Origin of the sequence: Streptomyces sp. NPDC006529 (assembly GCF_040611795.1) — a bacterium.
Classification (GTDB): Bacteria; Actinomycetota; Actinomycetes; order Streptomycetales; family Streptomycetaceae; genus Streptomyces.
Genome location: NZ_JBEXPB010000002.1, coordinates 69,700 through 182,898, shown reverse-complemented (window position 1 = coordinate 182,898; position 113,199 = coordinate 69,700). Strand labels below are relative to the sequence as shown.

Below are 113,199 nucleotides of genomic sequence, written 5' to 3'. Positions count from 1 at the left end.
AGGGGGCGCGGGGGTCCTGGACGGCGGACCCGCCGCGCCCGGGGGCGGGGCGGCCGACCGGCCGAGGGGACCGGTCAGCCGCCCGCGGGCCCGGTCAGCCGGCCGAGGCCGCGGCCTCCGGCGGGAGTTCGTGTGCGAACGAGGCCCGCACACCCACTCCGCCGAGGCTCGCCTCGATGTCCACGCTGCGCCAGACCCCGCCGCGCAGCGGCAGGACCCGCTTCGCGGTCAGCCGCGCGGATGCGGCCTGCGCCTCGTCCCCGCGGACGGGCAGCGGCAGGGCCGTGTCCGCCGCGGTGAGCACGGTCTGCATCATCCAGAGGGTGTTGCTGGAGGCGCGGTCGACCCGGTCCAGTTCGTACATCAGCACCTGGACCAGCTGGAGGTTGACCACGAAGGCGTCCACGAGCGACACCGACGGTTCGGTGGCCGCGTCGACCCCCAGCGCGCCGGGTCCGTCCGCGCGCTCGGCCGGGCCCGGGACGAAGTGCACCCCGGCCGTGGCGGCCAGCTCCTCCATGTCGACCACGACGTCACGGATGACGTGGCGCCGGCGCTTGAAGCCGTCGCCGTAGAAGCGCCGCGCGCCCTCGCCGAGGACCTCGTCCAGGCTGCCGAAGACGCCTTCGTCCTCGGCCCGTACGCCCTCGTCGTGCTCGATCTCGCAGCGCACCCGCAGCTCGCCGACCGCTCCGTCGTGGACGGACAGCCGGCGCCCCGGGACCCCGGGGACGTCGTCGGTGCGCACCAGGCGGGAAGAGGCCGGGATGCGCAGCAGGTCCTCCTGCGGAGCGCCGCCCGCCCGCAGGACCACCTTGCGCAGCCGCATGGTGCCGCGGGCGTCGCCCGTCAGTCCGTAGGCGTGGACCAGGTGCAGCTCGGCGAGCTGCACGCCCAGGACCAGCGCGTCCACCGTGCTGAGGTGGGGGCGCAGGTCCGTGCCGTTCTTCTTGCGGGACCAGTCCGCCGGGTAGCTGACGTCCACGGTGGCCCGGATGCCCGGGCGTTCGGTGGTGACCGGGGTGGCGACGACGTCCCGGACCAGGTACTCGGCCCGCTGGTAGCCGCGCGAGAAGAACCGGCCCTCGCCGGGTCCGAGGTAATCGTCGACCGACTTCAGGAACAGCTTCTGCGGGGTGGTGGTGGCCTCGGTTACGGCGGACACGTCACGCACCCGCCGTCGCACCGGCCGTGGCCGCACGCTCGAGGGCCGCCTCGTACGCGCCGACCAGCTCGCGCAGCGTCCGTATCTCCGTGATGGAGAGGTCCGCGGCGAACGGGTCCACGCCCAGCTCGGTCTCCAGCTGGATCAGCAGCTGGGCGAGCATCAGCGAGTTCACCCCGGACTTGAGCAGCTCGTCGTCCAGCGATACCTCGTCCTCCTCCGAGCTGAGGACCACGGACTGGATCTCGCGCTCGATGATCTGCTGGATGTTCTGCTCGTTCAGCATGTGATTCCTCCGTCGATGACCAATGACTGACCGGTGATGAAACGTGCGTGTGAAGAGGCGAGGTAGAGGACCGCGTCGGCGATCTCCTCCGCGCTGCCGAGCCGGCCCAGCGGAGTCCGGTGCTGGATCTTTTCCCGGTTCCGCTCGGTGACGTCCGAGGTCAGCTCGCTGTCGAAGAACCCGGGGGTCACGGTGTTGACCCTGATGCCCACGGGCCCCAGTTCCCGGGCCAGCGCCCGGCCGAAGCCCTCCAGTCCCGCCTTGGCCGCCGCGTAGACGGCGACTCCGCGGTAGCCGCGGATGGCGTTGATGGAGGAGATGTTCACGATGGATCCGCCGCCGCGCATCATCAGCCGGGCGCACGCCTGGGTGAGGTGCACGGGGGCGGTCAGGTTCGCGGCCAGCAGGTCTTCGATCCGCTGGGGCGCCACCGTCAGGAACAGCTCCTGGTGGAGCACTCCCGCGTTGTTGACCAGCAGGTCGACCCGGCCGAAGCGGCCTTGGACCGCCTTGGTGAACTGCCGGACCTGCGCCGCCTCGTGCAGGTCCACCGACTGCCAGAAGAAGGTGTCCGGCAGGGCCTCGGCCTTCTCCTCGGTGAACTCGTTCGGCTTGCGGCTGAAGGTGGCGACCCGCCACCCGGCGGCGAGCAGCCGCTCGGCCAGCGCCCGGCCGAGGCCGCGGCTGCCCCCGCTGACGACCGCGACCCGCCCGTCCCCGGGCTCGTCGGGGACGGGCGCCCCCGGGGCCTGCGCCTGCTGCGTGCTCACACGGCGCTCCGGATCTTCTTGAACCGGTCGGAGTGCGTGTCCGCCGTGGTCACCTCGACCACCACGGGGACCTTGAAGGCCTCCAGCCGCTGCGCGCAGTACTCGCGGATCCGGCGCGAGGTGGCCCGCTCGTCGTCGACCGGCGCGGTGAGCCGGACGACGGCCTTGACCACCTGGCCGGTGACGTGGCTGGGGCGGCCCGAGACGACGGCGTCGGCGACGTAGTCCAGCTCCAGCAGGACGTTCTCGACCTCGCTGGGGTAGACCTTCTCCCCGGCGACGTTGATGAGTTCGGACTTGCGCCCCAGGATCCGGACGTAGTCCCCGTCCGTCTCCACCGCGTCCTGCGTGTTGAAGAAGCCGTTGTCGTCGAAGGGCGCCGGCGCGTTCAGGTAGCCGAGCATCGCCATGTCGGAGCGGATCCACAGGATCCCGTCCTCGATGCGGTAAGAGAACCCCTCGCCGCCGAGCTTGACCCACAGGCTGCCGTCATCACGGGACTTGGTGGGCATGATGCCCAGTTCGGAGAGCCCGTAGGTCTGCTTGAGGCGGGTCTCCGGCAGGGCCTGGGCCAGCCGGGTCAAGGTGCCCTCCGGCATGGGCTCGGTGCCGTAGCTGACCAGTTGGAGCGAGGAGAGGTCGTGCCGCTCGTACGCCCGCGAGATGAGCAGCATGTTGAGGAAGGTCGGGGTGGTGGGCAGGATCTGGATGGCGTTGGACTCGATGGCCGCGCAGACCTTGTCCGGGGTCCGCTCGTCGATGGTGACGAGCGCGCCGCCCTGGCTCAGGGTGTGCAGCAGGGTGTTGATGCCGCCGATGTGGTCCAGGTTGAGGAACCCGAGGGTGCGCCGGGGCCGGGTCGGCGGGCCGTACTTGGACAGGACCTTGGAGAAGTCGAGGACGCTGGCCTTGCTGCGGCCGGTGGTGCCGGAGCTGAAGAGGACCAGGCCGGGGACGCCGTCCGTGCGGAGCTGGTCGTACAGCTCGTGCTCGGAGGCCCGGCCGGTGATCTCGATGCTGCGGCGCCACTGCTGGGAGTCGATCGTGATGACCGTCTCCACCTCGGCGACCTCGTGGAACTCCGCGCGCTTGGCGGGCGGCAGCGGGGTCATCGGGACGATGATCGCGCCGCGCTCGATCAGGGCGAGCAGGCCCGCACAGGCCTCCACGCTGCTGACGCCTTCGAGGGCGACGACCTGGCCGGCGTGGACGCCGCCCCGGTCGAGGAATCTCTCCCATTCGCCGGTCAGCCTGGCCAGTTGGGCGTAGCTGTAACTCACACCGTTGAAGACGATGGCATCGGCCTCACCGAAGTTCCGCATCCGGTCGAAGAACCATGACGTCATACGCTTTCCACCTCTTTCACCTCGTCGTGAGCGGCCGTGTGCCGGTCGCTGTGCCACAGCGGCAGGTCCAGCGCCGGCGGAACCGGCGCTGCGGGCAGCAGGGACCACCCGTGGATACGTGCGTGGGTGCGCAGCACCTTGTCGCCACCGACGACCACCGCGGACCCGACGGCCCGGAGCATCGGCAGGTCGGAGACGTGGTCTCCGTACGCGATGCACTCGGCCGGGTCCGTGCGGTGGCGGGCGGCGACGGCCCGGACCACCTCGGCCTTCGCGCCGGCGAGCATGGGGGGCCGGGTGAGCCGGCCCGTGTACCGGCCCCAGGCGATGTCGGGCTCGGTGCACCAGACCTCGTCGGCGCCGAGGTGCTCGGCGATCGGGTCGAGGACGGCGGGGAAGGAGCCGGAGACCAGGACGATCCGGGTGCCGTCGTCCTGGTGGCGCCGCAGGGCGGCGACACCGTGTTCGTGGAAGAAGGCGCCGGAGCGCAGTTCGTCGCGGAACCAGTCCTCGGCGTGGAAGGAGACCTCGGAGGCGAAGGCGCCCTCGAGGTGCGCGAAGTAGGCGCGGTTGGTGACCGCGCGGGGGCAGCCGACCTGGTTCATCGCCTTGAGTTCCCGGCGTCGGCTGGTGTACTCGTGCGGCGGGCTGCCCAGCGCGGCGAGGTAGTGGCGCAGGAAGCGGAACATGCTCGGGGCGGTCGTCAGAGTGCCGTCCACGTCGAAGAATGCGGTGCGGTAGCCGTTCACTGCGTCTCTCCCCTTCCGGCCGGATGGTGCGGTGCGTGGGGCTCGGTGCGTGTCTTCCTTTTCTCGGGTGGTGCTGCGGGCGACCCCCTCCCCCACGGGGGAAGTGGGGGGAGGGGGGCGCGCGCGGAGCGTCGGGCGCAGCGGGGGTGGGTGCGCCGGACGCGCTCGGGGGCGGTCAGTAACGCAGCGCGTAGGCGAGCCGGCGGCCGAAGGACTTCTGCCGCCTGGACGCCATGAACGCGAGGTTGCGCTGGAGGTCCGAGGCATCGGCGGCCACGCGGCGCTCCGCCTCCTCGATCGCCTCCTTGATGGGGACGACCAGGGGCAGTTCGAAGATCTCGACGATCTTCTCGATCCGCTGCGGGATCGGCCCGCCCACGATCCGGTAGGGGATCTTCGTCTCCTCCAGCGCGCCCAGGAGCAGCTCGTCGGAGAGCCGGCGGAACTTCTCGGAGACCGGGCGGTGGCCGTCGCGGTCCATGTCGAACTCGACGGGCAGGTGGACGAAGGCGTCGTAGGACCGCTTGGCGCGGTCCTTCTGTATCTCGCCGAGGGTGTTCGTGTACTTCTGGTAGAAGCCCTTCGACACCACGCCCAGGGTCTTCTTGACGCCCTGGAACCACCACGGCATGCCGGGGTTGATGCCGACCCGCATCCGGGCCTCGAAGTAGACCCACTCGTGGAAGACGCCGCCGTCGGATATGAACGCGCCGGTCCCGGCTTCGTTGACGAGGCGCTCCTCGTAACGGCGCAGGCCCAGCTTGACCAGCTCCATGGCGTTGAGCTCCATCACCGTCTTGCCGGGGACGAGGTCGACGAGCAGCTCACGCGAGGTCTTGGCGTGCGTCCGCGGGATGCCCGTCGCGATGGCGAGGGCTTCCGTGGTGGTCGACTTCCCGGTCGAGTAGGTACCGGATATCGCCAGTTTGAGATCGGGCTTGTCGCCCCACTTGGGGACCTCGAGCTGCATTTTCGGTGACCTTTCTCCGGTGGCACTTTGGGTGAGTCGAGCTACTTTCCGAGCGGAGCCGGTTTCGGAACGATCTACCGCCCCTGGACGGACGCGAGCGCCTTTTCGATGTCCACGGCGACCGGCAGTCCGGTGATCTCGACAATCTGCCGGATCCGCTCGGCGGGGCTGCCGGTGATCGTGTGTACGGGAATGCCGGTTTCCGCTATGGCGGGCAGCAGGAGCCCGTCCGACAGCGTGCGGAATATCTCGTTGACGGGGCGGTTGTCCTCGTCCAGCGGGAATTCGACGGGCAGGTGGAAGAACACGTCGTACGCGGTCTTCGCGTGCCGCACCGCGAGCTTGCCGATCTGGTCCGCGACGTCTTCGTACGCCGCGGTGACCTCGCTGCGGAAGCGGCTGCCGAGCGGTTGTTCGGTGCCCGGGTTCGGGCCCGCGATCAGGCGGAGCTTGGCGTACACCCAGTCGTGGAGGATCGATCCGTCACTGATGAAGCCGCCCGGGTGGGCCGCCTCGTCCAGGGTCCGCTCGGCGTGCCGCCGCACGGTCAGCTGGAGCAGCTCGCCCTCGGTCCAGCTCCAGGCGTGCTTTCCCTCCCCGCCAATGGGCTCCCGCATGGCGGTTCCCTCGGCGCGGGGAAGTCCGGTCACTTCGGAGAGGGCCTCGGAGAGGAGGGTCTTTCCAGATCCGTAGGCGCCGGCAATGGCGATTCTCTGGCTCATGCATAAATGATTTCAGCAGCGCGGGCCTTTGCCCAGCCTCTCCTGCTGCTATGAGCACGACACCTGTTGCCACCACCAATAGGCGGGGCAGGCCGAGGAGCCGGCTGGCCCAACAGAAAGCCCCGACTCCCTGAATTCTGGAGCCGGGACGGAGGATCTGCAAGTACCGCAACGCTTTTTAATAAAATTCTTCCAAAGGTTCCCAGCAGGGCGTGCCCGCATTCTCGCCGAGCCGCCCGAAGACGACGTCGGAGAAGTGGTTGGCGAAGGCGCTGGTGCCGGGGCGGGCCAGCTCGGCCAGCAGCGCGCGCCGGGCCGCGACCGCGCCCTCGGGCAGCGCGTCCACCGCCACCCGCCAGTCGGGGCGGGCGAGCTGGGCGGGGGTGTGGAAGACGTCGCCGAAGGCGATCAGCCGGCGCCCGCCCGAGGTGAGGACGTAGGAGGTGTGCCCGGCGGTGTGGCCGGGCGTGGACCGGGCGGTGACCCCGGGGAAGATCTCCTCGCCGTCCGCGACGGTCCGGATCCGGGCCGGACCGCGTTTCGAGGGGGGCAGGGTGGCCCACTCGGCGGCCGAGGCCGCGAAGACGGCGTTGACGAAGGGGGAGACGAGGCCGCGGCCGGGGCACAGGGCCCAGCCGAAGTGGTCGCCGTGCAGGTGGCTGAAGGCGATCAGTTCGATGGCGGCGGGGTCCACTCCGACGGCGTCGAGGGCCGCGGGGAGCTGTCCGCCGACGAGGGCGCCGAGGGCGGGGCGGGTGTCCGCGGCGGGGACGTCGCGGGGGCCGAAGCCCGCGTCGACGAGCATCGCGCGGTCACCGTGGCGGATGAGGAGGGCGCCGATGGAGGCCGCCAGGAAGCCTTCGGGATCGAGGAGTCCGGCGTTCTCGCCGGTCCAGTCCTCCTCGGTGGTGCCGGGGAGCCAGCGCCGCGGGTCGAGCTGGACGTACCCGTCGGGCAGCCAGGTGACGGTGTGCTCACCGAAGCGCAGGGTGCGGGGCGCGGTGGCCGGCGTGTTCCACCGGGTGGCGGTCGTCATGGCGGGTCGGCCCTCTTCTCGGATGCTCAGACGATGACGCCCTGGCCGCCCAGCGGGCGGGTCAGCGCGTCGGACCGCCCGGAAGCGGCCCATTGCTCGGTTAACTCGGCGGTGCCGTACTGCGGGCTGAGCAGGATCAGCTGGAGGCCGGCCCGGCCGTTCACGCACAGGGAGACCTTGGTGAACTCCAGCTCGCCCAGGTCGGGATGGCGCAGCCGCTGGGCGCCGTCGGCCCGGTCGGCGACCCGGTGGCGGGCCCAGAGCGCCGCGAACACCGGGCTGTTCTCGGTGAGTTCGCGCACCAGCGCGCCGAGGCGGGCGTCGGCGAGCAGTTCGCCGCCCTGGGCGCGGAAGGCGGCGACGGCCGCGGCCGCCTCCTGGTCCCAGTCGGGGAAGCGTTCGCGGGCGGCGGGGTCGAGGAAGAGCGTGCGCAGGTAGTTGGAGCGCCCGCCGCCGAGGCCGAGCAGCCGGGTGGCGGTGGCGTTGGCCGCGGTGACGTCCCAGCAGTGGTCCAGGACGTAGGCGGGGCTGGGGAGGAAGCCGTCGACGACCTGGAGCAGCAGCGGCAGGTCGTCGTCGGCGCAGCGCTGGGGGCGTCCGGCGGCCGCGTACCCGGCCAGCCGCATGGCGTAGAGGCGCTGGGCCTCGTCGAAGCGGAGCACCCGGGCGATGGCGCCGAGGATCTCCGGGGAGACGTTCTTGGCGCGGCCCTGTTCGATCCAGGCGTACCAGGAGGCCCCGATGCCGGCGAGCATCGCGACCTCCTCGCGGCGCAGTCCGGGCACCCGGCGGGCCGCTCCACCGGGGAGTCCGACCTGCTGGGGGGTGACCTCGGCCCGGCGCTCGGCGAGGAAGTTGCCCAGTTCGGCGAGTTTCGGGTCCACGAGCCGCGGTGCGTTACGAGTCATCGTGCATCTCCTCCTCACTCCCCAGCAAGCGTAGAGAACGCTCGCTCTTTTTTCTACACCATAGAGAGTACTCGCTTTGTTTTTCTGGGATGCTACTTACGCAGCGCACGGCCGGGGGGCCGGAACGACGCCGACCACCGACCACCGAGGGGCCAGCCATGACGACACACCACGAACGTGCGGGTACGAAGCAGGAGAGGGCGGGCCGGACCCGCAACCTCCTCATCGAGGCGGCAGGGGAGGAATTCGCCCGCAGGGGGTACGCGGGCACCTCGCTCACCCGGATCAGCAGGTCGGCGATGGCCACCATCGGCGCCCTGACCTTCCACTTCCCGGCGAAGAACGACCTGGCCGAGGCGGTGTGCGAACGCGGTCACGACCTGACCGCCGACGCGGTCGACGAGGTCGCGGAGTCCACCGGCCCCGGCGGATCCGCCCTGGAGGCGCTCACCGAGGTGACACAGACGCTCGCCCGGCTGCTGGAGAAGCAGCCGGTCGTCCGGGCCGCCGCCCGGCTCTCGCGCGAGCTGCCGGTGACCGCCGACTGGTACGACGCGTGGACTCCCGCCGTGCGCTCCCTGCTGACGCGGGCCTACCGCGGCGGCGAACTGGAGCAGCGGGCGGGCGCGGACCCCGAGATCGTCGGGGTGCTCGTCGCCTGCCTCGTCTCCAATCTGGAGGTGTCCGTCCAGCGGCAGTACGAGTCCGCCGCGGGCAGTGGCTGGAGCGCGCGGGGTCGCCTGGCCGAAGTGTGGGAGGTCCTGTGGTCCGGCATCTCCCGTACATCCGTTTCCTCCGGATCCGACGGCAGGGCCGCGGACCCTTCGGCACCCGCCAAGGACCCCTCGGTGGCCTGAAAACGCCTATCGATGGACGGGTCCCGCACCGGCTCCGGCCGCCCCGAGCGGCCGGCCCCCCGGACCGGAGGCCCGATCAGAGCGCGGCCGCGCCCTGCCCGCCGGCCCGCGCGGCACCCGTCAGGTCCAGCCCGGCGATCACCCCGGGGGCCGCGATGGACGGGAGCAGGTAGCCCCAGAGCGCGCTGATGCGCCCTATGAGGTTCTCCCTGCCCGTGGTGATGTTCGACATCAACTGCGTTCCGGTGTACGCCCCGACGAGGATCTCGGCGAAGTCCTCGATGTCGACGCCGGGCAGCAGCTCCCCCCGCCCGCGGGCCGCTTCGAGCTGCCCGCGGAAGAGGTCGATCCACAGCCGGTACGGGGCTGCGTCGCGCATGCCGAACTCGCCCTGCTCCACCGCGAGCCGCACACCGGCCCGGAACAGCACGTTGGTGCGCATCTGGTGGGCGACTTCGAGGTTGATGTAGATCAGCCGCTGGAGGCCGTCCTCACCGTCGGTGAAGGACAGGTCGGTCGCCTGCTCGGCCATCACCGCCTTCGCGATCTCCTCCTTGGAGGCGAAGTGGAAGTACATCGCGCCCATGGTGGTGTCCGCCGTGCGCACGATCTTGTTCATGCTCGCGCCGGAGAAACCGTGCTCGTCGAACACTTCGGCGGCGGCCCGGAGGATCTTCTCTCGGGTGCGGATGGCTCGGGCTTGCCTGGCCTGCGACACGGTCACTCCACTTGCGCCTGGGTCGGATGGTGCGAGCACCCCTCGCAAAAAAACGAACGCCCTCTATGTTATGTCAGCGGGCCGGGGGGCTGGGTGAGGCCTCCACTCCCGATGAACGCATCCTCCGGCGGCCAGTTCAAGCCACTCTCGACTTTCCACCCCTACCCGCTCGACAAACAAAACGAGCACTCTCTAGTTTAATTCGAGCTGGCCACCCCGGACCTCATCCGGCGGGGAGACCAGGCCAGCCCTGCTCCGGTACCGCCACGCACCTGCCCCGCCTCCCGCGACGCATCTGCACCACGCCTGCTCCACACCGGTTCTCGCACGGCCATCTCAGGGGGATTCACCATGGAGTTCGAGTACGCCCGCTATCAGTCCGGCGCCATCCCGCAGCTCCCCTTCGGAGGGCCGGCCGATCCCCCGGCCACCGTCACCACCACGGTCCCCCGCGAGTACGTCCACAAGGCCGCCCTGTCCGAGGTGCTGCTCACCGGCTGGCACCGGGACGACCAGGACTCTTTCACCATCACCGCCCAGTGGCCGCGCGCCCACAGCTTCTACCGTTCCCAGAACGGCCTGCACGACCCGCTCCTGTTCGCCGAGACCGTGCGCCAGATCTTCCCGCTGCTCTCGCACGCCGCCTACACCGTCCCCTTCGGGCACCACCTCATCTGGGAGCACTTCCGCTACGCCATAGCCCCCGGCGCCGACGCCCTCCAGGCCAGGCTGCGTCCCGCCGAGGTCACCCTGTACGTGAACTGCCACGACGTCGTCCAGCGGCGCGGCAAGCTCGGCGCGCTCTCCCTGCACGTCGAGGCACGGCGCGACGGCGTCTGGCTCGGCAGCGCGCAGACCCGGTTCAGCAGCCACGCGCCCGCCGTCTACCGCAGACTGCGGGCCGGTTACGCCGATGTGGACACCGCCCTGGCCGCCTGCGTCCCGGTGCCGCTGCCGATCTCGCCCAAGCTGGTGGGCCACGCCGCGCGGGAGAACGTCGTCCTCGCCGCCACCACCTCCCCGCACCGCTGGCAACTGCGCGTGGACACCGACCACCCCGTGCTCTTCGACCACCCCGTCGACCACGTCCCCGGCGCGCTCATGCTGGAGGCCGCCCGCCAGGCCGCGCACGTCGTCGCCGGGCCCGCCCGGGCCATGGCCGCGGCCATGGACACCCGCTTCACCCGCTTCGCGGAGCTCGACTCCCCCTGCTGGGTCGAAGCCGAACCGGAACAGGGCACCGGCCGGGTCCGCGTCTCCCTCCACCAGGAGGGCCAGGAACTCTTCACGGCCCGGGTCAGCACGACCCCGCTGCCCGCGCGGCGCCCCGCCGCCGGGCCCGCGGTGACCCACTCACCCCTCCGCCGGGCCGTCCACCCGACGGACCGGCCGGCCGTCTCCGCGTAGGGCGGCGCCCGCGTCCGCCGGCTCCCGCGGTGCCGTTGTCGGACCCCTCGGGTAGCTTCCCAAGTATCGGGATCTACCAGGGGGTTCGACGATCATGAGTGACCTCGCCACCACGCCGGATCTGGACGCGGCGATGGACCTGCACCGCACCGAGCTGACCGGCTACTGCTACCGGATGCTCGGCTCGGCCTTCGACGCCGAGGACGCGGTGCAGGACACGTACATCCGCGCCTGGCGCAGCTTCGAGAAGTTCGAAGGCCGCTCCTCGCTGCGGTCGTGGCTGTACCGCATCGCCACCAACGTCTGCCTGGACCTGCTGGCCGCGGGGAAGAAGCGGGCCCGCCCGATGGACCTCACGGCCCCGCAGCACCAGGCCTCCGCCGTCCTGAGCGAGCGCCCCGAAGTGACCTGGCTGGAGCCGGTGCCGGACGCCCGGGTGCTCCCGCAGAGCGCCGACCCGGCCGAGCTGGCCCTGGCCAAGGAGTCCGTCCGGCTCGCCTTTGTCGCGGCGCTCCAGCACCTGCCGGCCAAGCAGCGCGCGGTCCTGATCCTGCGCGAGGTACTGGCCTGGAAGGCGGACGAGGTCGCCACCCTGCTGGACACGACGGTGGCCTCGGTGAACAGCGCCCTCCAGCGCGCCCGGGCCACCCTGGCCGGCAGCAGGATCCGCGCGAGCGACGCGGCGGACCCGCTGGACGCCGGCCAGGCCGAGCTGCTGGAGCGCTACCTCGCCGCCTTCGAGGCGTACGACATCGAGCGGCTGACCACCCTGCTGCACGAGGACGCGGTGCTGTCGATGCCGCCGTTCGACCTGTGGCTCCAGGGGCACGAGGACATCGCCGCCTGGCACCTGAACCAGGGCATCGGCTGCCGCGGCTCGCGCCTGGTCCCGACCACGGCGAACGGCATGCCCGCCTTCGGCCAGTACCGCCCGGCGGCCGACGGCCGGGGGCACACCCCGTGGGCCCTCCAGGTCCTGGAGATCTCAGGGGGCCGGATCACCGGCCTCAACGCCTTCCTCGACACCGCCCGCTGGTTCCCGCTCTTCGACCTCCCCGGGCACCTCGACTAGCCCGGCCAGCCCGGTGAGCCGGAGCAGGGCCAGCAGCCCCGCTCCGGCCCCCGTGACCGTCAGGACTCCCCCGCCCCGCCGGGCGGCCAGCGCGAGCCGGGCGAGGGCGTCCACGGCCCCCAGGCCGGGCTCGGTGACGGCGCCGACGTCCCACACCACCGCGGCACCGCCGCGCAGCCGGGCGGCCGCCTCCCCCGTCTGCGCGGCCGACATCCCGGGCCCGGGCACCACGAACCGTTTCGTCTCCACGCATCACAGACCCCCGCCCCCGCCGAAACTCATCGGCGGGGGCGGGGGCACGCGTGCGCGCGGCGCGTTACGCGATGCGGTCCAGCACGATCGGGGACGCCGTGAAGGACGTACCGGCCGGGGCGACGTCGAAGCAGCCGTCCAGGGCAGCGACGGCGTACTCGAACTTCTCCGGGGTGTCGGTGTGCAGCGTCATCAGCGGCTGGCCCGCCACCACGGCGTCACCCGGCTTCGCGTGCAGCTCGATGCCCGCGCCCGCCTGCACCGGGTCCTCCTTGCGCGCACGGCCCGCGCCCAGGCGCCAGGCGCCCACACCGACCGCGTAGGCGTCCATGCGGGTCAGGACGCCCGAGGCGGGGGCGTTGATCACGTGGTGCTCGCGGGCCACCGGAAGGGCCGCGTCCGGGTCGCCGCCCTGCGCCGCGATCATCCGGCGCCACACGTCCATGGCCGAACCGTCGGCGAGGGCCTTCGCCGGGTCCGCGTCCCGGATGCCCGCCGCGGCCAGCATCTCGCGGGCCAGGGCGAGGGTCAGCTCGACCACGTCGGCGGGGCCGCCGCCGGCCAGCACCTCGACCGACTCGCGGATCTCCAGCGCGTTGCCCGCGGTCAGGCCGAGCGGGGTGGACATGTCGGTCAGCAGCGCGACGGTCTTCACCCCGTGGTCGGTGCCGAGACCGACCATGGTCGAGGCCAGCTCGCGCGCGTCCTCGATGTTCTTCATGAAGGCGCCGGAGCCGACCTTCACGTCGAGCACGAGCGAGCCCGTGCCCTCGGCGATCTTCTTCGACATGATCGAGGAGGCGATCAGCGGGATGGCCTCGACCGTGCCGGTGACGTCGCGCAGCGCGTACAGCTTCTTGTCCGCCGGGGCCAGCCCGTCGCCCGCCGCACAGATCACCGCACCGGTGGTGTCCAGGACGTGCAGCATCTCCTCGTTGGAGAGCAGCGCGCGCCAGCCGGGGATGGACTCCAGCTTGTCCAGGGTGCCGCCGGTGTGGCCGAGGCCGCGCCCGGAGAGCTGCGGCACGGCCGCACCGCAGGCGGCGACGAGCGGGGCCAGCGGCAGGGTGATCTTGTCGCCGACGCCGCCGGTGGAGTGCTTGTCGGCGGTGGGGCGGGAGAGCGAGTCGAAGTTCATCCGCTCGCCGCTCGCGATCATCGCGGCGGTCCAGCGGGCGATCTCGGCCCGGTTCATGCCGTTGAGCAGGATGGCCATCGCCAGCGCCGACATCTGCTCGTCGGCGACGACACCGCGCGTGTACGCGTCGATGACCCAGTCGATCTGCTCGGGGCTCAGCTCGCCGCGGTCACGCTTGGTCCGGATGACGGAGATGACGTCCATGGATGACTTCCTTCTACGCGCATAGAGAGTTGGGGGAGACAAAAGACGGGGGGAAGTAGGACGGCCCTCCGCCCCCAGGGGCGAAGGGCCGTCCGCACGGCTATCTCAGGTGGTCGGGCCCGAAGGCCTGCGGCAGCATGGCCGCCAGCGGCAGGACGCCCTCGGGCGTCTCCACCTGGAGTTCGGGGCCGCCGAACTCGTAGAGGAGCTGGCGGCAGCGCCCGCACGGGACCAGGATCTCGCCCTTGCCGTCGACGCAGGTGAAGTGCGTCAGGCGGCCGCCGCCGGTGGCCTGGAGGGCGGAGACGAGCCCGCACTCGGCGCACAGGCCGAGCCCGTAGCTGGCGTTCTCGACGTTGCACCCCGTGATGGTGCGGCCGTCGTCGACCAGCGCGGCGACGCCGACCGGGAAGCCGGAGTAGGGGGCGTACGCCCGGGACATGGCGTCCCGCGCGGCCTCCCGCAGGGCCTCCCAGTCGGGGCCGGTCACGGTCGTCACTTGCCCTGCCCCTTGCGGTAGGGCATGCCGTCCGCCTTGGGCATCCGCAGGCGCTGCGCGGAGAGCGCGAGCACCAGCAGGGTGGTCAGGTACGGGGCCGCGTCCACGAACTGGCTCGGCACCGCGTCGGTGGTCGCGTACCAGACGAACAGGCCCGCGGAGCAGACCGCGGAGACGACCGCGGCGACGTACTTCCGCTTGTACAGCTGCCAGGCGACGGCCAGGACGAGCAGGATCGCGATCAGCAGCAGCATCGCGTGCACGTTCTCGGCGCCGCCGCGCAGCTTGAGGCTGTCGGTGAAGCCGAAGAGGCCCGCACCCAGCGCCATGCCGCCCGGCATCCAGTTGCCGAAGATCATCGCGGCGAGACCGATGTAACCGCGGCCGCCGGTCTGGCCCTCCTGGTAGATCGGGCTGGCGACCTCGGAGAGGAACACGCCGCCGAGGCCCGCGAGGGCGCCGGAGACGATCACGGCGATGTACTTGTACTTGTACACGTTGACGCCGAGCGACTCGGCGGCCACGGGGTTCTCGCCGCAGGAGCGCAGGCGCAGGCCGAAGGTGGTGCGCCACAGCACCCACCAGGTGCCCGGGATCAGCAGCAGCGCGACAACCGTCAGCAGGGACAGGTTCGTGACGAGCCCGCCGAGGACACCGGCGAGGTCCGAGACGAAGAACCAGTGCTTGCCCTGGAGGGTGGTCAGCCAGTCCGAGAGCCCCGGCACGGTGATGTGGTAGATCTCCTCGACGCGCGGCGACTGCTTGGAGGAGCCGCCGGGCGCGTCCGCGAACGTGAAGTTCGACAGGTACTGGGTGAAGCCGAGCGCCAGGATGTTGATGGCCACACCGGAGACGATGTGGTTCACGTTGAAGGTGACCGTGATGATCGCGTGCAGCAGGCCGCCGACGGCGCCGCCCGCGATGCCGACGAGCACGCCGGTCCACGGGCCCCACTGGTAGCCCGCCCAGGCGCCGAACCAGGTGCCGAGGATCATCATGCCTTCGAGGCCGATGTTGACGACGCCCGCGCGCTCGGCCCACAGGCCGCCGAGACCGGCGAGGCCGATCGGCACGGCGAGGGAGAGGGCGCCGGAGACCTGGCCGACAGAGGTCAGGTCCTGGGCCCCGCTGATCACGCGGACCAGCGAGACCAGCGCGAGGCCGCCCGCGATGATCAGCATGATCCAGGGCAGGGTGAGCTTCTTGCGGCCGGCCTGCTTCTTGGGGGCCGCGCTCGTCGCGGAAACGGTGCTGGTGCTCACGCCGCGACCTCCTTCTCGGTCGTGATGGCGTGACCCGCGGCCAGCTCCTCGCCGACCTTCTGCTGCTGGCGGCGGATGCCGTAGCGGCGGACGAGTTCGTAGGAGACGACGACGGCGATCACGATCAGGCCCTTCATGATCGTGCCGATCTCCTTCGCGTACCCGGCCGTGTCGAGACCGGCCGAGGCCTTGTCGATGAAGGCCATCAGGAAGGAGGCGAAGAGGATGCCGACCGGGCTGTTGCGGCCCAGCAGCGCGATGGTGATGCCGGTGAATCCGACGCCGACCGGGAAGGACAGGTTGTACGTGTGGGTCTCGCCCAGCAGCTGCGGCATGCCGGACAGGCCCGCGACCGCGCCGGAGATCAGCATCGAGGTGATGATCATCTTCTTGGCGTCCACACCGGAGGCCTGCGCGGCGGACTCGCTGGCGCCGGTGGCGCGCAGGTCGAAGCCGAAGCGGGTGCGGTTGAGCACGAACCAGTAGACGACGCCGAGGGCGAAGGCCACGAAGGTGAACCCGTAGATCTCCAGCCCGTCGCCGACGGTCACCGACGGGAACCACCCGGACTCGGCGATGTCACCGGTCGTCAGGTCGTTCGAGCCGACGGGCTGGACGCCGAGGTTCTTCGGCAGGATCAGCCACGCGATGAGGCTGGTCGCGATGGCGTTGAGCATGATCGTCGAGACGACCTCGCTCACCCCCCGCTTGGCCTTCAGGACACCCGCGATACCGGCCCAGAAGGCACCGGTCAGCATGGCGATCACCACGATGAACAGGATGTGCAGCGGCCCGGGCAGGCTCACCGCGGTGCCCGCCACGGCGGAGATCATCGCGGCGAGGCGGTACTGCCCGTCGACGCCGATGTTGAACAGGTTCATCCGGAAGCCGATGGCCACCGCCAGCGCCGCCAGGTAGAAGGTGCCCGCCTGGTTCAGGATGAGGATCTGCACGTCCTCGTAACCGGCGTTCTCCACCATGATGCGCAGCGGGTCGATCGGGTCCACGCCCGTCGCCGCCAGCACCACCACGGTCAGCACGAAGGCGGCGACCAGCGCGAGTGCGGGCCCGGCGAAGCCGAGGAGCAGCCGGTCCTTGTCGAGTTTCTTCATCGGGCCTCGTCCTCCGGGGAGGCGGTACCAGCGTCGGTACCGGCGTCGGAGTGGTTGTCGGGTGCTTCCAGGTGCCCGGTGGCGGCGCCCGTCATGGCGGTGCCGAGTTCCTCCGGGGTGACGGTCGCCGGGTCCGCGTCCGCGACCAGACGGCCGCGGTAGATCACGCGCAGGGTGTCGGACAGGCCGATCAGCTCGTCCAGGTCGGCCGAGATCAGCAGCACGGCGAGGCCCTCGCGGCGGGCCTCGCGGATCGTGTCCCAGATCTGGGCCTGCGCGCCGACGTCCACGCCGCGCGTGGGGTGGGCGGCGATCAGGAACTTCGGGTTGTGGCTCATCTCGCGGCCGACGATCAGCTTCTGCTGGTTGCCGCCGGAGAGCGAGGACGCGGTGACGTCGATGCCGGGCGTGCGGACGTCGTACTCGCGCACGATCCGCTCGGTGTCCTTGCGGACGGCCTTCGGGTCGAGGACGCCGCGCTTGGAGTTGGGCGCTTCGGTGACGTGGCCCAGGATGCGGTTCTCCCACAGCGGGGATTCCAGCAGCAGGCCGTGCCGGTGGCGGTCCTCGGGGATGTAGCCGATCCCGCCTTCGCGGCGCTTGCGCGTCGGGGCGGTGGAGATGTCGTGGCCGTCCAGCGTGACGGTGCCGCCGTCGGGGATGCTCATGCCCATCAGGGCTTCGATGAGTTCCGTCTGGCCGTTGCCCTCGACGCCCGCGATGCCGAGCACCTCACCCTTGTGGATGGTGAAGTTGATGCCCGCGAGCACCTCGCGCACGACGCCGTCCGGGTCGGTGGCCGACAGCTGGAGGTCCGACACCTGGAGCATCGGCGTCGTCGTCACCGTCGACTCGCGGGTCTCCGGCGAGGGCAGCTCGGAGCCGACCATCAGCTCGGCGAGCAGCTTGGTCGTCGTCTTCGGGTCGTGCGGGTCGGCGGTGCCGACCGTCGTGCCGCGCCGGATGACGGTGATGTCGTCGGCGACCTTCAGCACCTCGCCCAGCTTGTGCGAGATGAAGATGACGGTCAGGCCCTCGGCCTTGAGCTCGCGCAGGTTGTCGAAGAGCGCGTCCACTTCCTGCGGGACGAGCACGGCGGTCGGCTCGTCGAGGATGAGGATCTTGGCGCCCCGGTAGAGGACCTTGAGGATCTCCACGCGCTGCCGGTCGGCGACCCCGAGGTCCTCGACGAGGGCGTCCGGGCGCACGCCCAGGCCGTACGCGTCGGAGATCTCCTTGATCTTCTTGCGGGCCTTGCCGCCGATGCCGTAGAGCTTCTCGCCGCCGAGAACCACGTTCTCCAGCACGGTGAGGTTGTCGGCGAGCATGAAGTGCTGGTGCACCATGCCGATGCCGCGGGCGATGGCGTCGCCGGGGCTGGAGAAGTGGACCTGCTCGCCGTCGATGGCGATGGTGCCCTCGTCCGGCTTCTGCATGCCGTAGAGGATCTTCATCAGCGTCGACTTGCCGGCGCCGTTCTCACCGATCAGGGCGTGGACCGTGCCCTTGCGGACGGTGATCGCGATGTCCTTGTTGGCGACGACTCCGGGGAAGCGCTTGGTAATGCCGTTCAGTTCTACGGCGAGCGGGGGGCTGGACGCGTTGATGACGCACTCTCCTTGGCGCGGAAGGAGCTGGAAAGCCGAGACGGCGGGGGAAAAGGGGCGGAGATCGGCCGGGCGGGTGGGAGGGAGAAGGACGGTATCGCGTCCACGATGCCTCTACGCGCGTAGCTCTGTCGGAAGTGAAAACTTGCGGCCAAGTGGCCAGAAAAAGCGATCAGGAACCGAAGGAGACGGCTCGGGGCCCGGGAGGCGGTAGAGACCGCTGCCCGGACCCCGGAGACCGTGCCGACCCGTCGGCCGGGCCCTTGCGGGCCCGGACGTTACGGGGTGGTCTTGACCGTGATCTTCTTGGCGATGATGTCGGCCTTCGCCTTGTCGACCGCGGCGATGACGTCGGTCATCTTCTTGTACTCGGGGTTGGAGTCGGCCAGGCCGACGCCGTCCTTGTCCAGGCCGTAGCGGACCTCGCCCGTCTGCGGCTTGCCGTCCTCGACCGACTTGATCAGGTTGAAGACGGAGAGCTGGACCTGCTTGGTGACCGAGGTCAGGATGTGGTCCTTGTACTTGACCAGACCCGCCTGGTTGTACTGGTCGGAGTCGACACCGATGGCCCACTTGCCCTTGGCGGCGGTGGCCTCGATGGCACCCGAGCCGGCCAGACCGGCGGCCGCGTAGACCACGTCGGCGCCGGCGTCGAGCTGACCCTGCGCCGTGGCCTTGCCGAGGTCGGGCTTGGAGAAGCCGTCGAAGTTCGGGGGCTGGGTCAGGTAGTGCGAGAGCACCTTGGCGTTCGGGTTGGTGTCCTTGACGCCCTGGGTGAAGCCCGCCTCGAACTTCTTGATCAGCGGAACCTCGACACCGCCGATGAAGCCGACCGTGCCGGTCTTGGAGACCTTGGCGGCGGCGACGCCGGCCAGGTAGGAGCCCTGCTCCTCGTTGAACACCAGGTTGGCGATGTTCGGGCCGGTCACCGAGGTGTCGTCGATGATGCCGAAGGTGGTCTTCGGGAACTTCGGCGCGACCTTCTTGATGGCCGGGGCGTAGGAGAAGCCGACGCCGATGACCGGGTTGTTGCCCTTGCGGGCCAGCTCGGTCAGGCGCTGGACCTTGTCGGCCTCGCCCTCGCCGTCGGTGGGCTCCGCCTCGGCGCCCTTGACCTTGAGGTCCTTCTCGGCCTGCTGGAGGCCCGCGTAGGCGGCGTCGTTGAACGACTGGTCGCCGCGGCCGCCGATGTCGTACGCGATGGCGACGGAAGCTTCCTTCTTGTCGGAGGAAGATCCGGTGTCCGAGGACTTCTTACCGCCACAGGCGGTGGCCGAGAGGGCGAGCGCCGCGGAGGCGATGCCCACGGTGGCGATCCTGGTGATCCGGCGCAAGGGGAGGCTCCTTCAAAACCTGACCGAAGCGCCGGGACCGGCGCTGGTTTCGCCGCGATCGTAACGCGCGTAGATGTCAGTTAAAGACCCGTACATGAGTCGTTATCGGATCGTCGCGAACCGGACAGTGACCGATTGGTAACCGGTCACGCGCCCAGCCCTTGTGTATCAAGGGCCGGACGCGTCCACCCGGAGGTCCCGGGGCGTTGTACGGAGCTTTACCTGATCGGCCTGGCGCGCCGCCCGTCGAGGAGCGCGGCGGCGGTGAAGAACTCCACCCCGACGGCGATCGCGGACTCGTCCACGTCGAAGTCGCCGCGGTGCAGATCGCGCTTGACGGCGTCCCCCGGCACGCGGACCCCGAGCCGGGCCATCGCGCCCGGAACGTGCTCCAGGTACCAGGAGAAGTCCTCGCCGCCCAGGCTCTGCTCGGTGTCCTCGACGGCGTCCACACCGCGCCGCGCGGCCATCGCCTCGCGCAGCAGCTCAGTGACGGCCGGGTCGTTGACCACCGGCGGGACCCCGCGGACGTAGTTGATCGACGACTTGGCCCGGTGCATGGCCGCGATCTCGTCGATCGCCGCGTGCACCATCTCCGGCGCCTCGTGCCAGGCGGCCAGGTCCAGGCAGCGCACGGTCCCGGACAGCTCGGCGTGCATCGGGATGACGTTGCAGGCGTGCCCGGCCTCGATCCGGCCCCAGGTGACGGACATGCCGCTGCGGGCGTCCATCCGCCGGGACAGCAGCGCGGGCACGTCGAGCGCGATCCGGGCCGCCGCCGTCACGAGGTCGGTGGTCAGGTGCGGTCGCGCGGTGTGTCCGCCGGCCCCGTCCAGGGTGACCTCCAGCCGGTCGCAGGCCGAGGTGATCGGTCCGGCCCGCAGCCCGATGCGGCCCGCGTCCACGCGCGGGTCGCAGTGCACCGCGATGATCTTGCCGACGCCGTCCAGCGCGCCGGAGTCGATGGCCTCGGTGGCACCGCCCGGCAGCACCTCCTCGGCGGGCTGGAAGAGCAGCCGTACGGGCTGGGGCAGCAGCCCCTGCCGGTCCAGTTCGGCCAGGACCAGCCCGGTGCCGAGGACGACGGCGGTGTGCACGTCGTGCCCGCAGGCGTGGGCGCGGTCCGGGACGGTGGAGCGGTAGGACACGTGGGTCTTGGCGTCCGGAATGGGCAGGGCGTCGATGTCCGCGCGGATGGCGAGAATCGGCGCCGCCGCGTCCCTGGTGCCGACGTCACAGACCAGGCCGGTGCCGGAGGACAGCACCCGTGGTCGCAGGCCCGCTTCCTCCAGCCGCGCCTTGATCGCGGCGGTGGTACGGAACTCCTGGTGGCCGAGTTCGGGATGCATGTGCAAGTCCCGGCGGAACGCGATCAGTTCGGCACGCAGGTGGTCCGGGAGCGTGCCGGGCAGCTCGGGCTGGGCGGGCTCGCCGGGCAGGGCGGTCAGTGACTCGCGGGACATCAACTGGTTCACCTGTTGAAGGGTAGGCCCACAGGGGGGTCAACTGGCTGGAGATCAGCAAAACTTCAACCCCTTAGGGGAAGAAAACCGGGCCGCAGGTGGCATGAGCACCGGCCCCGGAGGGTAAACTCCGCCGCTCACTGGCCGGCCGGGGCGGTCCGCACGTACAGTCCGCGCACCTCACACCCAGTCTCGGCCACCGCGGCAAGGAACCGCCGGCCCATGGGTGAGCCGCTCCCGTCGCGCGGGCTCGTACCGCCTCCCGGCCCCGCGACGACGCCCCGGACGGCCGAAAGACGCACGGCGGGTCAGGCCGGCGCGTCGAGGGATAGCTCACACCCGCGGGACGCCCGCGCAGCGACCCCTGGCGTGTTCCCGCCGCGGTCCGGCCTCCCCGGCGAGGCGAGAGCCCGCCTCACTCCCCCCGCCGTGATCGACCGACCGCCCTGACGCCCTGGGCCGCCGTTTCCTCCGATGCCTCCGCCCGGCCCGCCCACTCACGCACCGCGAGGAGGTGGCTCGGCTGGAGACCGGTACGGGGATCCGGCTGCAAGAGCAGCGTCGCGCAGCCACGTGCGGTGCGTCCGGCGGCCCAGGCGTGGTCGGCGGCGGTGAAGTCGTCGTCGATCCAGATGGCGGGGGCTCTGCCGAGCCAGGGGTCGACGTGGTCGCGCTTCCAGAGGTACCCGTCGGGATGGCTGGTGGTGATCCGCGGGCGGGGGAGGTCGAGGTAGGGGAAGTCCGGCAGCCCCAGGAGCGGCCCGATGATCGTGGTGGCGTCCTTGCGCCAGCTCGTGCACCACACGGGGGTGACGAGGCCGTCTGTCAGGAGGCGGGTGAGTACGGGGCCATGTCTGGGGTCGAGCCAGATCGGGACGGTGTCGTCCGGGTGCCGACCGGCGGGTAGGACCGTGTGGCGGATGTGGGTGGGCGGGGTGCTGCCGTCTGCCGCCGGGAACGGGATGAGGACGCCGTCGACGTCCAGGAGCAGGTAGGGCAGGGTCATCGGTACCTCCGCGGTCAGCGTTTGCGGGCGGTGATCAGAAGGGTGGTCGGCCACGGATCGCGGCGCGGATGGCGCAGCTCCAGCGCCGCAGTGAGGCGCAAGCCGGTACGAGCGAGGTGGGCGCTCCAGCGGCGGGCGTCGAACTCCCATCGGGCGATGGGCAGCCGGGTTCGGTCGGGCATGGTGACGTAGTCCTCGCGCGGACGGTCGTCCGTGCACGGATGTCTTCCGGCCCGTGCCGGGTACGGGACGGAGAACGCCAAGACGCCGCCGGGCGCCAGCCGCCGGGAGATGGCGGCGAGCAGCAGTTCGGGGGCGACGAGGCCGACGGCGCCGAACACGGAGTAGATCGCGTCGAAGCTCTGGCCATTGCCCTGGAGGTGGCGCAGCGCGTGGCCGGCGGCGAACGTAGCGCCTTCGATGTGGCCGTAGTGGGAGCGGGCGCGGCGAATCTGGAGGCCGACGAGGTCCACGCCGGTGACGCGGGCCTCGTGGTGCTTGGCGAGGTGGGCCACGTGGTGGCCGGGGCCGCAGCCCAGCTCCAGAACACACCGACGGCGCAGGTCCGGGCCGAGGATCTCGGCACCGGGACCGAGGCCCGGGTGGATGCCCCATTGCATCCGGCGGGGCGGGGAGAGGGCGTGAGCCGGGGTGGCGGCCAGGCGCTGGGCTGCGTGGGTGTACCAGGGGGAGACCTGGGCGTGCACCTAGACCTCCAGCAGGTGGACCACGTCACCCACGTGGCGACGGACGGCGGAGATGTACGCGGGGTCCTTGGCCGGGTCGTTGATCCAGCGGATGGCCTGTTCCATGAACAACTCCACGGCCCACATGCGGTGCCAGCCCAGGGCCCACGCCTCGGCGGTCAGGCCGCCCCGGGCGGCGAGGGCGTCCTCGTGGCCGCCTGCGGCGACGTACTGCTCCAGGAGCACCTTCAGCCGGACGGGACTCGGGGCGTCGGTGGTGCCGTGGTACGACGCGCGGTCGATCAGCCCGGGCCCGGTGAAGGCGCGGGCGAAGTCGAGGAGGTGCCGGCGGTGCTCCCCGATGTGGATGCTCGTGGGGTGGAACTCGGAGTGGACCCAGCCGAACGGGTCCAGGGTCGCCCCCTTGACGCGAGCATCGGCCGCCGCGGAGATCTTCCCCAGGGCTGTCTCGATGTCGTCGCAGGCAGCCCACCGGTCGGCCTTCCGCAGTCGCTGGAGGTGATCGAGGGCTCGGCCGGGCAGGGCTGTGAGACCCGCACCGTCGAGGAGGGGCAGGCCGCCCGCCGGTCGGGCGGCGTGGAGCATGACGGCGGCGGCGACGCCGTCGAGGTCGTCGGCGTCCCGTACGGGCGTGCCGAGGTCGTCCATGAGCATCCCGAGCCACTTGTCCCGCATGGCGGTGGCGTGGAGCTCGGGGACCGGAAGTCCACGCCGGTGGGCGATTCGCAGGGCCTGGGCCTCGCGGTCGAAGGGCTCCGCGGCGTACTTGAAGACGGCGCTCTCGCCGTCGGGGAAGGTGACGCGTTCGACGCCGGACATGCTCCAGACGCGGATCTCGGAGCGTTCGGGGAGGGGCTTGCCGACGAGAGTGCACAGGTCATCCAGCAGGGCGGCGGTGAGGCTCTGGTCCATGGGGTCTCCAGGGGCTGGGTGCCCCGGGGCGGGCGTGCGGGTCAGCCCGTCCCGGAGCCGTGCGGGGGGGGTGTACCGGTTACTCAGCTGCGGTCTCGCGGTGGGCGTAGACCTGCTCGATCCAGCTGGCCTTGAACTCGGCCAGGTCGTCGCGGAAGTTCGCCATCGAGGCGCCGTAGGGCGCGACGACCCCGCCGGACTGGTCCGGCACGGACTGGCAGCCGTGCACGAGCCGTCCGCCGAGCGCGGCGTGGGCCTTGATGGACTCAATCCGGCGGTGCTCGTTGAACCAGCCGCCGTGGTAGACCTCGTCCAGCATCCCGCCGGTCTCGTCGTCCAAGTCGAAGACGACGGAGGTGGCGGCGGGGAAGAACCAGCACGGGCCGACGTTGGAGATGTGCCCATCCAGCTCGACCTTGTTGAGCGCCATCAGCGTGGCCGCCCCGCGCAGCATCCGCAGATGATCGGCGGTGATCTGCGGCAGCCCGAGGCCCTCCCGGTGTTCCTCGCGGAAGAGGTACGAGTAGACCTCGTACGCCGTCGCCAGGACGCGGGCGGCATCCGACGTGGACTCGCCGTGACCCTTGATGAAGTCGAGCGCGAGCTGCTCCACGGCTCTCTCGGTCGTCTCGGCCACGTCGAGGAGCTGGGCCTTGACGAGCTCCCAGTCGGCAACGAACCAGGTATTGGACTCGAAGCGGAAGAAGTACGCGGCCGGATCGATGGTGATGCGCCGACCGTCCACGTGGATGCCGGGCAGGCGGCTCCAGCGCGGGTCGAAGGCGTCGGGCAGTTCGACCGTGATGGTCGCGGTGTCGATGGTGGTCACCGTGTCTCCGTCTCTGATCGTCCGGGTCGGGGCATACGAATGCCCGAGCCCTTGGGGCGTAAGGAACTTGGCGTCGCCCGGCCCGAGAGGGGGGCGGCTGTCGATAAGTGAACCGTCGGCTACGCAGAGTGGCTACGGTGTCACCGAGGTCAAGCGGTATACGCGGTTTACAGCTCCGAAGCGGAGGAGATCGTGCCAGGGCCGAACCACCCCAACTCCCGCCTGCGCGACACGATCAACGCCGCAGGGTGTACGTACGAGGCGCTCGCCAAGGACGTCCGCCGCATCGCCGCCGAGAACGGCGAACTGCTCCAGACCAATAAGTCGGCGATCTCCCACTGGACGAACGGCACCCGCGCGCCGTCGGGCCAAGCAGGCCAGTACCTCGCCGAAGCCCTCTCCCGCAGGGTGGGCCGCGTCGTCACCCAAACCGAGCTCGGTCTCTGCTCACCCGATACGGAGTCGCCACCGGACGCCGACCCCGTCACCACGGTCACGGACCTCGGCCGCGCCGACGTCGAACGCCGCCGCTTCCTCGCCATCGCCGCCTTCACCACAGCCGGCGTCGCCATGCCGCTCCTGCACGACCACGAAGCCACGTCCCGCATGCTCCGCGCCCGCACCGCCCGCTCCCTTGTCGGCAGCGACGACATCGACGTCGTACGGCAGATCACCGCAGCCTTCAGTGCTGCCGACGAACGCCTCGGAGGCGGCCACGGTCTGACGACCGTCACCGCCTACCTCGCCGACACCGCAGCCCCCATGCTCCGTGGACGCTTCCCCTCTGAGCCCTTACGCCAGGCCGCCTTCGGTGCCGTCGCCGAACTCGCCTACCTCGCAGGCTGGAAACACCACGACCTCGGCCACGAGGGCGCCGCCCAGCGCTACTACCAGGTCGGCTATCAGCTCGCCTGTGAAGCCGACCCTCACGGCCACGCTGCCTGGATGATGCGCGCCCTCGCCCATCAGGCCCTCAGCCTCAGACAACCCCACCACTGCGTCGACCTCGTTGAAGGCGCCCTCACCCGCGGCCTCGGCCACGTAGACGGCCAGACCGAAGCACTCCTGCACATCACGCACGCCCGGGCCTACGCCGCCACGGGCGAGGATCCCTCGGCCGCCCGTGCCCTCCTCGCCGCCGAAGACGCTCTCCAACGCGAGGACGGGCCCCAGCCCGGCTTCTCCCGCGTCAGCGGTCCGACGGCAGGCACCGTGGCCAGCCACACTGCCCGCACACTGACCGACCTCGCCGACCACATCGGTACCGAACGACAGCACCGAGACGCCCTCACCCGCTGGGACCCGCAGAAGTACAAGCGTGTTCACGCCCTTACCCACGCCGACCTCGGCGACAGCCTCGCCGCCCAGGCTCGCGCCGACGAAGCGGTCGCCGCCTGGACGCAAGCACTCGTCCTCATGGAGGGGATGACCTCGGACCGCACCCGCAAAGCGATCATTTCCATCCGCTCCACCCTCGCGGTCTACCAACACCGCCGCGTCCCCGGAGCCATTGATCTCGCCCGCCGCGCCCGCCAGGCACTCACTTAACATGCCGAACAACCCGCCCGCCGAAGGGAACACCGTGCCCCAGCAGACCGACGACCGCTCCCAAGCCCTCAAGCCCGCGCTCGACTCGATGACCCTGCTGGTCGCGGCCGTCATCGTCCACGACAAGGCCACCAACCGGGTCGTGCTCATCCAGCGCGGCGAGAACGCCAAGTTCGCGCAGGGGATGTGGGACCTCCCGGTGGGCAAGAACGAACCGGGCGAGCCCATCACCGAAACCGCGGTCCGCGAGCTGCACGAGGAAACGGGCCTCATGGTGAAACCGGAGTCCCTCAAGGTCGCCCACATCATCCACGGCGCCTGGGGCGTCGAAGCCCCCAACGGCTTCCTCACCGTCGTCTTCGCCACCCACGAATGGACCGGCGAACCCGAAAACCGCGAACCCCGCAAGCACTCGCAGGTCCGCTGGATCGACGCCACGGCCATCCCCGAAGCCTTCGTCGACACCACGGCCTCTGCCCTCCACCACTACCTGAACCACAGCGCGTCGGTCTCCCTCAACGGCTGGTCGGCAGGCTGACTTGAGCTGAAGCACGGGGCGGGGTCCAGTGATCACGCCGGCGGGGCTGGGGTGTGGCTGCGCCTGCCCGTCGGCAGGCGCAGCACTCCCACCGCACAAGAACCCGAGGCCGCACACCGGACCCCCGCCACACCCAGCCCCGCCGGCGTTCGAGGCGCCGCCGGAGGCAAGGGTCCGGCCCCCGGGTCAGCTCGTCGCGAGTTTGGCCGCGAAGCCGAGGAAGAGGGCGCCCGCCAGGGAGGTGGCGCCGGCCGAGAGGCGGCGACGGCGGGTGAAGGCCGCCGCCAGGCGCGTGCCGCCGAAGATCAGCACGGTCAGGTACAGGAAGCTGCCCAGTTGCAGCAGCGAGCCCAGCAGCAGGAACGACAGCCCGCGGTAGGGGTACGCCGGGTCGACGAACTGCACGAAGAAGGACATCAGGAAGAGGATCGCCTTCGGGTTGAGCAGGCTGATCAGCAGCGCCCGCCGGTACGGCCGCTCCGGGCCGGCGGCCACCTCCGCCGCCCCCGCCGACGGGGCCGGAGAAACCGCCGCCCCCCGCGTCCGCCACATCGCCCAGGCCCCCCGCAGCATCCCCACCGCCAGCCACGACAGGTACCCGGCCCCCAGCAGCTTCACCACCCCGAAGACCACCGCACTGGCCTGGAGCAGCGAGGCCGCGCCCACCGCCGCCAGCGTCATCAGCACGGTGTCCCCGGTCCACACCCCGGCGGCGGCCCGGTAGCCGGTGCGCACCCCGCGCCGGGCGGCCACGGACAGCACGTACAGGGAGTTCGGGCCCGGCAGCAGGATGATCAGGGCCAGGCCGGCCAGGTAGGTGGGGAGGTCTATGACGCCGTACATGCCGGGAGTGTCTCAGAAGCCGGTGGCCGGAACATAGCGGCCCCAGACCTCGCGCAGCGCATCGCACACCTCCCCCACCGTGGCCCGCGCCCGCAGCGCCTCCTTCATCGGGTACAGGACGTTCGCCGGGCCCGCCGCCGCCTCCCCAAGGGCCGCCAGCGCCGCGTCCACCGCCGCCCCGTCCCGCTCCGCCCGCAGCCGGGCCAGCCGCGCGCACTGCGCCGCTTCGAGCGCCGGGTCCACCCGCAGCGGCTCGTACGGTTCCTCCTCGTCCAGCGCGTAGCGGTTGAGGCCGACCACCACCCGCTCGCCGCTGTCGGTCTCGCACGCGATCCGGTAGGCGTTGCGTTCGATCTCGCCCTTCTGGAACCCCCGCTCGATGGCGGCGACCGCCCCGCCCATCTCCTCGATCCGCCCGAGGAGGGCCACGGCCGCCTCTTCCAGCTCGTCCGTCATGCGCTCGACGGCGTACGACCCGGCGAACGGGTCAACGGTGTGCGCGACGTCCGTCTCGTGGGCGAGGACCTGCTGGGTGCGCAGCGCGAGCCGGGCCGAGGCCTCGGTCGGCAGGGCGATGGCCTCGTCGTAGGCGTTGGTGTGCAGCGACTGCGTGCCGCCGAGGACCGCCGCCAGGCCCTGGACGGCGACCCGGACGAGGTTCACCTCGGGCTGCTGAGCGGTCAGCTGCACCCCGGCCGTCTGGGTGTGGAAGCGCAGCATGAGCGATTTCGGGTCCCGGGCGCCGAAGTCCTCGCGCATGATCCGCGCCCACATCCGCCGGGCGGCCCGGAACTTGGCCACCTCCTCCAGCAGGGTGGTGCGGGCGACGAAGAAGAACGACAGCCGGGGCGCGAAGTCGTCGACGGCCATCCCGGCGCCGATGGCCGTACGGACGTACGCGACGCCGTCGGCGAGGGTGAAGGCGATCTCCTGCGCGGGCGAGGCCCCGGCTTCGGCCATGTGGTAGCCGGAGATGGAGATGGTGTTCCAGCGCGGGACCTCCCGCGCGCAGTAGCGGAAGGTGTCGGCGGTCAGCCGCAGCGAGGGACCGGGTGGGAAGATGTAGGTCCCCCGCGCGATGTACTCCTTGAGCACGTCGTTCTGCACGGTCCCGGTCAGCCGGTCCGCCGCGATCCCCCGTTCCTCGGCGACCAGCTGGTACATCAGCAGCAGGAGCGCGGCGGGCGCGTTGATGGTCATCGAGGTGGAGACCCGGTCGAGCGGGATCCCGTCGAAGAGCACCCGCAGGTCCTCGACGGAGTCGACGGCGACCCCGACCTTGCCGACCTCGCCGCGGGCGAGCGGCGCGTCCGAGTCGTAGCCCATCTGGGTGGGCAGGTCGAAGGCGACGGACAGGCCCGTGCCGCCGTCGGCGATCAGCCGGCGGTAGCGGGCGTTGGACTCGGCGGCGGTGCCGAAACCCGCGTACTGGCGCATCGTCCACGGCCGTCCGGTGTACATCGAGGGATACACACCCCGGGTGAACGGGTAGGCGCCGGGTGCGCCGAGCCGCTCCGCCGGATCCCAGCCCTCCAGGGACTCGGGCCCGTAGACGGGTTCGATGGGCAGGCCGCTCTCGGTGCGGCGGCGTTCGGTGTGCGCCATGGCCCGGACTCCTTCGTGGAAGGGACGGAGGCGGCCTGGTAGAACGTCACGTCGAGATCACGGCAACGTCACGGCAGCGGCCTCCGGTCACAATGGCGCAACATCCCGGCAGCGCCCGCAACTATCCACGCCCGCGCGGCATCGTCTAGTTACACGTCGTAGATACCGGGGGACCCCAATGCACCGCTCGCACCGTCAGAGAGTCTTCGTCCGCACGCTCGGGGTGGCCACCGCGGTCGCGCTCGCCGCCACCGCGACCGCCTGCGGGTCGCAGAAGTCGGAGTCGAAGGGTCCGGGGTCCACCACCCCGTCGGCTTCGGCCCCCGCCTCTCCGTCGGCCTCGGACGACAAGCCGGGCGACGCCTCCCCCTCGGCTTCGGCGTCGGCCTCGGCGTCCGCTTCCCCCTCGGCGTCGGCGTCCACCTCCTCGGCCCCCAAGGTGAAGTACCTGATGGCGGAGGGCACGGAGGACGACCAGGTCCGGGAGCTGCAGGCGCGGCTGAAGCAGCTGGGCGTCTTCACCGCCTCGCCCACCGGTTTCTACGGCTCCAAGACGATCGCCGCGGTCAAGTCCTTCCAGACCAGGCACCAGCTGACGGCGTCCGGCTCTGTGGACGACGCCACCTGGAAGAAGGTCCAGTCCCTCAGCAAGAAGCCGACCTCCGAGGAGATGTCGCCGACGACCAACCAGGTCGACGCACCGGACCCGCGCTGCATGACGGGCCGGGTGATGTGCATCAGCAAGGAGAGCCGCACCCTGGCCTGGATGATCGACGGCAAGGTCGTCTCCACGATGGACGTGCGCTTCGGCTCGGAGAACACCCCGACCCGCGAGGGCGAGTTCCAGGTGGGCTGGAAGTCCAAGGACTGGGTCTCGACGATCTACCACACGCCGATGCCGTACTCGATGTTCTTCAGCGAGGGCCAGGCCGTGCACTACTCGTCGGACTTCGCGGCCCGGGGTTACGCGGGTGCCTCGCACGGCTGCGTGAACGTGCGCGACAAGGCGAAGCTGTCGGCGCTCTACGACCAGGTGAAGGTCGGCGACAAGGTCGTCGTCTACTGGTGAGGCCGCGCCCGCCGGTGTGCCCGCGGCACGCCGGCGGCGGGCTCGCCCGGGGGCGGGAGTGGAAGGACGTTAAGAGGCGCGGGCAGGGCCGGGGGAACGAACCCCGCCCGCGCCAGGTTGCGCAGAGCCCAGGGGTACGGGGGGAACCCCGGCTCATGCGCGGCCGATGACCAGTCGGCTCACTTGTTACTGCGCCACCCGCTCGAAAAGTGTTACAGCCAGGTCAGAGCGGGTGTGCGGGCAGCCGTCGAGGGGTTCAGCGGCGCAGCCGCAGGCCCAGGGAGCCGGTCGCGCCGGAGGGGTTCGAGGAGCCGGGAAGCGGGACGGGGACGGGCTTGGTGTCCGGCGGAACGGTCCCCTTGGGGCCCGGTGCGGCGTCCAGCAGGTCCTCGCAGTAGCGCTTGACCTGCTGGCGGCCCTTGGCCAACAGGTTCAGCCGGTTCTCCCGGTCCTTGCTCAGCTTTCCGGAGCGGTAGTCGCGGCACAGGTCCGCCGCCCCGCGCAGGGTGTCGTGTGCCTCGCCGCCGCCGGTGAGGCCGAAGTGCTCCCGGCCGTCCTTGTCGGGGCCGGTGCCCGTGGTGGCGCCCGTACCGCCGGCTCCGCCGCCCGCTCCGCCGTCCGCCGCCGCGCCGGTGGCGCCCGGCGTCGTACGTCCTTCGGGGGTGCTCGGGGTGCGTGCGCCGCCGGAGGCGCCGAAGCCGTCGACGGTGCCCGGAGGCTGGGGCCGCCGGGTCGCGCCGGTGCTCGGTCCGGACGTACCGCCGACCGGGTCCGGGACGACCTCGAAGGTGCTCTCGGCCGAGGGCAGGGGGCCCGCGTTCAGGTGCAGGGCGCGGTCGAAGAGACCGGTGCCCGCGGCGGCCGCTACCCCGCCGATGGCCACGCCGGCCACGGCCGCCGCGAGACCGAGGCGCCACGCGCCCACCCGGCGCGGGGCGGGCCCGCGGGCGGGTCCGGAGGCAGCCGGTACGCGGACGATGGCGACCAGCGGCTCCCCGGCGGAGGCGGGACCGGCGTGGGCGGGGGCGGCCTGCGCCGCGGCCCGGTCCGGGCGCGCCGCGCGGAAGGCGGCCAGGGCGGCGGCCTCCCCGGGCAGCTCCGCGGCGCCCGCGAGGGGGCCGGGAGCGAGGGAGTCGAGGGCGTCGCGCAGCCGGGCGGCGTCCGCCTGCGCGCGGGCGTCGCCCAGCCGGTCCACCGGTTCGCCGCGCAGCAGTCTGTCCGCCGCGGCTTTGTCCAGCCACCTGGTGCGATCGTCGGCCATCACATGTCCTTCTGCGTCCGCCAACGTGAATGCGTCACACCGGTTCGCTCCGCGAGTCCTCCGAACCGGCCGCGCTGGGCGGGTACGGCGTCCAGATCCCGACCGCCACCGGTGTCCCCGGCGCCTCCGGTGCCACTGCCGTCGCCGGTGTGGCCAGGGCGATTATCTACGAGGCCGCCCCCGCGCCGGGCGCCCGCCCCCGCTTCCGCTTCACCGCCCGCCGAGCGACCCGCCGAGGGATCGGCCAAGGGATCCGCCGACGGGCCGGCCGGGGCGTCGGCCCCGGCGTCCGTTTCGTTCACGAGCAGTTCGGCGAGCCGCTTGAGCCCCCGGTGCGCCGCCGTCCGTACCGCCCCGGGCCGCTTGCCCAGGGTCTCGGCGGCGGTCTTGGCGTCGAGCCCGACGACCACCCGCAGCACCACGGCCTCGGCCTGGTCCTGCGGCAGCTGGGCGATCAGCGCCATGGTGCGGCCGGTGGAAAGGGCTTCCATGGCCAGGACGGCGGTGTCGCTGTCGGCGGCGTGTCCGGTCAGCTCGCTCTCGTCCCCGCCGATGGCGGGGCGGCGGCCGCGCATGCGCATGTGGTCGAGGGCGCGGTTGCGCGCTATGCGCGCGGCCCAGCCGCGGAAGCGGTCGGCGTCGCCGGTGAAGGAGTCGAGGTCGCGCGAGATCTGCAGCCACGCCTCGGAGGTCACGTCCTCGGCGTCGCCGTCTCCCACCAGCGTGCGGACATAGCCCAGCAGGCGCGGGTGCACGGCGCGGTACACAGTCCGGAACGCGCTCTCGTCGCCGTCCTGCGCCGCGAGCACCGCGGCGGTCAGCTCCGCGTCGTCCCCCAGCAAAGTCCCCAACCCGTTCACTGTCCCGTACGTCTGGCGCAAATCAGCACGTTACGGCGTGTCGCGCCTTCCGTCCACGCGTTGTACAACCTGCAACCAACCGTGCGCGAAGCGAGGTGTGACACAAAACGCACTCCCGGCGCTGACAGGGGTACGGGCTTGTCGCACGAGCCCGTAACGGATGGCGGCCGGGGCCTCTCCTGTGGGGGGTGGCGGTCTCGGTCGCCTTCCCCATCAAAACCCCTCCCCACTCCTCCTTTCGGCTCTCTTCCGGGTGAAATCCGCGGTTGGGTACGTCCTTGCGGCCGCCGCGTCGATAGCGTGACGTAACACCCCACCCCACCCCGAGGAGCCCCACGCTGTCCAGCCACCTTCCGGCGCAGATCCGCGGCAGCGCGCTGGCCCGGTTCAACGCGGCGTCGGCCGAGTCCGCCCGGGAGGCCCTGCTGCGCTGCTGCGGCAGCCACCGCTGGGCGCAGCGGGTGGCCGAGCACCGCCCGTACCCGGATCTGGACGCGCTGCTGGCCGCCGCCGACGAGGCGGCGTACGACCTGCGGCAGGCGGACCTGGCCGAGGCGCTGGCCCTGGAGTCCTCGGCGGAGCTCGACCGCGACGCGCCGTACGCCGCGCACCTCGCGCTCGGTGCGGCGCACGCGGAGTACGAGCGCAAGTTCGGCCACGCCTTCGTGATCTGCCTCGACGGGCACCCGCCCGACGAGCACGCGCACCAGGTGCTGGCCGCGATCCGGCGCCGGATGGCGCACGAGGTCGACGAGGAGCGGGCCACCTCGGCCGACGAGCTGCGCCGCGTGGCGTGCTCGCGACTCGCCCGGCTGGTGGGATTCCCGCCGACGCCGGATCCGAGGGGTGGCGGAACCACCGGGGATGCGCCTGAATTGGGGCGTTTCGCTCCTGTGGGATAGTCCGTCCGTGCCTGTTTGATCACACCGATGGCCCCCGCGCAAGGGAACCGACAAAGCGTCGCTACGATGTCCGGGGCCGGAGGACCGTACCCGGCCGGGCCCGACCGACAAAGAAGCCGGCTGGCCCCCGCCCCGCTTCCGGAGGGTTTTCCGTGCCGGCTGGAACGTTGTACCGCGGCCGGGAAGGAATGTGGTCCTGGGTGGCTCATCGAGTCACCGGCGTCCTCATTTTCTTCTTCCTGTTCGTACACGTCCTCGACACCGCTCTCGTCCGCGTCTCCCCCGAGGCGTACGACGACGTGGTGGCTACCTACAAGACGCCGATCGTCGCGCTGCTGGAGTACGGCCTCGTGGCCGCCATCCTGTTCCACGCGCTCAACGGTCTGCGTGTCATCGCCGTGGACTTCTGGTCCAAGGGCCCCCGCTACCAGAAGCAGATGCTCTGGACCGTGGTGGGCGTTTGGGTCGTGCTGATGGCCGGGGCGGTTTACCCCGTCCTGCACCACGCCTACCTCGAACTGTTCGGGAAGTGACACGCATGTCTTCTGACACTTCTTCCGCCCAGGCGGTCACCGACGTGGAGAGCGTGAGCCTCTACGACGTCGACAACCCGGCGCCGTACATCGAGGCGCCGCGCAAGCGCACCGGCAAGACGCCCCGCTCGACCCGCGGCAACTTCGAGATGGCCGCATGGCTCTTCATGCGCCTCTCGGGCATCGTGCTGGTCGTCCTGGTGATCGGCCACCTGCTCATCCAGCTCGTGCTGGACGGCGGCGTCTCCAAGATCGGCTTCGCCTTCGTGGCGGGCCGCTGGGCCTCGCCGTTCTGGCAGGTCTGGGACCTGCTGATGCTGTGGCTGGCGATGCTGCACGGCTCCAACGGTCTGCGTACCGTCATCAACGACTACGCGGAGCGCGCCAACACGCGGCTGTGGCTGAAGGGCCTGCTCTACACCGCCACGGTGTTCACCATCCTTCTGGGCACGCTGGTGATCTTCACCTTCGACCCGAACATCCGCGGCATGGGCTGAGGCGAATCCTGATGAAGATCCACAAGTACGACACCGTCATCGTCGGCGCCGGCGGCGCGGGCATGCGCGCCGCCATCGAGGCGACGAAGCGCAGCCGCACCGCGGTGCTCACGAAGCTGTACCCGACCCGCTCCCACACGGGCGCCGCGCAGGGCGGCATGGCCGCCGCGCTCGCCAACGTGGAAGAGGACAACTGGGAGTGGCACACCTTCGACACGGTCAAGGGCGGTGACTACCTGGTCGACCAGGACGCCGCCGAGATCCTGGCGAAGGAGGCCATCGACGCCGTCCTCGACCTGGAGAAGATGGGCCTGCCGTTCAACCGCACCCCGGACGGCACCATCGACCAGCGCCGTTTCGGCGGCCACTCGCGCAACCACGGCGAGGCGCCGGTCCGCCGGTCCTGCTACGCCGCGGACCGCACCGGTCACATGATCCTCCAGACGCTGTACCAGAACTGCGTCAAGGAGGGCGTCGAGTTCTTCAACGAGTTCTACGTCCTGGACCAGCTCCTCGTCGAGGAGGACGGCGTCCAGAAGTCGGCCGGCGTCGTCGCGTACGAGCTGGCGACCGGCGAGATCCACGTCTTCCAGGCGAAGTCCGTCATCTACGCCTCCGGCGGCACGGGCAAGTTCTTCAAGGTGACCTCCAACGCGCACACCCTCACCGGTGACGGCCAGGCGGCCTGCTACCGGCGCGGTCTGCCGCTGGAGGACATGGAGTTCTTCCAGTTCCACCCGACGGGCATCTGGCGCATGGGCATCCTGCTGACGGAGGGCGCCCGCGGTGAGGGCGGCATCCTCCGCAACAAGGACGGCGAGCGCTTCATGGAGAAGTACGCGCCGGTCATGAAGGACCTCGCGTCCCGTGACGTCGTCTCGCGCTCCATCTACACCGAGATCCGTGAGGGCCGCGGCTGCGGTCCCGCCGGTGACCACGTGTACCTGGACCTGACGCACCTCCCGCCGGAGCAGCTGGACGCCAAGCTGCCCGACATCACGGAGTTCGCGCGTACGTACCTCGGCATCGAGCCCTACACGGACCCGATCCCGATCCAGCCCACCGCGCACTACGCCATGGGCGGCATCCCGACCAACGTCGAGGGCGAGGTCCTGCGGGACAACACCACCGTCGTCCCGGGCCTGTACGCGGCCGGCGAGGTCGCCTGCGTCTCCGTGCACGGCGCCAACCGCCTGGGCACCAACTCGCTGCTGGACATCAACGTCTTCGGCAAGCGCTCGGGCATCGCGGCCGCCAGGTACGCGGCGGAGAACGACTACGCCGAGCTGCCGGAGAACCCGGCGCAGATGGTGATCGACCAGGTCGAGCGGCTGCGCAACTCCACGGGCAAGGAGCGGGTCGCCGACCTGCGCCTGGAGCTCCAGGAGACGATGGACGCCTGCGTGATGGTGTTCCGCACCGAGCAGACGATCAAGACCGCGGTCGAGAAGATCGCGGAGCTGCGCGAGCGGTACCTGAACGTCTCCGTCCAGGACAAGGGCAAGCGGTTCAACACGGACCTGCTGGAGGCCATCGAGCTGGGCAACCTGCTCGACCTGGCCGAGGTCATGGCCGTCTCGGCCCTGGCGCGCAAGGAGTCCCGCGGCGGTCACTACCGCGAGGACTACCCGAACCGCGACGACGTCAACTTCATGCGCCACACCATGGCGTACCGCGAGGTCGGCGACGACGGCAAGGAATCCGTCCGGCTGGACTACAAGCCCGTCGTCGTCACCCGCTACCAGCCGATGGAGCGTAAGTACTGATGGCCACCCCGACCCTCAGCAAGAACGACCAGATGGAAGCGGCGGCCGCGGCCTCCCCGTTCATCACGGTCACGTTCCGGATCCGGCGCTTCAACCCCGAGATCTCGGACGAGTCGACCTGGCAGGACTACCAGATCGAGATCGACCCGAAGGAGCGCGTGCTCGACGGTCTCCACAAGATCAAGTGGGACCTCGACGGCACGCTGACCTTCCGGCGGTCCTGCGCGCACGGCATCTGCGGCTCCGACGCGATGCGGATCAACGGCAAGAACAGGCTCGCCTGCAAGACGCTGATCAAGGACATCAACCCGGAGAAGCCCATCACCGTCGAGGCCATCAAGGGCCTCACGGTGATGAAGGACCTCATCGTCGACATGGAGCCCTTCTTCCAGGCGTACCGGGACGTCATGCCGTTCCTGGTCACCACGGGCAACGAGCCGACGCGCGAGCGCCTGCAGTCCGCCGAGGACCGCGAGCGCTTCGACGACACCACCAAGTGCATCCTGTGCGCCGCGTGCACGTCCTCGTGCCCGGTGTTCTGGAACGACGGCCAGTACTTCGGCCCGGCGGCGATCGTCAACGCGCACCGCTTCATCTTCGACTCGCGCGACGAGGCCGGGGAGCAGCGCCTGGAGATCCTGAACGACAAGGACGGCGTGTGGCGCTGCCGCACGACCTTCAACTGCACCGACGCGTGCCCCCGCGGCATCGAGGTCACGAAGGCCATCCAGGAAGTCAAGCGGGCACTGATCACCCGCCGCTTCTGACCCCAGGGTCACCGCTCGTACGAGGGCCCCGCCCCCGGTGTTCGCACCGGGGGCGGGGCCCTCGCCGTACCGGTCCCCCGTACGGCGCGAAGACCCGGGTCCGCTACGGCACCCCCGTCACGATCCCCGACGGCCCCGCCAAGGGTCTGACGATCACCGCAGACCTCACCGCGCGGTAGGCAGCGGGCACCCGGACCCGTGGGCCGTGTGCGGGGACTGTGGAAAGATCGGCCATATGAGTGAGCAGCAGCCGAACCCGTACGCAGGCGAGCCCGGCCAGGGTGGACAGGGCGCGCCCAAGTGGGGCCCCGGCAACCCCGGTTACGGGTACCCCCAGCCCTATCCCGACGCCCCGCCCTACCAGCCCACCGTCGGCGGTGCGGGCGTGCCGTACGCGCTGCCCGCCGCGGGCGCTCCGGGAATGGCGTCCCTGAGCCTCGGGGACATCACCATCGCCGGGGACCAGATCATCACCCCGAGCGGTCCCATGCCCCTCAAGGGCGCGATGTGGAACGCCACGGACTTCTCCCGCACCGAGGAGAAGATCCCCACCTCGTCCATCGTGCTCGCGGTCGTCTTCGCCGTCTTCTGCCTGCTCGGCCTGCTCTTCCTCCTGATGAAGGAGAAGATCACCACCGGCTACATCCAGGTGACGGTCACCAGCGGTGGCCGCCACCACTCCACGATGATCCCGGCGACCGACGTGAACACCTTCCCCTGGGTGATGAACCAGCTCAACTACGCCCGCTCGCTGAGCATGTGACGAGCGCAGGGCCCGGGCGCCCGGGGCTCAGCGCTTCGTCAGCAGCAGGGCCCCGCTGACCAGCACGGCCACGACGTGGACCAGCCACGACGTGGCCGTCAGCAGCTCGGAGAAGAAGGTGATCGGGCCGCTGATGCGGCGGCGCCGGTTCGCGCCGCCGAACCAGACGCAGCCGCCGCCCACCAGGCCGAGGACGAGGATCGCCCGCAGCGGCGGGTTGCCCCCGCCGAACGCCAGCAAGCCGATCAGCCAGCCGTTCAGCAGCGAGAGCACCAGCAGCAGGAACTTGACCACTTTGCGCGACAGCCGGGGCAGGGGGCGCAAGAGGCGCCTGACGCCCGCGGGAAGGCCCCCGGGGCGCCCGGCGGGGCGGGGCGGCGTCACGGGTACGGGCGGCAGCGCGCGGGCCGGAGCGGGCTGCGTGGGCGCCATGGCGAGCGCGGAGGTCCGTACGACCTCCGTCGGCGGGTGCGAGCGGGCCCCGACGAGGACCGCCGAGCGCATGGTCGCGGCGTCCGGGAAGCGGTCCTCCGGCCGCTTCGCCAGCGCCGTGGTCAGCAGCCCCTGTACGGGCGCCGGTACGCCGATGCCGAGGGCGGCCAGGGTCGGCGGCTCGGCGTGGACGTGCAGGTAGCCGACGGCGAAGCCGGAGTCGGCCTCGAACGGGACCCGGCCGGCCAGCATCTCGAAGAGCACGACCCCCAGCGCGTAGAGGTCGGAGCGCCCGTCGACGCCCGCACGGCCCTCGATCTGCTCCGGTGACATGTAGGGCGGGGTGCCGATGGCCGTGCCGGCCCGGGTGAGGGCGGTCGCGCCGGACTCGGCGGTCGCGGCGATGCCGAAGTCGGCGACCTTGGCGGTGCCGTCGCCGGTCAGCAGGACGTTGCCCGGCTTGATGTCCCGGTGGACCAGCCCGTGCGCGTGCGCGGCGGCCAGGGCGGCGAGCATCTGCGCGGCCAGGTCGAGCGCCTCGGCGACGGGCAGGGGGCCGCGCTCGGCCAGGTGCTCGGCGAGCGTGCGGCCGGCGATCAGCTCCATGACGATGAAGGGGACGGGTCCGGCGCCGTCCGCTCCCGGCTCCTCGCCCGTGTCGTGGACGGCCACGACATTGGGATGGCTCAACGCCGCCATCGCCCGGGCCTCGCGGCGGAAGCGGGCCGCCCAGCCGGGATCGTGCGGGAGGTCGCCGCGCATCGCCTTCAGCGCCACGGTGCGCCCCAGCCGTTCGTCGTGGGCGCGGTAGACCTGCGCCATGCCGCCGCCGCCGAGCAACCCCTCTATGCGGTAGCGGCCCTGGGCCACGGTCGTCCCGTTCTCGAACACATCCCCCATGCCCGGATGGTAGGTCAGGCCGCGCCGCCGCAGGGGGGCATCAGATGGCTTGAACGTGTTCAAAATTAGGTCTAGAGTCATCGACGTCAGCATTTGAACGCGTTCAAGGAAGCGGGCTCATGGATCTCACCGTGCTCACCTACGTCATCTACCTGCTCGTCAGCGTGGCGCTCACCGTCTGGGTGGCCCGCACCCTCACCCGCAACGGCCGCATCTTCATCGCCGACGTCCTCCAGGGCAACGAGAAGCTGGCCGACGCCGTCAACCACCTGCTGGTCGTCGGGTTCTACCTCGTCAACCTCGGATTCGTGGCCCTCTACCTGCAAGCCGACGAAGCCGTCACCGAGGCCCGCGGGATCTTCGAGGCCCTCTCGCTCAAGCTCGGCGTCGTCCTGCTCGTCCTCGGCGTGATGCACCTCGGCAACGTGTGGGTCCTCAACAAGATCCGCCGCCGGAGCATCATGGAGCGCCAGCAGACCCCGCCGGTCGCGCCCCAGGCGTGGACCGCTCCGGCCGGAGCCTGACCGGTGACCGCCGACCGCCCCGCGGGTGCGCCCGTACGCAAGCTCGTCGTCCTCTACGACGCCCGGTGCGCGCTCTGCGTGCACATCAGGAACTGGCTGACGACCCAGCGCTGCCTGGTCCCCGTGGCGCTCGTCCCGGCCGGCTCGCTGGAGGCCCGGCACCGCTTCCCGCGGCTCGACCACGCCGCCACGCTCCGCGAGATCACCGTGGTCGGCGACCGGGGGCAGGTGTGGACCGGAGCGGACGCCTTCATCGTCGCCCTGTGGGCCCTGGCCGACCACCGGCCGAAGGCCAACTGGCTGGCCACGGCGGCCGGCCGGCCCTTCGCCCGCGGCACGGTGCTCGCGGCGGCCGCATGGCGCGGAGCCGTCCGCACGACGCCGGGCGCCGGCGCCGAGGCGGTCTGTGACGACCAGTGCGCCGTACCCCGATAGGGTCGGACACCGTGACTGATCAGAAGGCTCCCAAGAGCGAACACACCCGCACGCTGATCCTCGAAACCGCGCTCAAGCTCTTCCAGGAGCGCGGTTACGACAAGACGACCATGCGGGCCATCGCCAAGGAGGCCGGGGTCTCGGTGGGCAACGCCTACTACTACTTCGAGTCCAAGGAACACCTGGTCCAGGGCTTCTACGACCGGATCGGCAGCTCCCACCAGGCCGCCGTCCGGCCGATCCTGGAGCAGGAGAGCGACCTGCAGAAGCGGCTCGCGGGGGTCTTCACGAGCTGGCTGGACATCGCGGAGCCCTTCCACGAGTTCGCCGCGCAGTTCTTCAAGAACGCGGCGGACCCGGAAAGCCCGCTCAGCCCGTTCTCGGCCGAGTCGGAACCCGCCCGGCGCCAGGCCATCGACATGCACCGGGAAGTGCTGGCCGGGGCCAAGACCAAGGTCCCCGAGGAACTGGCCGACGTACTGCCGGAGCTGATGTGGCTCTCGCAGATGGGCCTGGTCCTCTACTGGGTCTTCGACCGCTCCGAGAACAGCGAGAAGACGCGGCGGCTGGCCGAGCGCGGCGCGCAGCTGACCACGCGCGGGATCGTGCTGGCCCGGTTCCGCGTGCTGCGGCCGCTGGTGCGCGAACTGCACGAGCTGTTCGCGGACTTCCTGCCCGGCATGGCCCAGGCGGCGGCCGCCACGAAGAAGGCCTCCCGGTTCTCCAAGTCGGCCAAGGCGGGCGCGCCGGACGCGCCGGAGGGACAGGACACGGAAAAGGCGTCGGACGGCTGAGCCGTCCGACGCCTCCGGGGGCCCTGCGGCTCCCCTACAGCCAGTTCAGCTCCCACAGGCGCCACACGCCCGTGCCGTCGGAGAGGTACTGCGCACCGGTGACGGCCTCGCGGGACAGGACGTAGTCCTTCTTCTGCCAGATGGGCACCATCGGGATCTGCTGCGCGACCTGCCGCTGGAGTTCGCGGAAGTCGTTCGAGGCCTCGCCGCGGTTGGAGAAGGACTGGGTACGGGTGATCAGGTCGCCCACCTGCTTGTCGGCGAAGCCGGTGTTCATGCTGGAGTCGGCGCCGATGAGCGGGGAGGTGAAGTTGTCCGCGTCGGGGAAGTCGGGGATCCAGCCGACGGTGTAGGCGTCGAACCTGCCCTCCGCGTAGCCCTTCTGGAAGTCCTCCCAGACGGGCACGGCCTCGGTCTGCACCTGGAAGAGGCCCGAGGACTCCAGCTGCCGCTTGATCTCGGCGGCCTCGGGGACGTTCGCACCGCGCACGTTGAACCCGAGCTTGAAGCTGACGGGCGTGGTGATGTCGGCGTCCTTGAGGATCTTCTTCGCGGTGGCCGCGTTCGGCGCCGGGTAGAAGTCGAAGAACGGCGTGCTGTGGCCCGCGATGCCCGCCGGGACGATGGAGTACAGCGGGGTGACCGTGCCCTTGTACGTGTCCCCCGCGATCTTGGACCGGTCCAGCAGGGCGGCGACCGCCTGGCGGACCGCCTGCTTGCCCATCGGCGAGCTCTGGCGGACGTTGAAGAACATGCTGCGGATCTCGGTGCCGCCGGACTCCTGGTAGCGGGTGTCCTTCAGGCTCGGGGTGAGGCCCGCCAGGACCTCCGGGGGCATGTCGCGGTGGGCGACCTGGATCCCGTGGTCCTTCCAGGCCGCGTTCAGCGTGTCGGAGTCCTTGAAGTACTTCACCGTGACGGGGGCCTTGGCCTCCTTGACCGCACCCTTGTACGCGGGGTTCGGCTTCAGCTCGGCGCTCGCGCCCTCCTTGTAGGCGCCCAGGACGTACGGCCCGGAGCCGTCCACCTTGTCGTCGTCGCGCAGCGCCTTCGCCGGGTACTTGTCCTTGTCGACGATGGCGGCGGCGCCGGTCGCGATCTTGAAGGGGAAGGTGGCGTCGCGGGCGGAGAGGTTGAAGGTGACCGTGCGGCCCTCGGCCTTGACCGACTCCAGGGTGTTGAACAGCGGCGCGGGGCCCTGCTTGGAGTTGATCGCCTTGATCCGGTCGACGGAGAACTTCACGTCTTCGGCCGTGATCGCGCGGCCGTTGGAGAACTTCACGTCGGTGCGCAGTTCGCACTGGTACGTGGTGAGCTTGGCCCCGATGAACTTGCAGGCCGTGGCCGCGTCCGGGACGGGCACGTCCGAGCCCGGCTTGATGGTCAGCAGCGACTGGTAGACGTTGCTGTACAGCGCCCAGGAGCCGGCGTCGTACGCCCCGGCCGGGTCCAGCGAGGACACGGCGTCGGTCGTACCCACCGTGATCGCGCCATGTCCGGCGGCGTCGTCGGGCAGCAGCACCCAGGCGCCCGCCCCCGCGACGCCCAGGACCAGCCCGGCCGCGATGATCTTCGAGCGGACAGACCGCAGCATCCCTGAACTCCTCATTGCCCACCCCGCGCCCCGCCGCGTGTCCGCTGCTGGCGCATGTTTATCCGATTACCGGTCACCCAATCACGGAAAATTGGGAGGTGGAAGGGCGTTTCGGTCTCGGTTCCGACGAATTATGTCTGGTATGAGGCAAGTTGGACGATGGTGATGTCGGAGGGTGCACCGACCCTCACGGGCGGTCCCCACGCACCGGCTCCCCGCGACACATAAAGCTGAGTGTCCCCGTAACGCTCCAGCCCCGCAACGGTCGGGTTGGCGAGTTCCGCAAGGTAGTTTCCCGGCCACAATTGGCCGCCGTGCGTGTGGCCCGACAGCTGGAGGTCCACGCCGTGGCGGACGGCGTCGTGGATCACGATCGGCTGGTGTGCGAGGAGCACCGCCGTGCGGTGGGCGCGGTCGCGGCCGCCGAGGGCCCGCTCGAAGTCGGGGCCCTGCCCCTCGCTCTCGCCGGCGACGTCGTTGACGCCCGCGAGGTCGAAGTACGGCAGCTCCCGGCGGGCGTTCTCCAGCGGGTGCAGGCCCAGCTCGCGGACGTGGTCCACCCACTGCCGGGCGCCCGAGAAGTACTCGTGGTTGCCGGTGACGAAGAAGCTCCCGTGCCGGGCCTGCAGCCGGGCCAGCGGCTCGGCTGCGGACCCGAGGTCGTGGACCGAACCGTCCACGAGGTCGCCGACGACGGCGATCAGGTCCGGCTGGGTCGCGTTGACGGCGTCGACGATGCGGGTGGTGTGGGCGCGGCCGAGGATGGGGCCGAGGTGAATGTCGCTGACGACGGCGATGCGGTAGCCGTGGGCCGCGCGGGGGAGTTTGGCCAGGGGGACGGTGACCCGCTTGACCCGGGGGCCGCGGAGCACGCCGTACGTGCCGTACGCGACCGTGCCGCCCGCCGCGGTCACTGCCGCCGCCGCCAGCGCCCGCGCGACGAACACGCGGCGCGTGCGCGTGCCGGTGGCTTCCGCGGCTCCCGTTGGCGGCGGGTCCGCGGAGCGCCCCTCCCGTGCCTCCGGCGGCGCCTCAAACGCCGGCGAGGCTGGATCGGTCGCAGCGTCAGGGTCACCCAACTCAGCCCCGCCGACGTTTGAGGCGCCGCCGGAGGCGGGACCCGCCGCACCGGCGTGCACCGGGTCGGCAACATCAGCCTCGCCGGCGATTGAGGCGGGGGTGCGGCGACGGCGGAGGAGGAGCAGACGTACCGGTTCCGCCACCAGCACGGCCAGCACCAGGTACAACAGCACCGCCAGCCACATGAACCCCGGCCACGCCACCACCCGCTGCACCCAGAACGGCGCCCCCGCCCGCCCCACGAGCAGGGCCGCCAGCGACAGCACCGGCAGCGCGAACGCGCACCCGGTCAGCACGCGGCGCGCCCACCCGCCCGGGGCGGTCGTGTCGCGGACCAGGCGGACCCACAGCCACCGGTGCACCAGCACCAGCAGCGCGAGCACCGCCAGCACCGCCAGCACCACCAGGACGACCACCAGGACGGTCACGCGACGTCCACCGGGCCCGACCCGGAGCCCGACCCCGCATCCGCATCCCGTGATCCGCGCCGCAGCGCCCGTACCCCGAGCAACCCGATGACCCCTACACCCGTCCCCAGGAGAAAGGACGTGACGGCGAGCAGCAGGTGCACCCAGAAGTACGCGGTGGGCTCACCGGCGGCGTCGAAGGCCAGTCCACTGCCGTCCTTCCACAGGTTCCGGACGAAAGACACCCAGATGAACCAGCTCCACACCCCGAAGGCGAGCAGGAACCAGGATGCGGCGCGGCTGAGTCTCATGGGCCCAGTATCGGTTCCGTCCCCGGGACGGACGCGCGGGGGTGGGCTGTCCCGGCGGTGGTTGCGGCGGGTTGGCCGCAGCGGAGCGGCTGACGCGGCGTTGCGATGTACGTTCGCGTCCGTGTCTGCCAAAAAGACCGCGCTGACGGTCCTCTCCGCCGCGTTGCTGCTGCCCGCCCTGGCCGTGGCCCCCGCGTACGCCGTCACTCCCCCTCCCACCCCCGCGCCCACCCCGTCCGGGGACGCCAAGGGCGGCAAGCCCCCCGTGAAGGCCCCCGCGCCGCCCGCGGGGATGTCCCAGGTCGGCGGGATCCTGCTGGGCCAGCCGGGACCGCAGGTCAATCTGCTGCCGGGGGCGCCCGCGCTGCCCGCGAACCTGTCGGGCCGCTCCTGGATCGTGGCCGACGCGGAGAGCGGCGAGGTGCTGGCCGCCCAGAACGCGCACTGGCGGCTGCCCCCGGCCTCCACCCTGAAGATGCTGTTCGCGGACACCGTGCTGCCCTCGCTCCCCAAGGAGCAGGTGCACAAGGTCAGCCAGGAGGAGCTGGCCGGGGTGGGCGCGGGCAGCAGCCTGGTCGGGGTGAAGGAGGACCTGGAGTACACCGTGCACGACCTGTGGCTCGGGGTGTTCCTGCGCTCGGGCAACGACGCCGTGCACGTGCTGGCGGCCATGAACGGCGGCGTCGAGAAGACCGTCAAGGACATGCAGGCGCACGCCGAGGAGCTCCAGGCCCTCGACACGCACGTGATCTCCCCGGACGGCTACGACGCCCCCGACCAGGTGTCCAGCGCGTACGACCTGACCCTGATCGCCCGCTCCGGGCTGCAGAAGAAGGACTTCCGGGAGTACGCCGCCACCGCGAGCGCGAAGTTCCCGGGCGAGCAGAAGCCCGGCCAGCCGCGCGACGCGTTCGAGATCCAGAACACGAACCGGCTGATGACGGGCGTGGGCGGGGTCAGCCCGTACAAGGGCATCGCGGGGGTGAAGAACGGCAACACCACCATGGCCGGCTCGACCTTCACCGGCGTCGCCCAGCGCGGCGACAAGAAGCTGGTGGTGACCGTGATGAACCCGAGCGCGGGCGGCCTCAACTCGGTCTACGAGGAGACCGCGACCCTCTTCGACTGGGGTTTCGCGGCGGCCGGGAAGGTCAAGCCGGTCGGTCAGCTGGTGCCGCCGAAGAGCGCGGACACCTCCTCGGTCGGCTCCCCCGCCGAGGTGCACGACACCAGCCCCGCCTCGGCGGACGAGGAGAGCGGCGGCGGGCTCGGCACCGCGCTGGGCATCACGGGCGGTGTGGTGGCGGCGATGGCCGCCGGGGCGTTCCTGATCAACCGGCGCTGGCCGCGCGGGCGTCAGGGGCGGGACCGGGATCCGAGCTGACCTCCTCGTCACCGGTGGCCGTCCAGGCGGAGCAGAAGAGGAGCAGCTTCGCGGTGAAGTTGATCCAGAGCAGCAGCGCGATCGGGACGCCGAAGGCCCCGTACATGCTCTTGCTCGCGACCTCCCGCATGTAGCCGCTGAGCAGCAGTTTCAGCAGTTCGAAGCCGGCCGCGCCGATGAGGGCCGCCGCCAGCAGGCGGCGGCGCGGCGGCTGCACGCCGGGCAGCAGGGTCAGGACGTACAGCAGGAGCAGGAAGGCGGCCAGCACCCCGACCGCGAAGGCGGCGGCGCGCAGGACCGCGCCACCGCCGCCGTGGTCGGGGATGCCCAGCCACGCGCCGACGCGGCCGACCGCGCTGGAGCCGATGATCGACGCGGCGGCCGAGCCGAGGGCCGCGCCGCCGAGGCCGATCAGGACCAGGGCGTCCTTGCCCTTGCGGACGAAGGGGTTCCCGTCGTCCTCGTCGTCCTTGTCCCAGACCGCGCGCAGACAGCCGCGCAGGGATCCGACCCAGCCGATGCCGGTGAAGAGCAGGATCCCGGCGGCGACGAGGCCGACCGTGCCCGCGTTGGCGACCAGCGCGTCGAGGTCGAGCTGGTCGGAGATGCCGGGGACCTGCTTGGCCAGGTTGGCCTCCAGCCGGTCGAGCTGGTCGCGGGTGAGCAGCGCCGCGCCGATGGCCGCGGCGACCGTGATGAGCGGGAAGAGCGCGAGGAAGCTGATGAAGGTGACGGCCGCGGCGAGCCGGCTCCACCGCACCCGGTCCAGGCGCTCGTACGAACGCCAGGCGTGGGTCCGCATGAGGCGGCTCACCCAGGGCCCGATCAGCGGGAGTTTCGTCAGCCAGTCCATGGGGTCACCGTAATTCAGCGTCCGGAAATAGCCGGGATTGCCGCTTTTGGACGCTACGGTCGTCGATTGTGACTTTTCGCATCTCGACGACCGACCGCCCGTTCCACGACCTGCTCCTGCGCTCGCTCCGCTTCCGCACCCGGCGGGCCCTGCGCCCGCTGCGCGGCCCGGCCGGCCGGAGCCGGGCGGCCGGGGCGCCCCGGGCGGACCTGGCGGGCCGGGTGGACGCGGGGGGTCAGGCGCGGTGCGCGGTGGGCTCGTCGACGGGTGAGCCGGCCTGCGCCGGCACGCCCGTCGGGCCCGTCCCGAAGGGGTACTCGCGCAGCTTGCGCCAGACCCCGTCGGAGCCCTGCTCGTAGAGCGCGAAGCCGGTGCAGCGCCACTCCGCGTCGTAGTCGGCGAGGGACTCGAAGGCCAGGTCCATCGCCTCTTCGGAGATCCCGTGGGCGACCGTGACGTGCGGGTGGTAGGGGAAGGCCAGCTCGCGGCTGACCGGGCCGTGCGGGTCGCGGAGCTGGGCCTGGAGCCGGGTGCAGCCCGTGGCGCCCTCGACGACCTTGACGAAGACCACGGGCGAGAGCGGCCGGAAGGTACCCGTGCCGCCCAGCCGCATCGCGAACGGGCGGAAGGCCGCCGCGACCTCGGCCAGGTGGGCGCGGATCGCGGGCAGCCGGTCCGCGTCCACCTCCGTCGGCGGCACGAGGGTGACGTGGGTGGGGATGCCGTGCGCGGCAGCGTCCCCGAAGCCGGCGCGCCGCTGCTGGAGCTGGCTGCCGTACGGCTCCGGGACCGCGATCGAAACGCCGAGCGTTACGGTCCCCACGTATGTCTCCTCCGTCATCTGATGCGGTCGTCCGGATGCGTCTGTGCGCGGCCTGTGCGAGGTCTTCCGCCCCCAGTGTGAGGGCAGCTCTGCCAAACGGCCAGAGTCGCAGGTCCCAGCCGTTCGAGGGCCCTCGGTCAGTGCTTGGCGGGCAGGAAACCGAGCCGGTCGTAGGCGCTCGCGAGGGTCTGCGAGGCGACCGCGCGGGCCTTGTCCGCGCCCTTGGCGAGTACGTCGTCCAGCGTCGCCGGGTCGTCGAGGTACTCCTGGGTGCGCTGCTGGAAGGGGGTGACGAAATCGACCATGACCTCGGCCAGGTCGGTCTTGAGCGCGCCGTAGCCCTTGCCCTCGTACTTCTCCTCCAGGACCGGGATCGCCGTACCGGTGAGGGTGGAGTAGATCGTGAGCAGGTTGCTGACGCCGGGCTTGTGCACGGCGTCGAAGCGGATCTCGGCCTCGGTGTCGGTGACCGCGCTCTTGATCTTCTTCGCGGTGGCCTTGGGCTCGTCCAGGAGGTTGATCAGGCCCTTGGGGGTGGACGCCGACTTCGACATCTTGACCGCCGGGTCCTGGAGGTCGTAGATCTTCGCGACCTCCTTGACGATGTGGGCGGCCGGGACGGTGAAGGTCTCGCCGAAGCGCTGGTTGAAGCGCTCGGCCAGGTCGCGGGTCAGCTCGATGTGCTGGCGCTGGTCCTCGCCGACCGGGACGGCGTTCGCCTGGTACAGCAGGATGTCGGCGACCTGGAGGATCGGGTACGTGAACAGGCCGACGGTGGCGTTGCTCGCGCCGGACTTCGCGGACTTGTCCTTGAACTGGGTCATCCGGCCGGCCTCGCCGAAGCCGGTGATGCAGTTCATGACCCAGCCGAGCTGCGCGTGCTCGGGCACGTGGCTCTGCACGAAGAGGGTGCAACGCTCGGGGTCGAGGCCGGCGGCGAGCAGCTGGGCGGCGGAGAGCCGCGTATTGGCGCGGAGTTCCTTCGGATCCTGCGGCATGGTGATCGCGTGCAGGTCGACGACCATGTAGAAGGCGTCGTGTGATTCCTGCAGGGCGACGTACTGCCGAATCGCTCCGAGGTAGTTCCCGAGGTGGAACGAACCGGAGGTGGGCTGGATACCGGAGAGCGCGCGGGGACGGTCAGAGGCCATGCCGCCATTCTCTCAGGTGCGGGGGCGGTCTTCGGCCCGCGCTGGCCTGAACCGGGCGCCTCCGGCGGGGGGGCGGGGGTGGGGGTGGCCGCCGGTGCCGCGTCGGCGGCCGTACCCGTGCGTAGGGGGTCGGCTTGATCTTGCGCGAATCAAGCGACCGCTTTCCGCCGCCGGCGCCGGGGCCGTGGGCGCCACCGGCCGCCCGCCGGGGGCGCGCCTCAAACGCCGGCGAGGCCGGGGACGGTGCCGGTCGGTGCCCCGGCTGACCCTCCGCGGGCCGCCTCAAACGCCGGCGGGGCTGGAGGGGTGGCACCGGGCAGTACCCGGCTGACCCTCCGGGGGCGCCTCAAACGCCGGCGAGGCTGGAGGGGTAGCGCCGGACGGTGCCCGACTGACCCTCCGGGGACGCCTCAAACGCCGGCGAGGCTGGAGGGGTAACGCCGGACGGTGCCCGGCTGACCCTCCGGGGACGCCTCAAACGCCGGCGAGGCTGGAGGGGGTTGCGGTCATCCAGCAGCGCTGGCCGCGAATCCGGTCTCGCCGACCTCGTCGGCGTTCGCGGGGTCCCGGCCCGGCAACCTCAGCTCCGCTGGCGATTGAAGCCCCCGCCCCGGCAAATTCAGCCCCGCCGGCGATTGAGGCGCCCCCGGAGGGCAGAGCAAGCCGCAGGCAGGGCAGCACCCCCGGCCCCCATCCAGCCCGCCGGCGATTGAGGCGCCCCCGGAGGGGAGGGCCGGCCGCAGGCAGGGCGGCACCGGCGGCCCACCCGGTCCCGCCGACCCGGCAAATTCAGCCCCGCCGGCGATTGAGGCGCCCCCGGAGGGGAGGGCGGGCCGCAGGCAGGGGCGCCGCCCCGCGACCCGCCCGACCAGCCCGGAGAAGGGCGCAGGGGCGTCAGGCCACCGGGAGGCCCGGGGCCGGGAAGGTGGCCATCAGGGAGGTCACCTCGGCGCGGATCGCCGCCAGCGCCGCCTCGTCGGCCGCGGCCCCGGCCGCGACGCCGCGCGCGATCCAGTCCGCGACCACCGGCATGTGCTCCGGCCGCAACCCCCGCGACGTCAGCGACGGCGTCCCGATCCGCACCCCCGAGGGATCGAACGGCTTGCGCGCGTCGTACGGCACCGTGTTGTAGTTCACGACGATCCCCGCCCGGTCCAGCGCCTTCGCCGCCACCTTCCCCGGCACCCCGCGCGAGGTGAGGTCCATCAGGATGAGGTGGTTGTCCGTACCGCCCGACACCAGGTCGAAGCCCCGCTCCAGCAGCGCCGCCGCGAGCGCCTTCGCGTTGGCGACCACCCCGTGCGCGTACGAGACGAACGCCGGCTGCGCGGCCTCGTGCAGGGCGACCGCGATGCCCGCCGTGGTCTGGTTGTGCGGCCCGCCCTGGAGCCCGGGGAAGACGGCCTTGTCGATGGCCTTCGCGTGCTGCTCGCGGCACATCAGCATCGCCCCGCGCGGCCCCCGCAGGGTCTTGTGCGTGGTGGTGGAGACGACGTCCACGTGCCCGACCGGGCTGGGGTGCGCGCCACCGGCGATCAGGCCCGCGATGTGCGCGACGTCGGCCACCAGCACCGACCCCGCCTCCTCGGCGATCTCGGCGAAGGCGGCGAAGTCGATGGTCCGCGGCAGCGCCGTGCCACCGCAGAAGATGACCTTCGGCCGCTCCTTGAGGGCCAGGTCGCGGACCTCGTCGAAGTCGATCAGGCCCGTGTCCGCGCGCACCCCGTACCGCACGCCCCGGAACCACGTCCCGGTCGCCGACACGCCCCACCCGTGCGTCAGGTGCCCGCCCATCGGCAGTGCCATGCCCATCACGGTGTCGCCGGGCTCGGCGAAGGCGAGGTAGACGGCCAGGTTGGCCGGGGAGCCGGAGTACGGCTGGACGTTCGCGTGGTCCACGCCGAACAGGCCCTTGGCCCGCTCGATCGCGAGCGCCTCGATCCGGTCGATGTTCTGCTGGCCCTCGTAGTAGCGGCGGCCCGGGTACCCCTCGCTGTACTTGTTCTGCAGCACGGTGCCGGACGCTTCCAGCACGGCCGCGGACACGTAGTTCTCGCTGGGGATCAGGCGCAGGGTATCGGCCTGCAGCTGCTCCTCCGCCGCGACGAACGAGGCGAGTTCGGGGTCGGTCGCGAAGAGGGCGGGGTGGCGGCTCGCGGACATGGCGGCTCCTCCGGGGTCGATGTCGTGGTCGTCCCCGCGAGGCCCAGGCGAGCGGCCCTTGATGCGGTCCTGCGCGCACGACTTCCCCGGAGTTCGTTCTCCGTGCGCCAGTCGCCGTGCGTGCCGCCCAGCTTAGCGGCCGCGCCGCGGATGAGGTTTCCGCGTCCGCCTGGTGAGCGAGATAGACAATGACGCCACCCTCGTCACTGTCCCGCACGGACGAAACGGAGACCCCGTGTCGACTCAGACCGACGCACAGAGCAATGCCGCCACGTCGGCGGCGATCAGCGCCGCCGACGCGCACAGCGCGCACAACTACCATCCGCTCCCCGTCGTCGTCGCCTCGGCGGAGGGCGCGTGGATGACCGATGTGGAGGGCAAGCGCTACCTCGACATGCTCGCGGGCTACTCGGCCCTGAACTTCGGCCACGGCAACCGGCGCCTGATCGACGCGGCGAAGGAGCAGCTGGAGCGGGTCACCCTCACCTCGCGGGCCTTCTTCCACGACCGCTTCGCCGACTTCTGCGGCGAGCTGGCGGCGCTGTGCGGCAAGGAGCTGGTGCTGCCGATGAACACGGGCGCGGAGGCGGTGGAGACCGCCGTGAAGACCGCGCGCAAGTGGGGGTACGAGGTCAAGGGCGTCCCGGACGGCCAGGCCCGGATCATCGTCGCGTCGAACAACTTCCACGGCCGGACGACGACCATCGTCTCCTTCTCCACCGATGCCGAGGCCCGCGACCACTACGGGCCCTACACGCCCGGGTTCGACATCGTCCCCTACGGCGACCTCGACGCCCTCGCGGCGGCCGTCACGGACACCACCGTCGCCGTGCTGCTGGAGCCGGTCCAGGGCGAGGCGGGAGTGCTGGTGCCGCCGGCGGGCTACCTGGCGGCCGTACGGGAGCTGACGCGCGAGCGGAACGTGCTCTTCATGGCGGACGAGATCCAGTCGGGGCTCGGGCGGACCGGGAAGACCTTCGCGCTGGACCACGAGGGGGTCGTGCCGGACGTCTACATCCTCGGCAAGGCGCTCGGCGGCGGTGTGGTGCCGGTGTCGGCGGTGGTCGCCGACCGGGACGTGCTCGGGGTCTTCCACCCTGGCGAACACGGCTCGACCTTCGGCGGCAACCCGCTGGCCTGCGCGGTCGCCCTGGAGGTGATCGCGATGCTGCGCACCGGCGAGTACCAGCAGCGCGCCACCGAGCTGGGCGACCACCTGCACCGGGAGCTGGGGCTGCTGGTGGGCGGCGGCGCGGTGACGGCCGTGCGCGGGCGCGGGCTGTGGGCCGGGGTGGACATCGATCCGGCGCTCGGCACGGGCCGGGAGATCTCCGAGAAGCTGATGGAGCGGGGCGTCCTGGTCAAGGACACCCACGGGTCCACGATCCGGATCGCCCCGCCGCTGGTCATCAGCAAGGAGGACCTGGACTGGGGCCTCGACCAGCTGCGGGCGGTCCTCTCCGCCTGACGCCGGCGCCGGGAAGGGACGGACTAGAGGATGACGTGGGGCAGGAAGCGGGCGTACTCGTCCGTGACCGGCCCCGCCGATTCCCGGATGCCGAGCCCCGCCGCCTCGTCCTCGACGACCCACGCGCCGAGCACCACCCGGTTGCCGTCGAAGTCGGGCAGCGCGGCGAGGCCCTGGAAGCACACCGGGCCCTCGTCCGCGTCGGCGGCCGGGGGCTCGTACGGCGGCGCGCCCACCGGGTGCAGGGTGACGCCGGCGCCCTCGCGGCCCAGCAGCGGCTTCACGGCGTACCCCGTGGTGCGGGCCAGCTCGCGCGGGCCGTCGAGGTAGGCGGGGAGCAGGTGGGGGTGGTCCGGGTACAGCTCCCACAGGATCGCCAGCAGGGCCTTGTTGGACAGCAGCATCTTCCAGACCGGTTCGATCCACAGCGTGGAACCGGAAGCTCCGCCGAGGTCCATGGTGTCGAGCACCTGGGGGCCGAACGCGTCCTCGGCCAGCCACTCCCACGGGTAGAGCTTGAAGCAGCTGCGGATGAAGCGGAGCTTCTCGTCGACGAACCGGCCGGAGAGCCGGTCCCAGCCGATCCGCTCCACGGAGAGGGCCTCGGTCGCGAGCCCGGCCTGCGCGGCGGTCTCCTGGAGGTAGGCGACCGTCATCAGGTCCTCGCCCAGTTCGTCCGCCTCGGAGTGCGCGAAGTGCACCGGCCCGGGCGGCAGCAGCGGGGCCTGGCGGCGCCAGGCCTCGACGAGCCGCTCGTGCAGCGAGTTCCACTGGTCGGCGCCGGGGAAGCGCTCCTCCATCCAGAACCACTGCGGACCGGCCGCCTCCACCAGCGAGGTCGGGGTGTCCGCGTTGTACTCCAGCATCTTGGCCGGGCCGCCCGCGCCGTCGTAGCGCAGGTCGAACCGGCCGTACAGGGAGGGCTGTTCGGCGCGCCGCCGCCAGGACTCGGCGATCCGGGCGACGAGCCGCGGGTCGGTGATCCCGAGGTCGGCGTAGCGGTCGTGCGCGACGATGTGCGCGGCCGCGGCCAGGCACATCGTGTGCAGCTCCTCGACGACCTCTTCGAGCGCCTCGACCTCGGGGAGGGTGAACGAGTAGTACGCGCTCTCGTCCCAGTAGGGGCGCAGGGAGTCGTCGGGGTAGCGGGTCAGCGGGTAGACCAGCCCCTGCTCCTCGACGATGCGCTGCCAGTCGGGGCGGGGCTCGATGGTGTGGCGGCGCACCCTCAGCCGCCGCTGCTCTTGGAGCCGCCGCCGATGCCGCCGCGGCTGACCGCGGACTTGTCGAAGCTGCCGCCGGTGGCCTTGCCGTTGCTGGTGGTGCCGCCGTAGTAGTAGGTGCCGTGGCCGCCGCTGCGGCACTCCTTGTCGTCGAGCTTGTTCAGCGAGGTCTTCGAGACGCACCGCCGGTCGGGCTCGTCGCTCGATCCGCAGGCGACGAGGGAGGCGGCGAGCAGTCCCACGCCGCCGAGGGCGACGGCGCCGGAGCGCATGCGCCGCCGTGCCGTACCGCTGCTGTTGTCCATGGACGGGCTCCCCCTGGCCGGTGCTGTTGGCCCCCACCCTAGAGCGGGGCGCCCCACCGATGGAATCCGGCCGTCTACAGTTCGTCGCGTGCTGATCGGGATGGTGTGCGCGCTCGCTTCCGCGGTGTGTTTCGGTACGGCGTCCGTGCTCCAGGCGGTGGCCGCGCGGGCGGCCGAGCCGGGGACGGGGTCGGGGGTCGACCCGGCGCTGCTGCTGCGGGCGCTGCGGCAGTGGCGGTATCTGGCCGGTCTGAGCCTGGACGCGGTCGGCTTCGTCTTCCAGATCATCGCCCTGCGCTCGATCCCCATCTACGCCGTGGGCGCGGCGCTGGCCGCCAGCCTCGCGGTGACCGCGGTGGTGGCGGCGCGGCTGCTGAAGGTCCGCCTCAGCGGTACGGAGTGGGCGGCGGTCGGCGTGGTCTGCCTCGGGCTCGCCCTGCTGGGCCTCGCCTCCGGGGAGGAGGGGTCGCGGCCGGGGAGTACGGCGCTCAAGTGGTCGATGCTGGGGGCCGCGGCGGCGGTGCTGCTGGTGGGGGCGGCGGCGGGGCGGCTGCCGGGGCGGGCGCGGGCGCTGGTCCTGGGGCTGGGTGCGGGGACGGGCTTCGGGGTGGTGGAGGTCGCGGTCCGGCTGATCGACGGCTTCGCGCCGGGGGCGCTGGTTTCGAACCCGGCGACGTACGCGCTGCTGCTGGGGGGTGGGGCGGCGTTCCTGCTGCTCACCTCCGCCTTGCAGCGCGGGTCGGTGACGGCGGCCACGGCCGGGCTGGTGCTGGGGGAGACGGTCGGGCCGGCGGTGGTGGGCGTGGTGTGGCTCGGGGACCGGACGCGGGAGGGGCTGACCTGGCTCGCGGTCCTCGGCTTCGTGGTCGCGGTCACCGGTGCCCTTGCCCTGGCCCGCTTCGGCGAACCGCCCCCGCCGCCGCCCCGGCCCCGGGCCGACTGACCCCGGACGCGGCGCGCCCGCTGTGCCCCTGGCGGCGCCTCAAACGCCGGCGGGGCTGAATCCGCCCCGCCTCCCGGATCCTGCTCCGCCGAGCCGGGCCGGGCAGCCGACCTCCCCACCGCTCGCCTCCGGCGGCGCCTCAAACGCCGGCGGGGCTGGATTTGCCCCCTCCGCCGAGCCGACCTCGCCGAGCTGCCGACTCCCCCAGCCCCGCCGGCTGGATTTGCCCCCTCCGCCGAGCTGCCGACCCCCCAGCCTCGCCGGCGTTTGAGGCGCCGCCGGAGGCAAGGGGCTCGGCGCGGGTCTTACGGCAGGGTCGCTCGGAGGGCCGCCAGGGTGGGGGTCCAGGCGCTGTCGGAGGGGGTGCCGTAGCCGACGATCAGGGCGTCGCGCGGCGGCATGGCGGCGTCCGGGTGCCGGAAGCGGGCCAGGCCCTCCAGGGCCAGTTCCTGCCAGGCGGCCGACTGGAGGAGCGAGCGCTCCGTCCCCACGGGAAGGTCCAGCACGGCGTGCAGACCCGCCGCGATGCCGGACACGGCGACCCGCGACCCCACCGCCGCCACCAGCTCGTCGCGCCGCCGCCGGTACCGCAGCCGCATCCCCCGCACGTGCCGGTCGTACGCCCCCGACGTGATGAACTGCGCCAGCGTCAGCTGATCCAGCGCGCTGGACGTCCAGTCGGTGCGGCCCTTGACCGCGAGGAGTTCGTCCACCAGTCCCGGCGGCGCCACGATCCAGCCCATGCGCAGGCCCGGCGCGAGGGACTTGCTGGCGGTGCCGAGGTAGACCACCCGGTCCGGGTCGAGGCCCTGGAGGGCGCCGACCGGCTGCCGGTCGTAGCGGAACTCGCCGTCGTAGTCGTCCTCCAGGATCAGGCCGCCGGTCGTCCGCGCCCAGTCCACGGCGGCCGCCCGCCGCCCGGGCGTCAGCGCGACCCCGGTGGGGAACTGGTGCGCCGGGGTGAGCAGGACCGCTCCCACCCCCGCCCCGAGCCCGGCCAGCTCCCCCGTCCGCGCCCCGGAGGCGTCCAGCCCCAGCGGCCGGGTCCGCAGCCCGCCGCGTGCCAGGAGGTCGCGGTGCACGTCCAGGCTGTACGCCTCCACGGCCGCCTCCCGGACCCGGCGCGCCCGCAGCAGCCGGGTCATCAGCTGGAGCCCGTGCGCGAAGCCGGAGCACAGCACGATGCGTTCGGGGTCGGCGTAGACCCCCCGCGCCCGGGCCAGGTACCCGGCCAGCGCCTCGCGCAGTTCCACCCGGCCGCGCGGGTCGCCGCCGTAGCCGAACGCCTCGTTCGGGGCGTCGGTGAGCGCCCGCCGGGCCGCGCTCAGCCAGGCCGCGCGGGGGAAGCCGCCGAGGTCCGGGGAGCCGGGCATCAGGCTGTACGAGGGCCCCCGGCGCGCGGGGCGGCGTACGGGCGCGGCCGCGGCGGCCCTGCGCGCCCGCGCCCGCTCGGCGACCCGGGTCCCGGAGCCCTGGCGGGCGGTGAGCCAGCCCTCGGCGACGAGTTCGGCGTAGGCCTCGGCGACCGTGTTCCGGGCGATTCCGAGGTCGGCGGCAAGGGTACGGGAGGAGGGGAGCCGGGTTCCGGGGGCGAGCCGTCCGCCCCGCGCGGCCTCGCGCAGCGCTTCGGTGAGACCGGCCCGCAGACCGCGTCCCGCGGACAGCTCCAGATGCAGGTCAGCGCCGAAAGTGGCCCAGGAATCCGTCATGAACATGGACCATATCGCTGGGCCGTCCGGTCCGTACGGTGAACCCATGACCACGAACGCACCGCACACCGCCCACGTCCACCACGCCCCCGAGCACACCCCCCGGATGCAGATCGCCAAGCTGGCCCCCGAGGTCTACAAGGCGGTCCTCGCCCTGGAGATCGCCTCGAAGAAGGGCCTGGACCCGGCCCTGGTCGAGCTGGTGAAGATCCGCGCCTCGCAGCTGAACCACTGCGCGTTCTGCCTGGACATGCACTCCAAGGACGCGATCGCGGCGGGCGAGAGCGTCGAGCGGATCGTCCAGCTCGCGGCCTGGGAGGAGTCGCGGCACTTCTACACCGAGAAGGAGCTGGCCGCGATCGAGCTGACGGAGGCCGTGACCGTCCTGACCGACGGTTTCGTTCCCGACGCGGTGTACGAGAAGGCCGCGAAGCACTTCGAGGAGGCCGAACTGGCCCAGCTGATCGCCGTCATCGCGACGATCAACGTCTGGAACCGGTTCGGCGTCACCACCCGTCTGGTGCCGGGGCACTACACCCCGGGCATGTACAAGAACTGACTGCGGACCGGCTACGGACGGAAGGCCCCGACCGCCGCCGTGAGGTGGTCCTGGGTGGTCTCCCACTCGCCGGCCGGTCCGGCCGCCAGCAGGGCCCACTTGTTGCCGTCCTGGGCGAAGAAGACCCGTTCGACGCCCCGGCGGCGGCCGTGGGACTCCGCGCTGTCGTACTCGTAGACCAGCTCGCAGGCGCCCGAGCCGCCCGGGACCGCGCCGACCTTGACCTCCGTGTAGCCGCTGGTGCGGTTGCGCAGGTCCGCCGAGGCCCCCTTGACCGCGTCGAGGGGGCTCAGCTCCGGTTCGACCACCCGGAAGACCTGGAGCAGCGAGGAGCGGTCGGCGGAGCGGTAGAAGACGCCGTTGCCGGGATCGTCGCGAGTCCAGCCCCGGGGCACGGCGACGGTGAAGCCCTTCGGGTCCTCCAGCGTCACGTGGCCCGCCGAGGACGCGGACGCCGAGGCGGACGCGCTGGGCCCGGCGCTGGCGCTCGCGACGGCCGAGGGCCCGTCGGAGGCGCTCCCTGTCGGGTCCGGGGAGGCGGAGGCCGAGACGCTGGGCGTCCCGGTGCCGTGCGCCTGGTCGGGCGCGGCGCCGCCGGAGTCGCGCAGCACGAACCACACGACCGCCGCGCCGATCGCGACGGCGGCCACCGCGATGCCCGCCGTGGCCGGGGTCAGCCAGCGCCGCGGCGGCCCGTCCGGGCCCCTGCCGTCCGGGCCGGGGTAGAGCGGCGGGGCGGGCGGGTACAGCGGCTGCGCCTGCACCGGCAGCTGCCGGTCGGGGCCGGCCGGGGGCCAGGCCCCCGGGTCCGGGGGCCCGTACACCGGACCGCCGGGCGGCGGCCCGTAGAGCGGCACGGCGGGCGGCGCGGCGGCCGGTTGCGTCGGCGCGGCGGCCGGTTGCGCGGGCGGTACGGGCGGCTGCGCGGGCACCGTCGGCGGGGCGGCGGGCGGCGCCGCGGAGCCCGGGGCGGCGGGGGCGGAGTCCCAGATCCAGCGCTGGGCCTGCGAGTCCCAGCGGGGCGTACCGGGGGCTGCGGGGGGCACGGTTCAGCCTCCCAGGGTGACGAGCAGGGCGCCGAGCGCGGTCGCCGCGTTCAGCGGTTCGATCAGCGGGGCCCAGCGGGTGAGGGCCGCGCGCAGCCGCTCGGGCAGCCCGGGCCGGATCACGGCCGCGTCCTCCAGATCGCCGGCGACCTCGTCGAGTTCGGCGTCGAGCGCGCTGCGCTCCGCGCCGCGGGGCAGCCGGACCAGCGCGGCGCGCAGGTCCCGTACCGCTTCCAGCAGTTCCTCGGGGCCGGGCACGGCCGCGGCGCCGCCGACGTGGTGGTGGACCGTGTTGGTGTTGCCGCTGCCGCCGATGCTGAAGGCGCTGTCGCTGACATCGCCGAATCGGACGGCTGGTCCGGCGTCCTCGCCGTGTCCCCCGCCGTTCCCCCGGCCGGGTGTCCGGCCCTGTTCCTGCTGCTCACCGCTGGTGGCCACCGCTGCTCCTCCTCCTGCCCGCGTGGGTGGTGTTGGTGTGTCCGCTGCCGCCGATGCTGAAGGCACTGTCGTTCACCGACTGGATGAACACCCCGCCCTCGGCGACCGTGACCGCGCGCTGGGCGAACTCCTCGGTGTGCCAGCCCGCTTCGTGCAGGGCCAGTGTCACACCGCTGACCACCCGGTCCTGAATGGTTTTCAGGTACCGGTCGAGGTCCATGAGGTGGAAGAGCGACCCGTTGTCCTGGGAGGCCAGTTCGCGCACCGAGAGACCGGGGCCCTCGGGCAGGGCGCCGCCGTGGCCGCCGGTGGCGATCCGCCACCAGCTGGCGGTGCCGCGGCCGAGGATGGCGACGGACGAGGCGAGCGAGCCGGGGGTGTGGCGCACCGCCCAGGCCGCCTTGCCCAGCCAGTTGTTGTGGAGGTAGCGGTGGGCGTCGGCGTCGGCGTTCTGGAAGACGGTGCGCAGCGGCAGCAGGACGTGCGGGGCGACCTCCAGCATCATCATGCCGCCCTGGGTGTGAACGCGGACGAAGAGGGTGACGACGAGGTTCTCGTCCCAGCCGCCGACCCGGATGCGCAGGAAGTGGCGGCGGCGTTCGCCGCCCTCCTCGACGGCGCCGTTCAGGTGCTCGGTCCAGGCGTCGGGGGTGAGCGGGACAGCGTCGCGGTGCGGCAGCCCGCCGGCGGGCAGGAACACGCACTCGTCGACGACGAGTTCGCGCAACCGGTCCAGTACGGCGGCCTCGGCGGCCGGGGAGCCGTGCGGCGAGGGCACCCGCAGGGCCTGGAGCAGCGGGACGATCCGGCGCACGAGGTGGCTGTTGGTGACGGGGACGGCCTTGCGGTCGGGGCCGAGGTCCTCGCGCGGGCGCAGCTCGACCGAGAGGTGCCACGGGTAGTACGGATCACCTGCGCCGCAGAACGGGTCGTTGACGTTGTACATGATCAGCGGGTTGTGCTGCTCGGCGCGGACCCGGCCGCGGATCCGGGTGAAGCGGACGCCCTGGGCGGTCTCGGCGGGGTCGCCCGCGAGGTCGGCGTACCGGCCCGGGGAGAGTTCGCCGGCGATGGCGCGGGCGGCCTGGCCGCGCTGCAGCCAGACGAGCGTGACCAGCGCGAGGAAGACGGCGAGCACCCACCACAGGGGGGAGCCGCCGGGGCCGGAGGAGCGGGCGGACGCGTAGTCGTCGTAACCGGAGTAGTAGCCGTCCGAGGGGCCGGTGACGGAGCCGGAGAAGCCGTCCAGCAGGGTTTCGGCGCCGAAGCCGCCGAGCCCCCCGAAGGTGTTGGCCGCCCCCACCAGCGCGGTCACCAGGATCACCAGCAGCACCCAGGTGTAGACGCGCAGCACCACGCCGAGGAAGCGCACCAGCCTGCTGTCCTGGCGGCGCAGCCAGCCGGAGAGGCTCAGCAGGAGGAAGGGCAGCAGCAGGGCGACCAGGGCGCCGCCGGTGAGGATCATGCCGACGAACCAGGCGCCCACTATCCCGGCGGCCCAGCCGAGTTCGGCGCGGCGGGCGCGCAGCGCGTGGGCGAGGACGCGGGCGGCGTCGAAGCCGTACGAGGGGGCGACGATGCGCTCCGCGTGGACGTACAGCTCGTCGATGACGCGGTCGCGGTAGGCGGCGTCGAGGTAGGTGCCCGCGCACAGCATCCGGCCCGCTTCGCTGAGCGCGGGATGGACGGGGGGCCGGCCGCCCCGGACGTCGTCCCCGGCGGCGCCACGGTCGGCAGGTGTGGGCTGGTGGGGAAGAGGGAGGTCGGTCACCGGGCGACCTTAGATTTCTTTTACCTCGCCGGACAGTCGGATCCCGGCCAAAACAGTCCTGTTCACGCCGAAGCGCCCCGGCCGGGTCCGGCCGGGGCGCACAGGGGGCGGGGTCACCGACGTGACCGCGCGGGGGTGGTGGCGTCGACTAGATGAGGCCCAGCTCGCGGACCGCGTCGCGCTCCTCGACCAGCTCGGCCACGGAGGCGTCGATGCGGGCGCGGGAGAACTCGTTGACGTCCAGGCCCTGGACGATCTCGTACGAGCCGTTCTTCGTGGTGACCGGGAAGGAGGAGATGATCCCGGTCGGGACGCCGTAGGAGCCGTCCGAGGGGATGCCCATGGAGGTCCAGTCGCCCTCGGCGGTGCCGTTGACCCAGGTGTACACGTGGTCGATGGCGGCGTTGGCGGCCGAGGCGGCCGAGGACGCGCCACGGGCCTCGATGATCGCCGCGCCGCGCTTGGCGACGGTCGGGATGAAGTCGTCGGCGAGCCAGGCCTGGTCGGCGATGAGTTCGGCGGCGTTCTTGCCCGCGATCTCCGCGTGGAAGATGTCCGGGTACTGGGTGGCCGAGTGGTTGCCCCAGATGGTCAGGCGCTTGATGTCGGAGACGGCGGCGCCGGTCTTGGCGGCCAGCTGCGAGATCGCGCGGTTGTGGTCGAGGCGGGTCATCGCGGTGAAGCGCTCGGCCGGTACGTCCGGGGCCGCGGCCTGCGCGATGAGCGCGTTGGTGTTGGCCGGGTTGCCGACGACGAGGACCTTGATGTCGTCCGCGGCGTTGTCGTTGATGGCCTTGCCCTGGGGCTTGAAGATGCCGCCGTTGGCCGCGAGCAGGTCGCCGCGCTCCATGCCCTTGGTACGCGGGCGGGCGCCGACGAGGAGGGCGACGTTCGCGCCGTCGAAGGCCTTGTTGGCGTCATCGGTGATCTCGATGCCGCGCAGCAGCGGGAAGGCGCAGTCGTCGAGCTCCATGGCGGTGCCCTCGGCGGCCTTGAGGCCCTGCGGGATCTCCAGGAGGCGCAGGTTGACCGGCACGTCCGGGCCGAGCAGGTGACCGGACGCGATGCGGAAGAGCAGCGCGTAGCCGATCTGGCCGGCGGCGCCGGTGACGGTGACATTCACGGGAGTGCGGGTCATGGCCTTCTCCGTTAGACAGCTGGCGGTGGGGCGTCCCCGCCCCATGTGCTGGAGGACGCCGCTCCATATCCGCAGTACATCTTGACGTGAAGAGACATCCGTCGTCAGGCTATCCGACCCGGGGGCGGCCCATGCGCCGGGTCCCTGTGGTCCACGGCACACGCACGGGTGCGCCGGCCGGGATTCCCCCGGCCGGCGCACTCGTTCAGGCTGCGGCCCGGCCCTGCTGCCTGGCTTCCGCCAGCAGGTCGGCGAACCTCCTGCGGGCCACCGCGATCTCCCCGGCCAGCGCCCGCGCGGTGCGCTCGGCCGGTACGCACCTGCGCGGCCGGGGGTGGCCCGCGGCGGGCTCCGGGGCGGGAGCGCCCTCCGTGGCCCCGGGGTCCGGGGCCGGGCCCTCCACGGTGAGGTCCCAGGTGTTCCACCAGGTGCCGCCGGCCCGGCGGTCCTGGCCCAGCTCCCGGAACACCGCTTCGATCCGCAGCGCCAGCCCGGCCGGTCCGTGCGCCCCGACCCAGATGCTGAACTCTGCCTCGGGGACCTCCAGCCGGATCTGGCTGCCGATGAAGGAAGCACTGATCAGACCGGGGATGCGCTGGGCGGAGACCGCGGCGGCCAGATGGATCGCCGGGCCCTGCACCTGGACGGGCCGCCGGTTCATTCCGACCCCTCCCGGGAGCGGCGCGGTCCGCCCGAGGCCCCGACGGACACCGGGGACGGTCCGGGGGTGGCGACGGGTGCGGGCGCTGTGACCGCCCGGGCCGCCTCGGCCTGCTCGGCCACGGCTTCCGGCGAGCGCCGCGCGTTGCGCATCGCCTCCCGCGCCACCGACAGGAAGAACGCCGGGTAGCTGCGGTCGACGTACTTCGCCAGGGTGGTGACCTCCTCGTGCCGCGCCCGCAGCCGGTTGATGGACACCGTCATCGCCGCGTGGTGCTCGACGTGCAGGTTGTTGCCGTTGGTGTACCAGGTGCTGAACCAGCTCCCGGTGATGGAGCGGGTGTTGCGCAGCACGTCCGTGGTCTCCGTGTCGCACAGGATGTGCTCCGGCAGCTCCAGGAAGAAGTGCATCGGCGCCGCGACGAGCAGCGGCAGCACCCACAGTTCCAGCACCGGACCGCCGTACCCGGCGAGCGCCAGGGCCACCGCCGCCACCGGCAGGACGGCCATCCACCGGTACTCGGACATGATCTCGCCGCGCCTGCGGTCGGAGATGTCCCCGGCGTCGTACTCCCAGGTGCCGCGCCAGCTGCGGACGATCTCGCGGCCGATCACCCACAGCCGGGTGTAGTCGAAGGCGCCGCGCGCCAACATCCCCCAGGTGAGGGGGGCCCTGGTGTCGAAGCCGAAGAACTCCGAGTCCTGCGGGGTCCCGAGCGCCTTGTGGTGCTGCAAGTGGCGCACCCGGTAGTGGGTGTACGACACGAGCAGCGGCAGCCCGAGCGGGATCCCCACGATCCGGTGGGGCTTGGCGGAGGTGAAGGCGGTGTGGTGCAGCGCCTGGTGCTGGAGCTCCACCATGTGCGTGTAGACGGCGGCGAGCAGCACCACGCCCGCCGCGGAGGGCAGCAGTCCGTCCTGCGCCGTGAGGAGGACGCCCGCGGCGACGAGCGCGGCGGCGACGAACAGTTTGATGAGGTAGACGGTCTGGTCGTGCCCGGTCACGCGGGCTCGTGCGTACAGGAGCTGCGGCTTCCGGGGTATTTCTGCGATCGGCATCGATTCCACCCGTTCTCGACGTTCCCTGTCCCGGCTGTCCGGCCCTTCGGGGCCCCGGCTGCTAGCGGAGGGCCTTCATGGCGTCCCAGATGCGCGCGTAGTAGCCGTTGGCCACGCGCACCCGGGTGAGCACCCCGAGGGAGATCTCCCGGAGCAGGCCCGGGGAGCGGTCCACGAGCGGTACGAAGACCCCCTCGAACCACTCGGCGCCGTGGTCGGCGTCCACGTGGACGTGGATCCGCTGGTAGTCGATGACGTCCTCGGGGACGCCGAGCCGGCGGCAGCCGTCGACCATCGCCTGGAAGCGCGGCGAGGCACTCTGCTCCAGGACGCCCATCGCGCCGAGCGCGCGGGGGTTGAGGTGGCGGTGGATGCCGTACTGCAGCAGCAGCGAGGCGTTCTCGTACGCCTCGGGGAACTGCAGGTTGGAGTAGTCCACGCCCGACTTGGCGAGGTGGGTGCGCATGTACTGGGCGGAGTGCTCGAACATCCGGGTGTGGATGTGCTCGATGTTCCCCTCGCCCATCTCGTCCCAGTAGTTCTCGGCGATGGTGAGCTTGGTGGGGCCCTGGGTGCCGATCTGCACCATGGCCATCAGGTCGTCGAACTTGCTGTCGACCAGCTCCTCGCCCATGAAGAAGAGGGCGATCTCGTTGAGGTCGGCGTCCTCCGCGAGGTAGGCGCAGAACTCCGGCTGGGTGTGCTGGTCCGCGGTGGTCAGGAACCAGCTGCGGAACTCCGTGCCCGTCTTCGGCAGCGCGTCGAGGTCCACCTGGCCGTCCTCCCACGACAGCCAGGCGTCCTCGATGGCGGTGATGCCCGGGTCGCCGTTGAGCCGCGGGATCGAGGAGAAGTCCTCGGGCCCGGCCATGTAGGCGACGTAGTGGGCGTGGAGCCGTTTGAAGAGCTTCAGCCGCACTTCGCGGTCATGTGGCCCGGACTCCGGAAATGCCTTCTGCAGGTCGTTCGCAAGGTCCTGGTCAAAGGAATTCTCGGAACCCTTTACGGAGGAAATGAGAGGGGCAGCAAGGGCAGTCGCCATTGGTACCGTTCCCTTCTTGTGAGTCTCGTCCTACTGAGACTCTGCCGTGCCGGGGGCACGGCCGAGAAGGCCCCTCAAGGTTCAGATAACCGCACTGCCGGAATACGCAGGACGGCTCCCGGCGGATTCTCCGGAAGGCTCTCCGGAGGATTCCGCGGTCACCTCGCCTCCTTTCCCGACGGGTTTCTCCTTGGCCACGACGAAGACCCCGGCGACCACCAGGACCATGCCGACCAGGTGGTAGGCGCGAAGCTGCTCGCCGAGCAGCAGGACGGACAGCACGGCGCCGCTGACCGGGGTGAGGGCCGTGAAGGCCGCCACCACCGTGGTGTCCATGCTGTCGAGGCTGTCGTACATGAGCACGACCGCGATCCCGTTGATGGCGATCCCGGTGTAGGCCATCAGCGCCCAGGTCTGCCAGCCGACCCCGGCCAGGTCCGCCCCCCAGTGCGATTCGACGCCCGCCGGGACGAGGAACATCAGCGCGCCGGCCACCGACAGGATCAGCGACAGGCGGGCGGGCGCGATGGGCGTCGTCAGGAGCTTGCCGAAGGTGACGAAGACGGCCTCGCAGAGCACCGAGCAGACCAGCAGCAGCACGCCGAGCGCCGCGTGCGCGCCGGCCGTGCGGCCGCCGCCGCTCATCACGTTGATGCTGACGGCCCCGAGCACGGCCAGGGCGATCCCCAGCCCGCGCCGCCCGGTCAGCCGCTCCCCCAGGAAGACGATGGCGACCAGGCTGATCGAGATGGGCACCATGCCGAGGAGCACGCCGGCCTCGATGGCCCCGGTCATCTTGACGCCGTACATGGCGAACACGCTGAACAGGAACACCCCGAGCAGCGTCTGCGCGAAGAGCACCAGGCTGTCGCGGCGCCCCGGCCGGGCGGGCCGCGCACCCCCGCCGCGCTCCGGCGGCCGCAGGCGGACGTACACGGCGAGCACCAGGACCGCGGCGATCAGGCGCACGAAGGTGGCGGTGAAGACCGGCACCTCGCGCAGGATCAGTTTGCTCGCGACGAGGTACGAGCCGAGGAGGACCGTCGCGACCGTCATCTTGACGTGGACGGCGCGCATCACGCCCGCCCGGCGCCCGCGCCGGCCGCCTCGGCGGCGGGGACCGGCTCCGCGTCCCCGGCGTGGGCCAGGGCGTACTCCACGATGGCCTCGGTGTGCACGTGGACCGTGTCGATCACCGGAGCGTCGAAGTCCTCCGGGCGGACCACGAGCGGCACCTCGGTGCAGGCCAGGACGAGCGCCTGCGCGCCCTGCGCGAGGGCGTCGTTCGAGATCCGCAGGAAGCGGTCGCGGGTGGCCTGGGAGATGGTGCCGGTGCACAGCTCGCGCTCGATGGAGTACTGCATGAAGGCGCGGTCGTCCGCCTCCGGGACGACCACCTCGATGCCGCGGGCGGTGAACTCGTCGCGGTAGAAGGACTCCTCCATCGAAAAGGCGGAGCCCAGCAGGGCGACCTTGGTGAAGCCGCGGCGCTCGGTCTCCGCCGCGGTCACCTTGCAGATGTTGATGAGCGGGAGGTCGGTCTGCGCGGTGACCAGGTCGGCGTACTCGTGGACGGTGTTGCAGCAGATCGCGAAGAAGTCGGCGCCGCCCGCCCCCAGGCGGCGCGCGGCGCCCGCGATCTGACCGGCCACCGAGTCGCCGTCCCGGGCCGCTATCGCTTCCACCATCGGCTGGAAGTCCAGGCTTTCCAGGGCGATGCGCGGAGAGTGCGCGAGACCGAGCCGACGGTTGATCTCACGGTTGATGCGGTAGTAGTAGGTGATCGTCGACGGGAAACTGAGGCCCCCGACCAGACCGATTTTCAGTACCCGGGGAGCCGTTCCCGTTCCTGTTCCTGTTTCCGCGCCCGTGCCTGTTCCCGAGCCTTCGTCCGTTGCGTTCATCAGTGCCCTCCGTAATCCGGAAAATTCCAGAGATACCTACCGACTGTGCAGTGCACGGACGGAGCTCGGAAGGCCTGCCATGGTTCGGCTTTACGCAGTGCGGTTATCGACGTGATGAACGGTCCCGGCAGTCCGGGCATGATTACCCGACGCGGAACACCTGTCCGGTCTGGTGGCCCTCGATGGACTTCACGTAGGCGGCCGCGGCCCGGCTCACCGGTACGGCGTCGAATCCGGCGAAGATGTCCCCGTAGACGTCCATGGACTCCTCGAAGACCGTCGGGCTGACCGCGTTGATCCGCTGGCGGCCCGGGAGTTCGATGGCCGCCGCGCGGACGAAGGCCTCGACGGCGCCGTTGGCGAGGGAGGAGACCGCGCCGGTGAGCAGGAACTCGCGGGCCAGGATGCCGGTGATCAGGGTGTACGAGCCGTGCTCGGGCAGCCGCTCCAGGCCCTGGAGGACCAGCTCGATCTGGCTGACGGCCTTGCCTTCGAGGCCGGCGCGGATGTCCTGGGTGGTCAGCTCGCCGACGGGCTTCCAGGGGACGCTGCCCGCCGCGCTCGCCACCGCGTCGACCGGGCCCACCTGGTCGTACAGGGCGCGGATCGAGGCGGGGTCGGTGATGTCGACGGAGAAGTCCGCGTCCTTGCGGGAGGCGGTGATGACCTCGTGCCCGCGCTCCCGCAGAGCCGTGTGGACCGCTCGTCCGAGGGTTCCGTTCGCGCCGATCAGCAGAATCTTCAGAGTCGTCATGGACCGAGGATGGCGCGAGGAAGACCGTGAAGTCCAGCTACTCAGGCTTCAACCATCATTAAGATGAACTCATGCTTGATGTGAAGCGCATGGTGATCCTTCGTGACCTGGCACAACACGGGAAGGTGACCGCGGTCGCCGATCTGCACGGCGTCACCCCGTCCGCCGTTTCGCAGCAATTGCGCGCCCTGGAGAGCGAAGCGGGAGCTTCCCTGATGCGGCGCGAGGGGCGCGGGCTGCGGCTCACCGCGGCAGGGGCGGCCCTCGCGGCCGAGTGCGAGCACGTACTGGCCGCGCTGGAGCGGGCCGAGGGGGCGGTCCGGGCGCTCGACGACGACCTCAGCGGGGAGCTGAGCATCGGCTGCGCCCCGAGCGCGCTCGGCCCGGTGGCGGCCCCGCTCGTCGCGGAGCTGGCGCGCCGTCACCCGCTGCTGCGGCCCCGGATCGTCCAGGCCGAACCGGAGGACGCCGTGCCGCGGCTGCGCCGGCGCGAGCTGGACCTGGCGGTCACCTACCACTACCACCTGCTCGGCGCGCCCCCCGCGATCGGCACCACCTCGGTGCCCCTCTTCGACGACCCGCTGTGCCTCGCGTTCCCGGAGGCCCTGCGGCCGGCCGTGGCGCGGGACGGGGTGGCGGCGCTGCGCGACCGGGCGTGGATCTCCGCGCCGCCGCCCAGCAGCTGCCGCGAGATGCTCCTGCACGCCTGCCGCAACGCCGGTTTCACCCCGCGGATCGAGCACGACTGCGGGGACCTGCGCGGGGCGCTGGGACTGGTGGCCACCGGGCACGCGGTGACGATCCTGCCGCGGCTGCTGTGCGACAGCCCGCCGCCCGGCACCGCGCTCCTCACGCTGCCGGGGCGCGGCCGGACCGTCGAGGCGCTGGTCCGTACGGGCGCCAGGGCGCAGCCCGCCATCGCCGCGACCCTGGCCACCCTGACGGCGCTCGGGGCACCGGTGACCGGCGCCGCGCCCGTCAGCGGACGGTGAACCGCACGGCGTCCGTCAGGAACGGGATCTCCAGCCACGGCTTCGGTTCGGTCACCAGGGCGAGCAGGATGATCGCGACGCCGAGGAGGCCGTAGGTGACCATGTCCGTGAAGCGGGAGCGCACCGCGAGCATGCCCACGGACGGCAGCACCCGCCGCAGCACCGCGGCGGCGACCAGCGCCACCCCGATGAACAGGCAGCCGACCCGGGACTGCCCGAACGCGGTGACGAGCAGCCCGGTGGCGGTGGCGCCGAGCACGCTGAGCATGGGCCACTGACGGGCCGGCGCGGGCGCGCCCCCGGGCGCCGCCCGGCCGCCGCCCTCGGGGCGGGCGGTGTCGAGCGTGACCCGCGGCGGCCGCCGCGACGGCCGCGCCCCGGCGGGGTCCTGCCCCGCGGCGGCCGGGGGCTCCGCCGCCGCGGCGAAGGCCCCGGCCCCCGGCTGGTCGGGCGTGCTCACGCGGTCCCCGCCGCCGGAACCAGCCGCTCCGCCGCCTCCACCACATTCACCAGCAGTTGCGCCCGTGTCATCGGGCCGACACCGCCCGGGTTCGGGGACAGCCAGCCGGCCACCTCCGCGACCCCCGGGTGCACGTCGCCGACGATCTTCCCCTGCGCGTCCCGGCTGACACCGACGTCCAGGACGGCCGCTCCCGGCTTCACGTCCTCGGGCTTGACCAGGTGCGGCACGCCCGCCGCCGCCACGATGATGTCCGCGCTGCGCAGCAGGGCGGGCAGATCGCGCGTACCGGTGTGGCACAGGGTGACGGTCGCGTTCTCCGACTTGCGGGTCAGCAGCAGCCCGATGGACCGGCCGACGGTGATGCCGCGGCCGAGCACCACCACGTGCGCGCCGTTGATCTCCACGCCGTGGTGGCGGAGCAGTTCCACGATCCCGTACGGGGTGCACGGCAGCGGGCCCGGCTCGTTCAGCACCAGCCGCCCGAGCGACATCGGGTGCAGCCCGTCCGCGTCCTTGGCCGGGTCCATCAGTTCGAGGACGCGGTTGGTGTCGATGCCCTTGGGGAGCGGCAGTTGGACGATGTACCCGGTGCACGCCGGGTCGGCGTTCAGTTCGCGGACGACCGCCTCGATGTCCTCCTGGGAGGCCGTCGCGGGCAGTTCGCGCTGGATCGAGGCGATGCCGACCTCGGCGCAGTCCTTGTGCTTGCCGTTGACGTACCAGCGGCTTCCGGGATCGTCGCCGACCAGCAGGGTGCCCAGGCCGGGGGTGATGCCCCGGGCCGTGAGGGCCGCCACGCGGGCCGTCAGTTCGGACTTGATCGCGGACGCGGTGGCCTTGCCATCGAGAATCTGGGCGGTCATGGACCCATCTTCCCGGATGGAGTGCCCCCGGTTCCAGTCACGGCCGGTCAGGCGGCTCAACCGGGCGCCGGGTTCATTGCACTTGCACAACGAGTCCGGGGACGCGCGGGAACCAACTGGACAAGTCGCGGCCGGTCCGACGACGATGCAGGACAAAGAGTGCCGCGGGCAGTGCCGGGGGGCGTACCGCAAGTCGCAGAGTTCCTCCGTGCGTGCCGTGCGTCCCTGCACTTCCACGGAGGAACACCTCAAGATGAGCTTCGGCGACCCGAACAACCCGTACGGACAGCAGCCCCAGGCACCGCAGGGCCAGCCCGGTTACGGCTACCCGCAACAGGCCCCCCAGGGCATCCCCCCGCAGGGCCAGCCGGGCTACGGCTACCCCCAGCAGGGTGCCCCCGCCGGTTACCCGGGCAGCTACCCGGGCGCGCCCGTCGAGATGCCGGGCGGCGTCAAGGGCGCCCGCGTCATGCTGTACATCCTGGGCGGGCTCCAGGCCATCGGCGCGGTGGTCGTCATGATCGCCTCCGCCTGGGTCGCGGACATGATCTCGGGCGCCGACACCTCGTCCACCTCGGGGCTGAGCACCGCCGACACCGACAAGGCCGCCGCCTTCGGCGCGGGCGCCATGATCGCCATGGGCGTGCTCATCCTGGGCTTCGCGCTGTGGGCCATCCTCACCGCCGCCAAGCTGGGCAAGGGCGGCAGCGGCGTCCGGATCTCGGCGATCATCTACGCCTCGGTCATCACGCTGTTCAGCCTCATCAGCCTGCTGACCGCGAACATCTTCGCGCTCGTCAGCCTGGTGCTCGGCATCCTCATCATCGTCTTCCTCGCGAAGAGCGATGCGAGCCAGTACTTCAACCGCCCGCGGTACTGAGGCGCGTCGCACCACGGCAGACGGCGAAGGCCGCGCCCCGCACTCGCTGCGGGGCGCGGCCTTTGCCGTTCTCACCAGTACCGCTGGACGGGATCAGTGGAAGAAGTGGCGCGTCCCGGTGAAGTACATCGTGACGCCCGCCTTCCGCGCCGCCTCGACGACCTGCTCGTCACGGACCGAACCGCCCGGCTGCACCACGGCCTTGACGCCCGCGGCGGTCAGGATCTCCAGCCCGTCCGGGAACGGGAAGAACGCGTCCGAGGCGGCGTACGAGCCCTGCGCGCGCTCGGCGCCCGCCCGCTCGACGGCGAGCTTCGCCGAGTCGACCCGGTTGACCTGACCCATGCCGACGCCGACCGAGGCGCTGTCCTTGGCCAGCAGGATGGCGTTCGACTTGACGGCGCGGCAGGCCTTCCAGGCGAAGGCCAGCTCGGCGAGGGCGTCCGGCGACAGGGCCTCGCCGGTGGCGAGCGTCCAGTTCGCCGGGTCGTCGCCCTCGGCCTGGAAGAGGTCGGAGTGCTGGAGCAGCGCGCCGCCGCTGATCGGCTTGAGGTCGCCCGGCTGGTGCGGGTCGCCGTCCACCTTCAGGACGCGGATGTTCTTCTTCTTGGCGAGGACCTCCAGCGCGCCGTCCTCGTAGGCCGGGGCGGCGATCACCTCGGTGAAGATCTCCGCGACCTGCTCGGCGAGCGCGACGGTCACCGGGCGGTTGACGGCGATGACGCCGCCGAAGGCCGAGAGGGGGTCGCAGGCGTGCGCCTTGCGGTGCGCCTCGGCGACGTCCGCGCCGATCGCGATGCCGCAGGGGTTGGCGTGCTTGATGATCGCGACGCAGGGCTCGTCGTGGTCGTAGGCGGCCCGGCGGGCGGCCTCGGTGTCGACGTAGTTGTTGAAGGACATCTCCTTGCCGTGCAGCTGCTCGGCGTTGGCGAGCCCGCCCGGCTGTCCGTCCGTGTACAGCGCGGCGGCCTGGTGCGGGTTCTCGCCGTAGCGCAGGCTCGCCTTGCGGTCCCAGGCGCCGGCCAGGAACTCGGGCAGCACGGCGCCCTCTTGCGGCGCGTACGCGTTCGTGAACCAGGAGGCCACGGCGACGTCGTAGGCCGCGGTGTGCTGGAAGGCCTCGGCCGCCAGCCGCTTGCGCGCGGTCAGGTCGAAACCGCCGCCCTTGGCCGCGTCCAGGACGTCGGCGTAGCGCTCGGGGCTGGTCACCACGGCCACCGACGGGTGGTTCTTGGCGGCGGCGCGGACCATCGAGGGGCCGCCGATGTCGATCTGCTCGACGCACTCGTCCGGGCTCGCGCCCGAGGCGACGGTCTCGCGGAAGGGGTACAGGTTGACGATCACCAGGTCGAAGGGCTCGACCTCCAGCTCGGCGAGCTGGCGGCGGTGGTCCTCCAGGCGCAGGTCGGCGAGGATGCCCGCGTGCACGCGGGGGTGCAGGGTCTTGACCCGGCCGTCCAGGCACTCGGGGAAGCCGGTCAGCTCCTCCACCTTGGTGACGGGCACCCCGGCGGCGGCGATCTTCGAGGCGGTGGAGCCGGTGGAGACGAGCGTGACGCCCGCCTCGTGCAGGCCGCGGGCCAGCTCTTCCAGTCCCGTCTTGTCGTAGACGCTCACGAGCGCGCGCCGGATCGGCCGCTGGGTCGTCACGGGGTCGTTGCTCTCTGCGGTCTCTACGGCGGTCACTGGATCGTTACCTTTCGTCCCTCAATGCGGTAGCCGTGCCGGGCCAGGCGCCCCACGACATCGACGAGCAGCGTGCGCTCGACTTCCTTGATGCGCTCGTGCAGAGCGGCTTCGTCGTCCTCGTCCCGGATCTCGACCACACCCTGGGCGATGATCGGACCGGTGTCCACGCCGGAGTCCACGAAGTGGACCGTGCAGCCGGTGACCTTCGCGCCGTACGCGAGGGCGTCCCGCACGCCGTGCGCGCCGGGGAAGGCGGGCAGCAGGGCGGGGTGGGTGTTGATGAACCGGCCGCCGAAGCGGTCGATGAACCGCTCGCCCACGATCTTCATGAACCCGGCGGAGACCACCAGGTCCGGTGCGAAGGCCGCGGTGGCCTCGGTGAGCGCCGCGTCCCACTCCGCGCGGTCGGCGTACTGCTTGACGGGACACACGAAGGTGGGGATGCCGGCCTTTTCGGCCCGCTCCAGCCCCACGATGTTCTCTCGGTCGGCTCCCACGGCGACGACTTCGGCGCCGAGGTCGACGGCATCGAGCAGGGCCTGGAGATTGGTGCCGGAGCCGGAAACCAGCACGACCAGGCGGGAGGCGGCCATGGGAGGCCCTTTCTTGCGGAATGCGGGTTTCGTCTTTGTACGGTCGTACGAAACTCGGGTACCCCGACATACGGGGGACCATACGAAGCCACCGACCGCCTGCAACGATACCGGCACACCGGACGGCCCCCGAGGGACGGGGGGACGACCGGCAGGTAGCGTCAGGCATACACGTCGTTCACGACCTTTCGCCCGCGCCCCGCCCACCACGAACACACCGCACGCGCACCGCACTCCACGCCGCACATCACGACACAGGGGAAGAAACGCACCCGATGCCGGACCGCCGTCAGCCCTCCTCTCCCACTCCCCCGTCCGCACCCGACCGCGACCCGCGGCAGGACAACCCCTACGCGGCACCCCCGGAGGGGCGGCCCGACCAGCTCTGGGAGCCGAGGAGCGGCGCGGACGGGCACGAGCGCCGGAACCGGGACCGGGACGGCGGTGACGGACCGGGCGGCCCCGCGGGCGGACCGGCCCGCTGGGACCCCACCGACCCGGTCCAGCGCCGCGCCCGGTACGCGCTGCTCGCCGGCATGTGGGGCTTCTTCCTCGGCGTCTTCGGGATCCCGTCGGCGGGCCTGCTGCTGGGTGCGCTCGCGCTGTACTGGGGCGTGAGCGCCCTGCGCGGCAAGCGTCCCGCCCCCCGCGAGGAGCCGTCCGCTCCGGGCGCCGCGCCGGCCCCCGCCACCCCCGCTCCGGCCGAAAGCGGCCTGGCGGCCCTCGGCCCGGCGGCCCGCCCGCAGCGCGCGGCCGCGGTCAGCGGCCTGGTGACGGCGTCCCTGGCCCTGATCCTGGCCCTGGGCACCTACGGCCTGCAGATCGCGTACAAGGATTTCTACATCTGCCGCGACGACGCCCTCACCCGCACCGCGGAACTCCAGTGCAACACCCAGCTGCCGGACAACTTCCTGGGCGACGTCCTGAAGGTCCCGGAGTAGGACCGCCAGACACCCCCTGGCGGCCCCCCGGGCCCGGCTACTCTGCCGCTTCCGGCGGCACCCGCCTGGTCATGACCCGCGCCCCCACCACCCCGGGCGACAGGCCCGCGGCCCCGAGGGAGCCGGTGTCCTCCTCCCCCGGCAGGGCGGCGCCCGGAGCGGGGGCGGGCGCTTGCGCAGAGCCCCCGGTCACCGGCGTCACCGGCGTCACCGGCGTCACCGGCGTCACCGGCAGCGGTACCACCGGACGGGTTCCCGCTCCGGGAAGCAGGTCGGCCGCGCCCGGGACCGCCCCGGACGACGGGAGCGGCCCACCGCGCAGCGGCACCACCCGCACCCCGGCCAGCGTGCCGCCGGGCAGCGGAGCCGCGCCGCGGCCCCCCTGCCCCGGGCCCGGCCCCGGCAGCGGCTTCGGGCTTGCCCCCGGCCCCGGGGGCGGGGCCCAGGGGGACGGGAAGTCCGGGACCAGGGTGCCCGCGGCCTTGCGGAGGGTGGCCCACCGGAGCTCCCGGACCCCGCTGTCGTGCCAGTTCCCCGCGTCCTTGCGCGCCGCCCGGGTCCCCCGCACCGGCCGCTCCCGCCACCCGTGCACCACCAGCGCCACCGGCACCGCCAGCCCCACGGACCACCCCGCCGCCGCGGCCCCGGTCGCCCACCACACCGGACCGAAGTCGGCCAGTTCCCGGGAGCCCAGCGGCCCTCCGGCCAGCGCCGCGAGCGCGCCCAGCAGGAGCCCGCACACCAGCCCGCCCAGCGCCGCGGTCAGCGCCGTCTCCGCGTAGGAGACCTCCCGCGCCCGCCGCACCGCGAACCACCCGACGACCAGCCCGGCCACCAGCGGCACCCCGCCGACCGCCCAGGTCAGCGGCGACCCGGACCCCTCCGCCGGGAGCGCCGCCAGCAGCGGGAACCCCGGCATCGCGGGCGATCCCGCGAAGCCGAGCGGGGTTGCGGTCGCCCCGGTGCCCACGGCGAAACCCGGTCCGAGCGCGTACGCCGCGCCCCACACCGCCGCGTTCGGCACCAGCGCCAACGCCACCAGGAGCACCGCGAACCGGCCCGACCACACCCCGGTCAGCGACAGGAACGACGCCTGCGCCTCGCCCCCGTGCCACACGAGCGAGGCCGCGAGCAGCAGCGCGCCCCCGCCGACGAGTACGAGCGCCCCCGCGCTCCCGGCGCGCAGCGCCAGCGCGTACCGGGGGCGTGCGAGGGCTCTCCGTACGCCCCTCGGCACCCAGGACGGCCAGTGCGCTCCCGGCCGGCCGCGCGCGGCCCAGACCCCGGCAGCGGCCGAGACCACCGCGACCAGCGGCACGTGCCAGGCCGCGCTGAGCGGATCGGCCGGCACCGGCCCCCGGGCGGCGTACACGGTCGCGCCCGCCCCGACGGCCAGGTAGCCGCAGAGCACCGCGGCGAAGACGGTCCCGGCCGACAGCACCTCACCGCCGGACCTGCCTCCCGGCCCCGGCGCCGCGCCACCGGCGCCACCGCCGTCGTCGGTCGCGAGCCGGGCTGCCCGCCGCATGAGGAGGATGGGCAGGCCCAGCAGCAGCAGGGGGGTGATGCCCACCGGGGCGGGCACTCCGGAGAGGGTGTCGTACCGGATCAGCTCGGTCCCGTGCGCGAGCAGCCACAGCCCGGCCGCCACGTGCAGGGCCCCGCCGGGGCCGCTGTCGGGATACGGCGAGCTGATCCACAGCACGATGACGAGGACGGCGACGCAGCCGAGTCCCAGTCCGGCGGCGACGGCCCCGCCCAGCACACACGCGGCGGCCGCCGATGGGCGCCGTCCGCCGGCTCGCGGCGCCGTCGGCAAGGACGTCCCGCGCTCGGTCACTTGGGTCACCCCGCCATGGTGCCAACGACACGCGCTATGGGCGGGTAACACGCGATTGCCCGTGGTGTCGCTCAATATACGTTTATGTACTTTATCGCCCAGGACTGCCAGGTCGCGGGGAGTGTGGCATGACACAAAGCATCGAGACGACCTCGAAGCTGGGCCTTCCCTCCCCGAAGGAGCGCCGCAGACTGCGCGAGGCGGCGGGGCTGACCCAGGACGACGTCGCCGCGGCCATCGGCGTGACCCCGTCCACGGTCCGCTCCTGGGAAACCGGCCGGACGGCACCCCGGGGCCGCAAGCGCGAGGCCTACCTGAAGCTGCTGACCGCCGCGGCCGGCGGCGGTACGCGGGCCGTCCCCGAGCCGCCACCGCCCCCACCCGAGCCGGCGCCCGAGCCACCGCCCGCACCCGCGCCCGCGGATCCCCCGGCGACCGGCGCCGCGGGCGACCCGGTGCACAACGCCCCCGCCGACGGCGCCGCCCGGTTGCCCGCGAAGCCACCGCCCCCCGAGGCGGCGACGGCGGTGACGGCCGCGGCAGCCGACCCCGCTCCCCCGGGCCCGTCCGCCCCGCAGCCCCCGCCCGAACCGGCTCCCGAGCCCGCACCCGACCCGGCGGACGCGGCCGACCCAGGACCGGCGGCCGAGGCCGAACCCGACCCCGGGCCGCCGCCCGCGCCCGTGCCCCTCGGCCCCGTCGAGGCCTTCGACGCGCTCTACGCCTACGCCGCGCCCGCCCTCGTCCGGCAGACGTACCTCCTCACCGGACGCCGCGGCCTCGCCCGGATCTCCGTCGAGCGGGCCTTCCACCAGGCCTGGCGGTGCTGGCCCGAGGTCGCCACCGACCCCGACCCGGTCGGGTGGGTGCGCGCGGCGGCGTACGAGTACGCGCTCAGCCCCTGGCACCGGCTCAGCCGGGCCCACAAGCACCCCGACAAGCCCCCGGCCGAGCCCGCCGACCGCATCCTCATGGACGCCATGCTCGCGCTGCCCCCGGCACACCGGCGCACCGTGCTGCTCTACGACGGCATCGGCCTCGACCTCCCGGACACCGCCGCCGAGACCGAGGCCACGACGCCGACCGCGGGAAAGCGGCTGGTCAACGCCCATGCCGAGCTGGCGAACCGGCTGCCCGAGCTGGTCGACGTACCGCCGGAGAAGCAGTCGGCGCTGCTGCGCGAGCGGCTCGGCTCGCTCACGCCCGCCGTGTCGCTCGAACCGCGCCCGGCGGCCGACGTCCGGCGCACCTGCGAGCACCGCAACCGGTTCTGGACCCGCGCGGTGGTCGGGCTGACGGCGGCGATCACGGCGGCGACCGCCTACACGGTCGTCACGGCGCCCACGAAGTACGAGCCGCTGCCCGCGCCCGGCGCCGTCGTCGCCGGGGTGCCCGCGCCGCACAACGGTCCGCCCCGGCTCAGCGACGAGAGTCGGCAGCTGCACGAGAAGCTGCGCTCGGAACCGGCCGCCGGACCTCACCGGCTGCACCCGAGGGGCGAATAGCACGAACGGGCGTGGCCCGCACCCACCAGGGGTGCGGGCCACGCCCGTACACGTACGCCGGACGTACGGCAGTACGTCGCTGCTCAGCGGCGCCGGAGGATCAGGCGCCCGCGGCGTTCAGGATCTCGCGCGCCAGCTTCGCCGTCTCGGTCGGCGTCTTGCCGACCTTGACGCCGGCGGCCTCGAGGGCCTCCTTCTTGGCCTGCGCGGTGCCGGAGGAGCCGGAGACGATGGCGCCGGCGTGGCCCATGGTCTTGCCCTCGGGCGCGGTGAAGCCCGCGACGTAGCCGACGACCGGCTTGGTGACGTGCTTGGCGATGTAGTCCGCCGCACGCTCCTCGGCGTCGCCGCCGATCTCACCGATCATGACGATCAGGTCGGTGTCGGGGTCCGCCTCGAACGCCTCCAGGGCGTCGATGTGCGTGGTGCCGATGACCGGGTCGCCACCGATGCCGACGGCGGACGAGAAGCCGATGTCGCGCAGCTCGTACATCATCTGGTAGGTCAGCGTGCCGGACTTGGACACGAGACCGATCCGGCCGGGCTTGGTGATGTCGCCCGGGATGATGCCGGCGTTGGACTGGCCCGGCGTGATGAGACCGGGGCAGTTCGGGCCGATGATGCGCGTCTTGTTGCCCTTGGCGGACGCGTACGACCAGAAGGCGGCGGAGTCGTGCACCGCGATGCCCTCGGTGATGACGACGGCCAGCGGGATCTCGGCGTCGATGGCCTCGACGACGGCGGCCTTGGCGAAGGCCGGCGGGACGAAGAGGACGGAGACGTTGGCGCCCGTCTTCTCCATCGCCTCGGCGACGGAACCGAAGACCGGGATCTCGGTGCCGTCGAAGTCGACGCTGGTACCCGCCTTGCGCGGGTTCACGCCGCCGACGATGTTGGTGCCGTCAGCCAGCATCAGCTTGGTGTGCTTCATGCCCGTGGCACCGGTCATGCCCTGGACGATGACCTTGCTGTCCTTGTTGAGGAAGATAGCCATGTGAGTCTGTGACCTCTGCCCTTACTTCGCAGCCGCGAGCTCGGCGGCCTTGTCGGCCGCGCCGTCCATGGTGTCCACGCGCTGGACCAGCGGGTGGTTGGCGTCCGAGAGGATCTTGCGACCCAGCTCGGCGTTGTTGCCGTCGAGGCGGACGACGAGCGGCTTGGTGACCGCCTCGCCCTTGCTCTCCAGCAGCGCCAGGGCCTGGACGATGCCGTTGGCGACCTCGTCACACGCGGTGATGCCACCGAAGACGTTGACGAAGACGGACTTGACGTCCGGGTCGCCGAGGATGATCTCGAGACCGTTCGCCATCACCTCGGCGGACGCGCCGCCGCCGATGTCGAGGAAGTTGGCCGGCTTGACGTTGCCGTGGTTCTCACCGGCGTACGCGACCACGTCGAGGGTGCTCATGACGAGACCCGCGCCGTTGCCGATGATGCCGACCTCGCCGTCGAGCTTGACGTAGTTGAGGTTCTTGGCCTTGGCGGCCGCCTCGAGCGGGTTCGCGGCGGCGTGGTCCACGAACTCCTCGTGGCCCGGCTGGCGGAACTCGGCGTTCTCGTCGAGCGAGACCTTGCCGTCGAGCGCGATGACGCGGCCGTCGGCCACCTTCGCGAGCGGGTTGACCTCGACGAGGAGCGCGTCCTCGGCGATGAAGGTCGCCCACAGGGTCACCAGGATCTCGGCGACCTGCTCGGCGACGGCCTCCGGGAACTTCGCCTGGGCGACGATCTCGCGGGCCTTCTCGATGGTCACGCCCTCGTTGGCGTTGACCGGGACCTTCGCGAGGGCCTCGGGGGTCTTCTCCGCGACCTCCTCGATGTCCATGCCGCCCTGCACCGAGGCCATGGCCAGGAAGGTGCGGTTGGTCCGGTCGAGGAGGTACGAGACGTAGTACTCCTCGGCGATCTCGGGAGCCGTCTCGGCGATCATCACCTTGTGGACCGTGTGGCCCTTGATGTCCATGCCGAGGATGTCCGTCGCCCGGGCGACGGCCTCGTCCGGGGTCGCGGCGAGCTTGACGCCACCCGCCTTGCCACGGCCGCCGACCTTGACCTGCGCCTTGACGACGGACTTGCCGCCCATGCGCTCGGTCGCCTCGCGGGCTGCCTCAGGCGTGTCGATCACTTCACCGGCCAGCACCGGTACACCGTGCTTGGCGAAGAGGTCCCTCGCCTGGTACTCGAACAGGTCCACGCGCGTCCGTCCCTTGTCTTCAAAGATTCGCAGTGATTCGCGGTTTTCTGCTATCTGCGTGGGCGTGCCGCGAAGGGCAACGTGACGGCGCTGTCACAAGGGGAGCGCACACGGTGACCGTGGACGCGGCATGTCCGTCTCGCAGGTTATCCCCGTGGGACGTGGGTCCCTAAATCACAGATCACACCTGAGCGGTGATACCTGTCACAGATCGCCTCACGCGTGAACTGCAGATTCGTGCGATCCGCCCCTGTCCAGCGGCTGGGGACGTGGTCCAGGGGCGGTGGGCCGGCCGGGTGCAGGACGGTCGGCGGGCGGCCCGGCGCGCCGCCTCAGGAGGGGATCGGCAGCGGTCTGCGCTCGATCGCGGCCGCCATCACCTCCGGAAAGAGGTCGGGCGTGCAGGCGAAGGCGGGGACGCCCAGGGCGGCGAGGGCCGCCGCGTGGTCGCGGTCGTAGGCGGGGGCGCCCTCGTCGGAGAGCGCGAGGAGGGCGACGAAGCCCACCCCGGCCGCCTTCATCGACGCCACGCGGCGCAGCATCTCGTCGCGGATGCCGCCCTCGTAGAGATCACTGATGAGGACGACGACGGTGTCCGCCGGGCGGGTGATCTTCGACTGGCAGTAGGCGAGGGCGCGGTTGATGTCGGTACCGCCGCCGAGCTGGGTGCCGAAGAGGACGTCCACCGGGTCGTCCAGCTGGTCGGTCAGGTCCACGACGGCGGTGTCGAAGACGACGAGGCGGGTGGCGATCGCCCGCATGGAGGCAAGGACGGCGCCGAAGACGGAGGCGTAGACGACGGAGGCGGCCATCGAACCGGACTGGTCGATGCAGAGGATCACCTCCTTCTTCACGGATCGGGCCGCCCGGCCGTAGCCGATCAGCCGTTCGGGGACGACCGTGCGGTGTTCGGGGAGGTAGTTCTTGAGGTTCGCGCGGATCGTGCGGTCCCAGTCGATGTCCCGGTGGCGGGGCCGGCTGATCCGGGCGGAGCGGTCCAGCGCGCCGGTGAGGGCGGACCGGGTGCGGCCGGAGAGTTTGCGCTCCAGCTGCTCGACGACCTTGCGGACCACCGTCCGGGCGGTCTCGCGGGTGGTGTCGGGCATCGCCTTGTTGAGGGAGAGCAGGGTGCCGACGAGGTGCACGTCCGGCTCGACGGCCTCCAGCATCTCCGGTTCCAGCAGCAGGGCGGACAGCCCGAGCCGCTCGATGGCGTCGCGCTGCATGACCTGGACGACGGAGGCGGGGAAGTACGTACGGATGTCGCCGAGCCAGCGGGCGACCGCCGGGGCGGACGCCCCGAGTCCGGCGGACCGCTCCCCCGCGCGGCCGGGCGGCTTGCGACCGCCGGCGCTTCCGGAGCCGTAGAGCGCGCCGAGGGCCGCGTCCATCGCCGCGTCCCCTCCGGTCAGCGCGTGTCCGGTGCCGTCCGCCTCGCCGCCGCCGAGCACCAGCCGCCAGCGCCGGAGCCGCTCGCCCGCCGGGGGCTGCGCGTCGGCCGGGCCGGGAGCCTGCGACGCGCTGGCGTCCGGGGCGGCCGCGCCTGCCGTGTCCGTGCTCGTGTTCATCGGGCCGCCTCCACCAGGTCGTCGTCTGCGCCGCGGGGTCCCGCCAGCAGCATCCGGACGAGCGCCACCACCGCGTCCGCCCGCTCCGGGTCCAGCTCCGGGCCGAAGCCCTCGGGCGCCGCACCGGCCGCGGCGGGGGTCCCGCCCGCGGCGGGCCCGCGCCGCACCAGCTCGCCCAGGGTCCGCTTCACTCCCGGCTCGTACGCGCCGAACGTGCGCCGCAGCAGCGGCAGTACGTCGACGAACGCGCGCTCCGGCACGCCGCTCAGCCAGGAGTCGATCAGGCCGAGCAGCCGTTCGTCGTGGACCAGCAGCGTGCCGCCGCCGGAGGCACCGCCCGCGAAGCCCTCGATCCAGCCCGCCGCGTCGGCGGGCGCGGCGGCGGGGGAGAGCGCGAGCCCCATCAGCCGGGCGGTCTCCTCCGCCGCGAGGGCGCCGTCGTCGAGCAGCAGCCGGACCGCCCGGCCCCGGATCAGCCCGGGCACGGTGTCCCGGCCGGCCAGCGTCCGCAGGACCGCGGCCCAGCGCCCCCGCAGCCCCCCGTCGGTGCCGTCGTCACCGTCACCGTCATCAGCCCCGTCGGTGGTGTCGGCGTCGTCGCGGCCGAGCAGCCCGATGGCCGCGTGGACCGCGTCCACGTGGCCGCGCAGTTCGGCCGCGGCGTCCGCGTCGAGCCCGGTCGCGCAGGCGGGCGGCAGCGCGACGCAGATCCGCTCGGCGAGCCCGGCCGCCACCCGGCCCAGCGCGGCCGTGTCCGTACCGCGCACGTCGCCGTAGCGCAGGGAGCGGGCCAGGGCGGGCAGGGCCCGGGCGAGCCGGGCCACGTCGGTGTCCAGCGCCGCCCGGTCGGCCAGCGCCCGCAGGACGGCGGGCAGCGCCCGGGACAGCCCGGCCAGCAGGCACTGTTCGGCCAGGGCGGTGACCTCGCCCAGCTCCGCGGCGGCCGCCGCGTCGGCCTCGGCCTTGGCGGTGGCCGCCGCGAGCACGGTGGTGCCCCAGATCCCGGCCTCGGCGATCCGCACCGACAGCTCCGGTTCCCAGCGCAGCCGCCAGCTCTCGCGGAAGGTGCCGGTGCTGCCGCGCGAGGCGGTCGGCGTACCCCACCCGATGCCCAGCAGCCGCAGCCGGTGCAGCAGCAGGCTCTTGGCGCTGTCGGTGTCTTTCCGCAGGTCCAGCTCCAGCTCCCGGTCCTGGGCTTCCGCCTTGAGGCGCAGGGAGCGCTGGAGCCGGGTCAGGTCGCGCTGGAGGGGCACGACGGGCGCCGCGTCGGGCACTTCGCCCAGGACGTCGCCCACGACCAGCCGGTCCTGGATGAGCGCGAGGGGTACGTCGGAGCCCTCGCACATCACCGCCCGGGCCGCTTCGAGGGTTTCGCCGAGGCCGGGCAGCGGGCGGCCGCGCATCGCGGCCAGGGTCTGCGCGAGCCGGACCGCCTCGATGACGTGCGCCGAGGAGACCTGCCGGTCCTCCGCGCGGAGCAGTCCGGCGACCTTGGTCAGCCAGCGCTCCACGGGCCGGTCGGGGGCCGCGAAGAGGTGGGCGTACCAGCCGGGGGAGGCGATGCCCGCGCCGTACCCGCCGGAGCGGGCCAGCCTGCGGTGCGTCCAGGGCACCCAGGTGGTTTCCACCTTGACCTTGGGCAGGCCGGTGAGCAGCGCCTTGTCGGCGGCCGCCGTGGTCTTCGCGCGGAGGGCGGGCACGTGCCAGGCGCCGCAGACCACCGCGTGGTCGTCCCCGAACTCGCGGCGGGCGGCCCGTATCCGCTGGCGCATGTACGCCTCGCGGACCGGGTCGCGGGGGTGGCCGCCGTCGCCGTAGACCTCGCGCAGGGCTGTCATCGCCTCGCCGAGCGCCTCGAAGGCGGCCAGCGGCGCGGTCCGGCCGCCGCTCCCCCGGTGCTCGACGACGTCCTCCCACCAGCGCTCGGGGTCCTCGTACCCGGCGGTCTCCGCGAGTACGGCGAGGGGGTCGAGGCGGACCGCGGCGGCCGGGCCGTCCTCCTCCTCGGCTTCCGCGTCCGCGCCGTCCTGCGCCCCGCCCGGCGGGCGGTCCGGGGCGGCGGGGGCGAGCGAATGGGCGGCCGGGAGGTCGATGAAGCGGACCGGGACCTGCCGGCTCTGCGCCCAGCGGATGGCGACCCACTCCGGGGAGAAGTCGGCCAGCGGCCAGAACGCGGCCCGGCCCGGATCGTCGGCGACGTGCGCCAGCAGGGCCACCGGCGGGCGCATCCCGGGGTCGGCGGCCAGCGGCAGCAGCGCGTCCCCTTCGGGCGGCCCCTCGATCAGCACGGCCTTCGGCTGCGCGGCGTCCAGCGCGGCCAGGACCGCCCGGGCCGAGCCGGGCCCGTGGTGGCGCACGCCCAGCAGCAGCGGCCCCGCGGCGCGCGGGCTCACGCCGTCACCTCCCGGCACGCCCGGTAGAAGTCCTTCCAGCCGTCGCGCTCGCGGACCACGGCCTCCAGGTACTCCTGCCAGACCACGGTGTCCGCGGCCGGATCCCGGACGACCGCGCCGAGGATGCCGGCGGCCACGTCGGAGGGGCGCAGGACGCCGTCGCCGAAGTGGGCCGCCAGCGCGAGGCCGTTGGTGACGACAGATATCGCCTCGGCGGTGGACAGGGTGCCGCTCGGCGACTTCACCTTGGTGCGGCCGTCGTCGGTGACGCCGCCGCGCAACTCGCGGAAGACGGTGACGACGCGGCGGATCTCGTCCAGGCCCTCGGGCGCGGACGGCAGGTCCAGGGCGCGGCCCATCTGGTCGACGCGGCGGGCGACGATGTCGACTTCGGCGTCGGCGGTCGCGGGCAGCGGCAGGACGACGGTGTTGAAGCGGCGGCGCAGCGCGCTGGAGAGTTCGTTGACCCCGCGGTCGCGGTCGTTGGCCGTGGCGATGAGGTTGAAGCCGCGGACGGCCTGCGCCTCCTGGCCCAGCTCGGGTATGGGCAGGGTCTTCTCGGAGAGCACGGTGATCAGGGTGTCCTGGACGTCCGCGGGGATCCGGGTCAGCTCCTCGACGCGGGCGGTCAGCCCCTCGGTCATGGCCCGCATGACGGGGCTGGGGACGAGGGCTTCGCGGCTGGGGCCGTGGGCGAGCAGGCGGGCGTAGTTCCAGCCGTAGCGCATGGCCTCTTCCGGGGTGCCCGCCGTGCCCTGGACGAGCAGGGTGGAGTCTCCGCTGACGGCGGCGGCCAGGTGTTCGGACACCCAGGTCTTGGCGGTGCCGGGGACGCCGAGCAGGAGGAGGGCGCGGTCGGTGGCCAGGGTGGTGACGGCGACTTCGACGATGCGGCGCGGGCCGACGTACTTGGGCGTGATGACGGTGCCGTCGGGGAGTTCCCCGCCGAGCAGGTAGGTGGCGACGGCCCAGGGCGAGAGGTTCCAGCGGACCGGGCGGGGCCGGTCGTCGGCGGCCGCGAGGGCTTTCAGTTCGTGCGCGAAGGCGTCTTCGGCGTGCGGGCGCAGCACCTCGGCACCGGCGCTGTTCTCGGGCATGGTCATGGTCCCCCTCCAATGCTCGGCAGCCGCTTCCGGCTGCTGTGACCACGGTGCACCACGGCACTGACAACGCGCCTTGTACGCAGCATCGTTGCAGGTCAGGGCGATTGTCAGTGGGGGTCCCTACGGTGGGACACATGACTGAGCAGGGGGTCCGCTGGACAGCGGAACAGGTACTGGCTCTGGCTCCTGACGTGGCGTCACGCAAGGCGGGGGCCAAGCTGGGGGGAACGGGTCCGTGGTCGCAGACCGGAGGTTCCGCTTCCGGTGCGGTGTGGGGGTGGTGCAAGGGCAGTGGCAAGGCGCCGTACCGGACGGTCGTGGACCTGACGGGCCCGGCGTACACCTGCTCCTGCCCGAGCCGGAAGTTCCCGTGCAAGCACGCGCTCGGGCTGCTGCTGCTCTGGGCGGCGGAGGGTTTCGGGGCGCCGGCCGAGGCTCCGGAATGGGCCTCGGCGTGGCTGGCGGCGCGGGCCGCGCGGGCCGTCGGGTCCGCCGCTTCGGGGGCGGCCAAGACCCCGGCGGACCCGGCGGCGGCCCGGCGCCGGGCCGAGCGCAGAGCGGCCCGGATCGGAGCGGGGGTGGGCGAGCTGGAGCGGCGGCTGGCCGATCTGCTGCGCGGCGGACTGGCCGGTCAGGAGCACGCCGGATATTCCCTGTGGGAGGAGACGGCGGCCCGTATGGTCGATGCACAGGCACCCGGACTCGCCGCCCGGGTCAGGAAGTTGGGCACCATACCGGCCTCCGGTCCGGGCTGGCCCGGCCGGATGCTGGAGGAGTGCGCGCTGCTCCATCTGCTGGACCGGGCCTGGCTCGGGGTGGGGGAACTGCCGGGGCCCCTGGCCGCGACGGTCCGGGCCAGGGTCGGCGTGGCGGGCACCGCGGAGGGGGACGCGGTGCGCGACCGGTGGCTGGTCCTGGCCCAGTACGACACCGTCTCGCCGGACGGCCGTCTCACCACGCGCCGGATCTGGCTGCGCGGGGCGGTGAGCGGACGGTCCGCCCTGGTTCTGGACTTCGGTCCGCCCGGGCGGCCGCCGGGGCTCGCGCTGCCGGTGGGTCTGGCGCTGGAGGCGGAAGCCCGCTTCCGGCCCGGATCGGCGGGGCTGCGGGCGGATCTCGGGGAACGGTTCGCCGCGCCCGTTCCCTGGCCCGCGGTACCGGCCGGGATATCGACCGGGGCCGCGCTCGACGCCTATGGAACGGCGCTGCGCGAGGACCCGTGGCTGGACGCCTGGCCGGTGGTACTCGGCCCGGTGGTCCCGATACCCGGCGAGCGGGGCTGGCAGCTGGCGGACGTGGAGGGGACGTCCGCCCTGCCGGTGACCGTGGCGGCGGGGCGGTCCCGGTCAGGGCTGTGGCAGCTCGCGGCCCTGTCCGGGGGCGGCCCGGTGACGGTGTTCGGCGAATGCGGACACCGCGGGTTCACCCCGCTGACCGCCTGGGCGGAGGGCTCGTCCGAGCCCGTCGCCCTGAACTGAACGACGCACGGCCGAGCACGGGGGCCGCGCGGCAGGACCGGCGGCGCGGGGGCGCCGCCGGGCACGAACGAGCAAGCCGGGGGGCTTCTGTGAACGACAACCACGCCAGCTAGCAACGCACGAGGGCCGTACTGAGACTGCGCCGGTCCCGCGGAGGGGGCGGGACCGGCGCGCACGGCACGGAAGCACGACGACGAGGAACACGCGGGAGGGGTGGGGCACATGAACGGGGACGCACAGGGGCCCGGGCTCGGGGCCGGAGCCCGGGTCGGAAACGAGGCGGGGGCCGGGAGCGGGGCCGGGCCGGGTTCCGGGACCACGGCTGGGAGCGGGCCGGGCTCCGGGACCGGGGCCGCGGGCGAAGCCAAGCACGGGGACTGGGAGGAGTTGGTCGGGGCGGCGCTGCTCGGTACCGAGCGGCGGCGCGGCCGGGGGGTGACCGGTTCGCCGGAAGCCCTGCTGGACGCGGCGGCCGTCGCCGCCGTCCGCCGCCGGGCGGGGCTCCGCCCGGCGCAAGCGGGCCCGCGGCCGGAGCCGGTGGCGCCGGATCCGCGGCCCGCCCCGCCGGATGCGGCCGGGCGGCGGCTCGCGCAGCTCCTGGCGGGCCGCGTCGCCGGGGGCGGCCGGCGCGGGGCGGCGCCGGACCTCACGGAGCTGCTGCCCCAGTGGCTGGCCGCCGCCGTGCGGCACGGCTACCGGGCGCCCGCCGCCCTGGTGCCCGCGCTGCTGGACGCCGCCCGGGCGCGTACGGATCTGCGGCCGCAGGCCCTCGCCCTCGCCGGGGGGCGGGGGCGCTGGCTGGCGCGGCTCAATCCGGAGTGGCGGTTCGCGCTGCGCAGCGGGGCCGGGGGCGGCGAACTGCCCGCTCCCGACGACCGGCCCGCGGTGGAACGGCTGTGGCAGGAAGGCCTGTTCGCGGAACGGGTGGCGCTGCTGGGCGCGGTCCGGGCGCACGACCCGGCGGCCGCGCCGCTGCTGCTGTCGACCACCTGGACCACCGAGCGGGCCGAGGACCGGCTGATGTTCCTCGATTCGCTGCGCTCGGGCCTCTCGGAGGAGGACGAGCCCTTCCTCGAACGGGCCTTGGGCGACCGGAGCCGCAATGTGCGGGCGACGGCGGCCGAACTGCTCTCCGCGCTGCCCGGTTCGGCGCTGGCGGCCCGGATGGCGAAGCGGGCGCTGGCCTGCGTGGGCCCCGAGGGGGTCGTGCCGCCGGTGGAGTGCGACGCCGGGATGCAGCGGGACGGCGTGGTCGAACGGCCGCCGGCCGGGCGCGGGGAGCGGGCCTGGTGGCTGGGCCAGCTGGTGGAGGCGGCTCCGCTGTCGTGCTGGCGGGAGCGGTTCGGCGGCCTGGACCCGGCCGGGATCCTGGCGCTGCCGGTGGCCGAGGGCTGGGCCGAGGAACTGCACGCGGCCTGGTGCCGGGCGGCGGTCCGCCAGCGGGACCCGCTCTGGTCGAAGGCCCTGCTCGGCTCGGCGTCCGCGCCGCCCGCCGCGGGCCCGGCCACGGCCTCGCTGGCCGAGCGGGCGAAGCTGCTGGAGACCCTGCCCGAGGGGGAACGGGCCGCGTGGGTCGCGGAGTTCGTCCGGGCGCACGGACTGTCGGAGGCCTTCCAGCTCCTCGGGGTGTGCGTGGTGCCGTGGGCCGCCGAACTGGGCGGCGCGGTGGTGGACGCGCTGGACTCGGCGCGGAACGCGGGAAGTTACCCGTGGAGTTTCAGCGGGGTGATGGGCCTGGCGGAGCGCTGCCTGGACCCCGCGGCGGCGGACCGGCTGGAGTCGTTGCTGGCGGTGGCCCTGGCCGCGGAGATATCCGTGGAGACGGGGGAGGCGGCCGCGGGCGCTGCGCGGCCCGGGCAGGCCGGGCACGCTTCGGCGCTCGCGGAGGTGACCCCGGGGGCCGAGGCGTACTGGGCCGAGGCCTTCCAGCGGCTGGTGTCCACCCTGCGCCTGCGCGCGGCGATGCTGGCGGAACTGGCCCCCGCCCCGGCGGCCTGACCCGCGGCGGTGCGGGGGGCCGGCCGCGGGGACCGGAGCTCAGGGCTGCTGTCGGCCCAGGACTGCCGTCGGGCAGGACTGCCGTCGGATCAGGACTGGCGGACGTTCGCGCGGACCCACTCCACGATGGCGGTGGTCGTGGCGCCCGGGGTGAAGATCTCGGCCACGCCCTTCTCCTTGAGCGGGCCGATGTCGTCGTCCGGGATGATCCCGCCGCCGAACACCTGGATGTCCTCCGCCTCGCGCTCCCGCAGGAGTTCCAGGACGCGCGCGAAAAGCGTGTTGTGGGCGCCGGAGAGGATCGAGAGGCCGATCGCGTCGGCGTCCTCCTGGATGGCGGTGTCCACGATCTGCTCCGGGGTCTGGTGGAGGCCGGTGTAGATGACCTCCATGCCCGCGTCCCGCAGGGCTCGCGCGATCACCTTGGCGCCACGGTCGTGGCCGTCAAGACCCGGCTTGGCCACCACCACACGGATCGGACCGGTCACACCCATCGCACTGCCTCCCGAGTGAACGAACGTTAAGTACAGCATCGCGCACCCCGCCGTTTCGCGGTCCACCGGGAGGGGGAAATCACACGTGGGAGAACATTGATTCCACTCGGGACGCCCGCACCGTCGGTCGCCGGGGAAGCCGCTTCCCGCCGCCCCGCCACCGTGCCGTCAGCCGCACGGCACGGCGGCGGGGCCACGGGCGGCCACGCAGCGCCCACGCCGAGCTGCGCCCGAGCGCCGACGGCCACACCCGGAAGCCGCCAGGGGGAGGCCGTCCATGGGGCTGCCATTCGTCTTCACGTCCATACCCGCGACCGGCGCCGCACTGCGCGCCGCCGCGCTCGAAATGGTGGTCCTCGCCGGACACCTGCTCCTCTACCCGACCGGGATCCTCCCGGAACGGCCGGCGGCGCGGACCGGCCGCGGATCCTGCGCCGCCGCCCCGCCGGGCACGGGGGCCCGGCCGCCGGCGCTGCTGCTGCACGGCTTCACGGACAACCGCGCCGTCTTCGTGCTGCTGCGCCGCGCCCTCGCCCGGGGCGGCCACCGACGGGTGGAGACGTACGACTACTCGCCCTTCACCCGGGATGTGCGCGCCGCGGCCCGGCTGCTCGCCGACCGCGTCGACGACCTGTGCGCGCGCACCGGGGCACAGCGGGTGGACCTGGTCGGGCACAGCCTCGGCGGCCTCATCGCCCGGTACTACGTCCAGCGCCTCGGCGGCGACACGCGGGTCCGTACGCTCGTCACTCTCGGTACTCCCCACGCGGGCACCCGGGTGGCCCCCGGCGCGGGCGCCCACCCCGTGATCCGCCAGATCCGGCCCGGGTCCGCGGTGATGACCGAGCTGGCCTCGCCCGCGCCGGGCTGCCGGACCCGGTTCGTCGCGTTCTGGAGCGAGTTCGACCAGCTGATGGTTCCGGTGGAGACGGCCCGGCTCGACCATCCTGACCTGCGGGTGGAGAACGTCCAGGTCACCGGCATCGGACACCTCGCGCTGCCCAAGCACCCGGCGGTCATCGCCGCCGTCCACCGGGCCCTCGACGGCCCGGCCCTCGTCGCTCCGGCCGCTCCGGGAACCGCCTCCGTCGCCTGAACGCGAGCCGCTCGACAGTCGAACGCATTTCGAACCCAGGGCCAAGGCTGTGTCTTCGCGCGACCGAAAGACGGCCGAATGCCCGGTTCCGGAAACTCGGGAACCCCTGGAAGATTGTCGTTGCCAGTAACCGACGGGTACAGTCGCGCCACTGCTCTCCCCGGGGTCCCCGCACCCCCCGGCCACCCAGGCTCCCCACCGCCGAGGCGAAAGAGATGTTGGTGAACGACAGCCCCACGTCGGGCCAGTATCCGGATAACGGATATGACGGCCTTTCCACCACCACCTTCGCTGGTAACGACCCCTACGTTTCCTTCGAAACGCAGGGCCAGGGATACAACTACGGCGCCTACGCGGCCTCGTACGACACCGCCTCCCACGAGACCGGTGCCTACGACACCACCGCGTGGAACGTCCCGGTCCAGGACGGCTACCTCGCCGCCATCCCCGCGCAGACCGCCGCCGAGGACACCACCGGCCAGTGGGACACCAGCGCCTGGAGCACGCAGTACCAGCCGGCGTCCTTCGGCTACGACGGCGCGGCGGCCCACGGCGGCGCGGCCCACGACGGCTCCTTCACCGAGGACCCCTCCGCCTCCGGCCAGTGGGCGATGCCGGGTTACGGCACGACGGGCACCGAGACCGGCGCCTACGACGCGACCGCCTGGAACACCGTGACCCCGGAGGAACTGCCGCAGCAGCTCCAGCCCGAGGCGGCCTACGCCTACCCGTACGCGTACGACGCCACCACGGTCAGCCCCGCCTACGACGCCGGTTACGCGAACGGCTCCTACGAGAACGCCGCCTACGGGGACACGGACGGGCACGCCGACGCGACCGTGGACGTGGTGTCGTCCGAGGACGGCGCGGCGGAGCGGGACGAGGAGGCCGGTCTCGCGGCCGCCCTGCACGCGGACCTGCCCACCCAGACCATGGCGACGACCCCGCCCGCGCCGCGCTCCGCACGCCGGGCCGCGCCCGCCAAGGGCGGCGCGAACGGCAGCCCGGCGGGCAGCGGGGGCGGCGGCAGCGCCGGCCGTCGCCGGTCCCCGGCCAAGCGGTCCGCGCTGCTGACCGTCGCCGTCCCCTCGGTCTGCGTCATAGGAGTCGCGGGCGTGGCCGCCGCCGCCGTGGGCGGACTGCCCACCGGTGACAAGCCGTCGAGCGACACCACCACGATGGCCGCGCCCGATCCGGCCTCGGTGAAGCCGGTCGCCGCGAACAGCAAGCTCGACACCCAGCTCGCCGCGCTCAGCGCGGACGCGGGCGACTTCGCCGACCGGGCCAGCCGCACTCAGGAGCGCATCGACCTGAAGGAGCGGCAGGACCTGGAGAAGAAGAAGCGCGCGGAGGAGGCGGCGGCCAAGGAAGCGGCCCGCCCCAAGTTCTCCCTCCCGGTCGACCAGCACGGCCTCAGCGCGGGCTTCGGGCAGGCCGGCGGCATGTGGATGTCCGTGCACACCGGCATCGACTTCCCGGTCTCCTACGGCACCCCGGTCATGGCCGCCACCGACGGGACCGTGCGCACCCAGTGGAACAGCGCCTACGGCAACATGGCCATCGTCGTCTCGCCCGACGGCACCGAGACCTGGTACTGCCACCTGAGCAGCACCAAGATCCGGTCCGGCAAGGTGAAGGCCGGTGACGTCATCGCGTACTCCGGCAACTCCGGCAACTCCACCGGCCCGCACCTGCACTTCGAGGTCCGGCCGGACAGCGGCTCCCCGATCGACCCGCAGGCGTGGCTGCGCACCCACGGCCTCAACCCGAACTAGCCGCTCGCGTACGGAAAGGGGGCGGGTCCCGGGGCGTTCACGCCGGGGCCCGCCCCCTTCCGTACGCCCGCGCGCCGCGGCCCGCGCGCTACAGCTTCTGCACGGGCGCGTAGCGCAGCAGCAGCCGCTTCGGCTTCTCGTCCCCGAAGTCGATGGTGGCCTGCGCGTCCGCGCCGGTGCCCTTGACCTCCATCACCGTGCCCAGGCCGAACTGGTCATGCGTGACCCGGTCCCCCACCAGCAGCGTGATGACCGGCTTGTCCGAGGTCCGGCGCGTCGCGAAACCGGACGGGCCCGTCCTGGAGCGCGAGGAGGACAGGAAGGACTCGGGCGACGTGCCGAAGGCGGCCCCGCCTCCCCCGCCCGAGCGCGAGCCGGACGTGCTGCGCATCGGGCCCGCGGGCTTCTGCGCACCCGTCCGCTTCCACTGGAGGTACTGGTCCGGGATCTCCTCCAGGAACCGCGAGGGCGGGTTGTACGAGGGCGTGCCCCAGGCGCTGCGCATCGAGGAGCGGGTCAGGTACAGCCGCTCGCGCGCGCGGGTGATGCCGACGTACGCGAGGCGCCGCTCCTCCTCCAGCTCCTTGGTCTGGCCGAGCGCCCGCATGTGCGGGAAGACGCCGTCCTCCATGCCGGTCACGAAGACCACCGGGAACTCCAGGCCCTTGGCCGTGTGCAGGGTCATCAGGGTGATGACGCCCGTGCCCTCGGTGTCCTCGTCCGGGATCTGGTCGGAGTCGGCCACCAGCGCGACCTGCTCCAGGAACTCCGCCAGCGTGCCCGGCCCCACCACGGGGGCCGCGGCCCCGGCGTCCGGATCGGCGTCGGCGCCCGCCGCCACGGCCGCGTCCGCGGCAGCCGTCGCCGCGTCCGTGGCAGCAGCCGCCGCGGTGGCGTCCGTGTCCGCGGCCGGTGCCGCGTCCGCGGCCGCCGCCCGCGCCTGCTCGAACTCCAGGGCCACGGCGGCGAGTTCCTGGAGGTTCTCGATCCGCGTCTCGTCCTGCGGGTCGGTGGACGCCTGGAGTTCGGCGAGGTAGCCCGTACGCTCCAGGACCGCTTCCAGCACCACCGCCGGGCCCGCGCCCGAGTCGACGATCGTGCGCAGTTCCTCCATGAGCACGTTGAACCGCTTGACCGCGTTGGTCGAGCGCGCGGCCATGCCGTACGCCTCCTCGACGCGCTTGAGCGCCTGCGGGAAGGTGATCTTCTCGCGCAGGGCCAGCGCGTCGATCATCGCCTCGGCGCGGTCGCCGATGCCGCGCTTGGGCACGTTCAGGATGCGGCGGAGCGGGACCGCGTCCTCCGGGTTCGAGAGCACGCGCAGGTAGGCCAGGACGTCCCGGACCTCCTTGCGCTCGTAGAACCGCACGCCGCCGACGACCTTGTAGGGCAGGCCGACCCGGATGAAGATCTCCTCGAACACGCGGGACTGGGCGTTGGTCCGGTAGAAGACGGCGACGTCGCCCGCCTTCGCGTCGCCCGCGTCGGTGAGCCGGTCGATCTCGTCGGCGACGAACTGCGCCTCGTCGTGCTCGGTGTCCGCGACGTAGCCGGTGATTCCGGCGCCCGAGCCGGCCTGCGTCCACAGGTTCTTCGGGCGGCGGTTCTCGTTGCGCTCGATGACCGCGTTGGCGGCGGAGAGGATCGTCTGGGTGGAGCGGTAGTTCTGCTCCAGCAGGATCGTCTTCGCGTTCGGGTAGTCCTCCTCGAACTGGAGGATGTTGCGGATCGTCGCGCCGCGGAAGGCGTAGATCGACTGGTCCGCGTCACCCACGACGCACAGCTCGGCGGGCGGCAGGTCCGGGTAGCCGGTGCCGACCAGCTCGCGCACGAGCGTGTACTGGGCGTGGTTGGTGTCCTGGTACTCGTCGACCAGGACGTGCCGGAAGCGGCGCCGGTAGTGCTCGGCGACGTCCGGGAACGCCTGGAGCAGGTGCACCGTGGTCATGATGATGTCGTCGAAGTCGAGGGCGTTGGCCTCGCGCAGCCGCGCCTGGTACATCGCGTACGCCTGGGCGACGGTCTTCTCGAAGCCGTCGACGGCCTGCACCGCGAACTCGTCGGCGTCGATCAGCTCGTTCTTCAGGTTGGAGACCTTGGCGCTGAACGACTTGGGCGGGAAGCGCTTCGGGTCCAGGTCCAGGTCCCGGCAGACGAGCGCCATCAGGCGCTTGGAGTCCGCCGCGTCGTAGATCGAGAAGGACGAGGTGAAGCCGAGGCGCTTGGACTCGCGGCGCAGGATGCGCACGCACGCGCTGTGGAAGGTCATCACCCACATCGCGTTCGCGCGCGGGCCGACCAGCTCCCCGACGCGCTCCTTCATCTCACCGGCGGCCTTGTTGGTGAAGGTGATCGCCAGGATCTGGCCCGGGTGGACGCCGCGCGCGCCCAGCAGGTGGCCGATGCGGTGGGTCAGGACCCGGGTCTTGCCGGAACCGGCGCCGGCCACGATCAGCAGCGGGGAGTCCGCGTGCACGACGGCGGCGCGCTGCTGTTCGTTGAGGCCGACGAGCAGCGCCTCCGGGTCGATGACCGGCCGGGGGGACCCGCCCCGGTAGTACGCGTCCCCGTGCAAGGGCGCGTCGAAGCGGCCCCCGAAGAGGTCGTCGGCGCCCGCTTCCGGGGCGTGGTCCTCGGGCGGCGGCGGAGGCTCCTCGTGAGAGGGGGTGAGGTCCGCCAGGAAACTGTCGTCAAAGAGGCTGCTCATCGCCTTCCGAGTCTAGGGCCCGGGACCGACAGCCGGTCCCGGCCCTGGAAATCCGGTCCGTCACACCGCGGTGACCAGCGGTCGATCGGTCCAGGTCGGCAAGGGTCGGACCTGATCAATCAAGGTCAGCTGCGGACAGTTCGGATCATCTCGTCATCCACCCGTTACTTTCAGGTTTAGCGTCCTCCCCCAAGACCGCACGCAGTCACCACCGCGCGCACCGGATCATCAGGGAAGGACGTGAGGCCCCCGTGGCCAGTCATCGAAAGCCCAGGCAGCGCCCGCTCCTCTCCGGCGGCACCTTCCGCACCGCCGCCACCCTCGCCCTCGCGGGCGCTGCCACCGCCACCGCCTGCGAAGGCACCTCCCAGGCCGACCCCCAGCTCACCCCGGACCAGGTCAAGTCCCAGGTGGACCGGCTCTACCAGGAGGCCGAGGCGGCGACGGAGCAGTACAACGGGGCGAAGGAGAAGGCCGAAGCGGCGCAGAAGTCCCTGGCCGGGCTGCGCGACGAGGCGGCCCGCAAGACCGACCGGCTGAACAGCGCGCGCGCCGCCCTCGGCTCGCTCGCCGCCTCGCAGTACCGCAGCGGGAGCCTGGGCACCGCCGTGCAGCTCGCGCTCGCGGAGGACCCGCAGGAGTACCTCGACCGGGCCGCGTTCATCGCGCGGGCCGGCGACCGCAGCGCCGCCGAGGTGGCCACCGTACGGCGACAGCTCGACGAGGTCGGGCGCCTGCGGGACAAGGCGGCGGGCCGGATCGCGGAGCTGCGCGCCCACGAGGCCGAACTGGCCGACCGCAAGGCCGTCATCGAGGGCAAGCTCGACGCCGCCAAGCAGCTGCTCGCCAAGCTCACGGCCGAGGAGCGCGCCCGGTACGAGGCCCGGGGCGCGGCGTCCGGCGGCGCGACAGGCTCCGGTACGGCGCCGGCTCCCCCGCCGGCCGCCGACGGTTCCCGCGCGGCCAGGGCGGTGGCCTTCGCCTACGGGGCGCTCGGCAAGCCGTACGTCTGGGGCGCCACCGGGCCCGGTTCCTTCGACTGCTCGGGGCTGACCCAGGCGGCCTGGCAGGCGGCCGGGGTGTCCCTGCCGCGCACCACCTACACCCAGATCAACGCCGGCCACCGCGTCTCCCGCGACCAGCTCGCCCCCGGTGACCTGGTGTTCTTCTACTCCGGGATCAGCCACGTCGGCCTCTACGTCGGCAACGGCCAGATGATCCACGCCCCGCACCCCGGAGCCCCGGTCCGACTCGCCCCGATCTCCTCGATGCCGTGGGCGGGCGCCTCCCGCCCGGCGTGAACGCCGGGCCGCCGCCGCGCCCTCCCTGCCCGCCGGGGAGGTCAGACCAGGCGGCGCGCCGTCGCCCAGCGGGTCAGCTCGTGCCGGTTGGAGAGCTGGAGCTTCCTGAGCACCGCCGAGACGTGCGACTCGACCGTCTTGACCGAGATGAAGAGCTGCTTGGCGATCTCCTTGTACGCGTACCCGCGGGCGATGAGCCGCAGCACCTCCCGCTCGCGCTGGGTCAGCCGGTCGAGGTCCTCGTCGACCGGCGGCGCGTCCGTCGAGGCGAAGGCGTCCAGGACGAAGCCCGCCAGCCGGGGCGAGAACACCGCGTCGCCGTCCTGCACCCGGAAGACCGAGTCGACCAGGTCGGCGCCGGTGATGGTCTTGGTGACGTAGCCGCGCGCGCCGCCGCGGATGACGCCGATGACGTCCTCGGCGGCGTCCGACACGGACAGCGCCAGGAAGCGCACCGGGTGCTCCGCCGCCGTCATCAGCGGGGCGCAGCGGCGCAGCACCTCGACGCCGCCGCCGCCGGGGAGGTGGACGTCGAGGAGGACCACCTCGGGCCGGGTGGCGGTGATGACGGTGACGGCCTGGTCGACGTCGGCGGCCTCGCCGACGACCTCGACGCCGGTGCGTTCGGTCTCGCCGATCTCGGCCTGCACGCCCGTGCGGAACATCCGGTGGTCGTCGACGAGCACCACCTTGACCCTCCTGGTCCCGCCCCCGGTGGTCGCGTTGTCCTCGGTCATGCCGGCATCGCCGCCCTCTCCATCTCCAGTTCGACTTCCGTGCCGCCGTCGGGCGCGGACCGCAGCCGCGCGGTCCCGCCGTTGCGCTGCATCCGGCCGATGATCGATTCTCGTACGCCCATGCGGTCGCCGGGTACCGCGTCGAGGTCGAAGCCCGGGCCGCGGTCCCGTACGGACACGAACACCGTCCGCCCTTCGACCTCGGCGTAAACCTGGACGGGCCCGCCCTCGCCACCGTACTTGGCGGCGTTGACCATCGCCTCGCGCGCGGCCTGCACCTGTGCCACCAGCTTCTCGTCGAGCGGGCAGTCGCCGACGACGACGACCTCGATGGGCACGCCGTGGTGGTCCTCGACGTCGGCCGCGGTCTTCTTGACGGCCTCGGCGAGGGTGTCCGGTTCCTCGGCCTCGTCCTTGCCGGTGCCCTCCGGCTTGTAGAGCCAGTTCCGCAGCTCGCGCTCCTGGGCGCGGGCCAGGCGCCGGACCTCGCCCGCGTCCTCGGCGTTGCGCTGGATCAGGGTGAGGGTGTGCAGCACCGAGTCGTGGACGTGCGCGGCGACCTCGGCCCGCTCCTGGGCGCGGATGCGCATGAGGCGTTCCTCGGAGAGGTCCTGGGTCATCCGGATCAGCCAGGGTCCGGCCAGCAGCGCTATCCCGACGAGGACGGCGAGGGTGGCGGTCAGTACGTTGCCCAGCTGGGCGGCGGAGCCCCGTACGACGATGAAGACGGTGAGGCCGACGCCGACCAGGACGACTCCGGCGAGCGCGCGGGCCAGCTGGAGGAGCCGCCCGTGCCGTCCGGCGGCGGAGCTCCAGTGGGCGCGGCGGGCGTTGTCGGCCTGCCGCCACACCAGCACCACGCCCGCGCCGACCAGCAGCGTCGGCCAGATGTAGCGGTCGGCCTTCTGGTCCCCGGCCTGGAGCTTGGAGATGAAGATGCCCGCGCCGATGAAGAGCGCGATCAGCGCGGTGACCTGCCCGCGGTCGGGTTTGCGCAGCCGCCTGCTGCCGTCGGCGAGGGTCTCGAAGAAGGAGCGGTGCCCGGTGCTGCCGCCGATGCCGAGCGGGACGAAGACCCAGAACGCGGCGTAGAGCAGCATCCCGAGGCCGTCCCCGAACAGGAAGGTGCCGAGGAAGGCGAGCCGGACCCAGAGCACGGGCAGCCCGAGGTGCCCGGCGAGCCCGCGGGCGACTCCGCCGAGCATCCGTCCGTCGGCGCTGCGGTAGAGCCTGCGCGCCGGGGCGGCGGTGTTCTCGGCGGAGGCCTGGGGGTGCGGTGTGCGGGGGGCGGCTGCGGCGGGCATGTCACCGATGGTCACACGCGCGGCGGGTCCGGGACATCAGGGCAGCCCCCCAGTTCCGTCAGGGGGATATCAGGGTCGCACCAGGGTCGGGGCCGGTGCCGCAGGGCCCGGCGGCCCGGCACCATGGACCCATGACCGACGTGCACGATCCCCCTCCGCTTGCGGCGACGGACCCCGCCGACCGGCCGCCGCTGCGCCGCAGCAGGCGCGACAAGGTCCTCGCGGGCGTGTGCGGGGGCCTCGGCCGGTACTTCGACCTGGACCCGGTGGTCTTCCGGATCGTGCTCGGCGTCCTCGCGGTCACCGGCGGCGTCGGCCTGATCTTCTACGGCTTCGCCTGGCTGTTGCTGCCCCAGGAGGGCGAGGAGGACAGCGAGGCGAAGAAGCTGCTGACGGGGCGGGTCGAGGGAGCCACGCTGGCGGCGGTGTTCGCGGCGCTCGTCGGCTGCGCGCTGTTCCTGACCATGGCGGACAACGGCGCGATGGCGGTCTTCTCCGTCCTGGTCATCCTGGGGCTGGCCGGGGCCTCGTACTGGTCCCAGCGCCGCCGCCACACCGGCGACCCGGAGACCCGCCCGCCCGATCCGCAGGAGGGGCGCCCGGGCGCGGCGCAGCGCGCGCCGCACCGTCCGGCGCCCCCGGAGACGCAGGCCCCGCCCGCGCCCGGCGGGCCGTCCTGGTGGCGGGATCCGCTGGTCAAGGACGGCACGACCGGCCCGGTCGGGACCACGGGCTACCTGTGGGGGCCGGACGACTCGGTCGCCGCGGCGGACGGCCCGGGTCCGGCGGCCGCGGCGCCGCGCGCCGCCGCTCCGGCCGCCCCGCGCGGCGGGATCGGGGGCCGGGTCTTCGTGCTGGCGCTGCTGGCCGCGCTCGCAGGGACGGCGAGCGCCTGGCAGGCCGGGCCGCTGGGGCACGCGCTGCAGATCGGTTTCGCGGCGGCGCTGGCCGTCTTCGGCCTGGGCCTCGCCTTCAGCTCGGTCGTCGGCCGGACCGGTTTCGGGACGGTCCTGCTGGGGCTGCTCACGGCGGTGCTGCTGGCGGGGGCCACGGTGCTGCCGCGGGAGGTGGGCACCGACTGGCACCGGGTGGAGTGGCGGCCGGCCGCGGTGGCCGACGTACGGCCCGCGTACGCGGCGGGCACCGGGCTGGCCACGCTGGACCTGAGCCGCCTGGACGTGCCCAAGGGGACCACCCTCGTGGTGGGCGCCGCGCTCGACGCGGGGCGGCTCAAGGTGATCGTGCCGCGGGAGGTCACCGCGAAGGCCGACGTCCGGATCACCTGGGGGGACCTGCGCCTGCCCGGCGAGTACGCCGGCGCCGTACGGATCCAGCGCCACCTCGCGCGGACGGCGACCGTGGCGCCCGTCCCCGGCACCGAGGCCGGCGGGACGATCGAACTGCACCTGGAGACGGGTGCCGGACAGGTGGAGGTGGCCCGTGCGGCGTCATGAGTTCCAGCCGGGGCGGCTGCTGGCGGGGCTGGTCCTGCTGGCCGGGGGCGTGCTGTACCTGCTCGACGCCGCCGGCGAGCGGGACGTGCCCTGGTTCCTGATCGTCCCGCTGGCCTTCGGCGGGCTGGCCCTCGCGGCGCTGGTGGGCGCGACGACCTACGCGGTGCGGCGGGACCGGCGCGACCGGATCACCGCGTCCAGCGAGAGGTAGGGCGCCCCGGCCAGGACCAGCGGCAGCCAGGCCACCAGGTACACGAGATCGTTGCCGTAGTAGTACGGCGTCACCGCCCACGAGACCGTCAGCCACAGGCTGAGCGAGATCAGGGCGCCGCCGGCCGCCGCGAGCCGGGTCAGCAGCCCGGCCAGCACGCCCAGGCCGACCAGCAGCTCGCCGACGGCCAGCGCCACCGCGAACCCGACGGGCGCCTTGAGGGCCAGGTCCACCAGGGCGGGGACCGCGGAGGTGTCGCGCACCCCGCGCATCAGTTCGCCGATGGAGCCGTCGCCCGAGGCCGACAGGAACGCGGAGTCGGTCAGCTTGTCCAGGCCCGCGTAGACGAAGGTGACCCCGAGGAAGATCCGCAGGGGCAGGAGCGCGAGGCGCGCGCCCGCCTCCCGCAGGCCGGACGGGCGGGTGGCGCGTTCGGCGCCGTCGGCGCGGTCGGCGCGGTCGGTGCCTTCGCTGCGGGCCGTGCGGTCGGCGCGGGCCGTGCGGTCGGCGGCGCCGGTGCCTTCAGGGAGTTGACTCACGCCTCATGTGTACCGCGCCCCCGCCCGGCGTACCAGAGGGGGAGCCGCTCATTCCGCGACGTCGACGCTGCACCGGTTGGACTCCACCCCGGCCGCCGTCACCACCTGGACGTCGACCCGCCCGGGCTCCACCTCCGCCGGGACCGGCACCGTCAGCACCGTGTCGGACGGGGTGGTGAACCCGCCCGCGACCGGCACCAGCGGCACGTGCACGTGCACCGTCCCGATCCGCACCACCAGCCGCGCCAGCATCTCGGGCGTCTGCGCCCCGGGCGGTACGAAGCCCACGCCCCGGATCTCGATGTCGTCCCCCGGCCGCACCGAGGCGTCGATGTCCCCCGGTTCCCGGGTCCGCACCACCGACAGCACCAGCGGCCGGGTGCCCTCCGCGTACTTCGCCGCCAGGTACACCGCCGCCGACAGCGCCACCAGCAGCGCCAGCGCCCACGGCAGCCGCGGGAACCGGTCGGGGAACCGGGCCAGCGTCACCGCCGCGTAGGCCAGCACCACCGTGGACACCAGCGCGTACTGCGCGTCCGGGAAGCTCCCGCGCCCCGCGTCGTCGGTCAGCAGGTCCGCCCCGCGCGGCCGGTCCGCGGGCAGCTTCTGGAGCCGCTGCCCCATGATCCGTACGGCGACCACGCGCCGAACCAGTACGGCGACCCCCGCGGTCAGCGCGACCACGCTCAGCAGCGGCAGCGCCCGCCACAGCCCGAGCCCGGCGTAGAGCGCGGTCCGCTCCGGCCCGGCCGGACCGGCGGCCAGCCGCAGCGCGGGCAGCAGCGCCGCGAAGGCGGTCACCACCAGCCAGGCGCACGCCACCGTCTTGGAGGTGGACAGCCGGTTGTCCTCGCCGACCATCGGGGCCAGCAGCCCGCCCCGCAGCGTCTGGGCGCGGGCGCCCACCGTCAGCAGCCCCGCCAGCACGAGGGCGGCCAGCAGCCCGGCGGTGCGCGCCGTGCTCCACCCGTTGCCCACCGCGGTGGCGACCTGGACGAGCAGCAGCACCCCCGCGGCGATCCATACGGCGAGCACGGCCCGGCGCGAGAGCAGGTGGAGCCAGGAGTGCCCGGCCTCGCGGCCGCGGGCGGCCACCGTGCGGGCGGACAGGGTGAGTTCGTCCGAGACCCACTGGCGGGAGGCCCCGGCCGAGCGGGCGACGGCGGCGGGCAGGCCCTGCCCCGCGGCGAGCCCGTCACGCTGCTCCAGGAAGGCTTCCACCGCGCGGCGGTGGCCTTCCCGGGCGCCGTGCGGGCAGTCGTCACAGGTGCAGCCGCCGCCGTGGGTACTTCTGTGGATCTCTTGGACAGCCACGTGCGTGCCGCCTCTCTGACTACCTTCGTGCAACTACCGGGTAATGCCAGCGAATTGTGCACCACTGCGGCAGTGCTCCGGATTGCGCACGATGTCAGAGCAGGTGATTAACCGTTCATGATGTTGACGCCACCTTCCGTGATCCCGGGGCCACGCCCCGCGTCACGGCTGTTCCCACAGCGGCTGGCAGTTCACCCAGGCCGCCAGGTCGGAGCCGAACCGTTCCCTGGTCAGGGCCGCGCCGTGGTGGTCGATGAGCACCGGCTTCCCGGCCGCCCGGGCGATCAGCTGCACCTGCGCCGCCCGTTCCGCCGCGAGGAACCACCACAGCGCCGCGTCCACCGAGTCCCCGACGGTCAGCAGCCCCTGGTTGCGCAGCACCAGCGCCTTGTACGGGCCCAGCGCCCGCCCGATCCGCTCCGGATCCGCGCCGCCGCCCGCGTACTCGTCCAACAGCGCGTGGTCCTCGTAGAAGCAGCAGGCCTCGTGGGTGATCGGGGCCAGCAGCTCGCCGAGGGCCGCGAGCGCCCTGCCGTACGGGGCCTGCGCGCGGACCACGGACACCACCTCGGGCCGCGCCCGGTGCACGGCCGCGTGGACGGCGAAGGCCAGCTGGTTCACCCGCCGCTCCCCCTGGAGCACCCGGCCCTCCCCGTCGACGAGCAGCAGGTCGCCGGGGCCGAGCCCGGCGAAGGCCCGCCCGAAGGGGTTCACCCAGTAGCAGTCCTCGAACTCCGGGTCGCGGGCGGTGACGTGCCCGGCGACCCCGTCCTCGTACCCGAGCCGGCCGAGCAGCCGCAGCGCCCCGGCGAGCCGCTCCTTGCGGTGCGCGCGGGCCTCCCCGGCGGTGGCGAAGACCGGGGGCAGCTCGAAGCCGAGCTGTTCCACGGGCACGGGGGCGGGGGCGGGCGGGTGCGCGGGTCGCTCGGCCATGGGCCCTCCTGTCAGGGTCGCGTCCTTTCGAGGCCGCGGCGCAAGGTACCGGGGGCCGGGCGAAGTGGCCAGAGAAGGGGCGGCCGGAGAAGGGGCGGCCGGAGAAACGGCGGAGCCGCCGGCCCCCGGAAGGGGACGGCGGCTCCGGTCGTGCGGGCGGCGAGGACTACTCCCACTCGATGGTGCCCGGCGGCTTGCTCGTGCAGTCCAGGACCACGCGGTTCACGTCCGCCACCTCGTTGGTGATGCGGGTGGAGATCTTGGCCAGCACCTCGTACGGCATGCGCGTCCAGTCCGCGGTCATCGCGTCCTCGGAGGAGACGGGGCGCAGCACGATCGGGTGGCCGTAGGTGCGGCCGTCGCCCTGGACGCCGACGCTGCGGACGTCCGCGAGCAGGACGACCGGGCACTGCCAGATCTCGCGGTCCAGGCCGGCCGCGGTCAGCTCGTGGCGGGCGATGGCGTCGGCCTCGCGGAGCAGGTCCAGGCGCTCCTTGGTGACCTCGCCGACGATGCGGATGCCCAGGCCCGGGCCCGGGAAGGGCTGGCGCTGGACGATCTCGTCCGGCAGGCCCAGCTCCTGGCCGACCATCCGGACCTCGTCCTTGAACAGCTGGCGCAGCGGCTCGACGAGCTCGAACTCGATGTCGTCGGGGAGCCCGCCCACGTTGTGGTGGGACTTGATGTTGGCGGTGCCGGTGCCGCCGCCGGACTCGACGACGTCCGGGTACAGGGTGCCCTGGACCAGGAAGGCGACCGCGGGGCCGTCCTCCTGGAGGATCTCCAGCTGGGCCTGCTCGAAGACGCGGATGAACTCGCGGCCGATGATCTTCCGCTTGGTCTCCGGGTCGGAGACCCCGGCGAGCGCGGTCAGGAAGCGCTCCTGCGCGTCGACGACCTTCAGCTGCACGCCGGTGGCCGCGACGAAGTCCTTCTCGACCTGCTCGGTCTCGCCCTTGCGCATCAGGCCGTGGTCGACGTACACGCAGGTGAGCTGCGAGCCGATGGCCTTCTGGACGAGGGCCGCGGCCACGGCGGAGTCGACGCCGCCGGAGAGGCCGCAGATGGCGCGCTTGTCGCCGACCTGCTCGCGGATGGCCGCGATCTGCTCCTCGACGATGTTGCCGGTGGTCCAGGTGGGTGCCAGGCGGGCGCCGCGGTAGAGGAAGTGCTCCAGGATCTGCTGGCCGTGCGTGGAGTGCATGACCTCGGGGTGGTACTGGACCCCGTACAGCCGCTTCTCGTCGTTCTCGAAGGCGGCGACCGGGACGACACCGGTCGAGGCGGTGACGGCGAAGCCCTCGGGGGCGGCCGAGCAGGCGTCGCCGTGCGACATCCACACGGACTGGTTCGCGGGGGTGCCCTCGAAGAGGGTCGAGCCGGACTTGGAGACGGCCAGGTCGGTACGGCCGTACTCGCGGGCGCCGGAGTTGTCGACGGTGCCGCCGAGGGTGGTCGCCATCAGCTGGAAGCCGTAGCACATGCCGAAGACGGGGACCCCGGCCTCGAACAGGCCGCGGGCGTCGTCCAGGCGCGGCGCACCCTCCTCGTACACGGAGGACGGACCGCCGGAGAGGATGATCGCCTTGGGGTTCTTGGCCAGCATCTCCCCCACGGGCATCGTGCTGGGCACGATCTCGCTGTAGACCCGGGCCTCACGGACGCGGCGGGCGATGAGCTGGGCGTACTGGGCGCCGAAGTCGACGACGAGAACCGTGTCCGGGGCGCTGTCGTGGGCGGCGGAGGGTGCTTCTGGCACGGGGCGGCCTTCCGGCGGGAGAGGGTGGCTGTTTTGTCGATTCTACCGGTGGCGCAGGGCCCCGCTTTGTCGCACCATCCGAGGCCCGCGTCACCGCCCGAGCGCCCGCCGCACCTCCCCGATCACCCGCTGGGCGTCGGCCGCGTACACGGCGGACTCGCGGAGCGTCTCCCGGACGCGGAGGTGGGTGGCGACGCTGTCGGCGTCGTCCAGCCACAGCTCGGCGTGCCAGGTCTCCACGATCACCTGGCGGTCGTCGTAGATCCAGAACCCGGTGTTGGGCGGGACGCCCACGCGCGGAGGTCTTCGGGCGTCGCCGTCTGCCTGCCGTTCTCCAGCTTGCTGACCTTGGGCTGCGGCCAGCCCAGGCGCCGTGCCAGCGCCGCACCGGTGAGCCGACCGTCGGCAGCCGCGAGACGGAGTTCGCGCAGCCGTATGCCGAGCGCTTCCCGTGCCTGCTGATAATCCGTGCTCACCGGTACCCACTCGTTGCCGCTACTTGGCCTGGAACACCTCGTACGGCACAGCGCAGTGCGATGCCGCGTCGCGCACTTGGGCATGGCGGAGCACCCCCGTGGGCTCCGAACGCGACCTGCTCCTCGCGCCCCCAACACCCGCTTCATAGCGCCCTGTTCATGGCATCGCCGTCCACCATGAGCCCGCCCGTCCACCTCTCCCTCCCCACCGAGGCCCCCAGCCCCGCCCCCGGGTGTGACGTGTGCGCGGCGTTGGCCGGGCAGCGGGGGGAGGCGTACCGGCGGGGGGACCGGTCGGCGGTGTCGGACTGCGACGTCGAGATCACCGCTCACCGCGAGCGGGGCCGGTGTTGAGCCCGCGCGCGGTGTACCGGTACGTGCCGCACACGATCCGGCACGCGCCGGAGGGCGGGGTCACCTACGAGGCCTTCTGCGCGGCGTACGGCTGCGGCGCCGAATCCGGGCCGCAGGACGGGCAGGGGGCCGCGCAGGACTGGGCGCTGCGGCACGCCGGGCTGAGCGGCCACGACCTGTTCCGGCGGGTGTACACCGACCACGCGCGCGTGACGCCCGCGGCCGCGGGGCCGTCTCACGATCCGGGCCGGGTTGGCCCGGGCGGGGGCGGAGGGACATAATCCCCTCCATGCGCAAGCAGCTGAGCTTCCTGTTTACCTATGGCACCGGCCGGTCCGGTCGCCATGGGTCATCGTGATGCTCGCTTGAGCCGCTGACTTCCCAGAGCGCCCCGGTCCGACAGGACCGGGGCGCTCTGGCGTTCTCCGGACCTGCGGGCCCCCACCCACCGGAGGAAACCATGTCCGTCACCACCACCGCCGTCACCCCCGCGCAGCTGATCGCCGATTCCCGGGAGCGGATCGACGCCCTCGACGACCGGATCATCGGGCTGATCCAGGAGCGGATGGCCGTCTCGGCCGTCATCCAGGACGCGCGCATCGCCGCGGGCGGGCGGCGGGTGCACCTGTCACGCGAGAACGAGGTGCTCTCGCATTGGAGCAGTGCTCTCGGAAAGTCCGGCACCGCCCTGGCCATGACCCTGCTGGAGCTGTCCCGCGGCCGGGTGTGACGCCCGCGCGCGCCTGTTCGTCACTCGTCCGGGCCGTGACCGGCCCCCGCCCGCCCCCGTTGAGCGAAGTGCCCGTGCCAGCCAGGCGCGGGACCGCAACAACCACGCGTGGCTCCGCCGGAGCGATGGAGACGCCCGCCCCGTGGAGCGTGCGTCGTGGGACCTCGCTCCTTCGCGTGACCGGACGGCAGGGGACAGCAGCCCGGTCACCCATGAAAGACGGCCGGCCCGGGGGACGCCCCGGACCGGCCGTTCTTTCGTCACGCTGCGCTTCACCGCGCCGCGCTTCGCCGCAGCGCGCTACACCACTACCCCGCTACGCGCCCGGTCCGGCGCCGGAACCCCACGTACAGCGCGCCGCCCGCCGCCAGCAGCATGGCCGCGCCCAGCGCGAGCGGCGCGGCGGAGCTGCCGGTCGAGGCGAGCGGACCGTTCGAGCCCGTGCCGCCGCCGACGGTGCCCGGCGCCGGGCTGCCCGAGGGGGCGACCGAGACGGAGGTGGACGGGCTCGGCGAGCCCGACGGGGTCGGGCTGCCCGACGTGCTCGGGCTCGGACTGGCGCCGCCCTTCACGTCCAGGACGATCGCGGCGGTGTTGTCGTCCGCCTTCGGGTCGAAGCGGTGCGTGACGACCCCCTGCGGAGCCGCCTCGCCGACGACGACCGACCCCTTGCCCGCGGCGCCCTCGACGGCGCGGTCCACGCGCAGCTCGAAGGCGTAGCGCTCCTGGCCGTCCTCCAGCACCGTCACCCCGCTCTCGCAGAAATAGCGGGGCGCGCCGAGCTGCTGCTGCGCCGTGCGCTCGCCGCCGTCGGCGTTCACGGCCCGGCACGCCTCGGGCTTCTTGGTGACGGAGGCACCGGCCGGGATGCGGATGTCCGTACGGGCCACGGCGGCGGGCGCCTGCCCGGTGCGCGCGCGGCTGATCCAGGCGGGCCCCAGGTTGCGGAAGCCGAACTCGGCGGTGACGCTCTGGCCGGTCTTGGCCGCAAGCGCGGCGCCGATGGCGGCGAAGTCCGCGGTGTTGGCCGTGCGGAAGGCGAACTCGCGCCGGTTGTCGCCCGGTTCGAGGTCGGTGGCGCTCTTCGCGCTCGTGGCGGCGGCGCGCTTCTTGACGGCCAGGGTCTTGCCGGTTCCGGGGGCCTTCCCGGCCGGGGCGGGCAGCGCGCTCCCCGCCTGCGGCCCGGTGCCCGTCTCGTAGATCCCGTAGCCGAGCTGCTCCTCGTACGCCCGCCCGGTGGCGCGGAGGGTCAGCGGGTCCGCCAGTTCGTACGCCTCGCCGGGGCCGAAGTCGCCCTCGAAGGTGCAGAGGGTGACGGCGGTCCGGCCGCCGTCACGGGTGACGCAGTTGTCGTACCGCTCCAGGAACTCCATGCCGCGGGTGGCGGCGAGTTCGAGGACCACGCCGTGCGCGGGCCGGTTGCCGGTGTTGGCGAAGGCGAGCGGCACGGGCTGCTTCTGCCCGGGCACCAGGTCGGCCCGGAGCGGGAGCCTGTCCATCACCAGGTCGGGGCCGCCCACCGTGATCCGCGTGGTGGCGGGCCGGATGGTGGCGCCCTTGACGGTGCCGGTCACGGTGAGGTCGGCGTTCGCGCCGTCCGCGCTGCCCTTGGCCGCGCCGACCAGCAGTTCGAAGCCGGGGCGCACCCCCGGGGCGAGGACCGTTTCCTTGCAGACGAGCGTCGCGGCGGCGCGCACGCACTCGGGGTGCGCGACGGCCGGGTTCTCCCGGACGTCGGCGGTCCCGGCGAGCGCGGCGAGGTCGACGGTGAAGGTGTACTCGCCCTGGAGGGGGGCGGTCGTGCCCGGGTCGAGGGAGTAGGCGAGGAGCGATTCCTTCGCCACGCCCGCCGGGGTCCCCGGGTGGAGCCGGAGGCCGAGCGCGGACGGACCGGTGAGCGGAAAGACGGGGTCCGCGGCGGCGGCCGGGGTGGTCAGCCCCAGAGCCACCAGGCCGGCCGCGGCCAGCAGGGAGATGCGCTTTCTCATGACCATCGAGACTGCCGAACGTCTGCAGCAGTTGCCTGGTTCCCCCTGTGACGGGCATCACGCGCAACCATCCGGAGGGGTCGTGTGTCATTTTCTGTACGGGGTCTGCCCTCGGAGGGGGAGAGCAGACCCCGTTGTCGTGCCCGCACGCTCAGCCGTTCCGGTCCGCGACCGGCTTCCTCGGGGGGACCGGCGGCACCGCCAGGAAGGGCAGCCGCAGCGCCGCGAAGGCCTCCTCGGGCACCGCCGGACGCACCGGCCGTACGGCCGCGAGGCGCTCGTACGCCGTGCCCTGCTCCGGACGCGGGTCGCGCTCCCCCTTGTTGGGCCAGTACGACATGGCCCGCTCGGCCTGGGCCGTGATCGTCAGCGACGGGTTCACACCGAGGTTCGCGGAGACGGCCGAGCCGTCGACCACCGAGATGCCGGGGTGCCCGTAGAGCCGGTGGTACGGGTCCACCACGCCCTGCTCCGGAGAGGCGCCGATGGGGCAGCCGCCCAGGAAGTGCGCGGTGAGCGGGGTGCCCATCAGCTCGCCGATGTTGCTGCCGGGGAAGCCGTTGATCTCCTCGGCGAGCAGGGTGGCGGCCTGCGTGGCCTCGGCGATCTGGACCGGGTTGGGGGCGCCGTGGCCCTGGCGGGCGGTCAGCAGTCCCTTGCCGATGCCGCCCGGTTTGCGGTACGTGGTCAGGGAGTTGTCCAGCGACTGCATGACCAGGCCGATGATGGTCCGCTCCGACCAGCGGCGGTTGGACAGCGAACGGGCCAGCTGGAGCGGGTGCTTGGCGGTGCGGGCGAACCAGGCGCGCACCCGGTGCGTGGCGTAGGGCACTTGGAGGATGGTCAGGAACCCCATCGCGTTGGAGCCCTTGCCGTAGCGGACCGGTTCGATGTGGGTGTCGGCGTTGGGGTGCACCGAGGAGGTGATGGCCACGCCCCGGGTGAAGTCGGCGCGCGCGTCCTTGCCGTGGCGCCTGCGGTAGCGGCGGTCGTCGGTCTGCGCGCCGACCAGGCCCTCGGAGTTGGTCCGGGTCAGGTCGCCGAGCCGGTCCGAGAGGCGGGGCAGTTCGCCGCGGTCCTTCATCGTGTGCAGCAGGGTCTGGGTGCCGTAGGTGCCGGCCGCGACGACGACGTACCGGGCGCGCAGCACCCTGGTGCGGCCCTTGCGGCGGCCGTCGGTGGGGACGGTGGCGACCCGGTAGCCGCCGTCGGCGTGTTCGGCGAGGGCGGTGACCGTGGTCATCGGGTGGATGACGGCGCCCGCGCGCTCGGCGAGGTGCAGGTAGTTCTCGTTCAGGGTGTTCTTGGCTCCGTGGCGGCAGCCGGTCATGCACTCGCCGCACTCGGTGCAGGCCTTGCGGGAGGGGCCCGCGCCGCCGAAGTAGGGGTCCGCGACCTCCTCGCCGGCCCGGACCCGGCGCTGGCCCGCGGCGTCCTCGCCGTCGCCGAAGAAGACGCCGACCGGCGCCATGTGGAAGGAGTCGGCGACGCCCATCCGGGCGGCGGCCGCCTTCAGGTGGACGTCGGAGGGGGTCATGGTCGGATTGAGCCGGACCCCCAGCATCCGCTTGGCCTGGTCGTAGTAGGGGGCCAGCTCGTCCTGCCAGTCGGTGATGGACGCCCACTGCCGGTCCTCGAAGAAGGCCGTCGGCGGCACGTACAGCGTGTTGGCGTAGTTGAGCGAGCCGCCGCCCACGCCGGCGCCCGCGAGCACCATCACGTTGCCGAGCAGGTGGATGCGCTGGATCCCGTACAGCCCGAGGGCCGGTGCCCACAGGTAGTTGCGCAGGTCCCAGCTGCTCTTCGGCAGGCTCGCGCGGGTGAAGCGGCGCCCGGCCTCCAGCACGCCGACGCGGTACCCCTTCTCGGTGAGCCGCAGGGCCGAGACCGACCCCCCGAAGCCCGAACCGATGACGATCACGTCGTAGTCGTACACGTCCTCGTACACGTCGTTGTCCTGCGGCACAGCCACGCTCCTAGCGCAGTCGGAGGGCCTTCATGACCTTGAGGCTGCGGGTCATGAACGCCGCGTACTTCTCGTCGTCCATGCCCATCGAGGGCGCCATGGGGAGCAGTCGCTGGTGGGCGACGGTCTGGGCCTCGGTGTACTTGAGGATGCCCTCGGAGCCGTGCCGGCGGCCGAGGCCCGAGTCCTTCATGCCGCCCATGGGGGCCTGGGCGCTGCCGTAGGCGGGCGCGTAGCCCTCGTTGATGTTCACGGTGCCGGTGCGCAGGCGGGCGGCGACCGCCCGGCCGCGGCGGGCGTCCTTGGTCCACACGCTGGCGTTGAGGCCGTAGGAGGTGGCGTTCGCCTGGGCGACGGCCGTGTCCTCGTCACTGAAGCGGTAGACCGATACGACGGGGCCGAAGGTCTCCTCCGCGCACACCGCCATCGGCGCCTCGACGCCGTCGAGGATGGTGGGCTCGTAGAAGAGCGGGCCGATGTCGGGGCGGGCGGTACCGCCCGCGACCAGCGTCGCGCCCTTGGCGACGGCCTCGTCCACGTGCCGCTGTACGGTCTCCAGCTGGCGTTCGCCGACCAGCGAGCCCATGTCCGCGCCGTAGGCGAGGGAGCTGCCGAGCCGCATGGCCCTGGTGCGGGCGGCGAACCGCTCGACGAAGGCGTCGGCGACCGACTCGTGGACGTAGAGCCGCTCGATGGAGATGCACAGCTGGCCCGCGGAGGAGAAGCAGGCGCGGACGGCGCCCGCGGCGGCCTTCTCCACGTCGGCGTCGTGCAGGACCAGCATGGCGTTCTTGCCGCCGAGTTCGAGGGAGACCCCGACCAGGCGGTCGGCCGCGCCCCGGGCGACCTCGCGGCCGGTGCGGGTGGAGCCGGTGAAGGAGACGTAGTCGGCGTGGCGGACCACCTCGGGGCCGACGACGGGTCCCTCGCCGAGCACGATCTGGAACACCTCGGCGGGCAGCCCCGCCTCGATGAGCAGGTCACGGGCCCACAGCGCGGTCAGCGCGGTCTCGGTGTCCGGCTTCATCACGACGGCGTTGCCGGAGACGAAGGCGGGCAGCGCGTCGCCGACGGAGAGTTCGAGGGGGTAGTTCCAGGGGGCGATCTGGCCGACGACCCCGCGCGGCTGGCGCAGTTCGACGACCTTGGTGAGGACCGGCACGGCCCCCGTGTGGCTCTTGGGGCGCAGGTAGGAGGGGGCCTGACGGCCGTAGTGGCGGGCCGCTATGGCGACGGCCTGCACCTCCTCGTGCGCGTGCAGGCGGGCCTTGCCGGTCTCCAGCTGGATGAGGTCGAGGACCTCGGCCTGCCGGTCGAGGACCAGGTCGTGGAAGCGCAGCAGGACGGCGGCGCGGCGGCGTACGGGGACGGCGGCCCAGGCGGCCTGGGCGGCGCGGGCCCGGTCGAAGGCCTCGGCGACGTCCTCGGGGCCGGCCTCGGGCAGGTCGGCCAGCTTGGCGCCGGTGAAGGGGGTGTGGTTGGCCGTGCGGCCGCAGCCGAGCACCCCCCGGGTGAGCCGGGTCACCAGGTCCGGGGTCACGACGTCGGTGGCGGTCCGGGCGCCTGCCGGGGCGGGGGCCACCGGGTTGGTGGGGGCCGGGGCGGCGCGGAGGGGGGCGGGGGCCTGCGAGTCCGTCATGGCGGTGAGCGTATTGCGCCGGGAGCCCTTTGGGTACCCGTGGGTAACCGGATTTTGCCATATCTGCCAGTGATCGCTGGCAGGATCGCTCCGGCGGGCGTGACCGGCACCCCCGCGACCGCCTCCGGGCAGCTGCTGCCCGGGGCGCCGCCCCGGCCGCTCAGCCCTTCCCGTCGGGCGGTTCCCAGCCGCTGAGCACGGTGTCGAACTGCTGCCGGGTCTTCGCCCAGTCCGCGGCCGGACCCGACATGTAGACGGCGTACTCGGTTTCGTTCGGCGCGATGTACATCTGCTCGATCGCGCGGCGCGGTCCGGCGTGGGTGCCCTTCTCGGTCCAGGTGAAGTCCCACAGGGCCCCGCGGGTGGTGTCGCGGAAGGTGTTCTGGTTCAGCCGCTGCCGCTTGTAGTCCGTCCGCGCGCGCACCTGCTTCTCCAGGTCGAGCAGGTGCATGTACGGGTTGTCGTAGTCCGGGGAGGCGTCGGCGGCGATCCGGATGAAGTGCTTGCCGTTGTCCGGGGTGTAGTCGATCTGGTTGCCGTCCATCTGGCGCGTCCAGCCCTTGGGAACCAGCAGGGTGAAGCCCGTCGGGTCCTTCACGCGCTGCCAGCCCTCCGGGACGGTCAGCTCCGCCGGCTTGGCGCCGCCCGCCTGGGCGCTCCCGCCCGCGCCCGCCCCGCCCGTCACGGCCGCCCCGCCCTTGCCCTCGTCACCGCCGTGCGAGTCGGTGTACCGGAGGATCCCGAAGGCTCCGGCCCCGCCCAGCAGGGCCGCGACCACGGCCACCACGGCCGCGCGCCGGATCCGGCCGCCGGTGGGGCGGCCGCCCGCCGGGGGCACCGGGTGTTGGTACTGGTTCTGGTGCTGGTTCTGGTGCTGGTGCTGTCCCGGGGCGTGCGGGCCCGGCGGGTGCGCGGTGGGCGTGGTCGAGGCCTCCGTGCCGAAGCGCGCGGTGGCGCGGGAGGGGGCGGGGGCGGGCGTCTCGTGCTCCGCCGCCGGGCCGGGCGGGTGGGCGGGCGCGGGGGTGGCCCGCTCCTCCGACGTGAGGGCGCGCGTGGGCACGTACGCGTGCGCCGACTTCGGCTCGCGCCCCTCCATCGCCTGCACCAGCATCCGCTCGGCCTCGGCCGCCGACGGACGCTGCGCGGGGTCCTTGCGCAGCAGCGCCGTGATGACCGCGCCCAGCGGGCCCGCCTGCCGCAGGGCGGGCGGTTCGTCGTTGACCACGGCCTGGAGGCTGGAGATCGGCGAGGTGCGGCGGAAGGGGGAGCGCGCCTCGACCGCCGTGTAGAGGGTCGCGCCCAGCGACCACAGGTCCGAGGCCGGGTCCGGGGCGCCGCCGGTGACCCGCTCGGGGGCCAGGTAGTCGATGGAGCCGACGAGTTCACCGGTCCGGGTGATCGAGGAGTCCCCCTCGATCGCCGCGATCCCGAAGTCCGTGAGGAGCACCCGGCCGTCCTTGGCCAGCAGGACGTTGCCCGGCTTCACGTCCCGGTGCAGGACGCCGACCGCGTGCGCGGCGCGCAGCGCGCCCAGCACGTGCAGCCCGATCCGGGCCGCCTCGCGGGGCTCGATCCGCCCGGCCGCCTTCGCCGCCTCGGCGAGGGAGGGACCGTCGATGTACTCCATGACGATCCACGGCCGGTCGTCGTGCTCGAACACGTCGTGGACGGTGACGACCGCCGGGTGCGCGATCCGGGCCGCGGCCCGGGCCTCCTTCTTGGTCCGGGCGTGCAGGACGGCCCGGTCGGCTTCGGCGACGTACAGACCCGCCGTCAGTTCCTTGACGGCGACCGTCCTGCTGAGCAGCTCGTCGTGCGCGCGCCACACCTTGCCCATGCCGCCGCTGCCGATCGGCTCGCCGAGCCGGTACCGGCCCACGAGTACCGCGCCCGCGCCTGTCCTGTGTTCCACTCCACCCCGCCGCTCTCCGCCTTCGGGCCAGATTACGGAGCGCGCGGGCGATGCCGGAACCGCGCGGGGCCCGTGAGACAGCACTGTGACGCAATCGCCGTACTGACTCCCGGTCAGTGCGCCGTCAGGAGCCGGGCCGGTAACTCCCCGTCGCCTTCTCGAAAACTTCGGTGACCTTGTCCTGGGCGTCCTGCGGACCGATGACCATCACCACGTGGTAGCGGCCGCCGAGGGCGACGACGCGGTTGCGGACGTAGACGGAACGGCCGCCCCCGTCCGTCCAGGTGTACTGGCCCTCCGCGCTGAGCTGCTGGCCCACTTTGGTCTGCTTCACGCCGGTCGAGGTGGCCCAGGTGGAGGTGCGGAAGGGCTCCAGCTCCCGCTCCTTGTCGCGCTGGTAGCTCAGCGGGTCCGGGTTGCCGTTCACGGCGTCCCGGCCGGGGGTCAGGATCAGCACGAAGTCCCCGTTCGTGTAGCGGACCTGGCCCATGTCGTTGACGCCGTGGCGCTCCCAGCCGCCGGGGACGAAGACCCGGAAGCCCTCGGGGTCCTGCTGGGCGGTGTACCCGGCGGGCGCGTCGGCCGCCGACGGCGCGGACGGGCCGCCGCTCTGCGGGGCGGGCTGGGACCGGGGCGTGCCGGTCGGGGTGTTGGCCCCGCCGTTCGCGCCGGGCGGGGTGACGGCCGCGCTCGGGCCACCGCCCCGGGCCTGGCCCCCGTCGCCCTCGCCGGTCGTCGCCCGGGGCAGGAAGAACACGGCGTACGCGACCCCGCCCGCCAGCGCCGCCATCACGAGCAGGAGCAGCGTCCGGCCGAGGAAACGCCCGCCCCGGGGGCGGCGGGTGGTGGCGTGCTGCGTGCCGCGGTGGCGGCCGTGCGAGAGGTCGCCCTTGCGGCGTACGGCGGGCAGCCGGGCCGGGTCCGCGTCGGGCAGCGGGAACGCGAAGCCGCCGATCGCGGTGACGTCCGGTTCGGGGGCCGAGCGCACGAGGGAGCGCAGCCAGCCGCGCAGCTCCTCGAAGTCCGGCCGCTCGGTGGGGTCCTGGCGCAGCAGCGACTCGACGATCGGACGCAGCGGCCCGCACTCCTCCGCGAAGGCGGGGGGCTCGGCGCAGACCATCTCGACGAGTTCGGCGGCGCTGTCCTCGGGGTAGGGGGCGTGCCCCTGGACGGCACGGTAGAGCAGCGCGCCCAGCGCCCACAGGTCGGTGGCGGGCCCGATGGGCGCGGCCAGCTGCCAGTTGTCGTGCACGGGCCCGGCCTGCTCGGGTGCCCACCGCTCGGTGACGGCCCCGACGACCGCCATCCGCGTGAGCCGCGCCCGCTCGGCGTCGAGCGCACTGACGGGCCCGGCGCCCCGCGAAGCCGACCATCCGGGGGCGGGGGTGCGGGGGCTGCCGGGGGCGGTGGGCCCGTGACCGCCGGGGGCGGGGGCCTCGGCGTGCCGGAATCCTTGCGGCAGCGCCAACCGGTCCGGGAGGGCGGGGGCCTGGGCGGGGCGGTGCCCCGGGGCGGGGGCTCCCGGGGCGGGGTCCTGGCCCTGGTGGGGGGCCTGCTGGGCGGGGTGCCGGCCCTGGTGGGGGTGCTCCGGTGCGGTCCGGGCGATGCCGGCTCCCGGCCCGTCGCTCCAGCCCTGCGCGGGGAAGGGGGTCCAGCCCCGGTCCTGGTCCTGGTCCCGGTCCTGGTGGGGGTCTTGGTGCTGGTCATGGCCATGGTGCGGAGCCGGATCCTGGTCCCCCGGGGCCTGTGACGCGGGCACACCGAACTCCGGTCCGGCGGCCCATCCCTGGTCAGGCAGCGGGGCTACCTCGGGACCCGGGCCAGTGGTCCACGCCCGGTCCGGGGGCGGGGTCGCCT

The 113,199-nt window shown here is 72.7% G+C and carries 102 protein-coding genes, 2 pseudogenes and 1 riboswitch; of the genes and pseudogenes, 33 read left to right on the top strand and 71 right to left on the bottom strand.

Translation table 11 applies throughout. From position 1 onward, the window contains the following. Nucleotides 1-94: 94 nt before the first annotated feature. The 9 genes from ABZY31_RS02765 to ABZY31_RS02725 all read right to left on the bottom strand — a co-directional run bounded on the left by ABZY31_RS02765 (nt 95) and on the right by ABZY31_RS02725 (nt 7,952). Complete coding sequence (locus ABZY31_RS02765; RefSeq protein WP_356404080.1) at nt 95-1,165, bottom strand: AvrD family protein; 1,071 nt, start codon at nt 1,163-1,165, stop codon at nt 95-97. Nucleotide 1,166: 1 nt separating this feature from the next. Beyond that, on the bottom strand, nt 1,167-1,451 hold the full coding sequence (locus ABZY31_RS02760; RefSeq protein ID WP_351050372.1) for an acyl carrier protein: 285 nt from the start codon (nt 1,449-1,451) through the stop codon (nt 1,167-1,169). Further along, a complete protein-coding gene (locus ABZY31_RS02755) occupies nt 1,445-2,221 on the bottom strand; it encodes an SDR family oxidoreductase (protein WP_356404078.1) in 777 nt (258 codons plus the stop codon). The genes ABZY31_RS02760 and ABZY31_RS02755 overlap by 7 nt, the downstream gene beginning before the upstream one ends. Next, on the bottom strand, nt 2,218-3,567 hold the full coding sequence (locus ABZY31_RS02750) for a long-chain fatty acid--CoA ligase (RefSeq protein ID WP_356404076.1): 1,350 nt from the start codon (nt 3,565-3,567) through the stop codon (nt 2,218-2,220). The genes ABZY31_RS02755 and ABZY31_RS02750 overlap by 4 nt, the downstream gene beginning before the upstream one ends. Next, nucleotides 3,564-4,316 carry an HAD family hydrolase gene (locus tag ABZY31_RS02745; protein ID WP_356404074.1) on the bottom strand — a complete coding sequence of 251 codons (753 nt, stop codon included), beginning with the start codon at nt 4,314-4,316 and terminating at the stop codon, nt 3,564-3,566. The genes ABZY31_RS02750 and ABZY31_RS02745 overlap by 4 nt, the downstream gene beginning before the upstream one ends. Before the next feature lie 175 nt (nt 4,317-4,491). Beyond that, nucleotides 4,492-5,286, bottom strand: a complete 795-nt coding sequence (locus ABZY31_RS02740) for an AAA family ATPase (RefSeq protein WP_356404072.1) — start codon at nt 5,284-5,286, stop codon at nt 4,492-4,494. A gap of 74 nt (nt 5,287-5,360) precedes the next feature. Next, complete coding sequence (locus ABZY31_RS02735) at nt 5,361-6,008, bottom strand: AAA family ATPase (RefSeq protein ID WP_356404070.1); 648 nt, start codon at nt 6,006-6,008, stop codon at nt 5,361-5,363. Nucleotides 6,009-6,186: 178 nt separating this feature from the next. Continuing rightward, complete coding sequence (locus tag ABZY31_RS02730) at nt 6,187-7,044, bottom strand: MBL fold metallo-hydrolase (RefSeq protein ID WP_356404068.1); 858 nt, start codon at nt 7,042-7,044, stop codon at nt 6,187-6,189. A gap of 26 nt (nt 7,045-7,070) precedes the next feature. After that, nucleotides 7,071-7,952 (bottom strand): helix-turn-helix transcriptional regulator, encoded by an 882-nt coding sequence (locus tag ABZY31_RS02725; RefSeq protein WP_356404066.1) that lies wholly within the window; start codon nt 7,950-7,952, stop codon nt 7,071-7,073. Between the two features lie 158 nt (nt 7,953-8,110). On the opposite strand from ABZY31_RS02725, the gene ABZY31_RS02720 reads away from it, so the two are divergent. After that, entirely contained in the window at nt 8,111-8,809 is a 699-nt protein-coding gene (locus ABZY31_RS02720; RefSeq protein ID WP_356404064.1) for a TetR/AcrR family transcriptional regulator, read from the top strand. A 76-nt stretch (nt 8,810-8,885) separates the two neighbouring features. Here ABZY31_RS02720 and ABZY31_RS02715 read toward each other — a convergent pair whose 3' ends face one another. Then, entirely contained in the window at nt 8,886-9,527 is a 642-nt protein-coding gene (locus tag ABZY31_RS02715) for a ScbR family autoregulator-binding transcription factor (protein ID WP_356404062.1), read from the bottom strand. Nucleotides 9,528-9,878: 351 nt separating this feature from the next. Between ABZY31_RS02715 and ABZY31_RS02710 the strand changes: the two genes are divergently transcribed. Both ABZY31_RS02710 and ABZY31_RS02705 read left to right on the top strand, forming a co-directional pair. Further along, on the top strand, nt 9,879-10,934 hold the full coding sequence (locus tag ABZY31_RS02710; protein ID WP_356404060.1) for a ScbA/BarX family gamma-butyrolactone biosynthesis protein: 1,056 nt from the start codon (nt 9,879-9,881) through the stop codon (nt 10,932-10,934). A 94-nt stretch (nt 10,935-11,028) separates the two neighbouring features. Continuing rightward, nucleotides 11,029-12,006 carry a sigma-70 family RNA polymerase sigma factor gene (locus ABZY31_RS02705; protein WP_356404058.1) on the top strand — a complete coding sequence of 326 codons (978 nt, stop codon included), beginning with the start codon at nt 11,029-11,031 and terminating at the stop codon, nt 12,004-12,006. On the opposite strand, the gene ABZY31_RS02700 is transcribed toward ABZY31_RS02705, so the two are convergent. From ABZY31_RS02700 to ABZY31_RS02645, 12 genes are all read right to left on the bottom strand, one after another. Beyond that, nucleotides 11,920-12,255, bottom strand: a complete 336-nt coding sequence (locus ABZY31_RS02700) for a hypothetical protein (RefSeq protein ID WP_356404056.1) — start codon at nt 12,253-12,255, stop codon at nt 11,920-11,922. The genes ABZY31_RS02705 and ABZY31_RS02700 overlap by 87 nt on opposite strands. Before the next feature lie 67 nt (nt 12,256-12,322). Continuing rightward, nucleotides 12,323-13,600: a thymidine phosphorylase gene (locus tag ABZY31_RS02695; RefSeq protein ID WP_356404054.1), complete on the bottom strand. Its 1,278-nt coding sequence runs from the start codon at nt 13,598-13,600 to the stop codon at nt 12,323-12,325. Nucleotides 13,601-13,700: 100 nt separating this feature from the next. Continuing rightward, nucleotides 13,701-14,090 carry a cytidine deaminase gene (locus ABZY31_RS02690; protein ID WP_356404413.1) on the bottom strand — a complete coding sequence of 130 codons (390 nt, stop codon included), beginning with the start codon at nt 14,088-14,090 and terminating at the stop codon, nt 13,701-13,703. 5 nt (nt 14,091-14,095) lie between these two features. Beyond that, nucleotides 14,096-15,361, bottom strand: a complete 1,266-nt coding sequence (locus ABZY31_RS02685) for an ABC transporter permease (protein ID WP_356404052.1) — start codon at nt 15,359-15,361, stop codon at nt 14,096-14,098. Continuing rightward, on the bottom strand, nt 15,358-16,473 hold the full coding sequence (locus ABZY31_RS02680) for an ABC transporter permease (RefSeq protein WP_356404050.1): 1,116 nt from the start codon (nt 16,471-16,473) through the stop codon (nt 15,358-15,360). The genes ABZY31_RS02685 and ABZY31_RS02680 overlap by 4 nt, the downstream gene beginning before the upstream one ends. After that, entirely contained in the window at nt 16,470-18,080 is a 1,611-nt protein-coding gene (locus tag ABZY31_RS02675; protein ID WP_356404411.1) for an ABC transporter ATP-binding protein, read from the bottom strand. The genes ABZY31_RS02680 and ABZY31_RS02675 overlap by 4 nt, the downstream gene beginning before the upstream one ends. Before the next feature lie 278 nt (nt 18,081-18,358). After that, the gene (locus ABZY31_RS02670) at nt 18,359-19,414 is read right to left on the bottom strand and encodes a BMP family ABC transporter substrate-binding protein (RefSeq protein ID WP_356404048.1); all 1,056 of its coding nucleotides are present in this window, start codon (nt 19,412-19,414) and stop codon (nt 18,359-18,361) included. A gap of 218 nt (nt 19,415-19,632) precedes the next feature. Beyond that, nucleotides 19,633-20,877, bottom strand: a complete 1,245-nt coding sequence (locus ABZY31_RS02665) for an amidohydrolase (RefSeq protein WP_356404409.1) — start codon at nt 20,875-20,877, stop codon at nt 19,633-19,635. Nucleotides 20,878-21,292: 415 nt separating this feature from the next. Further along, nucleotides 21,293-21,883: an HAD domain-containing protein gene (locus ABZY31_RS02660; protein WP_356404046.1), complete on the bottom strand. Its 591-nt coding sequence runs from the start codon at nt 21,881-21,883 to the stop codon at nt 21,293-21,295. Between the two features lie 14 nt (nt 21,884-21,897). Then, nucleotides 21,898-22,590 (bottom strand): class I SAM-dependent methyltransferase, encoded by a 693-nt coding sequence (locus ABZY31_RS02655; protein ID WP_356404044.1) that lies wholly within the window; start codon nt 22,588-22,590, stop codon nt 21,898-21,900. After that, nucleotides 22,591-23,502 carry an aminoglycoside phosphotransferase family protein gene (locus ABZY31_RS02650; protein ID WP_356404042.1) on the bottom strand — a complete coding sequence of 304 codons (912 nt, stop codon included), beginning with the start codon at nt 23,500-23,502 and terminating at the stop codon, nt 22,591-22,593. It abuts the gene before it with no gap. Nucleotides 23,503-23,581: 79 nt separating this feature from the next. Further along, entirely contained in the window at nt 23,582-24,331 is a 750-nt protein-coding gene (locus ABZY31_RS02645) for a hypothetical protein (protein ID WP_356404040.1), read from the bottom strand. A 192-nt stretch (nt 24,332-24,523) separates the two neighbouring features. Between ABZY31_RS02645 and ABZY31_RS02640 the strand changes: the two genes are divergently transcribed. Together ABZY31_RS02640 and ABZY31_RS02635 are read left to right on the top strand one after the other, a co-directional pair. After that, nucleotides 24,524-25,879 carry a tetratricopeptide repeat protein gene (locus ABZY31_RS02640; protein WP_356404038.1) on the top strand — a complete coding sequence of 452 codons (1,356 nt, stop codon included), beginning with the start codon at nt 24,524-24,526 and terminating at the stop codon, nt 25,877-25,879. 1 nt (nt 25,880) lies between these two features. Further along, a complete protein-coding gene (locus tag ABZY31_RS02635; RefSeq protein ID WP_356404036.1) occupies nt 25,881-26,417 on the top strand; it encodes an NUDIX domain-containing protein in 537 nt (178 codons plus the stop codon). Nucleotides 26,418-26,603: 186 nt separating this feature from the next. On the opposite strand, the gene leuE is transcribed toward ABZY31_RS02635, so the two are convergent. Continuing rightward, nucleotides 26,604-27,260, bottom strand: coding sequence for a leucine efflux protein LeuE (gene leuE, locus ABZY31_RS02630; protein ID WP_356404035.1), 657 nt, complete (start codon nt 27,258-27,260; stop codon nt 26,604-26,606). Between the two features lie 12 nt (nt 27,261-27,272). After that, nucleotides 27,273-28,865 carry a methylmalonyl-CoA mutase family protein gene (locus ABZY31_RS02625; protein ID WP_356404033.1) on the bottom strand — a complete coding sequence of 531 codons (1,593 nt, stop codon included), beginning with the start codon at nt 28,863-28,865 and terminating at the stop codon, nt 27,273-27,275. A gap of 178 nt (nt 28,866-29,043) precedes the next feature. Between ABZY31_RS02625 and ABZY31_RS02620 the strand changes: the two genes are divergently transcribed. Next, nucleotides 29,044-29,934, top strand: coding sequence for a L,D-transpeptidase family protein (locus tag ABZY31_RS02620; RefSeq protein WP_356404031.1), 891 nt, complete (start codon nt 29,044-29,046; stop codon nt 29,932-29,934). A 256-nt stretch (nt 29,935-30,190) separates the two neighbouring features. On the opposite strand, the gene ABZY31_RS02615 is transcribed toward ABZY31_RS02620, so the two are convergent. Together ABZY31_RS02615 and ABZY31_RS02610 are read right to left on the bottom strand one after the other, a co-directional pair. Continuing rightward, complete coding sequence (locus ABZY31_RS02615; RefSeq protein WP_356404029.1) at nt 30,191-31,195, bottom strand: hypothetical protein; 1,005 nt, start codon at nt 31,193-31,195, stop codon at nt 30,191-30,193. Beyond that, nucleotides 31,195-32,037 (bottom strand): RNA polymerase sigma factor, encoded by an 843-nt coding sequence (locus tag ABZY31_RS02610; RefSeq protein ID WP_356404407.1) that lies wholly within the window; start codon nt 32,035-32,037, stop codon nt 31,195-31,197. Before ABZY31_RS02610 ends, ABZY31_RS02615 begins: the two co-directional genes overlap by 1 nt. Nucleotides 32,038-32,393: 356 nt before the next feature. Between ABZY31_RS02610 and ABZY31_RS02605 the strand changes: the two genes are divergently transcribed. From ABZY31_RS02605 to ABZY31_RS02580, 6 genes are all read left to right on the top strand, one after another. Continuing rightward, the gene (locus ABZY31_RS02605) at nt 32,394-32,957 is read left to right on the top strand and encodes a 2-oxo-4-hydroxy-4-carboxy-5-ureidoimidazoline decarboxylase (protein ID WP_356404405.1); all 564 of its coding nucleotides are present in this window, start codon (nt 32,394-32,396) and stop codon (nt 32,955-32,957) included. Nucleotides 32,958-33,109: 152 nt separating this feature from the next. Next, the gene (gene sdhC, locus ABZY31_RS02600; RefSeq protein ID WP_356404027.1) at nt 33,110-33,490 is read left to right on the top strand and encodes a succinate dehydrogenase, cytochrome b556 subunit; all 381 of its coding nucleotides are present in this window, start codon (nt 33,110-33,112) and stop codon (nt 33,488-33,490) included. 5 nt (nt 33,491-33,495) lie between these two features. Beyond that, a complete protein-coding gene (locus ABZY31_RS02595; RefSeq protein WP_356404025.1) occupies nt 33,496-33,987 on the top strand; it encodes a succinate dehydrogenase hydrophobic membrane anchor subunit in 492 nt (163 codons plus the stop codon). Between the two features lie 11 nt (nt 33,988-33,998). Next, entirely contained in the window at nt 33,999-35,753 is a 1,755-nt protein-coding gene (gene sdhA, locus ABZY31_RS02590; protein WP_356404023.1) for a succinate dehydrogenase flavoprotein subunit, read from the top strand. Next, a complete protein-coding gene (locus ABZY31_RS02585) occupies nt 35,753-36,520 on the top strand; it encodes a succinate dehydrogenase iron-sulfur subunit (RefSeq protein WP_356404021.1) in 768 nt (255 codons plus the stop codon). The genes sdhA and ABZY31_RS02585 overlap by 1 nt, the downstream gene beginning before the upstream one ends. Before the next feature lie 235 nt (nt 36,521-36,755). Beyond that, a complete protein-coding gene (locus ABZY31_RS02580; RefSeq protein ID WP_356404019.1) occupies nt 36,756-37,283 on the top strand; it encodes a hypothetical protein in 528 nt (175 codons plus the stop codon). Nucleotides 37,284-37,310: 27 nt separating this feature from the next. Here ABZY31_RS02580 and ABZY31_RS02575 read toward each other — a convergent pair whose 3' ends face one another. Beyond that, complete coding sequence (locus ABZY31_RS02575) at nt 37,311-38,615, bottom strand: protein kinase (protein ID WP_356404017.1); 1,305 nt, start codon at nt 38,613-38,615, stop codon at nt 37,311-37,313. 119 nt (nt 38,616-38,734) lie between these two features. Between ABZY31_RS02575 and ABZY31_RS02570 the strand changes: the two genes are divergently transcribed. The 3 genes from ABZY31_RS02570 to ABZY31_RS02560 are packed head-to-tail and all read left to right on the top strand — an operon-like array spanning nt 38,735 to nt 40,368. After that, the gene (locus tag ABZY31_RS02570) at nt 38,735-39,139 is read left to right on the top strand and encodes a hypothetical protein (protein WP_356404015.1); all 405 of its coding nucleotides are present in this window, start codon (nt 38,735-38,737) and stop codon (nt 39,137-39,139) included. 3 nt (nt 39,140-39,142) lie between these two features. Beyond that, on the top strand, nt 39,143-39,574 hold the full coding sequence (locus ABZY31_RS02565) for a DCC1-like thiol-disulfide oxidoreductase family protein (protein WP_356404013.1): 432 nt from the start codon (nt 39,143-39,145) through the stop codon (nt 39,572-39,574). Nucleotides 39,575-39,585: 11 nt separating this feature from the next. Next, nucleotides 39,586-40,368 (top strand): TetR family transcriptional regulator, encoded by a 783-nt coding sequence (locus tag ABZY31_RS02560; RefSeq protein ID WP_356404011.1) that lies wholly within the window; start codon nt 39,586-39,588, stop codon nt 40,366-40,368. 34 nt (nt 40,369-40,402) lie between these two features. On the opposite strand, the gene ABZY31_RS02555 is transcribed toward ABZY31_RS02560, so the two are convergent. The 3 genes from ABZY31_RS02555 to ABZY31_RS02545 all read right to left on the bottom strand — a co-directional run bounded on the left by ABZY31_RS02555 (nt 40,403) and on the right by ABZY31_RS02545 (nt 43,760). Further along, entirely contained in the window at nt 40,403-41,959 is a 1,557-nt protein-coding gene (locus ABZY31_RS02555) for an ABC transporter substrate-binding protein (protein WP_356404403.1), read from the bottom strand. Nucleotides 41,960-42,093: 134 nt separating this feature from the next. Continuing rightward, nucleotides 42,094-43,461, bottom strand: coding sequence for a metallophosphoesterase (locus ABZY31_RS02550; protein WP_356404401.1), 1,368 nt, complete (start codon nt 43,459-43,461; stop codon nt 42,094-42,096). A 5-nt stretch (nt 43,462-43,466) separates the two neighbouring features. Continuing rightward, the gene (locus tag ABZY31_RS02545; protein ID WP_356404010.1) at nt 43,467-43,760 is read right to left on the bottom strand and encodes a hypothetical protein; all 294 of its coding nucleotides are present in this window, start codon (nt 43,758-43,760) and stop codon (nt 43,467-43,469) included. Nucleotides 43,761-43,881: 121 nt separating this feature from the next. Here ABZY31_RS02545 and ABZY31_RS02540 point away from each other — a divergent pair, with 121 nt between their 5' ends. Then, nucleotides 43,882-45,144 carry a D-alanyl-D-alanine carboxypeptidase gene (locus tag ABZY31_RS02540; protein ID WP_356404008.1) on the top strand — a complete coding sequence of 421 codons (1,263 nt, stop codon included), beginning with the start codon at nt 43,882-43,884 and terminating at the stop codon, nt 45,142-45,144. Here ABZY31_RS02540 and ABZY31_RS02535 read toward each other — a convergent pair. The 4 genes from ABZY31_RS02535 to glyA all read right to left on the bottom strand — a co-directional run bounded on the left by ABZY31_RS02535 (nt 45,092) and on the right by glyA (nt 50,134). Then, complete coding sequence (locus tag ABZY31_RS02535) at nt 45,092-45,997, bottom strand: YihY/virulence factor BrkB family protein (RefSeq protein ID WP_356404005.1); 906 nt, start codon at nt 45,995-45,997, stop codon at nt 45,092-45,094. The genes ABZY31_RS02540 and ABZY31_RS02535 overlap by 53 nt on opposite strands. A gap of 235 nt (nt 45,998-46,232) precedes the next feature. Continuing rightward, nucleotides 46,233-46,820 carry a 2'-5' RNA ligase family protein gene (locus ABZY31_RS02530; protein WP_356404002.1) on the bottom strand — a complete coding sequence of 196 codons (588 nt, stop codon included), beginning with the start codon at nt 46,818-46,820 and terminating at the stop codon, nt 46,233-46,235. Between the two features lie 137 nt (nt 46,821-46,957). After that, nucleotides 46,958-47,971: a tryptophan--tRNA ligase gene (trpS, locus tag ABZY31_RS02525; RefSeq protein ID WP_356403999.1), complete on the bottom strand. Its 1,014-nt coding sequence runs from the start codon at nt 47,969-47,971 to the stop codon at nt 46,958-46,960. Between the two features lie 894 nt (nt 47,972-48,865). Beyond that, nucleotides 48,866-50,134, bottom strand: a complete 1,269-nt coding sequence (gene glyA, locus ABZY31_RS02520; RefSeq protein WP_356403996.1) for a serine hydroxymethyltransferase — start codon at nt 50,132-50,134, stop codon at nt 48,866-48,868. 34 nt (nt 50,135-50,168) lie between these two features. Then, nucleotides 50,169-50,259: riboswitch (ZMP/ZTP riboswitch) on the bottom strand. 110 nt (nt 50,260-50,369) lie between these two features. Between glyA and rocD the strand changes: the two genes are divergently transcribed. Then, entirely contained in the window at nt 50,370-51,602 is a 1,233-nt protein-coding gene (rocD, locus tag ABZY31_RS02515; protein ID WP_356403993.1) for an ornithine--oxo-acid transaminase, read from the top strand. A gap of 23 nt (nt 51,603-51,625) precedes the next feature. Here rocD and ABZY31_RS02510 read toward each other — a convergent pair whose 3' ends face one another. Both ABZY31_RS02510 and ABZY31_RS02505 read right to left on the bottom strand, forming a co-directional pair. Then, complete coding sequence (locus ABZY31_RS02510; RefSeq protein WP_356403990.1) at nt 51,626-52,828, bottom strand: glutathionylspermidine synthase family protein; 1,203 nt, start codon at nt 52,826-52,828, stop codon at nt 51,626-51,628. A gap of 2 nt (nt 52,829-52,830) precedes the next feature. Continuing rightward, nucleotides 52,831-53,130 (bottom strand): hypothetical protein, encoded by a 300-nt coding sequence (locus ABZY31_RS02505; RefSeq protein ID WP_356403987.1) that lies wholly within the window; start codon nt 53,128-53,130, stop codon nt 52,831-52,833. A gap of 100 nt (nt 53,131-53,230) precedes the next feature. Between ABZY31_RS02505 and ABZY31_RS02500 the strand changes: the two genes are divergently transcribed. Continuing rightward, complete coding sequence (locus ABZY31_RS02500; RefSeq protein WP_356404399.1) at nt 53,231-54,073, top strand: hypothetical protein; 843 nt, start codon at nt 53,231-53,233, stop codon at nt 54,071-54,073. A 305-nt stretch (nt 54,074-54,378) separates the two neighbouring features. Here ABZY31_RS02500 and ABZY31_RS02495 read toward each other — a convergent pair whose 3' ends face one another. Next, the gene (locus ABZY31_RS02495) at nt 54,379-55,782 is read right to left on the bottom strand and encodes a PLP-dependent aminotransferase family protein (RefSeq protein ID WP_356403985.1); all 1,404 of its coding nucleotides are present in this window, start codon (nt 55,780-55,782) and stop codon (nt 54,379-54,381) included. 46 nt (nt 55,783-55,828) lie between these two features. On the opposite strand from ABZY31_RS02495, the gene ABZY31_RS02490 reads away from it, so the two are divergent. Next, entirely contained in the window at nt 55,829-56,341 is a 513-nt protein-coding gene (locus ABZY31_RS02490; RefSeq protein WP_356403982.1) for a carboxymuconolactone decarboxylase family protein, read from the top strand. A gap of 11 nt (nt 56,342-56,352) precedes the next feature. Here ABZY31_RS02490 and ABZY31_RS02485 read toward each other — a convergent pair whose 3' ends face one another. The 10 genes from ABZY31_RS02485 to ABZY31_RS02440 form a co-directional block, all read right to left on the bottom strand. Next, complete coding sequence (locus tag ABZY31_RS02485; RefSeq protein WP_356403979.1) at nt 56,353-57,387, bottom strand: hypothetical protein; 1,035 nt, start codon at nt 57,385-57,387, stop codon at nt 56,353-56,355. A 3-nt stretch (nt 57,388-57,390) separates the two neighbouring features. Then, nucleotides 57,391-57,825 (bottom strand): hypothetical protein, encoded by a 435-nt coding sequence (locus ABZY31_RS02480; protein WP_356403976.1) that lies wholly within the window; start codon nt 57,823-57,825, stop codon nt 57,391-57,393. Then, complete coding sequence (locus tag ABZY31_RS02475) at nt 57,809-59,596, bottom strand: hypothetical protein (RefSeq protein WP_356403973.1); 1,788 nt, start codon at nt 59,594-59,596, stop codon at nt 57,809-57,811. The genes ABZY31_RS02480 and ABZY31_RS02475 overlap by 17 nt, the downstream gene beginning before the upstream one ends. A 148-nt stretch (nt 59,597-59,744) precedes the next feature. Next, nucleotides 59,745-60,734, bottom strand: coding sequence for a malate dehydrogenase (locus tag ABZY31_RS02470; RefSeq protein WP_356403970.1), 990 nt, complete (start codon nt 60,732-60,734; stop codon nt 59,745-59,747). A 205-nt stretch (nt 60,735-60,939) separates the two neighbouring features. Further along, entirely contained in the window at nt 60,940-61,395 is a 456-nt protein-coding gene (locus ABZY31_RS02465) for a hypothetical protein (RefSeq protein ID WP_356403967.1), read from the bottom strand. After that, nucleotides 61,392-62,453 (bottom strand): fatty acid desaturase, encoded by a 1,062-nt coding sequence (locus ABZY31_RS02460; protein ID WP_356403964.1) that lies wholly within the window; start codon nt 62,451-62,453, stop codon nt 61,392-61,394. Before ABZY31_RS02460 ends, ABZY31_RS02465 begins: the two co-directional genes overlap by 4 nt. Nucleotides 62,454-62,514: 61 nt before the next feature. Next, entirely contained in the window at nt 62,515-63,372 is an 858-nt protein-coding gene (locus tag ABZY31_RS02455; RefSeq protein ID WP_356403961.1) for an iron-containing redox enzyme family protein, read from the bottom strand. Between the two features lie 204 nt (nt 63,373-63,576). Then, nucleotides 63,577-64,572, bottom strand: coding sequence for a DMT family transporter (locus ABZY31_RS02450; protein WP_356403958.1), 996 nt, complete (start codon nt 64,570-64,572; stop codon nt 63,577-63,579). Continuing rightward, nucleotides 64,572-65,399 carry an amino acid racemase gene (locus tag ABZY31_RS02445; RefSeq protein WP_356403955.1) on the bottom strand — a complete coding sequence of 276 codons (828 nt, stop codon included), beginning with the start codon at nt 65,397-65,399 and terminating at the stop codon, nt 64,572-64,574. Before ABZY31_RS02445 ends, ABZY31_RS02450 begins: the two co-directional genes overlap by 1 nt. A 142-nt stretch (nt 65,400-65,541) precedes the next feature. Continuing rightward, nucleotides 65,542-66,144 carry a short chain dehydrogenase gene (locus ABZY31_RS02440; RefSeq protein WP_356404397.1) on the bottom strand — a complete coding sequence of 201 codons (603 nt, stop codon included), beginning with the start codon at nt 66,142-66,144 and terminating at the stop codon, nt 65,542-65,544. 80 nt (nt 66,145-66,224) lie between these two features. Between ABZY31_RS02440 and ABZY31_RS02435 the strand changes: the two genes are divergently transcribed. Then, nucleotides 66,225-67,145 carry a LysR family transcriptional regulator gene (locus ABZY31_RS02435; RefSeq protein ID WP_356403952.1) on the top strand — a complete coding sequence of 307 codons (921 nt, stop codon included), beginning with the start codon at nt 66,225-66,227 and terminating at the stop codon, nt 67,143-67,145. On the opposite strand, the gene ABZY31_RS02430 is transcribed toward ABZY31_RS02435, so the two are convergent. Together ABZY31_RS02430 and ABZY31_RS02425 are read right to left on the bottom strand one after the other, a co-directional pair. Continuing rightward, nucleotides 67,132-67,605 carry a DUF3017 domain-containing protein gene (locus ABZY31_RS02430; protein WP_356403949.1) on the bottom strand — a complete coding sequence of 158 codons (474 nt, stop codon included), beginning with the start codon at nt 67,603-67,605 and terminating at the stop codon, nt 67,132-67,134. The genes ABZY31_RS02435 and ABZY31_RS02430 overlap by 14 nt on opposite strands. After that, complete coding sequence (locus tag ABZY31_RS02425; protein ID WP_356403947.1) at nt 67,602-68,471, bottom strand: bifunctional methylenetetrahydrofolate dehydrogenase/methenyltetrahydrofolate cyclohydrolase; 870 nt, start codon at nt 68,469-68,471, stop codon at nt 67,602-67,604. Before ABZY31_RS02425 ends, ABZY31_RS02430 begins: the two co-directional genes overlap by 4 nt. A gap of 253 nt (nt 68,472-68,724) precedes the next feature. Between ABZY31_RS02425 and ABZY31_RS02420 the strand changes: the two genes are divergently transcribed. After that, the gene (locus ABZY31_RS02420) at nt 68,725-69,351 is read left to right on the top strand and encodes a hypothetical protein (protein WP_356403944.1); all 627 of its coding nucleotides are present in this window, start codon (nt 68,725-68,727) and stop codon (nt 69,349-69,351) included. A 93-nt stretch (nt 69,352-69,444) separates the two neighbouring features. Here the strand turns inward: ABZY31_RS02420 and purH are convergent, their stop codons facing one another. After that, a complete protein-coding gene (gene purH / locus ABZY31_RS02415) occupies nt 69,445-71,037 on the bottom strand; it encodes a bifunctional phosphoribosylaminoimidazolecarboxamide formyltransferase/IMP cyclohydrolase (protein WP_356403941.1) in 1,593 nt (530 codons plus the stop codon). Further along, entirely contained in the window at nt 71,034-71,633 is a 600-nt protein-coding gene (purN, locus tag ABZY31_RS02410; protein WP_356403938.1) for a phosphoribosylglycinamide formyltransferase, read from the bottom strand. The genes purH and purN overlap by 4 nt, the downstream gene beginning before the upstream one ends. Before the next feature lie 275 nt (nt 71,634-71,908). On the opposite strand from purN, the gene ABZY31_RS02405 reads away from it, so the two are divergent. Then, nucleotides 71,909-72,574, top strand: a complete 666-nt coding sequence (locus tag ABZY31_RS02405) for a hypothetical protein (protein ID WP_356403935.1) — start codon at nt 71,909-71,911, stop codon at nt 72,572-72,574. A 37-nt stretch (nt 72,575-72,611) separates the two neighbouring features. Here ABZY31_RS02405 and ABZY31_RS02400 read toward each other — a convergent pair whose 3' ends face one another. Next, complete coding sequence (locus ABZY31_RS02400; protein WP_356403932.1) at nt 72,612-74,423, bottom strand: DUF6350 family protein; 1,812 nt, start codon at nt 74,421-74,423, stop codon at nt 72,612-72,614. A 119-nt stretch (nt 74,424-74,542) separates the two neighbouring features. Between ABZY31_RS02400 and ABZY31_RS02395 the strand changes: the two genes are divergently transcribed. Then, entirely contained in the window at nt 74,543-75,919 is a 1,377-nt protein-coding gene (locus tag ABZY31_RS02395) for a helix-turn-helix domain-containing protein (protein ID WP_356403929.1), read from the top strand. A 100-nt stretch (nt 75,920-76,019) separates the two neighbouring features. On the opposite strand, the gene sucD is transcribed toward ABZY31_RS02395, so the two are convergent. The 5 genes from sucD to ABZY31_RS02370 form a co-directional block, all read right to left on the bottom strand. Next, nucleotides 76,020-76,913: a succinate--CoA ligase subunit alpha gene (gene sucD, locus ABZY31_RS02390; RefSeq protein WP_356403926.1), complete on the bottom strand. Its 894-nt coding sequence runs from the start codon at nt 76,911-76,913 to the stop codon at nt 76,020-76,022. 21 nt (nt 76,914-76,934) lie between these two features. After that, nucleotides 76,935-78,113, bottom strand: a complete 1,179-nt coding sequence (sucC, locus tag ABZY31_RS02385) for an ADP-forming succinate--CoA ligase subunit beta (protein WP_351046697.1) — start codon at nt 78,111-78,113, stop codon at nt 76,935-76,937. Between the two features lie 332 nt (nt 78,114-78,445). Next, nucleotides 78,446-79,681, bottom strand: coding sequence for a VWA domain-containing protein (locus tag ABZY31_RS02380; protein WP_356403923.1), 1,236 nt, complete (start codon nt 79,679-79,681; stop codon nt 78,446-78,448). Next, nucleotides 79,678-82,074 (bottom strand): DUF5682 family protein, encoded by a 2,397-nt coding sequence (locus tag ABZY31_RS02375; protein WP_356403920.1) that lies wholly within the window; start codon nt 82,072-82,074, stop codon nt 79,678-79,680. The genes ABZY31_RS02380 and ABZY31_RS02375 overlap by 4 nt, the downstream gene beginning before the upstream one ends. Continuing rightward, on the bottom strand, nt 82,071-83,177 hold the full coding sequence (locus tag ABZY31_RS02370; protein WP_356403917.1) for an AAA family ATPase: 1,107 nt from the start codon (nt 83,175-83,177) through the stop codon (nt 82,071-82,073). The genes ABZY31_RS02375 and ABZY31_RS02370 overlap by 4 nt, the downstream gene beginning before the upstream one ends. Before the next feature lie 134 nt (nt 83,178-83,311). On the opposite strand from ABZY31_RS02370, the gene ABZY31_RS02365 reads away from it, so the two are divergent. Then, nucleotides 83,312-84,655: an SWIM zinc finger family protein gene (locus tag ABZY31_RS02365; protein ID WP_356403914.1), complete on the top strand. Its 1,344-nt coding sequence runs from the start codon at nt 83,312-83,314 to the stop codon at nt 84,653-84,655. Between the two features lie 222 nt (nt 84,656-84,877). Further along, nucleotides 84,878-86,653 (top strand): DUF5691 domain-containing protein, encoded by a 1,776-nt coding sequence (locus ABZY31_RS02360; RefSeq protein ID WP_356403911.1) that lies wholly within the window; start codon nt 84,878-84,880, stop codon nt 86,651-86,653. 89 nt (nt 86,654-86,742) lie between these two features. Here ABZY31_RS02360 and ABZY31_RS02355 read toward each other — a convergent pair whose 3' ends face one another. Next, nucleotides 86,743-87,147 (bottom strand): cobalamin B12-binding domain-containing protein, encoded by a 405-nt coding sequence (locus ABZY31_RS02355; protein WP_356403908.1) that lies wholly within the window; start codon nt 87,145-87,147, stop codon nt 86,743-86,745. A gap of 277 nt (nt 87,148-87,424) precedes the next feature. On the opposite strand from ABZY31_RS02355, the gene ABZY31_RS02350 reads away from it, so the two are divergent. After that, nucleotides 87,425-88,243, top strand: a complete 819-nt coding sequence (locus ABZY31_RS02350) for an alpha/beta fold hydrolase (protein ID WP_356403905.1) — start codon at nt 87,425-87,427, stop codon at nt 88,241-88,243. Between the two features lie 215 nt (nt 88,244-88,458). After that, a complete protein-coding gene (locus ABZY31_RS02345; RefSeq protein WP_356403902.1) occupies nt 88,459-90,018 on the top strand; it encodes a M23 family metallopeptidase in 1,560 nt (519 codons plus the stop codon). Between the two features lie 88 nt (nt 90,019-90,106). Here ABZY31_RS02345 and ABZY31_RS02340 read toward each other — a convergent pair whose 3' ends face one another. After that, on the bottom strand, nt 90,107-92,725 hold the full coding sequence (locus tag ABZY31_RS02340; protein WP_356403899.1) for an ATP-dependent DNA helicase: 2,619 nt from the start codon (nt 92,723-92,725) through the stop codon (nt 90,107-90,109). A 251-nt stretch (nt 92,726-92,976) separates the two neighbouring features. Here ABZY31_RS02340 and ABZY31_RS02335 point away from each other — a divergent pair, with 251 nt between their 5' ends. Beyond that, on the top strand, nt 92,977-94,026 hold the full coding sequence (locus ABZY31_RS02335) for an NlpC/P60 family protein (protein ID WP_356403896.1): 1,050 nt from the start codon (nt 92,977-92,979) through the stop codon (nt 94,024-94,026). Between the two features lie 41 nt (nt 94,027-94,067). On the opposite strand, the gene ABZY31_RS02330 is transcribed toward ABZY31_RS02335, so the two are convergent. Both ABZY31_RS02330 and ABZY31_RS02325 read right to left on the bottom strand, forming a co-directional pair. Next, entirely contained in the window at nt 94,068-94,763 is a 696-nt protein-coding gene (locus tag ABZY31_RS02330) for a response regulator transcription factor (protein ID WP_356403893.1), read from the bottom strand. After that, complete coding sequence (locus tag ABZY31_RS02325; protein WP_356403890.1) at nt 94,760-96,067, bottom strand: PspC domain-containing protein; 1,308 nt, start codon at nt 96,065-96,067, stop codon at nt 94,760-94,762. The genes ABZY31_RS02330 and ABZY31_RS02325 overlap by 4 nt, the downstream gene beginning before the upstream one ends. A 131-nt stretch (nt 96,068-96,198) precedes the next feature. Between ABZY31_RS02325 and ABZY31_RS02320 the strand changes: the two genes are divergently transcribed. Together ABZY31_RS02320 and ABZY31_RS02315 are read left to right on the top strand one after the other, a co-directional pair. Continuing rightward, nucleotides 96,199-97,521 carry a PspC domain-containing protein gene (locus ABZY31_RS02320; protein ID WP_356403887.1) on the top strand — a complete coding sequence of 441 codons (1,323 nt, stop codon included), beginning with the start codon at nt 96,199-96,201 and terminating at the stop codon, nt 97,519-97,521. After that, complete coding sequence (locus ABZY31_RS02315; protein ID WP_356403884.1) at nt 97,508-97,732, top strand: hypothetical protein; 225 nt, start codon at nt 97,508-97,510, stop codon at nt 97,730-97,732. Before ABZY31_RS02320 ends, ABZY31_RS02315 begins: the two co-directional genes overlap by 14 nt. Here the strand turns inward: ABZY31_RS02315 and ABZY31_RS02310 are convergent. From ABZY31_RS02310 to ABZY31_RS02290, 5 genes and pseudogenes are all read right to left on the bottom strand, one after another. Next, nucleotides 97,678-98,142, bottom strand: coding sequence for a DoxX family protein (locus tag ABZY31_RS02310; protein WP_356404395.1), 465 nt, complete (start codon nt 98,140-98,142; stop codon nt 97,678-97,680). The two genes, ABZY31_RS02315 and ABZY31_RS02310, sit on opposite strands and share 55 nt — an antisense overlap. A 177-nt stretch (nt 98,143-98,319) precedes the next feature. Continuing rightward, nucleotides 98,320-99,585, bottom strand: a complete 1,266-nt coding sequence (locus ABZY31_RS02305) for a hypothetical protein (RefSeq protein ID WP_356403881.1) — start codon at nt 99,583-99,585, stop codon at nt 98,320-98,322. 162 nt (nt 99,586-99,747) lie between these two features. Further along, a complete protein-coding gene (locus ABZY31_RS02300; protein ID WP_356403878.1) occupies nt 99,748-100,518 on the bottom strand; it encodes a class II aldolase/adducin family protein in 771 nt (256 codons plus the stop codon). Nucleotides 100,519-100,684: 166 nt separating this feature from the next. Further along, nucleotides 100,685-102,277 (bottom strand): glutamine-hydrolyzing GMP synthase, encoded by a 1,593-nt coding sequence (guaA, locus tag ABZY31_RS02295; protein WP_356403875.1) that lies wholly within the window; start codon nt 102,275-102,277, stop codon nt 100,685-100,687. A 90-nt stretch (nt 102,278-102,367) separates the two neighbouring features. Next, nucleotides 102,368-102,753 (bottom strand): annotated as a pseudogene (locus ABZY31_RS02290) (helix-turn-helix transcriptional regulator). A 377-nt stretch (nt 102,754-103,130) separates the two neighbouring features. Here ABZY31_RS02290 and ABZY31_RS02285 point away from each other — a divergent pair. Next, entirely contained in the window at nt 103,131-103,388 is a 258-nt protein-coding gene (locus ABZY31_RS02285; protein ID WP_356403872.1) for a hypothetical protein, read from the top strand. A gap of 179 nt (nt 103,389-103,567) precedes the next feature. Continuing rightward, nucleotides 103,568-103,837: a chorismate mutase gene (locus ABZY31_RS02280; protein WP_356403869.1), complete on the top strand. Its 270-nt coding sequence runs from the start codon at nt 103,568-103,570 to the stop codon at nt 103,835-103,837. Between the two features lie 308 nt (nt 103,838-104,145). On the opposite strand, the gene ABZY31_RS02275 is transcribed toward ABZY31_RS02280, so the two are convergent. From ABZY31_RS02275 to ABZY31_RS02255, 5 genes and pseudogenes are all read right to left on the bottom strand, one after another. Continuing rightward, complete coding sequence (locus tag ABZY31_RS02275) at nt 104,146-105,825, bottom strand: peptidase (protein ID WP_356403866.1); 1,680 nt, start codon at nt 105,823-105,825, stop codon at nt 104,146-104,148. A gap of 151 nt (nt 105,826-105,976) precedes the next feature. Continuing rightward, a complete protein-coding gene (locus ABZY31_RS02270; RefSeq protein ID WP_356403863.1) occupies nt 105,977-107,797 on the bottom strand; it encodes a GMC family oxidoreductase in 1,821 nt (606 codons plus the stop codon). A gap of 4 nt (nt 107,798-107,801) precedes the next feature. Then, nucleotides 107,802-109,430, bottom strand: coding sequence for a succinic semialdehyde dehydrogenase (locus ABZY31_RS02265; RefSeq protein WP_356403860.1), 1,629 nt, complete (start codon nt 109,428-109,430; stop codon nt 107,802-107,804). Nucleotides 109,431-109,590: 160 nt separating this feature from the next. Then, nucleotides 109,591-111,342 (bottom strand): serine/threonine-protein kinase, encoded by a 1,752-nt coding sequence (locus tag ABZY31_RS02260; RefSeq protein WP_356403858.1) that lies wholly within the window; start codon nt 111,340-111,342, stop codon nt 109,591-109,593. A 124-nt stretch (nt 111,343-111,466) separates the two neighbouring features. Continuing rightward, nucleotides 111,467-112,693 (bottom strand): annotated as a pseudogene (locus ABZY31_RS02255) (serine/threonine protein kinase); the annotation flags it as partial. Between the two features lie 90 nt (nt 112,694-112,783). Between ABZY31_RS02255 and ABZY31_RS02250 the strand changes: the two are divergent. Continuing rightward, nucleotides 112,784-113,092: a hypothetical protein gene (locus ABZY31_RS02250; protein WP_356404434.1), complete on the top strand. Its 309-nt coding sequence runs from the start codon at nt 112,784-112,786 to the stop codon at nt 113,090-113,092. The last annotated feature ends 107 nt before the right edge of the window (nt 113,093-113,199 follow it).

What these genes read in the sequence shown, in the direction of transcription:
- ABZY31_RS02760 (WP_351050372.1), bottom strand. Translation starts at nt 1,451, where the DNA reads ATGCTGAACGAGCAGAACATCCAGCAGATCATCGAGCGCGAGATCCAG.
- ABZY31_RS02750 (WP_356404076.1), bottom strand. Translation starts at nt 3,567, where the DNA reads ATGACGTCATGGTTCTTCGACCGGATGCGGAACTTCGGTGAGGCCGAT.
- ABZY31_RS02740 (WP_356404072.1), bottom strand. Translation starts at nt 5,286, where the DNA reads ATGCAGCTCGAGGTCCCCAAGTGGGGCGACAAGCCCGATCTCAAACTG.
- ABZY31_RS02735 (WP_356404070.1), bottom strand. Translation starts at nt 6,008, where the DNA reads ATGAGCCAGAGAATCGCCATTGCCGGCGCCTACGGATCTGGAAAGACC.
- ABZY31_RS02730 (WP_356404068.1), bottom strand. Translation starts at nt 7,044, where the DNA reads ATGACGACCGCCACCCGGTGGAACACGCCGGCCACCGCGCCCCGCACC.
- ABZY31_RS02725 (WP_356404066.1), bottom strand. Translation starts at nt 7,952, where the DNA reads ATGACTCGTAACGCACCGCGGCTCGTGGACCCGAAACTCGCCGAACTG.
- ABZY31_RS02720 (WP_356404064.1), top strand. Translation starts at nt 8,111, where the DNA reads ATGACGACACACCACGAACGTGCGGGTACGAAGCAGGAGAGGGCGGGC.
- ABZY31_RS02710 (WP_356404060.1), top strand. Translation starts at nt 9,879, where the DNA reads ATGGAGTTCGAGTACGCCCGCTATCAGTCCGGCGCCATCCCGCAGCTC.
- ABZY31_RS02705 (WP_356404058.1), top strand. Translation starts at nt 11,029, where the DNA reads ATGAGTGACCTCGCCACCACGCCGGATCTGGACGCGGCGATGGACCTG.
- ABZY31_RS02695 (WP_356404054.1), bottom strand. Translation starts at nt 13,600, where the DNA reads ATGGACGTCATCTCCGTCATCCGGACCAAGCGTGACCGCGGCGAGCTG.
- ABZY31_RS02680 (WP_356404050.1), bottom strand. Translation starts at nt 16,473, where the DNA reads ATGAAGAAACTCGACAAGGACCGGCTGCTCCTCGGCTTCGCCGGGCCC.
- ABZY31_RS02665 (WP_356404409.1), bottom strand. Translation starts at nt 20,877, where the DNA reads ATGTCCCGCGAGTCACTGACCGCCCTGCCCGGCGAGCCCGCCCAGCCC.
- ABZY31_RS02660 (WP_356404046.1), bottom strand. Translation starts at nt 21,883, where the DNA reads ATGACCCTGCCCTACCTGCTCCTGGACGTCGACGGCGTCCTCATCCCG.
- ABZY31_RS02650 (WP_356404042.1), bottom strand. Translation starts at nt 23,502, where the DNA reads ATGGACCAGAGCCTCACCGCCGCCCTGCTGGATGACCTGTGCACTCTC.
- ABZY31_RS02635 (WP_356404036.1), top strand. Translation starts at nt 25,881, where the DNA reads ATGCCGAACAACCCGCCCGCCGAAGGGAACACCGTGCCCCAGCAGACC.
- leuE (WP_356404035.1), bottom strand. Translation starts at nt 27,260, where the DNA reads ATGTACGGCGTCATAGACCTCCCCACCTACCTGGCCGGCCTGGCCCTG.
- ABZY31_RS02625 (WP_356404033.1), bottom strand. Translation starts at nt 28,865, where the DNA reads ATGGCGCACACCGAACGCCGCCGCACCGAGAGCGGCCTGCCCATCGAA.
- ABZY31_RS02620 (WP_356404031.1), top strand. Translation starts at nt 29,044, where the DNA reads ATGCACCGCTCGCACCGTCAGAGAGTCTTCGTCCGCACGCTCGGGGTG.
- ABZY31_RS02615 (WP_356404029.1), bottom strand. Translation starts at nt 31,195, where the DNA reads ATGGCCGACGATCGCACCAGGTGGCTGGACAAAGCCGCGGCGGACAGA.
- ABZY31_RS02595 (WP_356404025.1), top strand. Translation starts at nt 33,496, where the DNA reads ATGTCTTCTGACACTTCTTCCGCCCAGGCGGTCACCGACGTGGAGAGC.
- sdhA (WP_356404023.1), top strand. Translation starts at nt 33,999, where the DNA reads ATGAAGATCCACAAGTACGACACCGTCATCGTCGGCGCCGGCGGCGCG.
- ABZY31_RS02585 (WP_356404021.1), top strand. Translation starts at nt 35,753, where the DNA reads ATGGCCACCCCGACCCTCAGCAAGAACGACCAGATGGAAGCGGCGGCC.
- ABZY31_RS02580 (WP_356404019.1), top strand. Translation starts at nt 36,756, where the DNA reads ATGAGTGAGCAGCAGCCGAACCCGTACGCAGGCGAGCCCGGCCAGGGT.
- ABZY31_RS02575 (WP_356404017.1), bottom strand. Translation starts at nt 38,615, where the DNA reads ATGGGGGATGTGTTCGAGAACGGGACGACCGTGGCCCAGGGCCGCTAC.
- ABZY31_RS02570 (WP_356404015.1), top strand. Translation starts at nt 38,735, where the DNA reads ATGGATCTCACCGTGCTCACCTACGTCATCTACCTGCTCGTCAGCGTG.
- ABZY31_RS02545 (WP_356404010.1), bottom strand. Translation starts at nt 43,760, where the DNA reads ATGAGACTCAGCCGCGCCGCATCCTGGTTCCTGCTCGCCTTCGGGGTG.
- ABZY31_RS02535 (WP_356404005.1), bottom strand. Translation starts at nt 45,997, where the DNA reads ATGGACTGGCTGACGAAACTCCCGCTGATCGGGCCCTGGGTGAGCCGC.
- trpS (WP_356403999.1), bottom strand. Translation starts at nt 47,971, where the DNA reads ATGGCCTCTGACCGTCCCCGCGCGCTCTCCGGTATCCAGCCCACCTCC.
- glyA (WP_356403996.1), bottom strand. Translation starts at nt 50,134, where the DNA reads ATGTCCGCGAGCCGCCACCCCGCCCTCTTCGCGACCGACCCCGAACTC.
- ABZY31_RS02505 (WP_356403987.1), bottom strand. Translation starts at nt 53,130, where the DNA reads ATGGACAACAGCAGCGGTACGGCACGGCGGCGCATGCGCTCCGGCGCC.
- ABZY31_RS02500 (WP_356404399.1), top strand. Translation starts at nt 53,231, where the DNA reads ATGGTGTGCGCGCTCGCTTCCGCGGTGTGTTTCGGTACGGCGTCCGTG.
- ABZY31_RS02495 (WP_356403985.1), bottom strand. Translation starts at nt 55,782, where the DNA reads ATGACGGATTCCTGGGCCACTTTCGGCGCTGACCTGCATCTGGAGCTG.
- ABZY31_RS02490 (WP_356403982.1), top strand. Translation starts at nt 55,829, where the DNA reads ATGACCACGAACGCACCGCACACCGCCCACGTCCACCACGCCCCCGAG.
- ABZY31_RS02470 (WP_356403970.1), bottom strand. Translation starts at nt 60,734, where the DNA reads ATGACCCGCACTCCCGTGAATGTCACCGTCACCGGCGCCGCCGGCCAG.
- ABZY31_RS02465 (WP_356403967.1), bottom strand. Translation starts at nt 61,395, where the DNA reads ATGAACCGGCGGCCCGTCCAGGTGCAGGGCCCGGCGATCCATCTGGCC.
- ABZY31_RS02460 (WP_356403964.1), bottom strand. Translation starts at nt 62,453, where the DNA reads ATGCCGATCGCAGAAATACCCCGGAAGCCGCAGCTCCTGTACGCACGA.
- ABZY31_RS02450 (WP_356403958.1), bottom strand. Translation starts at nt 64,572, where the DNA reads ATGCGCGCCGTCCACGTCAAGATGACGGTCGCGACGGTCCTCCTCGGC.
- ABZY31_RS02445 (WP_356403955.1), bottom strand. Translation starts at nt 65,399, where the DNA reads ATGAACGCAACGGACGAAGGCTCGGGAACAGGCACGGGCGCGGAAACA.
- ABZY31_RS02435 (WP_356403952.1), top strand. Translation starts at nt 66,225, where the DNA reads ATGCTTGATGTGAAGCGCATGGTGATCCTTCGTGACCTGGCACAACAC.
- ABZY31_RS02425 (WP_356403947.1), bottom strand. Translation starts at nt 68,471, where the DNA reads ATGACCGCCCAGATTCTCGATGGCAAGGCCACCGCGTCCGCGATCAAG.
- ABZY31_RS02420 (WP_356403944.1), top strand. Translation starts at nt 68,725, where the DNA reads ATGAGCTTCGGCGACCCGAACAACCCGTACGGACAGCAGCCCCAGGCA.
- purN (WP_356403938.1), bottom strand. Translation starts at nt 71,633, where the DNA reads ATGGCCGCCTCCCGCCTGGTCGTGCTGGTTTCCGGCTCCGGCACCAAT.
- ABZY31_RS02405 (WP_356403935.1), top strand. Translation starts at nt 71,909, where the DNA reads ATGCCGGACCGCCGTCAGCCCTCCTCTCCCACTCCCCCGTCCGCACCC.
- ABZY31_RS02395 (WP_356403929.1), top strand. Translation starts at nt 74,543, where the DNA reads ATGACACAAAGCATCGAGACGACCTCGAAGCTGGGCCTTCCCTCCCCG.
- sucD (WP_356403926.1), bottom strand. Translation starts at nt 76,913, where the DNA reads ATGGCTATCTTCCTCAACAAGGACAGCAAGGTCATCGTCCAGGGCATG.
- ABZY31_RS02380 (WP_356403923.1), bottom strand. Translation starts at nt 79,681, where the DNA reads ATGAACACGAGCACGGACACGGCAGGCGCGGCCGCCCCGGACGCCAGC.
- ABZY31_RS02370 (WP_356403917.1), bottom strand. Translation starts at nt 83,177, where the DNA reads ATGACCATGCCCGAGAACAGCGCCGGTGCCGAGGTGCTGCGCCCGCAC.
- ABZY31_RS02365 (WP_356403914.1), top strand. Translation starts at nt 83,312, where the DNA reads ATGACTGAGCAGGGGGTCCGCTGGACAGCGGAACAGGTACTGGCTCTG.
- ABZY31_RS02360 (WP_356403911.1), top strand. Translation starts at nt 84,878, where the DNA reads ATGAACGGGGACGCACAGGGGCCCGGGCTCGGGGCCGGAGCCCGGGTC.
- ABZY31_RS02355 (WP_356403908.1), bottom strand. Translation starts at nt 87,147, where the DNA reads ATGGGTGTGACCGGTCCGATCCGTGTGGTGGTGGCCAAGCCGGGTCTT.
- ABZY31_RS02350 (WP_356403905.1), top strand. Translation starts at nt 87,425, where the DNA reads ATGGGGCTGCCATTCGTCTTCACGTCCATACCCGCGACCGGCGCCGCA.
- ABZY31_RS02345 (WP_356403902.1), top strand. Translation starts at nt 88,459, where the DNA reads ATGTTGGTGAACGACAGCCCCACGTCGGGCCAGTATCCGGATAACGGA.
- ABZY31_RS02340 (WP_356403899.1), bottom strand. Translation starts at nt 92,725, where the DNA reads ATGAGCAGCCTCTTTGACGACAGTTTCCTGGCGGACCTCACCCCCTCT.
- ABZY31_RS02330 (WP_356403893.1), bottom strand. Translation starts at nt 94,763, where the DNA reads ATGACCGAGGACAACGCGACCACCGGGGGCGGGACCAGGAGGGTCAAG.
- ABZY31_RS02325 (WP_356403890.1), bottom strand. Translation starts at nt 96,067, where the DNA reads ATGCCCGCCGCAGCCGCCCCCCGCACACCGCACCCCCAGGCCTCCGCC.
- ABZY31_RS02320 (WP_356403887.1), top strand. Translation starts at nt 96,199, where the DNA reads ATGACCGACGTGCACGATCCCCCTCCGCTTGCGGCGACGGACCCCGCC.
- ABZY31_RS02300 (WP_356403878.1), bottom strand. Translation starts at nt 100,518, where the DNA reads ATGGCCGAGCGACCCGCGCACCCGCCCGCCCCCGCCCCCGTGCCCGTG.
- ABZY31_RS02280 (WP_356403869.1), top strand. Translation starts at nt 103,568, where the DNA reads ATGTCCGTCACCACCACCGCCGTCACCCCCGCGCAGCTGATCGCCGAT.
- ABZY31_RS02275 (WP_356403866.1), bottom strand. Translation starts at nt 105,825, where the DNA reads ATGAGAAAGCGCATCTCCCTGCTGGCCGCGGCCGGCCTGGTGGCTCTG.
- ABZY31_RS02265 (WP_356403860.1), bottom strand. Translation starts at nt 109,430, where the DNA reads ATGACGGACTCGCAGGCCCCCGCCCCCCTCCGCGCCGCCCCGGCCCCC.